Annotated in this window: 90 protein-coding genes and 1 pseudogene; 22 read left to right on the forward strand and 69 right to left on the reverse strand. The window is 58.1% G+C overall.

The window, feature by feature from the left end; translation table 11 throughout:
* Positions 1-211: 211 nt before the first annotated feature.
* The 32 genes from ACOYNV_RS02400 to ACOYNV_RS02555 form a co-directional block, all read right to left on the reverse strand.
* Entirely contained in the window at positions 212-1,084 is an 873-nt protein-coding gene (locus ACOYNV_RS02400) for an AEC family transporter (RefSeq protein WP_422898138.1), read from the reverse strand.
* 144 nt (positions 1,085-1,228) lie between these two features.
* Complete coding sequence (locus ACOYNV_RS02405) at positions 1,229-1,948, reverse strand: NAD(P)H-dependent oxidoreductase (protein WP_422898139.1); 720 nt, start codon at positions 1,946-1,948, stop codon at positions 1,229-1,231.
* A gap of 31 nt (positions 1,949-1,979) precedes the next feature.
* Complete coding sequence (locus ACOYNV_RS02410; RefSeq protein ID WP_422898140.1) at positions 1,980-2,402, reverse strand: tautomerase family protein; 423 nt, start codon at positions 2,400-2,402, stop codon at positions 1,980-1,982.
* A gap of 10 nt (positions 2,403-2,412) precedes the next feature.
* Positions 2,413-3,168, reverse strand: coding sequence for an SDR family oxidoreductase (locus ACOYNV_RS02415; protein ID WP_422898141.1), 756 nt, complete (start codon positions 3,166-3,168; stop codon positions 2,413-2,415).
* A gap of 82 nt (positions 3,169-3,250) precedes the next feature.
* Complete coding sequence (dmpG, locus tag ACOYNV_RS02420; RefSeq protein WP_422898142.1) at positions 3,251-4,306, reverse strand: 4-hydroxy-2-oxovalerate aldolase; 1,056 nt, start codon at positions 4,304-4,306, stop codon at positions 3,251-3,253.
* A complete protein-coding gene (locus tag ACOYNV_RS02425) occupies positions 4,306-5,220 on the reverse strand; it encodes an acetaldehyde dehydrogenase (acetylating) (RefSeq protein WP_422898143.1) in 915 nt (304 codons plus the stop codon). Before ACOYNV_RS02425 ends, dmpG (ACOYNV_RS02420) begins: the two co-directional genes overlap by 1 nt.
* Before the next feature lie 41 nt (positions 5,221-5,261).
* Positions 5,262-5,462 carry a tautomerase family protein gene (locus ACOYNV_RS02430; protein WP_422898144.1) on the reverse strand — a complete coding sequence of 67 codons (201 nt, stop codon included), beginning with the start codon at positions 5,460-5,462 and terminating at the stop codon, positions 5,262-5,264.
* Between the two features lie 42 nt (positions 5,463-5,504).
* Positions 5,505-6,308, reverse strand: coding sequence for a 2-oxo-3-hexenedioate decarboxylase (gene dmpH / locus ACOYNV_RS02435; RefSeq protein ID WP_422898145.1), 804 nt, complete (start codon positions 6,306-6,308; stop codon positions 5,505-5,507).
* Complete coding sequence (dmpE, locus tag ACOYNV_RS02440) at positions 6,305-7,102, reverse strand: 2-oxopent-4-enoate hydratase (protein ID WP_422898146.1); 798 nt, start codon at positions 7,100-7,102, stop codon at positions 6,305-6,307. The genes dmpH (ACOYNV_RS02435) and dmpE (ACOYNV_RS02440) overlap by 4 nt, the downstream gene beginning before the upstream one ends.
* A gap of 184 nt (positions 7,103-7,286) precedes the next feature.
* Positions 7,287-8,747, reverse strand: coding sequence for a 2-hydroxymuconic semialdehyde dehydrogenase (locus ACOYNV_RS02445; protein WP_422898147.1), 1,461 nt, complete (start codon positions 8,745-8,747; stop codon positions 7,287-7,289).
* A 71-nt stretch (positions 8,748-8,818) separates the two neighbouring features.
* Positions 8,819-9,172, reverse strand: a complete 354-nt coding sequence (locus ACOYNV_RS02450) for a phenol hydroxylase subunit P4 (protein WP_422898148.1) — start codon at positions 9,170-9,172, stop codon at positions 8,819-8,821.
* 201 nt (positions 9,173-9,373) lie between these two features.
* The gene (locus ACOYNV_RS02455; protein WP_422898149.1) at positions 9,374-10,894 is read right to left on the reverse strand and encodes a YHS domain-containing protein; all 1,521 of its coding nucleotides are present in this window, start codon (positions 10,892-10,894) and stop codon (positions 9,374-9,376) included.
* Between the two features lie 13 nt (positions 10,895-10,907).
* Entirely contained in the window at positions 10,908-11,177 is a 270-nt protein-coding gene (locus ACOYNV_RS02460; protein ID WP_422898150.1) for an MmoB/DmpM family protein, read from the reverse strand.
* Between the two features lie 9 nt (positions 11,178-11,186).
* A complete protein-coding gene (locus tag ACOYNV_RS02465; RefSeq protein ID WP_422898151.1) occupies positions 11,187-12,179 on the reverse strand; it encodes an aromatic/alkene monooxygenase hydroxylase subunit beta in 993 nt (330 codons plus the stop codon).
* A 64-nt stretch (positions 12,180-12,243) separates the two neighbouring features.
* Complete coding sequence (locus ACOYNV_RS02470; RefSeq protein WP_422898152.1) at positions 12,244-12,531, reverse strand: phenol hydroxylase subunit; 288 nt, start codon at positions 12,529-12,531, stop codon at positions 12,244-12,246.
* A gap of 17 nt (positions 12,532-12,548) precedes the next feature.
* The gene (locus ACOYNV_RS02475) at positions 12,549-13,481 is read right to left on the reverse strand and encodes a catechol 2,3-dioxygenase (protein WP_422898153.1); all 933 of its coding nucleotides are present in this window, start codon (positions 13,479-13,481) and stop codon (positions 12,549-12,551) included.
* Between the two features lie 276 nt (positions 13,482-13,757).
* Positions 13,758-15,497, reverse strand: coding sequence for a sigma 54-interacting transcriptional regulator (locus ACOYNV_RS02480; protein WP_422898154.1), 1,740 nt, complete (start codon positions 15,495-15,497; stop codon positions 13,758-13,760).
* Between the two features lie 48 nt (positions 15,498-15,545).
* Positions 15,546-16,859: a DUF1329 domain-containing protein gene (locus tag ACOYNV_RS02485; RefSeq protein ID WP_422898155.1), complete on the reverse strand. Its 1,314-nt coding sequence runs from the start codon at positions 16,857-16,859 to the stop codon at positions 15,546-15,548.
* Between the two features lie 521 nt (positions 16,860-17,380).
* Positions 17,381-18,694 carry a DUF1329 domain-containing protein gene (locus tag ACOYNV_RS02490; protein ID WP_422898156.1) on the reverse strand — a complete coding sequence of 438 codons (1,314 nt, stop codon included), beginning with the start codon at positions 18,692-18,694 and terminating at the stop codon, positions 17,381-17,383.
* An 18-nt stretch (positions 18,695-18,712) separates the two neighbouring features.
* Entirely contained in the window at positions 18,713-20,782 is a 2,070-nt protein-coding gene (locus ACOYNV_RS02495; protein WP_422898157.1) for a DUF1302 family protein, read from the reverse strand.
* Positions 20,783-20,867: 85 nt separating this feature from the next.
* Positions 20,868-23,258: an efflux RND transporter permease subunit gene (locus tag ACOYNV_RS02500; protein WP_422898158.1), complete on the reverse strand. Its 2,391-nt coding sequence runs from the start codon at positions 23,256-23,258 to the stop codon at positions 20,868-20,870.
* A 21-nt stretch (positions 23,259-23,279) separates the two neighbouring features.
* The gene (locus ACOYNV_RS02505; protein WP_422898159.1) at positions 23,280-24,269 is read right to left on the reverse strand and encodes a YCF48-related protein; all 990 of its coding nucleotides are present in this window, start codon (positions 24,267-24,269) and stop codon (positions 23,280-23,282) included.
* A 110-nt stretch (positions 24,270-24,379) separates the two neighbouring features.
* Positions 24,380-24,571, reverse strand: coding sequence for a 2-hydroxymuconate tautomerase (locus tag ACOYNV_RS02510; protein WP_422898160.1), 192 nt, complete (start codon positions 24,569-24,571; stop codon positions 24,380-24,382).
* 29 nt (positions 24,572-24,600) lie between these two features.
* Positions 24,601-25,389 (reverse strand): 2-oxo-3-hexenedioate decarboxylase, encoded by a 789-nt coding sequence (dmpH, locus tag ACOYNV_RS02515; protein WP_422898161.1) that lies wholly within the window; start codon positions 25,387-25,389, stop codon positions 24,601-24,603.
* Positions 25,386-26,417: a 4-hydroxy-2-oxovalerate aldolase gene (dmpG, locus tag ACOYNV_RS02520; protein ID WP_422898162.1), complete on the reverse strand. Its 1,032-nt coding sequence runs from the start codon at positions 26,415-26,417 to the stop codon at positions 25,386-25,388. The genes dmpH (ACOYNV_RS02515) and dmpG (ACOYNV_RS02520) overlap by 4 nt, the downstream gene beginning before the upstream one ends.
* Positions 26,418-26,429: 12 nt before the next feature.
* Complete coding sequence (locus ACOYNV_RS02525) at positions 26,430-27,353, reverse strand: acetaldehyde dehydrogenase (acetylating) (RefSeq protein ID WP_422898163.1); 924 nt, start codon at positions 27,351-27,353, stop codon at positions 26,430-26,432.
* Positions 27,354-27,379: 26 nt separating this feature from the next.
* On the reverse strand, positions 27,380-28,174 hold the full coding sequence (locus tag ACOYNV_RS02530) for an SDR family NAD(P)-dependent oxidoreductase (RefSeq protein WP_422898164.1): 795 nt from the start codon (positions 28,172-28,174) through the stop codon (positions 27,380-27,382).
* Between the two features lie 12 nt (positions 28,175-28,186).
* Positions 28,187-28,969, reverse strand: a complete 783-nt coding sequence (gene dmpE, locus ACOYNV_RS02535; protein ID WP_422898226.1) for a 2-oxopent-4-enoate hydratase — start codon at positions 28,967-28,969, stop codon at positions 28,187-28,189.
* A gap of 13 nt (positions 28,970-28,982) precedes the next feature.
* Positions 28,983-29,735: an alpha/beta fold hydrolase gene (locus ACOYNV_RS02540; protein ID WP_422898165.1), complete on the reverse strand. Its 753-nt coding sequence runs from the start codon at positions 29,733-29,735 to the stop codon at positions 28,983-28,985.
* A gap of 89 nt (positions 29,736-29,824) precedes the next feature.
* The gene (locus ACOYNV_RS02545; protein WP_422898166.1) at positions 29,825-31,279 is read right to left on the reverse strand and encodes a 2-hydroxymuconic semialdehyde dehydrogenase; all 1,455 of its coding nucleotides are present in this window, start codon (positions 31,277-31,279) and stop codon (positions 29,825-29,827) included.
* Between the two features lie 30 nt (positions 31,280-31,309).
* Complete coding sequence (locus tag ACOYNV_RS02550; protein ID WP_422898167.1) at positions 31,310-31,732, reverse strand: GlcG/HbpS family heme-binding protein; 423 nt, start codon at positions 31,730-31,732, stop codon at positions 31,310-31,312.
* Positions 31,732-32,658, reverse strand: coding sequence for a catechol 2,3-dioxygenase (locus tag ACOYNV_RS02555; RefSeq protein WP_422898168.1), 927 nt, complete (start codon positions 32,656-32,658; stop codon positions 31,732-31,734). The genes ACOYNV_RS02550 and ACOYNV_RS02555 overlap by 1 nt, the downstream gene beginning before the upstream one ends.
* Positions 32,659-32,853: 195 nt before the next feature.
* On the opposite strand from ACOYNV_RS02555, the gene ACOYNV_RS02560 reads away from it, so the two are divergent.
* A complete protein-coding gene (locus ACOYNV_RS02560) occupies positions 32,854-33,564 on the forward strand; it encodes a GntR family transcriptional regulator (RefSeq protein ID WP_422898169.1) in 711 nt (236 codons plus the stop codon).
* Between the two features lie 4 nt (positions 33,565-33,568).
* On the opposite strand, the gene ACOYNV_RS02565 is transcribed toward ACOYNV_RS02560, so the two are convergent.
* From ACOYNV_RS02565 to ACOYNV_RS02595, 7 genes are all read right to left on the reverse strand, one after another.
* The gene (locus tag ACOYNV_RS02565) at positions 33,569-33,913 is read right to left on the reverse strand and encodes a 2Fe-2S iron-sulfur cluster binding domain-containing protein (protein ID WP_422898170.1); all 345 of its coding nucleotides are present in this window, start codon (positions 33,911-33,913) and stop codon (positions 33,569-33,571) included.
* Positions 33,914-33,932: 19 nt separating this feature from the next.
* Positions 33,933-34,994: an NADH:ubiquinone reductase (Na(+)-transporting) subunit F gene (locus tag ACOYNV_RS02570; protein ID WP_422898171.1), complete on the reverse strand. Its 1,062-nt coding sequence runs from the start codon at positions 34,992-34,994 to the stop codon at positions 33,933-33,935.
* Positions 34,995-35,006: 12 nt separating this feature from the next.
* A complete protein-coding gene (locus ACOYNV_RS02575) occupies positions 35,007-35,366 on the reverse strand; it encodes a phenol hydroxylase subunit P4 (RefSeq protein WP_422898172.1) in 360 nt (119 codons plus the stop codon).
* A gap of 64 nt (positions 35,367-35,430) precedes the next feature.
* Positions 35,431-36,984, reverse strand: a complete 1,554-nt coding sequence (locus ACOYNV_RS02580; RefSeq protein WP_422898173.1) for an aromatic/alkene/methane monooxygenase hydroxylase/oxygenase subunit alpha — start codon at positions 36,982-36,984, stop codon at positions 35,431-35,433.
* Between the two features lie 14 nt (positions 36,985-36,998).
* Positions 36,999-37,268 carry an MmoB/DmpM family protein gene (locus ACOYNV_RS02585; RefSeq protein WP_422898174.1) on the reverse strand — a complete coding sequence of 90 codons (270 nt, stop codon included), beginning with the start codon at positions 37,266-37,268 and terminating at the stop codon, positions 36,999-37,001.
* A gap of 8 nt (positions 37,269-37,276) precedes the next feature.
* Positions 37,277-38,266 carry an aromatic/alkene monooxygenase hydroxylase subunit beta gene (locus ACOYNV_RS02590; protein ID WP_422898175.1) on the reverse strand — a complete coding sequence of 330 codons (990 nt, stop codon included), beginning with the start codon at positions 38,264-38,266 and terminating at the stop codon, positions 37,277-37,279.
* A 37-nt stretch (positions 38,267-38,303) separates the two neighbouring features.
* Entirely contained in the window at positions 38,304-38,579 is a 276-nt protein-coding gene (locus ACOYNV_RS02595) for a phenol hydroxylase subunit (protein WP_422898176.1), read from the reverse strand.
* A gap of 335 nt (positions 38,580-38,914) precedes the next feature.
* Here ACOYNV_RS02595 and ACOYNV_RS02600 point away from each other — a divergent pair, with 335 nt between their 5' ends.
* The 4 genes from ACOYNV_RS02600 to ACOYNV_RS02615 all read left to right on the forward strand — a co-directional run bounded on the left by ACOYNV_RS02600 (position 38,915) and on the right by ACOYNV_RS02615 (position 42,955).
* Positions 38,915-40,591, forward strand: coding sequence for a sigma 54-interacting transcriptional regulator (locus ACOYNV_RS02600; RefSeq protein ID WP_422898177.1), 1,677 nt, complete (start codon positions 38,915-38,917; stop codon positions 40,589-40,591).
* A gap of 118 nt (positions 40,592-40,709) precedes the next feature.
* The gene (locus ACOYNV_RS02605; RefSeq protein ID WP_422898178.1) at positions 40,710-41,510 is read left to right on the forward strand and encodes an aldolase/citrate lyase family protein; all 801 of its coding nucleotides are present in this window, start codon (positions 40,710-40,712) and stop codon (positions 41,508-41,510) included.
* Between the two features lie 141 nt (positions 41,511-41,651).
* Complete coding sequence (locus ACOYNV_RS02610; RefSeq protein ID WP_422898179.1) at positions 41,652-42,356, forward strand: SDR family oxidoreductase; 705 nt, start codon at positions 41,652-41,654, stop codon at positions 42,354-42,356.
* A gap of 368 nt (positions 42,357-42,724) precedes the next feature.
* Entirely contained in the window at positions 42,725-42,955 is a 231-nt protein-coding gene (locus tag ACOYNV_RS02615) for a hypothetical protein (RefSeq protein ID WP_422898180.1), read from the forward strand.
* Here the strand turns inward: ACOYNV_RS02615 and cbiB are convergent.
* Complete coding sequence (gene cbiB, locus ACOYNV_RS02620; RefSeq protein ID WP_422898181.1) at positions 42,911-43,867, reverse strand: adenosylcobinamide-phosphate synthase CbiB; 957 nt, start codon at positions 43,865-43,867, stop codon at positions 42,911-42,913. The two genes, ACOYNV_RS02615 and cbiB, sit on opposite strands and share 45 nt — an antisense overlap.
* A gap of 331 nt (positions 43,868-44,198) precedes the next feature.
* Positions 44,199-44,744, reverse strand: coding sequence for a bifunctional adenosylcobinamide kinase/adenosylcobinamide-phosphate guanylyltransferase (gene cobU / locus ACOYNV_RS02625; protein WP_422898182.1), 546 nt, complete (start codon positions 44,742-44,744; stop codon positions 44,199-44,201).
* Positions 44,745-44,830: 86 nt separating this feature from the next.
* On the opposite strand from cobU, the gene cobT reads away from it, so the two are divergent.
* The 4 genes from cobT to ACOYNV_RS02645 all read left to right on the forward strand — a co-directional run bounded on the left by cobT (position 44,831) and on the right by ACOYNV_RS02645 (position 48,710).
* Positions 44,831-45,871 (forward strand): nicotinate-nucleotide--dimethylbenzimidazole phosphoribosyltransferase, encoded by a 1,041-nt coding sequence (gene cobT, locus ACOYNV_RS02630; RefSeq protein WP_422898183.1) that lies wholly within the window; start codon positions 44,831-44,833, stop codon positions 45,869-45,871.
* Between the two features lie 290 nt (positions 45,872-46,161).
* Positions 46,162-46,917: an adenosylcobinamide-GDP ribazoletransferase gene (locus ACOYNV_RS02635; protein ID WP_422898184.1), complete on the forward strand. Its 756-nt coding sequence runs from the start codon at positions 46,162-46,164 to the stop codon at positions 46,915-46,917.
* Positions 46,902-47,447, forward strand: coding sequence for an alpha-ribazole phosphatase family protein (gene cobC / locus ACOYNV_RS02640; RefSeq protein WP_422898185.1), 546 nt, complete (start codon positions 46,902-46,904; stop codon positions 47,445-47,447). Before ACOYNV_RS02635 ends, cobC begins: the two co-directional genes overlap by 16 nt.
* A 93-nt stretch (positions 47,448-47,540) precedes the next feature.
* A complete protein-coding gene (locus ACOYNV_RS02645) occupies positions 47,541-48,710 on the forward strand; it encodes a class I SAM-dependent methyltransferase (protein WP_422898186.1) in 1,170 nt (389 codons plus the stop codon).
* Between the two features lie 20 nt (positions 48,711-48,730).
* On the opposite strand, the gene ACOYNV_RS02650 is transcribed toward ACOYNV_RS02645, so the two are convergent.
* Positions 48,731-48,928, reverse strand: coding sequence for a hypothetical protein (locus ACOYNV_RS02650; protein WP_422898187.1), 198 nt, complete (start codon positions 48,926-48,928; stop codon positions 48,731-48,733).
* Positions 48,929-49,113: 185 nt separating this feature from the next.
* On the opposite strand from ACOYNV_RS02650, the gene ACOYNV_RS02655 reads away from it, so the two are divergent.
* Entirely contained in the window at positions 49,114-49,311 is a 198-nt protein-coding gene (locus tag ACOYNV_RS02655) for a YjfB family protein (RefSeq protein ID WP_422898188.1), read from the forward strand.
* Between the two features lie 396 nt (positions 49,312-49,707).
* Here the strand turns inward: ACOYNV_RS02655 and ACOYNV_RS02660 are convergent, their stop codons facing one another.
* The 4 genes from ACOYNV_RS02660 to ACOYNV_RS02675 are packed head-to-tail and all read right to left on the reverse strand — an operon-like array spanning position 49,708 to position 54,554.
* Complete coding sequence (locus ACOYNV_RS02660) at positions 49,708-50,928, reverse strand: multifunctional CCA addition/repair protein (protein WP_422898189.1); 1,221 nt, start codon at positions 50,926-50,928, stop codon at positions 49,708-49,710.
* A 35-nt stretch (positions 50,929-50,963) separates the two neighbouring features.
* Positions 50,964-51,590: a glutathione S-transferase family protein gene (locus ACOYNV_RS02665; protein ID WP_422898190.1), complete on the reverse strand. Its 627-nt coding sequence runs from the start codon at positions 51,588-51,590 to the stop codon at positions 50,964-50,966.
* A gap of 22 nt (positions 51,591-51,612) precedes the next feature.
* Positions 51,613-52,572, reverse strand: a complete 960-nt coding sequence (locus tag ACOYNV_RS02670; RefSeq protein ID WP_422898191.1) for a complex I NDUFA9 subunit family protein — start codon at positions 52,570-52,572, stop codon at positions 51,613-51,615.
* 38 nt (positions 52,573-52,610) lie between these two features.
* Complete coding sequence (locus ACOYNV_RS02675; RefSeq protein WP_422898192.1) at positions 52,611-54,554, reverse strand: transglycosylase SLT domain-containing protein; 1,944 nt, start codon at positions 54,552-54,554, stop codon at positions 52,611-52,613.
* A 44-nt stretch (positions 54,555-54,598) separates the two neighbouring features.
* Here ACOYNV_RS02675 and ACOYNV_RS02680 point away from each other — a divergent pair, with 44 nt between their 5' ends.
* Positions 54,599-55,225, forward strand: a complete 627-nt coding sequence (locus ACOYNV_RS02680) for a 5-formyltetrahydrofolate cyclo-ligase (protein ID WP_422898193.1) — start codon at positions 54,599-54,601, stop codon at positions 55,223-55,225.
* Between the two features lie 503 nt (positions 55,226-55,728).
* A complete protein-coding gene (locus ACOYNV_RS02685; protein WP_422898194.1) occupies positions 55,729-56,760 on the forward strand; it encodes an STAS-like domain-containing protein in 1,032 nt (343 codons plus the stop codon).
* Positions 56,761-57,267: 507 nt separating this feature from the next.
* Here the strand turns inward: ACOYNV_RS02685 and ACOYNV_RS02690 are convergent.
* From ACOYNV_RS02690 to ilvA, 8 genes and pseudogenes are all read right to left on the reverse strand, one after another.
* Complete coding sequence (locus ACOYNV_RS02690; RefSeq protein ID WP_422898195.1) at positions 57,268-57,999, reverse strand: putative bifunctional diguanylate cyclase/phosphodiesterase; 732 nt, start codon at positions 57,997-57,999, stop codon at positions 57,268-57,270.
* A 148-nt stretch (positions 58,000-58,147) separates the two neighbouring features.
* Positions 58,148-58,237 (reverse strand): annotated as a pseudogene (locus tag ACOYNV_RS02695) (hypothetical protein); the annotation flags it as partial.
* A complete protein-coding gene (locus ACOYNV_RS02700) occupies positions 58,201-58,464 on the reverse strand; it encodes a PAS domain S-box protein (RefSeq protein WP_422898196.1) in 264 nt (87 codons plus the stop codon). The pseudogene ACOYNV_RS02695 and the gene ACOYNV_RS02700, both read right to left, overlap by 37 nt.
* Positions 58,465-58,584: 120 nt before the next feature.
* Positions 58,585-58,974 carry a hypothetical protein gene (locus tag ACOYNV_RS02705; RefSeq protein WP_422898197.1) on the reverse strand — a complete coding sequence of 130 codons (390 nt, stop codon included), beginning with the start codon at positions 58,972-58,974 and terminating at the stop codon, positions 58,585-58,587.
* Positions 58,880-59,200, reverse strand: a complete 321-nt coding sequence (locus ACOYNV_RS02710; RefSeq protein WP_422898198.1) for a hypothetical protein — start codon at positions 59,198-59,200, stop codon at positions 58,880-58,882. The genes ACOYNV_RS02705 and ACOYNV_RS02710 overlap by 95 nt, the downstream gene beginning before the upstream one ends.
* 191 nt (positions 59,201-59,391) lie before the next feature.
* A complete protein-coding gene (locus tag ACOYNV_RS02715) occupies positions 59,392-60,519 on the reverse strand; it encodes a MalY/PatB family protein (RefSeq protein ID WP_422898199.1) in 1,128 nt (375 codons plus the stop codon).
* Between the two features lie 4 nt (positions 60,520-60,523).
* Positions 60,524-61,456, reverse strand: a complete 933-nt coding sequence (cysK, locus tag ACOYNV_RS02720) for a cysteine synthase A (RefSeq protein WP_422898200.1) — start codon at positions 61,454-61,456, stop codon at positions 60,524-60,526.
* A gap of 349 nt (positions 61,457-61,805) precedes the next feature.
* The gene (ilvA, locus tag ACOYNV_RS02725) at positions 61,806-63,317 is read right to left on the reverse strand and encodes a threonine ammonia-lyase, biosynthetic (protein WP_422898201.1); all 1,512 of its coding nucleotides are present in this window, start codon (positions 63,315-63,317) and stop codon (positions 61,806-61,808) included.
* Positions 63,318-63,368: 51 nt separating this feature from the next.
* On the opposite strand from ilvA, the gene ACOYNV_RS02730 reads away from it, so the two are divergent.
* The 4 genes from ACOYNV_RS02730 to ACOYNV_RS02745 all read left to right on the forward strand — a co-directional run bounded on the left by ACOYNV_RS02730 (position 63,369) and on the right by ACOYNV_RS02745 (position 69,704).
* The gene (locus ACOYNV_RS02730) at positions 63,369-63,575 is read left to right on the forward strand and encodes a hypothetical protein (protein ID WP_422898202.1); all 207 of its coding nucleotides are present in this window, start codon (positions 63,369-63,371) and stop codon (positions 63,573-63,575) included.
* 16 nt (positions 63,576-63,591) lie between these two features.
* Positions 63,592-67,476, forward strand: coding sequence for a DUF3683 domain-containing protein (locus ACOYNV_RS02735; protein WP_422898203.1), 3,885 nt, complete (start codon positions 63,592-63,594; stop codon positions 67,474-67,476).
* 225 nt (positions 67,477-67,701) lie between these two features.
* Positions 67,702-68,106, forward strand: a complete 405-nt coding sequence (locus ACOYNV_RS02740; protein ID WP_422898227.1) for an HIT family protein — start codon at positions 67,702-67,704, stop codon at positions 68,104-68,106.
* Positions 68,103-69,704 carry a hypothetical protein gene (locus tag ACOYNV_RS02745; protein ID WP_422898204.1) on the forward strand — a complete coding sequence of 534 codons (1,602 nt, stop codon included), beginning with the start codon at positions 68,103-68,105 and terminating at the stop codon, positions 69,702-69,704. Before ACOYNV_RS02740 ends, ACOYNV_RS02745 begins: the two co-directional genes overlap by 4 nt.
* Before the next feature lie 11 nt (positions 69,705-69,715).
* Here ACOYNV_RS02745 and phoR read toward each other — a convergent pair whose 3' ends face one another.
* Entirely contained in the window at positions 69,716-71,011 is a 1,296-nt protein-coding gene (phoR, locus tag ACOYNV_RS02750) for a phosphate regulon sensor histidine kinase PhoR (protein ID WP_422898205.1), read from the reverse strand.
* A gap of 34 nt (positions 71,012-71,045) precedes the next feature.
* On the reverse strand, positions 71,046-71,738 hold the full coding sequence (phoB, locus tag ACOYNV_RS02755) for a phosphate regulon transcriptional regulator PhoB (protein ID WP_422898206.1): 693 nt from the start codon (positions 71,736-71,738) through the stop codon (positions 71,046-71,048).
* Between the two features lie 245 nt (positions 71,739-71,983).
* Here phoB and ACOYNV_RS02760 point away from each other — a divergent pair, with 245 nt between their 5' ends.
* From ACOYNV_RS02760 to ACOYNV_RS02775, 4 genes are read left to right on the forward strand one after another with little or no spacing between them, the layout of a single operon-like run.
* Positions 71,984-72,412, forward strand: coding sequence for a gamma-butyrobetaine hydroxylase-like domain-containing protein (locus tag ACOYNV_RS02760; protein WP_422898207.1), 429 nt, complete (start codon positions 71,984-71,986; stop codon positions 72,410-72,412).
* A gap of 32 nt (positions 72,413-72,444) precedes the next feature.
* Complete coding sequence (ubiE, locus tag ACOYNV_RS02765) at positions 72,445-73,191, forward strand: bifunctional demethylmenaquinone methyltransferase/2-methoxy-6-polyprenyl-1,4-benzoquinol methylase UbiE (RefSeq protein ID WP_422898208.1); 747 nt, start codon at positions 72,445-72,447, stop codon at positions 73,189-73,191.
* A gap of 11 nt (positions 73,192-73,202) precedes the next feature.
* The gene (locus tag ACOYNV_RS02770; protein WP_422898209.1) at positions 73,203-74,063 is read left to right on the forward strand and encodes a Tim44 domain-containing protein; all 861 of its coding nucleotides are present in this window, start codon (positions 73,203-73,205) and stop codon (positions 74,061-74,063) included.
* 6 nt (positions 74,064-74,069) lie between these two features.
* Positions 74,070-74,639 (forward strand): ubiquinone biosynthesis accessory factor UbiJ, encoded by a 570-nt coding sequence (locus ACOYNV_RS02775; RefSeq protein ID WP_422898210.1) that lies wholly within the window; start codon positions 74,070-74,072, stop codon positions 74,637-74,639.
* A 237-nt stretch (positions 74,640-74,876) separates the two neighbouring features.
* Here ACOYNV_RS02775 and ACOYNV_RS02780 read toward each other — a convergent pair whose 3' ends face one another.
* The 13 genes from ACOYNV_RS02780 to mnmG all read right to left on the reverse strand — a co-directional run bounded on the left by ACOYNV_RS02780 (position 74,877) and on the right by mnmG (position 86,192).
* Positions 74,877-75,299: a F0F1 ATP synthase subunit epsilon gene (locus tag ACOYNV_RS02780; protein WP_422898211.1), complete on the reverse strand. Its 423-nt coding sequence runs from the start codon at positions 75,297-75,299 to the stop codon at positions 74,877-74,879.
* A gap of 75 nt (positions 75,300-75,374) precedes the next feature.
* Complete coding sequence (gene atpD, locus ACOYNV_RS02785; protein ID WP_422898212.1) at positions 75,375-76,775, reverse strand: F0F1 ATP synthase subunit beta; 1,401 nt, start codon at positions 76,773-76,775, stop codon at positions 75,375-75,377.
* A gap of 36 nt (positions 76,776-76,811) precedes the next feature.
* On the reverse strand, positions 76,812-77,678 hold the full coding sequence (atpG, locus tag ACOYNV_RS02790) for a F0F1 ATP synthase subunit gamma (protein WP_422898213.1): 867 nt from the start codon (positions 77,676-77,678) through the stop codon (positions 76,812-76,814).
* Between the two features lie 22 nt (positions 77,679-77,700).
* Positions 77,701-79,239 carry a F0F1 ATP synthase subunit alpha gene (gene atpA / locus ACOYNV_RS02795; protein ID WP_422898214.1) on the reverse strand — a complete coding sequence of 513 codons (1,539 nt, stop codon included), beginning with the start codon at positions 79,237-79,239 and terminating at the stop codon, positions 77,701-77,703.
* Between the two features lie 9 nt (positions 79,240-79,248).
* Complete coding sequence (locus tag ACOYNV_RS02800; RefSeq protein WP_422898215.1) at positions 79,249-79,785, reverse strand: F0F1 ATP synthase subunit delta; 537 nt, start codon at positions 79,783-79,785, stop codon at positions 79,249-79,251.
* Between the two features lie 5 nt (positions 79,786-79,790).
* The gene (locus ACOYNV_RS02805; protein ID WP_422898216.1) at positions 79,791-80,261 is read right to left on the reverse strand and encodes a F0F1 ATP synthase subunit B; all 471 of its coding nucleotides are present in this window, start codon (positions 80,259-80,261) and stop codon (positions 79,791-79,793) included.
* A gap of 39 nt (positions 80,262-80,300) precedes the next feature.
* On the reverse strand, positions 80,301-80,549 hold the full coding sequence (atpE, locus tag ACOYNV_RS02810; protein ID WP_422898217.1) for a F0F1 ATP synthase subunit C: 249 nt from the start codon (positions 80,547-80,549) through the stop codon (positions 80,301-80,303).
* A gap of 58 nt (positions 80,550-80,607) precedes the next feature.
* The gene (atpB, locus tag ACOYNV_RS02815; RefSeq protein WP_422898218.1) at positions 80,608-81,477 is read right to left on the reverse strand and encodes a F0F1 ATP synthase subunit A; all 870 of its coding nucleotides are present in this window, start codon (positions 81,475-81,477) and stop codon (positions 80,608-80,610) included.
* A 2-nt stretch (positions 81,478-81,479) separates the two neighbouring features.
* Positions 81,480-81,821, reverse strand: coding sequence for an ATP synthase subunit I (locus ACOYNV_RS02820; RefSeq protein ID WP_422898219.1), 342 nt, complete (start codon positions 81,819-81,821; stop codon positions 81,480-81,482).
* 155 nt (positions 81,822-81,976) lie between these two features.
* Positions 81,977-82,825: a ParB/RepB/Spo0J family partition protein gene (locus ACOYNV_RS02825; RefSeq protein ID WP_422898220.1), complete on the reverse strand. Its 849-nt coding sequence runs from the start codon at positions 82,823-82,825 to the stop codon at positions 81,977-81,979.
* Positions 82,822-83,622, reverse strand: a complete 801-nt coding sequence (locus ACOYNV_RS02830) for a ParA family protein (protein ID WP_422898221.1) — start codon at positions 83,620-83,622, stop codon at positions 82,822-82,824. Before ACOYNV_RS02830 ends, ACOYNV_RS02825 begins: the two co-directional genes overlap by 4 nt.
* 1 nt (position 83,623) lies before the next feature.
* The gene (gene rsmG, locus ACOYNV_RS02835; protein WP_422898222.1) at positions 83,624-84,271 is read right to left on the reverse strand and encodes a 16S rRNA (guanine(527)-N(7))-methyltransferase RsmG; all 648 of its coding nucleotides are present in this window, start codon (positions 84,269-84,271) and stop codon (positions 83,624-83,626) included.
* Between the two features lie 13 nt (positions 84,272-84,284).
* Positions 84,285-86,192 carry a tRNA uridine-5-carboxymethylaminomethyl(34) synthesis enzyme MnmG gene (gene mnmG / locus ACOYNV_RS02840; protein WP_422898223.1) on the reverse strand — a complete coding sequence of 636 codons (1,908 nt, stop codon included), beginning with the start codon at positions 86,190-86,192 and terminating at the stop codon, positions 84,285-84,287.
* Between mnmG and ACOYNV_RS02845 the strand changes: the two genes are divergently transcribed.
* Positions 86,191-86,346: a hypothetical protein gene (locus ACOYNV_RS02845; RefSeq protein WP_422898224.1), complete on the forward strand. Its 156-nt coding sequence runs from the start codon at positions 86,191-86,193 to the stop codon at positions 86,344-86,346. The two genes, mnmG and ACOYNV_RS02845, sit on opposite strands and share 2 nt — an antisense overlap.
* 102 nt (positions 86,347-86,448) lie before the next feature.
* Positions 86,449-87,396 (forward strand): response regulator (locus ACOYNV_RS02850; RefSeq protein WP_422898225.1); only part of this gene is annotated, 948 nt, incomplete at its 3' end.

The following is an 87,396-nucleotide window of genomic DNA, read 5'->3' on the forward strand; positions in this document are numbered from 1 at the left end:
CAGACCGAACGTAATAGCGCAAACTTGATATGTTTATTTATTTACGCCGCCTAAAACATCTTCAAACTCTGAGTCAGCCTGACAATCGCACGAAAATGGCTTGTCAATGCAATTCGCACATCATAATCAATTGGATCACTCAGCAACAGTTTACGAATTACATCCCAATCCACCTTACTTATTACCGTCATTTGAAACGATTCAGCTGTTATCAGAGCCGCAGGGCAAGCGCAAGAGGGACGAACACGATGGCCATTACGTTACCAATCATCACGATTGAGGCGACTTTGTCCGGTTCCTGGTTGTAGCGTTCGGCGAAGATGAAGTTCGATACCGCCGGAGGCAGAGCGCCAAAGACAAAGAGGATGTCTTGGTCGGCGCGAGGAATATTAACGAGCTCACAGAAAATCCAGGCCGTTATCATGCCGGTTACCGGTGTCAGGATAGCGCCAGTAACTCCGATACTCCAGGCGTTCAATTTAGCGGTGGAGAGGCGAACTCCGAGTGAGAAAATCATCAGACCGAGCGAAATATCACCAAGTATCTTGCAGGCCGTCATGATTGGTGGCCAGACGGTGATGCCGGTCAGACTGACCGTGACGCCGAGGGCGGCGGCGAGAATGAAAGGCTCTCTCCAGACCGTGGCCAGGGGAGAGTTGCCATTGATCATCCAGGGGTAGAGCACAAATTGCAGCAGGGTGGCGATCAGCATAAGAACGACGGCGGCGCCAAGGGCCTGGTCACCGAAAGTCAGCAACATGAGCGGCAATCCCATGTTGCCGACGTTGTTGAACATCGTGGGCGGGACCAGCGTTTTCGGGTTGAAGCCCATCGCTCGCGCCACCGGCCAGGACAGGAGCCCGGAACCGATAACGATGACGAGACTGCCGACGATGCTGGGCATGTTGTCGGTGAGCGCGAATGACTTTCCGGCCAGTGCGGTGAAGATCAGGGCCGGGAGGAAAACCTCCATGTTGAGCCGGTTGGCCGCCACCATTTCAGGCCGATGCTTGCGACCATAGAATACCCCGATGATCACAACGAGGAAAATGGGGAAGACGATACTGATAATGCGTAATAGCATGGGGAAGGGACTTTATTATTGAATCCCGGACATCATGAAGAATCCTGTATGGGTGGAAGTGGGTCGACTATTGCAATCAGCGCTTTCGATGCTGACAATAACTTGACAGCGCTCGCCGTCAGATTTCAGCCGAGGATGGGAACACTAGCGCACAATTTCCTGTGAAACCTTGGGGTAGAGCTTCTCGTCGAAGTCCTCCATACGTGGAAAGATCAGCGGCGTAGCCTGATCTATGGTCAGCAAGCGTTTCCGGTAATACTGCAGCATCATCTGGCGTGCCTCAGGCGAGACGTAGGGCACGTGATAAGCCACATGCGGGGGCAGTACGGCAAAGCCGCAATAGGCCAGTGCTCCACGCAAAATCGGGCGCAGCAGCACATCCATCTCGCCATGAATAGCGTTCGGCCCGAACATATGGTTCTGGCCGCCGAGGGTCAGGGTGGTCATGGCTTTTTTCCCGCTCATGCCGCCTTTATCGTAGATACGCTTGCCGCCATAGAAGCGCCCGGAAACGAATACCCGGTCGATCCAGCCTTTCAGGATGGCCGGTACGGAAAACCAGAAGATGGGGAAATTCAGAATCAGCAGGTCGCACCATTCAACCTTATCGAGCTCGCCCTGGATGTCTGCGGCCAGTGCCCCGGACTCAAACGCCTTGCGCTGCTCGAGTGCATAAACACAGTAATCGGGATTGCTCGGCGCAGCGAAATCGGCGGCCGAGGCCACCGGATTCCAGTTCATGGCGTACAGGTCGGAAACCCGGACTTCGTGCCCTGCCCCGGTAAGCGTTTCGACAGCGAGATCCTTGAGGGCGGTGTTGAAGGATTGCGGCTCGTAATGCGCGTGGACGATCAGTACTTTCATCGAACTCTCCTGTTATGGTTTTGCTTGTGTTTCACTTGCCGGCAGCCAGCCGGCGGGCTTCGATTTCCGCCTGGCGCAACAGACTGGCAGGTGTTCCGCCGATGCTCCAGTCCTCCGGCTCGACCGGCGTCACCCCGCCGCGCACCCGATCCCTGGGACAACCCAGGATTTCAACAAGCAAGTCGGTGAACCCGGCGAGGAGGCGGTGCTTATCCTCAAGCGAACGGCCCCTGAGCACGATAAAGTTGAAATAGGGTGCGGCCTGGTCGCCTTGGCGGACCATCTGGCCACCGACGCACATATGTTGCGGTGCATGCTCGGTGGCGAAAACGCGAACGCGGTCGATGGGACAAGCGAGCACTTCGGCGAAGAGCTGGCTGGAGCGCAGCAGCAAGGACTCGATACGCGCTTGTTCGTGCTGGCCCTGGACCAGATGAAAATTCAGAATCGGCATGACTTTCCTTTCATGGCAGGCCGCGACGGCGGCCGGCATCAAGCATCAGTGACGAACCGGTCATGGCGGAGGCTTCGGGAGCCAGCAGGATTTCCAGCGCCCAGGCCACCTGTCCGGGTTCGGTGAAGACACAGAGCGAGGACTCGGCCTTCATGGCATCCAGCACGGCCTCAACCGACGTGCCCTGCAAGCGCGCGCGATCGGCGGCAACGCGTCGCAGCCGTTCTGTGTCCGCCGGTCCCGGCGCGACCAGATGGGCGGTGATGCCGCGCTCGCCGTAGGCCAGGCTCAGTTGGCGGACGACATTGACCAGAGCGGCATTGGCGACTCCGGCCGCCGCCGCATAGGCCGTCGGCTCGAAACCGTAATGACCGCCGATGGCGACCAGCCGGGAGTTGAAAACGAGATGGGCATCGACCGCCCGGACCAGCCGCAACAGTCCGCCGACCTTGATATTGACAGCCTCGACCATGGACCTGGTATCGACCGCCAGCACCCCGCCGGCCACGCTGACGCCGGGACCATGCACCGCCATGCGCACCGGCCCAGGCAAAGCGGCCCGGATGATCTCAATGGAAGCATCATCTGAAATATCGGCGATGCACGGCACCAGCCCCGGATGATTTGCCGCCAGATCCGCCAGGCCCGCAGCGCTGCGGGCCACGGCGACGACGCCCAACCTCTTGCCGAGCAGCCGTTCGACCATGACTTTCCCGAAGGCGCCGGTGGCGCCAACGATGACCACACATTCCTTGTTCGATGACATTTTTTTCAGATTCCTTACGAAACAATCCGGGGACGGCTAATCCTGCGCCATCCCCGGACCGCAAAACGCTCGAGCAGCCCGATCAGGCCACCAGTTCTTTCATCAGGCCGCGTTCCTTGGCCATGGTCATCGCGGTATCGATGATCATGTCCTCCTGGCCGCCGATCATCTTCTTGCGCCCCAGTTCGACCAGAATGTCGCGGGTCGGCACGCCGAAGCGCTCGGAAGCACGCTTGGCATGCAGCAGGAAAGTCGAATAGACGCCAGCAAAACCGAGGGTCAGCGAAGCGCGATCGACACGAACCATATGATCCATGATCGGCACGATGATGTCTTCGGCCATATCCATCAGCTTGAACAGGTCGCAGCCGGTGACGATGCCCATGCGCTCGCATACCGCCGCGAAGACTTCCAGCGGCGTGTTGCCGGCACCGGCGCCAAGGCCGGCGGCGGAAGCGTCGATGCGGCTGGCACCGGCTTCGATGGCGGCTATCGAGTTGGCGATGCCCATGCCCATGTTGTGGTGGCCGTGGAAGCCGATCTCGGTTTCAGGCTTGAGGATGGCGCGCAAGGCCGAGACCCGTGCCTTGACGTCGGCAGGCAGCATGTAGCCGGCGGAATCGGTGATGTAGACCGTCTGGGCGCCATAGGACTCCATCAACTTGCCCTGCTGGGCCAAGCCCTCGGCGGTGTTCAGGTGAGCCATCATCAGGAAACCGGAGGTATCCATGCCCAGCTTGCGCGCGAAGGCGATGTGCTGGGGCGAGGTATCGGCTTCGGTGCAGTGGGTCGCGACGTGCACACTGCGCGCCCCGCAGTCGTAGGCCGACTGCAGTTCCTTCATCGTCCCGAGGCCGGGAATCAGCAGGATCGACACCTTGGCCTGCTTGAGCTTGGGCACCACCGCCTGCAGGTACTCTTCGTTGCTGTGCGGGGCGAAACCATGCTGCAGCGAGTTGCCGCCGAGGCCGGCGCCATGGGTGACCTGGATCAGCGGGACGCCGGCCTCGTCGAGCGCGGTGGCGATGGTAACCATCTGTTCGATGCTCATCTGCTCGCGCTTGGCGTGCATGCCGTCGCGCAGACTCATGTCGTGAATGATGATCTTGCGGCCCTTCAAACTTTGCGCTTCGCTCATTACGCGACCTCCAGTGGCTTGAGCTGGATTTTTCCAGCGAGAATTTCTGCGGCGAACATCTCGGCCGTCCGCGTCGCGGACGCTGTCATGATGTCGAGGTTGCCGGCATAACATGGCAGATAGTCGCCGAGACCGGCCACTTCCATGAACACCGAAACCCGCTTGCCGTCAAAGATCGGGCCGTTGACCAGGCGGTAGCCGGGAACGTATTTCTGAACCTCGGTGATCATCTGCAGGATCGATTCGATGATCCGCGCCTCATCCGGAACTTCGTCGGTCAGGCAGGAGATGGTGTTGCGCATCATCATCGGCGGTTCGGCCGGATTGATGATGGCCAGCGCCTTGCCCTTGCGCGCTCCGCCGACAACCTCGATGGCATTCGACGTGGTGTAGGTGAACTCGTCAAGATTGGCGCGCGTACCCGGCCCGATCGACTTGGAAGCCAGACTGGCAACGATTTCGCCGTAGGCGACGCTTTGCACGCGCGACACGGCATAGACGATCGGGATCGTCGCCTGCCCGGCGCAGGAAATCATGTTGACGTTCATCTCGACCTTGTCGGCATGCTCGCGCAAATTCACCGGCGGCACGCACAGCGGGCCGATGGCCGCCGGCGTCAGGTCGATCATCATGACGCCGAGCGCGTTCAGCTTGCGCGAGTTCTCGGCATGCACGTAGGCAGAAGTGGCATCAAAAGCGATCTGGATATCATCGGCCAGGACATGCGGCAACAAGCCGTCGACGCCGTCAGCCGTGGTTTTCAGCCCCCTATCGCGCGCCCGCGCCAAGCCCTCGGATTCGGGGTCGATGCCGACCATCCACACTGGCTCAAGAACCTCGCTACGCTGGATCTTGTAGATCAGATCGGTGCCGATATTGCCCGACCCGATCAATGCACATCTGATTTTTTTCATGCTGATTCTTTCCGATAGTTCTTGAAGGATTCGTTGGCGCACTAGGTGGCTGAAGCGTTGCGCTCGCCGACGGTCACGCCGCCCACGGCGAAATTCTCATCGCTGTGCTCGGTGATCAGTATCCGCACCTGATCCGGACGGACTTCCAGCGTCTCGACCAGGGCCTTGGTGATGGCGGCTACCGCCTTGCGCTTCTTTTCCACACTGCGCCCGGCCAGCAGGTGCATTTCCAGAATTGGCATCGTCTTTTCTCCTTGTTAGGTTCGGTATTTGAACGATTCGATTTATTCGATGAAACGCATCGATACGCTGCCGAGTTCCTGGAAGCGTGCCACGATGCTGTCGCCGGGCTTGACCGGGATGGCTTCGGTAATGCCGCCGCTCATGACAAAACTGCCGGCCGGCAATTCCTCGCCCAGTTCGGCGAGGATGTTGACCAGCATCGCGATGGCTTTGGCCGGATGACCGAGCACGGCCGCCGAAGCGCCGAGGGTAACGATCTCGCCGTTCTTTTCCATGACCACGCCGAGCGTTCGCAGATCGATATCGGCCGGATAACGCGCCCGTCCGCCGCCTACGAAACGCGCGGAAGAACCGTTGTCGGCAACGACGCTAGGCAGGTCGAACTTGAAACCGGAAAAGCGCGAGTCGATGATTTCGACGGCCGGCAACACGTAGTCAGTCGCATCCAGCACATCCTGCCGCGTGCAGTTCGGGCCCTTCAGCGCCTTCTTCATGACGAAGGCGACTTCGCATTCGACTCGCGGATGCACCAGGTCGGAAGTCTTGATCGCCGAACTTTCCGGGCGCGCCATGCGGTCAGTCAGGAAGCCGATGGAAGGCACGTTGACGCCCATCTGGATCATTTTGGCCTTCGAGGTCAGGCCGGCCTTCCAGCCAACCTGCTTGTGCCCGGCGGCGATGAAGCGGCGGCGCAGCTCCAGTTGAACCGCGTAGCCGTCGCCGATGGTCATGTTCGGGTATTCGTCGGTCAACTTGGGGATGGCGTAGGCGCGGGTCTGGGCGCCTTCGACGCGTTCGCACAGGCGAACGATGTCTTCGCGGGAAAGGGTGATGTTCATGCTCATGCCGCGCTCCTTCCGGCAAATTTGACACAACAGCTACCGAGGCCGCCGACGGTACACACCAATTCGTCGCCATCGACCACCGGCACCAGCGCCGATTGCGAACCGGAGAGAATGACCTCGCCGGCCTTGAACGGGATGCCCAGCGCGCCCAGCGTATTGGCCAGCCAGGCGACGGCATTGGCCGGCGAGCCCTGGACGGCGGCGCCGACCCCTGTCGAGAATAACGCCCCGTTCTTCTCCAGCACCATGCCGGCCAGCGTGATATCGAGCTTGCGCGGATCGCCCCGGGTCTTGCCGAGTACATAAACACCGCAAGAAGCGTTGTCGGCCACCGTGTCCTGAATCTTGATCTTCCAGTCGACAATGCGCGAATCGACAATCTCGAAACAGGGCAGCACGTAGTCAGTGGCGCGAATCACATCCATCGCCGTGATGCCCGGCCCCTTCAGGTCTTCCTTGAGCACAAAAGCCAGTTCGGCTTCGGCCTTGGGCTGGATCAGGGTGGAAAGATCGATGATGTCGCCTTCCTGGAAAACCATGCCGGAAGTGAGCATGCCGAAATCCGGCTGATAGACGCCGAGAAAATCCTGCACCGGCTTGCTGGTAGCGCCGATCTTCTTGCCGACGATGGTCTCGCCGGCCTGCAGGCGGCGGGCGACAAAGCGCTCCTGGATCTGGTAGGCGTCTTCGATGGTGATGTCCGGTTCCCGTTCGAGCAGGGGCCGCACCGGGCGGCGGGCGAGCCAGGCTGCATAGAGCTCGTCGCCGTATTGCCTGATCGTGTCTTCGTTCATGACTACCTCAGAGACTGAGAAAATATAAAAAATCCACCGCAGAGACGGCGCGAAGCCTCCCTGAAGAGGGACAAAGGGGCAAAGAAAACGCAAAGGAACCCCATGGTTTTTAATGGTTTTCTCTGCGAAACCTCTGCGCCTTTGCGGCTCTGCGGTGGGTGTTCAGGCATTTTTTCACAACCTCTCAAAGTTTCACGCAGATGTTGCGGGTTTCGGTATAGAACTCCAGGGAATGCACGCCGCCTTCGCGCCCGATCCCGGATTGCTTGGAACCGCCGAAGGCCGTGCGCAGATCGCGCAGGAACCAGCTGTTGATCCAGGTAATGCCGACTTCGACGCGTGCCGCCACCCGATGGGCACGGCCGAGGTTGGTCGTCCAGACGGTGGTCGATAGCCCGTAATCATTGGCGTTGGCCTTGTTGATCACTTCATCCTCGCTGTCGAACGGGCTGATGTGGCAGCACGGGCCGAAGACTTCCTCGCGCACCACCGAGGCTGTTTCCGGCAGGCCGGTCCAGATGGTCGGTTGCACCCAGTGGCCGGTAGCCAGGTCGTCCGGCATCTCCGGGATGCCGCCGCCGGTGATCACGGTCGCGCCTTCTGCCACAGCCTTGATGTAATAGGAGAGCACCTTCTTGCGGTGCTCTTCGCTGATCAACGGGCCGTAGTTGGCATTGTGGTCGTCCGGGCGACCGAACTTGACGGCCTCGGCCTTGACCTTGAGAGCCTGCACGAAGCGCTCGAAAATCGGCCGCTCGACATAGACCCGTTCCGTGCCCAGGCAGACCTGGCCGGAGTTGAGGAAGGACGAGCGGAAGATGCCGTCGACCGCCGCATCGAAATCGGCATCGGCGAAAACGATACCGGCGTTCTTGCCGCCCAGTTCAAAGGAGACATCGCGCATGCCTTCTGCCGCAGCCTTCATGATTGCCGTACCGGTGCGAGTTTCGCCGGTGAAGGTAATGGCATCGACCAGCGGATGCTGGGTAAGGAATTCGCCGGCGGAGCCGGGACCGAAGCCATGAATCACGTTGAACACGCCCTTCGGGATGCCGACGCTGTTCATCACTTCGCCCAGCAGCGTGGTGGTCAGCGGCGTTTCTTCCGAGGGTTTGACCACGACGGTGTTGCCACAGGCCAGCGCCGGACCAACCTTCCAGGTCATCAGCAGGAAAGGCGCATTCCACGGCGAGATGACGCCGACTACGCCCTTCGGCACGCGGATGGCGTAATTGAGCGCACCCTGCCCGTCCGGCGTGGACATCTGGAAGGATTCGCTCGGCACGTTCTTGACCACGTCGGCGAAGACCTTGAAGTTGGCCGCGCCGCGCGGGATGAAGGCACTGGTCATGACATGGCGCGGCTGGCCGGTGTCGGCCATTTCCGCATCGACGAAATCCTCGAAACGCCGCGTGATCTCGTCGGCCACGCCGTACAGCAAGCCGACGCGCTGGTCGGTCGTCAAACCGCCCCACTCGCCCTTGCGCGCCGCATGGGCGGCACGCACGGCGGCATCGACATCGGCTTTGCCGGCTTCGGAAACCTGGGCGATCACCTGGTTGTCGAGCGGAGAGCGCTTCTTGAAAGTTTTCCCTTCCGAGCCATCGACAAATTCGCCGTTGATGAAATTCTTGATCAGTTGCATTGCTACTCCTAAATTGACTCACGGCGCGCGGACAGGCCAGATCGTTCTCGGCTCCCGGTCGGCGCTCGGAGTCAGGCAGCGCTCAGTGACTGCAGACCCGGCGTGCGGAAGCGGATCTGATCCTTGTGGCCGATGCCGTTATCGGCAAGGCTGCGTTCAAAGTCAGGCGTCCACGGCTGGTTCGACTTGAGCCACTCGACCTTCTTCCAGTCGACGCTGGCGGCGTCTGGATCGGGCTTTGTCAGCGCGGCCAGGGGGCCGTTCACCAGTTCCCCGAAGGTCGTCTGCGGCGGAAGGCAGAGCAGGAACGGCGAGGCGAACAGCAAATGGTGATCCCAGCTTACGTAGACGAGCTGCTTGCCGTTGAAGTTGGCGACGGTGTCACGCGGTACACCGATGTATTCCTTGATTGCGGCTACAGGCATGTTGATTCTCCTTGCGATGAGTTAAGCAATATCAGTTAAATTTTTCATTGGGTGCCAGGTCTCGCCTGGCGCTAGCTATGTGGCTGCAAACCGCGTAAACAGGGGTTCTACGAGTACTCATGCCTGAGCGCCAATGAATACGGCACTGTTCAGGCACATAGTCTGTAGAACGCCTATCCACGCGGCCTGCATTCATTCGGCTTACTGGTTGGTGGTTGCCAGTCCGCGCCATTTCTCGAAGTTCACCTGATCCTGCGAACCGGCGTAATCGCCGTTGTCCACGCCGTCCTGCAAACTCACCCAGTCCATCCACGCGCCGACATCGCCATTGTTCGGTTCCTGGAAAAGCTGCGGCATCGGCAGCCAGGCCTGAACGTATTTCTCGGGTTCGTTGGCGAAGATTTCCTGGCAGTGATCGGAACAGAAGTGGTACTTCTCGTCCTTGTACACGGCCTCGCGGTGACAGCTCAGGGTCGGATCGCCCGGCTCGGTGAACACCACCGGCAACTGGCAGGTCTGGCACAGCTTGGCCAGGCCGAAGTTCTTGAACGGCGTGCCAGCGGCAGCGAGCTTCTTGATGTGATCCCAGCGCGGGCGGTAGTACTTGTCGAAGGTCGTCGGGTACTTCTTCGACAGCCAGTCCATGTCGTCGTCCGACGGAATCCAGCTGTGGAACGAAGTGCCGAAACTCCACTGGTAGAGGCCGAGCATGAACTGGTGCGACATGTGGTCGATGGCTTCGGCAGCGTCGTTCCAGCCCTTCGGTGCACGAATGCCGTAGCGGGCGAGATCGTTGAACAGCGCGCCGCCGTTCTCCACGCCATAGATTTCAAAGGCTTCGCGCCACGACATGACACGCTTGGGCAGCATGTAATCCATCATGGTGCTGACCAGGCCGAGCACGCGGAAGCCGCGCCAGAACCATTTGTCGATCCAGCCCTGCACGATGGGCAGGTTGGCCGGGTCCTGTTCGAGCATGAACTTGATGCACTCGAGACCGAGCGTCATGTGCCGCGCTTCGTCGGATTGCGCCGAGAAACCGAAGGTCACCGTCGCCATGTCGCCGTTGTAAGCGGCACCGGACATGAAGGGCACGAACAACAGGTTGGTCAGCACATATTCGAAGGAAAAGCCGATGGCGATCATGAACTCGAACGGCCCGGCGGACATGGCATCGTCGAAGAACGAGCGCGCTACCGAGGTGTACCAGATGCGATCGCGCTGGTCGGAAAAGGCATGGAAGCCGTTGTAGTACTTGTTGTAGTTCGACATCGCATGGATCTGCGTCTGCGCATGGCGAATCTCGTCGATCGCCTGCATCTGGCAGGCCACTTGCGTACCAACGCCGGGAAACTCGCGTCCGACGCGGGCAAAGCCCTTGTGCGCCGAATACTCACCTGGGCTGATGGCCTGCAGGAAGATCTTCAGCGCGCTCAGGTAGCGGGCATCGGTAATGTTCAGATGGCCGTTGTTCTGCGCATGGGCGTCGATGATGGCGTAGAACTTGCGCTCTTTCTCGGCCTGGTATTTCCAGTAGGAATCCATGGTCAGGCGGAAGGGATCTTCCCACTTGTCCCAGTCATGGACCTTGATGCCTTCGTAGTTCACATAAGGGAAAACTTCGTCCTTGCTGTGATAGCTGGTGTCCCAGCCGAGGTCGCGGGTGAGCAGCTTGTACTTCTCTTTCAGTGCCAGTTTCTTCTTCGTGACTTTTACATCCATGTCAGTCTCCTTTTCAGTTGTTCCAGCAGAGCGTCAGGGCGTCGTCCGTCTCGTCCACATGGCCACTGAGGGTTATCAGGTTGATTTGCAATTCCTGGAGGTCGTAAGCCCGACCGAGTTGTTCTTCAATCGTTTCCCGGTTGATGACCAGGCGTCCGGGCGCGTCGATCTTGACCATCGCCGGCTCTCGGTTAAGCACCGCCAGCGGGTTATCGATGAGGATGGCGTCGATGATCGGGCGCGTTTCTTCGTTGGCTTGCAGGGCAATAAATACGGTAGACATGGCGGCTCCTCAGATCTCGATGCCGTTTTTCTTCATGCGCACCGCGAACGCCGCCACCTCTTCGCCGAGCGCCTCATCGGCGTCGGCACCGAGTGCCAGCGCCGCCACGGGAAGCAGCACCGCCGCCGCACGGCAACTCCACTTTTGCGTCCATTCCTGCAACAAAGCGCGGTTTTCATCGGATTCGGCAGCGGCAGTGCGCAGCACGGCATCGACCCATTTGCGGGTCTCGCCGAACCAGTCGCTCATGAACTGGGTCAGCATGGCAACGGCCGAAGCGCCGCGAGTGGACAGAAAATCATCGACGATGCGCTCGTAAACCAGCGGGTAGAGCAGGCCGTCCAGGGCCGCATTCTGCGCAACGAACAACTCGAACGGGTCGCGCAATACCAGGCAGTCCTCGACGAAGCGGCGCAACGGTTGCCAGGCTTCGCCGTCCATCCAGGCGGCCTTGCCTTCGTTCAGTGCCTCGGTGTCGCCGAGCAGCAGGCCCAGGCGCGAGAGGTACTGGGCAATGCCCAGATGATCCATGGCGTGGTACATGCAGGGCTGGGTGAACACGGTGCCGAAACCATAGCCGCAGATGAAGGTGTTGTTCATGTTGGCGCCCCAGGCCGCATGGCGCAGCGGAATCAGGACATCGAGGGCAATTTTCTTCAGTTCAGCGGGCAGCATCTCCGCCAGGCCGCGGGTTTCGACAAAGTTGAAGTTGGCTTCGGTCGTATCCTGCTGACGCGCGCGGGTCAGGGTATAGGTGCTGTAATAGAACTGGCGCGGGTCTTTCAGGGCATACCAGTCCTTCATCACAATTTTAGTGATGGCGGTGTCGTAAAGCTCCTGATCCGGGTCCCAGGTGGGACGGTAGTGCAGGTTTTCAGCGGCCTGGATGTCGTAGCTGCCTTCCTGGTAACGGGAAGCCGGCTTGTCGCCGAAGCGGCGGACCAGGTGGTCGAAGGTATTACGCAGCGGCTGGATGCTGACCGTACGCAGATCAATTTGCATTAAATATCTCCTCGGATTCCCGTTCCGTCAGTGCGGAACGGGAAGTGTGCTTGCTTGAATCGGGCTACTTGAATCGGGTTTTCGTCGCGTCGGCCAGGCGCCAGTCCCAGTCGCTGCGCTCACCGTCCTCCGGCGAATGTTCCGGCAGCGGTGGGAGCATTTCCACCTTGTTGTCGGCACAGAAATCGGCGAAGGCTTCGGGGCCGAGAATCAACTCGACGAAGAGTTCGGGCTCGCCAATGGCGAAATCGAACTCGATGAACCCATTCCCGCGTTCGCCACGCACGCGGACGAAACGCCGCGAGGTATCCATCGGCGGCGGCGGATTGGAAGAAATCGGAACTGTTTCCATGGCCTTGTCGTTTTCGCTCAAGTAACGATGGTCAAGAAGGATTCGTGCAGCTTGCGCTGCGGGTAGTCGAGACCCTGACCGAAGTTGTCGAAGGTCCAGGTCAATGGCGCCTCGTAATCCGGGTAGGGCTGGTAGCCGCCCATGAAGGTTTCGAAGCGATTGCCCGATGGATCCCAGGCGTAGATGGTGCAGCCGCGAGTGACGCCGTGGCGCGTCGGGCCGATATCGACCGGGACTTTATTGACCGACATGATGTCGCCGGCGCGCAGCACCTCCTCCCAGGTTTCCAACAGAAAGGAACAGTGATGCAGCTTGCCCGGCTCCGGATATTCGGCAAAGGCGATGTCGTGCACCTTGTGCGAACAGGACAGCCAGATGGCCAGGTTGGCGGTACTGTCCGGATTGAGCACCTGCTCGACAACGAAGAAGCCGAGCACTTCGGTAAACAGCTTCTGAACGGCCGCGACATTCGGGCCGTAGAGCAAGGCGTGATCGAGACGCACCGGGGCGATACCGCGCTCGGAGTCCGCATGCCAGGCTACCGGATTGACGATGCCGCAACCGTTGCCGACCGTCGTTTTTTCAGCGTAGAGCTCGATCAGGTGGCCGCTGGGAATCTCGAAGCGCACGCGCTCGCCGGTTTCCAGCATCTCACCGGCCGGGATGCGCTCGGTCTTGACGCCGTAGGCTTGCAGATCAGCGTCGAGCTTTTCCAGCGTCGCCTTGTCGAGCACCTTGAAACCGAAGAAATCCAGCCCGGCGCGGTCCGCCTGACGCAGGATGAAGCTGTTGTGATCACGCTCATCCCAGCACTTGAAATAAACACGCCCCTGCGCATCGCGACCGGTTTCCACCAGGCCAAGAATGTCGCGGTAGTGGTGAACAGCCTCTTCGAGATCCAGCACGCGAACCTGAGCATGCCCGGGACGCAAAACACCTGTCATTGCCATTGTTCATTACTCCTTTGAATTGCTTTTGGTTAGGCTATTTATTGGATGGCAAAGGTTGTTTTTCATTTTTCCAGCCATCCGAACAGCGCTTCTGCCTTTGGGCATTACGTTAGAGATAGCAGGACTCATGCCACCGAATGAAACATTAGTAAATTCATTCACTTAGCTAAAATCCCGGTAAACATGTCTTTTTATCGATTTACAAATTTGTAAATTGAATGCGGGCGAGTTACGCTGCTGTCGAGTTGCGCTGCAACATTTTTTGCGCGGCGAAGGCTAACCCGCACTGCCGCTCTCATCGGACTGTTCCAGGCGATAGGCGAGTTGCCGCCGGGTAATCCCGAGCCGGCGGGCGGCTTCAGCCAGATTGCCGCCGGCCTTGGCCGCAGCCATCGCGAAGACCTGTTTTTCGTGGCGATTCCAGTCCAGGGGTGTCGCCAGAAGTTCCTCGCAGAGGCGACGTTCCGAGCCCTCCTGCACACTGCAGACGTGCCCATGGCCATCAAGCTCCCGGCCGACGGTTTCTGCCGCATTGTCCATGTCGTCGAACAGGTTTCCGATTTCGATCGGCCCTCCGGGCGGCGCCAGAAGCACGCCGCGCTCGATGACATTTTCCAGTTCCCGAATGTTTCCCGGCCAGGGATAACGCTTCAGCATCTGCATGGCGCGATCGGTGAAGCCCCTGAGTTCTTTTTTGTAAAGGCCGGAGTATTTGCTGACCAGGGCATCGATCAGCAACGGAATGTCGGCGGTGCGCTCACGCAGCGGTGGAATCCGTACCGGGTAGGGAGCTATCCGGTAATAAAGATCGGCGCGGAAACGCCCCCCGCTGATCGCCTGTTTGAGGTTTACATTGGTCGCGGTGATCAAGCGCACATCGACCCGCCTGACCTGACTGTCTCCCAGACGTTCCAGCTCGCCCGTCTGCAGCACCCGCAGCAATTTGACCTGCGCGGCGAGCGACAGGTCGCCGATCTCATCGAGAAAAAGGGTTCCGCCGTCGGCACGTTCGAAACGGCCGCTGCGCGATTGCAGGGCCCCCGTGTAGGCGCCTTTTTCGACGCCGAACAGCTCGGCTTCAATCAGATCGTTGGGAATCGCCGCACAGTTGATGGCGATAAAAGGTTTTTCGGAACGTTCGCTATGTTCATGCAGCCAGCGTGCGAAGCGCTCCTTGCCGACCCCCGTTTCACCCAGCAACATGACCGTGATGGGACAGGTTGCGGCACGCTGCAACAGATCGAAGGCAGCGCGAAAACCTTCCGAGACTCCGATCAAATCACTCTGCGGCCGCTCCGTAACGAGGGTGGCACGCAGGCTGGCGACCTCTTCCTGCAACTGCTCCAGCTCTCCGAAAATGTTCTCGGGACGGAAGTAGCGAAGGTAGTCTTCGGCATCCTCCCACTCTTCGGCGGGTTTGCCGACAATACGGCAAGCGGCGTGGCCGCACCCGGCGCACTCGACTTCACGGAACACCACCAGACGGCCGAGAAACTCCGTGACATACCCGGAAGCGTAGCCAATCTGGCTCCAGCACACCGGGTGATCGGCGACACCAAAAAAACTTCTGTGCGATTCGGCTTCCCAGGAGTTCTCCCATACAAGTTCGCCATCGAACTTTCCGGCAGACACGTCCAGTTCGTGGCGTACCAACCTGGACCTGACGATCCCCTCCAGCATGTGCAGTTCCGGCCCCAGAAAAAAAGGCGCATTGGGGTCGCCGTCGCCAATCATTTTCTTGGCCAGCTTGGCATCCTGCTGACCGGATACGAAGCCCATACGGATCAATAGCCCGCGCGCCCTTTCTTCGCCAAGCGAGTCGAACAACTCCTTGCGCAACGCCCCAAGCGCGCGGGTATGGAGCAACAGCATGCGGTTTTCATCGAGCCAGATATTGGCATTTTCAGGATCGAAGCGCAGCAGCGAACGCAGGTTGAAGCGCTCACTCAAAACCCGCTCATTCATCGCCGCCTCCGGCGGATGCTTTTTCATTCCTGCTTTATCTACTGACTTCATCCTCTGGCACCGTCCCGACAATTCATGGCGATTTTCTGCGCTGGCAGATCAATCGCCGCCGCGCATGTTCTGCACCTGGAACAGGTTGGCAGGACTCTTTTTGGGGTCGACCTGGCCCTTGAAATACGCCGTCGTGCAGTGCCTGGACTGGACGTCAACCATGAATCCAGCATCGTCGATGCCGATGCCAGCCCCCTTGTTGATCGGCAGGTGATGGTCGGCGTGCGTCTTGCCGACGCTGAACACTTTCCACAACTCGCCCTTGCGGTCATAGCTCTCGGCGGCGCCGTTCAGGTTCTGCAACTGGGCGTCCATATAGAAGGTTCGCTTGCTGATCGGGTGGCTCGGATTGACCGGCACCGCTTCCAGCACGTAAGCCTTGCGTAGTTGCCAGGTGCCATCGAAGAAGCAGTTGCCCTGTCCACTGTAATTCACGAACTTGTAGCCGTCGGCCTCCGCCGGCATGTCGGTGGCCAGTTTCAGCTCATTGTGGTTCCACATCGGCAGCAGGACGTTCCTGGTGCCCTTGTAGGTCCATTTCATGTCGGAGACGCGGCCGTTGTATCCTTCGAAGTCCTCGATCATGAGATCGGAACCGAGGAAGGAATCGGTCACCTGACCCTGGGCCAGACGGCGCACGCGACGCTGGAAGCCGAGATAGAGGTAGGCATCGTCCATCTTGCTGTCGTCGTCGAAGCGCTGGATCAACAGCTGGGTGTTCTTCAGATCCTGCGGCTCGTTGGCCTTGACGTAGATGGCGCGGTAGATGCCGGACGGATTAGGCGTAATTTCCGGGATCGGCGCATCTTTCACGCGATGCATGAAGTTGAGGAAATGAAAATCGTACTTGATGGTCTTTTCCACCTGACCGGTCTGCAGGTTGCGGTATTTCCAGTAAAACGGCGAGATGCTGGCGCCATCGCCCCAGTTAACCCCGTACTTGTAGTTCCAGGCCAGCTTGTCGCCGGCGTTCGGATCCTTGGCATCGGGTTCTTCCGGGAACGGGCGACCGGCTACGTAGCCGGTGAGTTCGCCGGTCTTGGCTCCAAGCTTGGCCTTGTTGAGATTGGCCTTGGTGGCATCGATATAGGGCTTGTTGATGGTGAATTGAGTAGTAGCCCCGACCTTCATTTCAAACAGGCCGTCCTTGAGCAGTTTGTAGATGCCCATGCTGAGAACATCCTTGAACTGATCGGCATTGGCCTTGTTGATCACCGTGCCGGCAGTCAAGCCTGGGAAACTCGGCATCCCCGCCTTGTAGGGGTTGAACGAGGCTTCAACGTCGGCCTCGGTGGCAGCCATGGCGCTGCCCATGAAACCGGCAACCAGCATGGGCAGCAAGGCTTTTAACTGTTTTTTCATGTAACCCCTCCGTTATCGGAACGGGTAGTGATTTTCACCACTATCAATCCCTGCTTTATTTAATTTTGTAATCTCAAAACTTCAAATTGTTCTTCGCCAGATTTACGTAATAAATTCCATAAACCAAAAAAACCTCAGTTGGCCGTGGCTAATTGACCGCGAAGCCAGGTTTGACGCGTGCTTAGCCCTCACCCCAACCCTCTCCCGCGGGGAGAGGGGGTTTACACCCTTCTCCCTGTGACCGAAGGAAATGCAGAGCCGGGAGAAGGGCTGGTGATGAGGGCCTGCGACATTGGCATCACATCCAACTGCGGCTCTCAGGATAAAACGATAATTTCATTTTTATCGATGTCAATGCTTATTCTCGAGAATTGCTGGAACCTCACAATATCCATAAAAATCTGGCGGCGCGAAACTTTTACCATTTGTGCTTCATGTCGAAAAAACGGGGGCCAAGGGCCCCCGAAATGCAGAGAGACAACAACATCAGTCTCGTCGTAACGAATTACTCCGCTAGCGGATCAATCGCCACCGCGCATGTTCTGCACCTGGAACAGGTTGGCAGGATTCCGTTTGGGATCGACCTGGCCCTTGAACTGCGCCGTGGTGCAGTGCTTGGACTGCACGTCAACCATGATTACCGCATCATCAACACCAATGCCGGCACCCTTGTTGATCGGCAGGTGATGGTCGGCGTTCGATTTACCAACGCTGAACACTTTCCACATTTCGCCCTTGCGGTCATAGATGTCGACCGCGCCATTCAGGTTCTGCAACTGGGCATCCATGTAGAAGGTGCGTTTGCTGATCGGGTGGTTCGGGTTGACCGGCACTGCTTCCAGCACATACACCTTGCGCAACTGCCAGGTAGCATCGAAGAAGCAGCCGCCCTGACCGCTATAGTTCACGAACTTGTAACCGTCCGCTTCCACCGGCATGTCGGTCGCCAGCTTCAGTTCATCGTGGTTCCACAAGGGCAGCAGCACGTTCTTTGTACCTTTGAAGGTCCACTTCATGTCGGAAACGCGGCCGTTATAGCCCTCGAAGTCCTCGATCATGAGATCGGAGCCGAGGAAGGAGTCGGTCACCTGACCCTGGGCCAGACGGCGCACGCGACGCTGGAAGCCGAGGTAGAGGTAGGCGTCGTCCATCTTGCTGTCGTCGTCGAAGCGCTGGATCAGGAGCTGGGTGTTCTTCAGATCCTGCGGCTCGTTGGCTTTGACGTAAATGGCGCGATAGATTCCCGAGGGATTCGGGGTGATATCCGGAACCGGCGCATCTTTAACGCGATGCATGAAGTTGAGGAAGTGAAAGTCGTACTTGATGGTCTTTTCCACCTGACCGGTCTGCAAGTTGCGGTACTTCCAGTAGAACGGCGAGATGATGGCGCCATCGCCCCAGTTCACCCCGTACTTGTAGTTCCAGGCCAGCTTGTCGCCGGCGTTCGGATCCTTGGCATCGGGTTCTTCCGGGAACGGGCGACCGGCTACGTAGCCCGTCAATTCGCCGGTCTTGGCTCCGAGCTTGGCCTTGTTGAGGTTGGCCTTGGTGGCATCGACATAGGGCTTATTGATGGTGAACTGGGTAGTGGCCCCGACCTTCATTTCGAACATGCCGTCCTTGATCAGCTTGTAGACGCCGACGCTGAGGGCATCCTTGAACTGGTCGACGTTGGCCTTGTTGATCACCGTGCCAACGGTCAAGCCGGGAAAACTCGGCATCCCCGCCTTGTAGGGGTTGAACGAGGTTTCGACGTCGGCCTCGGTGGCGGCCATGGCGCTTCCCATGAAACCGGCAACCAGCATGGGTAGTAAGGCTTTGAGTTGTTTTTTCATGTAATGTCTCCTTGGTTATCAGAACTTGTAGTTGAGCTTGACGTAAACGTCGTTTTCCTTGAACGCGGCACCGATCGGACCGGCGCGGAAACGACCCAGTGGTTCAAGACCGGAAAGGCCGCGCGAGTAGGGGGTCATTGGATTGGGATCGCCAACGGGTGCGGTGAATGGTGCAAAGGGGTTACACGAGCGGCAATCGTCGACTTTGTACTGACTGTTGCCATCGGCCCATTTGTAGTTGGCGCCGAAGGTCAGCTTGAGGTCATTGCTGAAGTTCCACTCAACCTGTGGCGCAACGGCAAATGCCCTGGCATTGAAGTCCCGGGCAAAGATGACCTGCGGACTGATCGTTCCACTCTTCAGGAATCCCTTGATCAGGAAGGTGCCGATGAAGTTATCCTGCCAGTCTGGAATGCCAACTGTGCCAAGCGAACGCTCTTCGCGCTGGAACTGGTAGATATGCTGCCAGAACAGTTGAGCCGAGAGGAGCGTGGCTGATGTCTCGCTGATGAACGGAATGAAGGTCGGACGATCCACCCCGACCACCATGCGCGAGACATTATTCTTCGAGTACAACTCTTCCCGTGCAGTGTTGGCAAATTCCTCGCCTTGGGTGAAAGCCAGCTCCGTCCGGACGGCAGCGCCGACCGATGGCAACTGGAAGTCCATCGAGCCACCGATCAGGTTAACCCGGGGAAACTCCATGTCGAAGGAGATCAGGAAGGGCCAGGCGCCTTGGGTTTGACCGGTGAACGAATTGACGGCGCCCTTTCCTCCATGAAGAGACGGCAACTGTGAGCGATAAGTCAAGGCATTCAGGGAGAATGACAATCCATCCTTGGTAACGCCTTCGTATTTCGCACCCAGTTGCGTGTTCTGCAGGCTCCACTCAGGCAGATTCACCTTGTTGATACCAATCTGGTGCGGGCCGAAGTTGGTAGCTAGATAGGTACCTTGCGCGACATTGGCGAAATTCGCCACCGTACCGCCGTTGTCCCACAGATTGGCCATGCCGCGGAAGAAACACCCCGCGTCGAGGATGACGTTGGGCGTGCCGCACTGACCCAGATTGTTCGGGCGGAACTTGTCGAAGTTCCACAACAACTGGATGTTGCGATCCTGCATCGAATCACTGGCGCCCATGCGGTATTCGGCCTGGGCGATCCACATCGGAATACGGATATCCGAGAGTTCGTCGTAAATGTTGTTGCGCGAGTAATCGACCGGGTTGATCACATCGAGCACCCGGAACAGATCGGTACGACCCCAGACCACCTGCTGCTTGCCGATTTTCAGGAAGACCGACTTGCCGTCTTCCAGGCCAATGGTTTTCTTGGCATACGCTTCGCGCAGAAAGTCCCAGCGATCATTGAACTCGGGCGCCTCAAGCCCGCTCAGTGTCTTGTCGCCGTAACCGCCAAAGTCGCGACAGCCACGCGAATCGGTATCACAAGGCCGAACCGGAACGGCAAAGGCTACGCCACCGTCAATGTTGTGCCAACGATCACCCAATGTCCTCAAACCGACATCCGGACTATTCGCTGCCAAGTTGGCAGAATTCAAGAAGGCGTTCTGTGCAGCAATGGCTGCTGCAGTTGCGGGGGGTAAGCCAGGCCCAGCCGGCGGGGCCGCACTCAAGCCAGCAGTGAGCATTCCAGCGGCACCTGTGTAATCCACAATCGGACCTACACCAGCGTAGGCCACCGGCACCAATGCACCGCCAACCGTGCTCTGCAGCATTGTCGGATTGCCTGCGGAACTACCCGCATTCCTCCCATACTCCCCACTATTCATGCGGTACACGCCATCCCAGCTGCCACGCAGAATGGTATGCACTGCCCAGCCGTTGCTCAGGCCCTTGTCGGCTTCCACCTGCAAGGTGTTGCGGAACTTCGCCAGGCCGGCGCTTTCGCGACGAGCGGTATGGTTTTCATAAGTCACGTCCGCCTTCCAGGCAGAGGCGTCTTCTCCCATGGCCGGCAGATTATCGTCGGCCACTACTTGCCCGGAAAAAGCCAGGACGGCGGCGGCGGCCATTGTCAGGTGTGCGCGTCGGCGCGCGCTTCTGTGTTGTTGTCTCAATTTCATGTAAAACCCCCTCCAATTAATTCTGTTGAAGAACTTCTGCTTTGCTACTCTCTCTATTTAATGGCCTCTGACGGGCCTCTTTGTATTAATCGTTTTCCAGAATATGGTCTTCGTCGTAATGCACGGCCGTCACGAACTTGGGCATGAAGACGACGCACCAGGACGGGACGATCAGCACAGCCGCAATCGCATTGACGATGAGCATGAAGCAAAGAAGGATCGCCGCGTCGGACTGGAAGCGCAGGTCGGACATGAAGATCCACAGCACGACGCCGGCGACCAGGGTGACCGCAGTAAAGCTGACGGCGTAACCGGTGGTGGCGACGGCGTTGACCACGGCCTTTTTCATGTCGCGCAGCAGGGCATACTCTTCGCGGATGCGATCCATGAAGTACACCGCATAGTCGATGCCGACCCCGACGCCCACCGCAATCACCGGCACCGTATTCACGCTGATGCCGATGTTGAGCGCTCCCATGTAGGCGTAGGTCATCAAGGTCGAGAAGAGCATCGGCAGAACCATCAGCCAGCCGGCATGAAGCGAGCTGTAGTAGATCATCACGATAACGAAGGCAATCAGCATGACGGCCGGGATGATGATCATGTGGTCGGTGTGCAAGGCCTGGTTGCCGGCCGCCGTGACGCCGATGATGCCGCCGCCAAGTTCGATGTGCAGGCCCGGAACTTCGGCCTGAATCTTCTTGATGCCCTCTTCCGCCAGCACCACGATGCGGCTGATCGTCTCGGCCTGGTGATCCTTGTAATAGAAGACCATGTTGGCTTCGTTTTCGTCGGCATTGACGAATTCCTTCAGGGCCCCGGGAATCGGGCTGGAGGCCATGTAGGCAAACATCAGGCCACCGATTTCATCGCTGGTGTCCGGCAACTGCATCCAGCGCGGGTCGTCGTTGTGCGTCAGCTTGTTCACCACGCGCAAGACGCCTGGCATGGCCTTGGTGCCACCCAGCGTCGGGTCGGAAAGCATGTGCGCCTGGAAGCGTTCGATGGCCGCCATAACCTCCGGCCGCTTGATGCCGCCTTTCTCCTCGGTGCGGGCGATCACATGCAACTCCTCGGAACCGGGGAAGCGGGTGTTGATCGCCTTGGTCGATACGTTGTAGTCGTGGTTCAAATGCAGCAGTGGCGAACCGGGCTCCGACTCACCGAGCTGTACCTTGGTCACGAAATACGCGCCGCCGATGGCGCCGATCAGGCTCAGAATCAGGATCGAACGTGCACCGCCTTCGGTACCGCCGGTCAGCGCCATGGTTCTGGCCAGGAAATCACGGATACCCTGGTTGCCGTTCTCGTGATTTTTCGGTGCCGGCAGGATGGTCAAAGCCAGCGGAACCATGAAGTGCACGGTGAAGATGACCGAGAAGCCCCAGAAACCTGCCGCCAGACCGAGCTTGAAGTTGAAGGGCGCCGCACCGAGCATCAGTACCGCGATCCCGACCGCATCGACGATGATGGCCAGCGAACCGGGGCGGAACAGGGCATCGAGCGCATTGCGCGCGGCCTTCTTGCCGTCGTGGACGATCGCCAGTTCCTCGTAGTAGCGCACCACCAGCTGCACGCCATGCGACGTTGCGCGGGCGGCGATCAGGAAGGGGATCGGCAGCGACAAGGGTTCAAGGTTGATGCCCATGGCGGCCATGAAACCGAGGCCCCAGATCGAGGACAGGGCAATGCCGAGCAAAGGCAGCGCGATGCCGTACAGGCGGCGGAAGTAAGCAATCAGCAAGGCGGACAGCAGTACCAGGGTCCACATCATGATCAGCAGGATCTGGTTGAGGTAGGTATAAACCCAGCCCGTAAGCACCGGGTTGCCGGTCACGTAAATTTTATGACCCGGTTTGTCCAGAATCTCTCGTCCTTTCTGCAACGCAGCAAAAGTCGCCGGGTAATCGATATCACCCTCGTTCAGTTGCGCCTTGATCAGGGCCGCCTTCATGTCTGGCGAAACGAGCAGGCCGTAGATGGTCGGATTGGCAATGACATCGTTGCGCAACTGCTCGAGTTCAGCGACGGTTCGCGTCGGTTTCTGCGCGTCGTAATAGGACTCGGAGGCGAAACCACCCTGGTCATCAAGAAAGACTTTACGCGCCGTGCGGTGGGTCAGACTGTTGACCAGGTTGTGGTTAACCCCCGGCAGGTTGTCGACGGTTTGCGTTGCGTCGTGAATGAGTTTGAGCGTTTCATCATTGAAGATGGTGCCCCTCTCGACTTCAACCGCCATCACGATCATGTTGGCACCACCAAAATTTTCTTTCAGGTGGTTATAAACCTTGATATACGGGTGATTCTGCGGCAGCAGATCGGAAAAATCGGTGTAAACGCGCAGACTGGGCAGGGCACAGCCAAAAAGGATCGTCACCAGCAAAACCAGCGACAGAACAATCTTCGGACTGCGGAAAATCCACTCCTCGCCCTTGTGCAGGGCGTGGGTAAGGGCATGACGTGACTTGGTAACCATGGTGTTATTTGTCTCCCTGGCTTATTGTTTGGCGAGTGTGCTGACAGCACGCAGCAGCCCGCCGGGGCCGCCGATGACGATGGCGGATTGACCCGGCAGCGATGCGCCGCCGCCCAGAAAGACCGGTACGGGATCCGAATAGGGCACGGCTCGCCAGCTATTTCCTTCAAGACGGGCGATCACACCGCCGGCTCCGACACCAAAGGGAACGCCGTCGTGCATGAACAAGCGGTTGAGCGTGGCATGCGCGGTGTTGTTCTGCTTGCTCCAGGTTTTACCGCCATCCGTGGTGTGCAGCATCTGGCCGGCCAGACCGCTCACCCAGCCTTCGTTGCGGCTGGCAAAGAGTGCCGCGTAGGGGTAGAAATCACCAGGAATCTTCGGGCCTTTCTTCCAGGTCGCGCCACCATCGTCGCTGGTCGCCGTCAAACCGAATTCGCCGAGAGCGATTGCATTTTTCTCGTCAAGAAACTGGATGTTGGTGATATGTGCATCGGCGCCAAGGTCGCTCGTCTTCCACGTTTTGCCACCGTCTGAGCTGCCGGAGATGACCGCGTTGATACCCGCCACCCACCAGCCACCATGACGATCGCAGGTCACTGCCAACGGCGTACGCGGCATTTCGAGCGGCACCGACTGCCAGTTCTTGCCGTCCGGATCGGCCGACCAGACCTTGCGGTAATGGTCGACCGCCAGGAACCCCTTGTCACCGCAGACGGTCATGTCGACCAGGGACGTATGTCCGAGCATGTTGCGCTCCCAGGTCTTTCCCTGGTCATTCGAGACCAGAACGGCGCCGCTTTGCGTGCCGACGACAACCACTTTGCCGTTGCTGGCAATGGACTGGCTGATGTCGTAACGCTGCACGGGGCGCTGGCGTTCGCTGGCGATGCCCGACAGATCGGGCCCTTGCGAACAGGCGCTGAGTCCCGCAATGGCAGCCAGCGTACTCAAGGCGCAAAGGCTCTGGCGCAACGCGGCCTGGTTTTGTTTTTTGCTGTTCTTCTTCACGGATCCTCCCTTTTGGGTGCAAAAAGCCCCGAACCGCCCGTAATGGCACGGTTTTCCCCCGTTATGTGTTGGGTCGGGAACCAATTCCCGACCCTTTTGATAAAGGCTTTTTAGCGCCCGAGTTCTTTGGCGGTTTTGCCGCCAATCCCCCATTGCGCCTTCGGCACGTCATGGATCCAGACGCGGACGTTTTCCATGGGAGCGCCAACGGCTTCGCTGAGTGCGGCACTCACTTTTTCGATGACCGCTTTCTTTTGTTCATCGGTACGGCCTTCGATGAGATAGATTTGAGCGAACGGCATGGTGATTCCTTCATTAAGGTTGAGTCAGTTCAGACAAAACGGACGTTGACGCTGCCCAGCGACTGGATGCGCAAGTTGACGTGATCGCCGGCCTTGACCGCAACGGCCTCGGTCACACCGCCCGACAGGATCATGGTGCCGGCCGGAATTTCCTCGCCATGCGCGCCAAGGTGATTGGCCAGCATGGCAATCGCCGCCGCTGGATGGCCGAGCACCGCAGCGCCGGCACCGATGGCCACCGCCTCGCCGTTCTTTTCCATGACCACGCCCAGGGTGCGCAGGTCCAGTTCAGAGACCGGAACCGCCTGACCGCCAAGCACGAAGCGTGACGAGGAGCAGTTGTCGGCAATCACACTCTTCAGGTCGAACTTGAAGTCGCGGTAGCGTGAATCGATGATCTCAAGACCGGGCATCACGAAATCGGTGGCTGCCAGAACCGCGCCAATATGGCAGCCCGGGCCGGTGAGGGCACGCTTGAGCACAAAAGCGATTTCCGGCTCAATCTTGGGATGAATCAGTTCACTCATTTTGATTTCGCCGCCTTCGCAGACACTGAAGTAATCGACGAGGAAACCAAAACACGGCGTTTCGACGCCCATCTGCTTCATCTTGGCGTGCGACGTCAGGCCGGCCTTCAGACCGACCACGCGATTGCCGCGCGCCAGCTTGCGGCGCAGGATTTCGTTCTGGATGGCGTAGGCATCATCCCAATCCATTTCCGGATGGGCTTCGGTGATCTTCAGGACATCGTGTGCTTGCAGTTCGGCGTTTTCAAGGTGCTCAGCCAGTTGAGCGATAGTTGTTTGATCCAGTTTCATGCCAGTAATCCTCGTGCGCGTGCCATGCTCATGGCGGTGTCTTCAATCATGTCTTCCTGTCCGCCGACCATGCCGCGACGGCCTAGCTCAACCAGAATGTCTCGCGCCGGCACGCCGTATTTGACGGATGCACGCTTGGCAAAGAGCAGGAAGGAACCATAGACGCCGGCATAACCGAGCGTCAGCGCATCACGGTCGATGCGGATCGGGAAGTCCATCATCGGTACGACGAGGTCTTCAGCAACGTCGGTGATCTTGGCGACATCGACACCCGTCTCGATGCCCATCAGGCTGCACACGGCGATGAAGACTTCCATCGGTGTGTTGCCGGCACCGGCGCCGAGGCCAGCCGCTGCCGCATCGATGCGGTTGGCCCCGACTTCGATGGCGGCGATGGAGTTGGCGACGCCCATGGCCAGGTTATGGTGGCCGTGGAAGCCGAGCTCGGTTTCCGGCTTCAGGGCGGCACGCACGGCACCGAGGCGTTCCTTGACGCCATTTGGCAGCAGGTGGCCAGCGGAGTCGGTGACGTAGATGCAGTTGGCGCCGTAGCTTTCCATCAGTTTGGCTTGCTTTACCAGGCCTTCGGCGCTGTTCATGTGGGCCATCATCAGAAAGCCGACGGTATCCATCTCCAGCTTGCGAGCCATGGTGATGTGCTGCTCGGAGACGTCCGCTTCGGTGCAGTGGGTGGCGACACGGATGGTGTGTACGCCCAAGTCACGCGCCATCTTGAGGTGGTCGACGGTACCGATGCCGGGGAGCAACAGAGCCGAGACTTTGGCCTTCTTCATCTTCGGGATGACGGCGCCAAGGTATTCCTCGTCGGTGTGCGCCGGGAAGCCGTAGTTAACCGAGGAGCCGCCCAGGCCATCGCCGTGGGTGACTTCGATCAGCGGCACGCCGGCTTCATCAAGGCCGGTGGCGATGCTGATCATCTGCTCGAGGGTCATCAGGTGACGCTTGGGATGCATACCATCCCGCAGGGTCATGTCGTGGACGGTGATTTTTTTGCCGCGTAGATTCATGTTCGTTTCTCCTTACGCGGTTGCGTTAAGAACGGGCTCGAGTTTGAGCGTGCCGTTGATGATTTCTTCGGCGAACATTTCCGCCGTGCGGGCCGCAGCGGCGGTCATGATGTCGAGGTTGCCGGCGTACTTGGGCAGGTAGTCGCCAAGACCCTGAACTTCGAGGTACACCGAGACGCGGTTGCCGTCGAACACCGGGCCATTGACCAGGCGGTAACCAGGAACGTACTTCTGCACTTCCTTGATCATCGCGTGGATGGAGTCGGTAATCGCCTGTTGGTCGGGCGTATCTTCGGTCAGGCAATGCACGGTGTCGCGCATGACCATCGGCGGCTCGGCCGGGTTGATGATGATGATGGCCTTGCCCTTGACGGCGCCGCCGACCTTCACGACGGCACCGGCCGTGGTGCGGGTGAATTCGTCGATGTTCTTGCGCGTGCCCGGGCCGGCGGATTTGCTGGAAACAGTGGCGACGATTTCGCCATAGGCGACTTTCTGCACGCGGGAGACGGCGGCGACCATCGGGATGGTGGCTTGTCCGCCGCAAGTAACCATGTTGACGTTCATTTCCTTGCGCCCGACCAGTGCCTTGAGGTTGACCGGGGGAACGCAGAAGGGTCCGATGGCGGCCGGGGTCAGGTCGATCATCATGACGCCGAGCGCATTGAGCTTGCGGCTGTTCTCGGCATGGACGTAGGCGCTGGTGGCGTCGAAGGCGATTTGCACGCCGTCTTCGAGCACCTGCGGCAGGAAGCCGTCGACCCCGGTGGCACAGGTCTTGAGACCCAGGTCACGGGCACGGGCCAGACCTTCGGATTCAGGATCAATACCGACCATCCAGGTCGGATCGAGATACGGGCTGCGCTTGAGCTTGTAGAGCAGATCGGTGCCGATGTTGCCCGGCCCGATCAGCGCGCATTTGATTTTTTTTGTCATTGCTTATGTTCCTGAAAAGAAATCGTTCAACACATCGAGGAAATGATGCCGCCTTCGACCCGCAGGGCTGCGCCGTTGGTGGCGGCCGAGCGCGGACTGCACACGTAGGTCACCAGGGCAGCCACTTCGGACGGATCGATGAAGCGTTTGAGGATGGAAGTCGGTCGGGCTTCGGCGAAGAAAAGACGTTCCATTTCGTCGAGGCTGACGCCTTGCGCGGTGGCCAGCTTGCCGAAAAATTCAGCCACGCCTTCGGACTTGGTCGGGCCGGGCAGCACCGCATTGACCGTCACCCCGGTTCCGGCGCAACTTTGAGCCAGACCACGCGAAACGGAAAGTTGCGCCGCCTTGGTCATGCCGTAATGGACCATCTCTGGTGGTGGATTGACGCCGGATTCGCTGGAGATGAAAACAATGCGGCCCCAGTTGGCCGCTTTCATCAGCGGCAGGTAATGGCGCGAAAGGCGCACGCCGCTCATCACGTTGGTGTCGAAAAAGCGCTGCCATTCACTGTCCGGGATGTCTTCAAACGGGACTGGATCGAAGATACCGAGATTGTTCACCAGGATATCGGCTTGTGGGCAGGCGGCGATCAGCACGGCAACACCTGCCGTGGTTGCCACATCGGCTGCAACACCGCTGACCACCGCCCCCGCTACCAGGCCGCGCAGACGTTGAACAGCATCTGCCACCCTTTCCGGGCTACGACCATTAACGGTGACAGCAACACCTTCGCGGGCCAGTTCGGTGGCAATGGCGAAGCCGATGCCTGCAGTGGAGCCGGTCACCAGGGCGCGCTTGCCGGAGAGTTGGAGATCCATCCGTGAATCGCCTTAGACGAACCGAACCGAGCAGCCACCGATGCCACCGATGGTGACACGCAGGCTGTCGCCGGCCTGCACCGGCACCATGGCGCCAAGTGCGCCGGAGAGGACGACGTCGCCAGCCTTGAGCGGGATGCCGAGATTCCCCAGTGTGTTGGCCAGCCAGACCATGGCATTGACCGGCGAAGCCAGGGTTGCGGCCCCGGCGCCGGTGACGACGATTTCGCCGTTCTTCTCGAGCACCATGCCACACAGGGACAAGTCGACCTTCTTCGGATCGACCAGTTTGTCGCCAAGAACAAAGACTCCGCAGGAAGCGTTATCGGCAACGGTGTCCTGAATCTTGATCTTCCAGTCGGTTATGCGCGAGTCGACGATTTCGAAACAGGCCATGACACCCTCGGTGGCGGCCAGTACGTCGGCGGCGGTGACGCCCGGACCCATCAGATCCTTGTTGAGAAGAAAGGCAATTTCGCCTTCGGCCTTGGGCTGGATCAGGGTGCTCATCGGGATCGACTCGCCCTCGTTGAACACCATGCCGTCAAGCAGATAGCCGAAGTCGGGCTGGTGCACGCCTAGCATGTTCATCACCGCCTTGCTGGTGACGCCAATTTTCTTGCCGATAACTTTCTCGCCCTTCTCCATGCGCCGCGACAGCATGCGCTGCTGGATGTGATAGGCATCCTCGATGCTGATCTCGAAGCCGCGCGAGCTCAGCGGGCTGACCGTCTTGCCGGTCGTCAGGGCTTCGTAAAGTTCGTCGCCCAGTTGCGTTATCTGCTGCTGTTCCATAGTCATTCTTTCGTTATTTTTCGGTAATAAAATCGCCGACCAGTCGGTTGAAACGGGCCGCGTGCTCGATCTGAACCCAGTGGCCACAACAGCCGAAGGCATGCAGTTGCGAGCGTTCGATGAGTTGAAGCAGGCGCAGCGAATTGTCTAACGGGATGATCTGGTCATCCCGCCCGTGGATGATCAGCGTTTCGTGGGTGATGGCTTTGATGGATTCCAGATCGCTGGCCATGGCTTCGACCCAGCGTTGACGCGGTGCCGGGAACATGGCCGAGAATGACTCCTGGAAGCCGGAGCGGATGCTGGCCTGATAGCGCAATTCGGCCAGTTCGTCGGTCACCAGGCTGCGGTCGAAGGCAAAGAAATCCATCAGGCGGCGCATGGCAGCCTGGGAGGGTTCATAACCCCAGGCCGCGTCCAGCCCCGGCGTGAGGCCGAAGGAAATACCGACGCTACCCATCAGCGCCAGCCGACGTACCCGTTGCGGGTGACGAATAGCCAGAGCCAGAGCAATGGCGCCACCGAATGAATTTCCGACCACATCGGTCTGCGCCACATCCAGGGCATCGAGAACGCCAATGGCGTGCTCGACCCAGGCATCCAGGCCATAGTTGATTCCTGCCGGGCGATCGGTAAAACCGAAGCCGACCATGTCCGGCGCCAGAACACGCGAACGCTTGGCCAGTTCCGGGATGGCCAGGCGCCAGTTGGCCCAGGCTGTCACCCCCCGGCCCGGAGCCGTGGATGAGTAATACAGGAAAACCATCGCCCTCATCGTGGCAATTGGTACTGATACCGGCAGCGATGATGCTGCGGCCGATTTCCGGGCTACTTGTGGTCATGGTCGTTCGCCGCTTAAAGCTTGATGCAGATGTTCTTGAGTTCGGTATAGAACTCAAGTGAATGCACGCCACCCTCGCGGCCGATACCGGACTGCTTGGAACCGCCAAAGGGCGTGCGCAGATCACGCAGGAACCAGCTATTGACCCACACCAGACCCACTTCCATCTTGCCCGCGACACGGTGGGCACGGGTAACATCCTTGGTGTAAATCGAGGCGGCCAGACCGTAAATCGTGTTGTTGGCGCGCTTTACCACGTCCTCTTCGCTGTCGAACGGCATGACCACCGTACACGGACCAAAAACCTCTTCGCGCACAATTGCTGCGTCGTCGCTGACACCGGTCCAGATGGTCGGCTGTACCCAGGCGCCGTTGGCCAGTTCGCCCGGCATCTCGGGAACGCCCCCGCCGGTGACAACCGTTGCACCTTCCTCGACGGCCTTTTTGTAATAGGACAGCACCTTGCTGCGATGCTCCTGGCTGACCAGTGGGCCTAGATTGGTCTTGGGGTCGCTCGGCACGCCCAGTTTGAGCGCTTCGGCGCCTTTCTTAAGTGCAGCAACGAATTGATCGAACAGCGGGCGCTCGACATAGACGCGCTCAGTGCCCAGGCAAACCTGTCCACAGTTGGAGAAGCAGGAGCGCAGGGTGGCTTCGATCGCCACGTCCAGGTCGGCGTCAGCAAAAACGATGGCCGGATTCTTGCCGCCCATTTCCAGTGATACCGGGCGGCCGCCTTCGGCCGCTGCCCGCATGATGGCGGCGCCGGTGCGTGTTTCGCCGGTAAAGGTAATAGCATTGACATCCTGATTGGTGGTCAGGAACTCACCGGCCGAGTTCGGGCCGAAGCCATGAACCACGTTGTAGACGCCCTTGGGAATCCCGCAAGCATTCATCACCTCGCCAAGCAGGGTAGCGGTTGACGGCGTTTCTTCGGACGGTTTGACCACCACGGTATTGCCGCAGGCCAGGGCCGGGCCGACCTTCCACGTCATCAGCAACAGCGGCAGGTTCCACGGACAGACCACGCCGATCACACCGACCGGGCGGCGCACGGCATAGTTGAGGGCGCCACGGCCATCCGGGGTCGCCATTTCAAAAAACTCGGTCGGCGCGTTCTTGATAACGTCGGCGAAGATCTTGAAGTTGGCGGCACCACGCGGAATGTCGATATGGCTGGCCAGGCTCTTCGGCTTGCCCGTATCGGCGCATTCGGCCTCCAGAAATTCATCGAAACGGCGCGTAATCTCATCGGCCACCTTGTTCAGGAGATCCGTACGCTCGTTCACTGTCATTTTGCCCCACGGGCCTTCCAGGGCGGCGTGCGCTGCGGCCACGGCGGCATCGACCTCGGCCTTGCCGGCTTCGTGCACCCTGCCGATCAGCGAATTATCAACCGGGGTGCGCTTTTCAAACTGCTTGGCGGTGGCGACAAATTCACCGTTGATGAAATTCAGGATTTGCTTCATTTTGCTGTGTTCCTTTGTTGTTTGCTGTTCTTAAACCAAACCGATGGCGGCCAGACCGGCTCGAGCACATTCTTCGTCCTGCGCTTCTGAAGCACCGGAGACACCGATGCCGCCCATCCACTCGCCCTCCCCAATCGGCACCCCACCACCAAAGACAATCAGCCGCGGCTGGCTGGAAAAGCCGAACTTCATCCCCTCGTCCTGACCGATCACCGACATCCAGGCTTTGGTCGGAAAACCGAAACTGGCCGAGGTATAAGCCTTGTCGATTGCTATATCTATCGAATGCAGAAAAGCGCCCGGCATGCGCAGAAAAGCCATCAGATTGCCACCGCGATCAACCACTGCAACATTGATCTTCCAGCCATTGGTTTCGGCATGAGCAACTGCCGCCGAACAGGCGGCAGCCGCCGCCTCGGCCGAAATGCCCGGCGTGTTGGCGGCAACTTGCATCAGGTCACCACGCTCAGGAAGGCATCATTGAGCTTGCGGTCGTGATAGAAAACGGCGGGACCCACTTCTTCCCAAGTCCAGGTCACCGGATGCATATCCGGATAGAAGTCGTAACCTCCACAGAATGTCTCGAGACGATTGCCGGAAGGGTCAAAGAAATAAATCGTCGTGCCGCGGGTGACACCATGACGGGTCGGACCAATGTCGATCGAAACACGGTTCATCGACATGATGTCGGCGGCGCGCAGAACTTGCTCCCAACTGTCGAGGCGGAAGGATACATGGTGCATCTTGTCGTCTTCACCGTGACGCACCATGGCGATGTCGTGCGCCTTGGTCGAACAGGTAAACCACGTGGCCAGATCGGTTTCGCCATCCTCGAGTTTGATGCGCTCGACCAGATTGAAACCAAGCACATCTTCAAAAAGCTTGCGATTACCATCGATGTCGCCGCCGTAGATCAGGCAGTGATCCAGACGTGACGGCGCGATCCCTTTCAGGTCAGGCACCCACGGTTCCGGGTTGGTGTAGGACATGCCGTTGCCAACGTCGGTCTTCTCGGCGTAGAGCTCGATGCTGTGACCGGTGGGCAGCTTGAAGCGCACGCGCTCGCCGGTTTCCAGCATCTCGCCAGCCGGAATGCGCTCGGTCTTGACACCATAGGCGTTCAGGTCGGCATCCAGCTTTTCCAGAGTCGCCTTATTCATCACCTTGAAGGCAAAGAAATCCATCCCTGCCCGCTCAGCCTGGCGCAGAACTATGCTGTTGTGGTCACGCTCGTCCCACGCCTTGAAGTACACCCGACCCTGGCTGTCACGGCCGGTTTCCAGCAGACCCATAACGTTGGTGTAGAAATTGACGCTCTCTTCCATGTCGAGCACGCGAATCTGCGCGTGTCCCGGACGTAAAACACCTGTCATTGCCATAATTGTCCCCTCTCCTGTTTAAATTTGGCGATCACAAAATTTCAACTTATTTTTACAGAAATTTACGTAATCAGTTTTTTGAAACGATATTACTACTCAATCTCGATGTCAATCTATATTCTCGAGAATTATAATAAAAAATTAAAGTACAGTTATTAAGGTAATATCCAATTTAATTAAACAACTCTTTTTCTCATGCTCAATCACACACCAACCTCTTTGTCAGGTGATCCCGAGCCAAAAACTCTTGTCGAGTCGGCCTATCGCGCTTTGCGCCGCGACATCGTCGAAGGGCGCCTGGCTCCTGGAGAAAAACTCCGCGTCGAGCACCTGAAGGACGACTACGGGGTCGGTGCCGGAACTTTGCGCGAAGCACTTTCCCTGCTTGTTTCTGACGCGCTTGTCGTTAGCCAGGGACAGCGCGGATTTCGCGTCTCTCCGGTCTCCCTTAAGGATTTTGAGGACATCACCAATACGCGCCTGATGCTGGAAAGTGAGGCGCTGCGCCTGTCCATTAAAATGGGAGACGAAGCCTGGGAAGGCGAACTGCTGGCCGCCTTCCACCGCTTGTCCAGAGCAGAGGAAAGACTCATCGACATGAGCTGCCGCATCGAGTGGGAAGAGCGTAACCGCATCTTTCATGAGGTATTGATTTCCGCCTGCCCGTCGCTGTGGCTCAAACACTTTCTTGCCATCCTCTACCGTCAGGCCGAGCGTTACCGCAGCCTGTCGCTCTACCTGCAACCGGTTCCCAGAGACGTTCATGCCGAGCACCAGAATTTGTTCAATGCCACCATGGCGCGCGACGCCGACAAGGCCGTTGCCATCCTGAAGGAACATATCCTGCTCACCTTCCAGGCATTCCAGACACATCCGGAACTGTTGAACGAAAAACTCCAGTCCTGAATCATCACCCCAACTCCTGAGCTGGTGCGGCTTTGACCTGCCCCAGTCGGCACACGTTTTTGCACATTTTCCCGAGCACCTTGAGGCGAATGTCGCTCGTCGGTTTAACCCGGCAAGCCAGCACCCGGCCTGCCGCTTCATCTTCCTCGCTGACATAATCACGGCTCATCACCCGCTTCTGGTACGTACCCTCGGTGATTTCCACCTTGCACACACCGCAGCCGCCGCCGCGACAGCCCACCGGAATTCCTTTCTTGCCGAGACGTTCCATCCCGACCAGCAGGGATTCCAGCGGCGAGCAGCGGAAGCTTTCGCCGGTTTCCTCGATCACCACGCTGTAATAGACCATGCCCGCCTCCCTGCGCCGTTCAGATATTCTTGAACAAGGGGCTCTTCAACTGCTGCGAGGCATCCGCCGCGGAGAAGAACTTCTCCATGTAGATGTCGCGCTCGAAGAGGCGGCCTTGCATCAAAGTCGAGATACAGGCTTCGATCATTGCCGGCGGACCGCACAGGTAGGCCTTGTGACCGCGAAAGTCATTGTTGAAATGTGCTTTCGCCGCCTCGTGTACGAAACCGCGCGCTACGCTCCAACTTGATCCCTCCGGCTCGTGCGACAGGGAAGGGACATAGCTGAAGTTGGCGTGTCTGGCAGCCAGTTCGGTAAACTCGGCGTGGTAATAAAGCTCCTGCAAGTTGCGTTGGCCATAGATAAGCGTCATCGGCAGTTCGCAACCATTGTTCAACAGATCGGCAATCATTGACTTCGGACTGGAGAGGCCGGAACCCCCGGCCATGAAGATCAGCGGTACATTGGCCGATTTCTTCACGAAAAAACGGCCATAGGGACCGCTCAGATTCAATTTCTCACCGACCTCCAGTTTCTCGTGCAACCAGGTGGTGACCTGCCCACCGGGAACGATGCGCACGTTCAACTCGACCCTATCCGCCTGCGCAGGGGAATTGGCCAGTGAAAAGGCCCGCGATAGACCGCCGAGCGCAGGCACCTCGAGATTGATGTACTGCCCGGCCTGGAAACGTAGTGGCCGGTCCAGCTTCAACCAGATGCCACGGATGGTCGGCGTCAAGGCTTCGATACGCACCACTTCGCCTGCGTAATCCTCGACCGGCAGGTTTTCGGCGTCGAGATCTTCATCGATCTCGGCTTCGATCACCGTGTCGCATTCCAGTCGTGCGCAGCAGGCCAGGGTTTTACCTTCCTCACGCTCGAAATCCATCAGGGCGAAGGTGGAAGCCTCGCCATGATCGACTTCGCCGTCCACCACCTGCACCTTGCAGGTTGCACAAAGGCCGTGACAACAGGCGTGCGGCAGGTAAATTCCGGCGCGCAGCGCAGCGTCGAGAATGGTTTGCCCGTCTTCGACCTCAATGGTCTGACCAAGCGGCTCAATGGTTAATTCGTAGCTCATGACGCCCCCGGTTTACGAACAGCTGCCGTCGATGCCCTTCAGGCCCGGCGTCTGCAAACGCAGCATGTCCTTGTGCTTGAGCCCCTGCTCAGCCAGTGTCTTGGTCATATCCGGCTGCCAGGGTTTCCCCGACTTGAGCCAGGTAGCGGTCTTGAAATCGACCTTGGCCCAATCCGGGTGGTAACCGAAAGAATGCGGCAGGTGCTTTTCACACAATTCGCTGAACGGCGTACTCGGCGGCAGGCAATAGGCGAAAGGGGCGCAGAACATCAGGTGGTCATCCCAGCCAACGTAGAGCAATTGACCGCCGTGGAATTTGTCCTGCGTATCGGCGGGTGGGAAGTTATAGTCTTTGAGTGCTGTTACAGCCATTTTTGTCTCCTAATTCTGGTTCGGGAGGGCGTAAATGCATACGCCCTCCACTCACATCAAACGATCAGGTGTTCTTGGTCGCCATGCCGCGCCACGCAGCAAAATTTGCCTGATCGCGCGAGCCTTCGAAATCGAGGTTGTCCTTGCCGTTTTCGAAGTGGTACCACTCAAGCACCTTGGCCAGCGGATCGAAACCTTCGACGGTCGGATCAGTGCCTTCCGGAAAACAGTTGCCCTGGTAGATTTGATGTACTGGCAACCACGCCTGGATGTACTTTTGCGGCTCATCGTCAAAGATGCGTTTACAGCCGTCCGAACAGGTGTGGTACTTCTCGCCCTCGTAATCCGATTCGCGATAGCAGATCTTGGTCGGATCGTCCGGCTCGGTGAAGACCATCGGGATCTGGCAAACCTGGCAGAGCATGGGCAGCGTGTTGGTGTAGAAACGGTTGCCTTTCTCGGCTTCGTCGCGCCAGTGGGTGAAACGCGCCCGATAGTACTTGTCGAAGGTGTTCGGATACTTGGCCGACAGCCAGTCCATTTCCTCGTCGCTCGGCATCCAGGTATGGAAAGCGGCGGCACCGCCGTACTGATAGAAGGTTGCCCAGGCTTGATGCGAGAGGTGCTCCTTATCGATCGAGCACTGCGCAATGCAGTCCGGCACCTTGATGCCATAGCGCGCGAGGTCGCCGAACAGCGCGCCACCATTCTGCTCGAAATAGATTTCCCAGGACTCTTTCCAGCTCATCACGCGCTTCGGCAGCATGTAATCCATCATCATGGCCACCAGGGTCAACACGCGGACGCCACGCCAGGCCCATTTGTCGATCCACTTCTGAACGATCGGCAGGTTGTCCGGGTCCTGTTCGAGCATGAACTTGATGCACTCAAGGCCGAGTGTCATGTGCCGGGCTTCGTCGGACTGCGCCGAGAAGCCGAAGGTCACCGTCGCCATGTCGCCGTTGTAGGCGGCACCGGACATGAAGGGCACGAACAGGAGGTTGGTCAGCACATATTCGAAGGAGAAGCCGATGGCAATCATCCACTCGAAAGGCCCGGCACTGAAAGCGTCGTCGAAGAAGGACTTGGGCACCGAGAGATACCAGACGCGCTCAAGCATGTGCTTGAAATCGTGGAAACCGTCGTAGTGCTTGTTGTAGTTGGACAGCGCATGAATCTGCGTCTGTGCATGACGGACTTCGTCGACCGACTGCATCAGGCAAGCAACGCGCGGGCCAACACCCGGGAAGTTGCGGCCGGCGGCGGCAAAACCACGGTGGGCAACGTATTCGAGCGGCGAAATACCGGTCAGGAACAGCTTGATGGCATTCAGGTAACGCGCATCGGTGATGCCAAGGTGGCCATTGTTCTGGGCAAAGGCATCGAGCACGGCGTACAGCTTGCGCTCCTTCTCAGCCTGATACTTCCAGTAGGAATCCATGGTCAGGCGGAAGGGATCTTCCCACTTGTCCCAGTCGTGAATCTTGATGCCTTCAAACGTCGCTTGCGGAAATACCTTGTCCATCGGCTGATAGCTGGTTTCCCAGCCCAGGCCGCGTGTCATGTGGGCATATTTTTCCTTGATGCCCAGCTTTTTCTTGGGGGCGTGCATATCCATGCTTGTCTCCTTTATCAGTTAGGCCAGGACAGTTTGAACTGGTCGTCGTCTTCGTCCAGGTGTCCGGAAATGGTGATCAGATTGACCTGCAGCTCTTGCAGGTCGAATGAACGGCCAATCAATTCCTCGATGGATTCGCGCTTGATCACCAGGCTGCCTTCGGCATCGATCTTCACCATGGCCGGTGATTCGTGGGCTACGGCGTGCGGGTTATCGGCCAGCACCGCCTCGATGATCGGGCGGGTATCTTCATTGATCTGAAATGCGATAAATACGGTTGACATGAGATTTCCTAAACAGAGAGGCCGAGCTTGGCGCAGCGGGCGCTGAATTGAGCCGTCACTTCGGCCAGAACGCTCTCGGACTTGTCACCGAAGGCTCGATTGGCGATGGGAACCAGCGCTTCGAGAACCGGGGCGCGATACTGTTTGACCCAGTCGCTGATCAGTGCTTTGTTTTCTGGTAACTCTGCAGCGGCAACCTTGATCTGGGCATCGACCCACTTGGCGGTTTCGGTGGCCCACTCAGACATGAAGCGGGTCATCATGGAGATGGCCGTGCCCCCCTTGGCGGAAAACTCGCCATCAAGGTAGTCATATAGCAGCGGATAGGAGAGGCCCTCGAGGACTAAATTCTGGGCTACAAAAATCTCGAACCAGTCCTGTACCACCAGGATATTCTCGACGTGACAACGCATCGGTTGCCATAGCGCCTCGCTCATCCAGGCTTCCTTGGCTGTATCCAGCGCTTCCGGACCATCAAGCACCAGGCCAATGCGCGTCAGATACTGAGCCACGGCCAGGTGATCCATGGCGTGATAGAGGCAGGGTTGGGTTATGGCCGTACCGTAACCATAGGCGGAAATGAATGAATTCCCCATGTTGCCGCCCCACTCGACATGGCGCATGGGAACCAGGATATCCAGCGCGATCTGCTTTTGATCCGCCGGAATCATCTCGGCCAAGCCGCGATCCTCAATCATTGCAAAGCAGGAGTCGGCGGCGTCCTGCTGCCGAGAGCGGGCTATTGTCCATGCTCCGTAATAGAATTGACGTGGATCTTTCAGGGCATACCAATCCTTCATCTGCACCTTGGTACGACGCTTGTCGAACAGTTGCAACTCTGGTTCCCACATCGGACGGTAGTGAAAAATATCCGTCTGCTGGATATCGTACGTACCTTCCTGATAACGGCTGGCCGGCTTGTCGCCGAAACGCCGCGCGATGTTGTCGAAGGTATGTCGCAACGGCTTGATGGCTACCGTGCGCAGATCAATTTCCATTTTGTGTCTCCTCTTGTTATTCCCGCAAGCGGGATGGTTAAACCGAATCTTCAATTTCCTTCAGCGAAGCCGCGTTCAAGCGCGCCACCCAATCACCCTGCCCAGGCGTTGCCGGCTCAAGAACGATGACTTCATTGGTCAGGCAGAACTCGTGAAATGCAGCTTCAGGAAGCATCAGTTGGACGCAAAGTGCTGGGTCACCGATGGCAAACTCAAACTCGATGAAACCATCGGGCCTCTGCTCGCAAACACGCACGTATCGACGCGTCGCATCAAAGGTGCTTTCCGGCCGATTATTTTCTTGTTGATCCATGCGTTATTCCTTCTGTGGCGGCGCCCTGATTTTTAGCGTCTGGACACTTCCTTATTCAAGGAACGTGCCACATGATTAAGATTATGTTTTTATTGCATAATGCTAAAATCAGAAGGGCATTGAAGCAGCATCAAATTACGATTTGATCAATTCATTTCGCCGGATCTAATCATATGATCAATCGCCTTTACTCCGGCATTTTTGCCAGTCTCGATATTTTTCATATTTTTCACACTTCAATAAAATATTGTTTTTAAGGTAAAACCGTTAAAATTGCGCTCTTGAAAATCCCGTGTAAGCGCCTCTCGTCGGGTTGCAAGATTGAAGGACAAGCAATGACGACAATTCAGTATCCGGAATCGAATGACCTGCGCGAGCTGGTACGTTTTTCCGAAAAAGACGGAACCATCTGGCTCGCCGGAAACCGGATGGTGCTGATGCACACTGCCGCCTTGGGGTCGTTGCGCAAGGAACTTATCGGCTCGGTGGGTAAGGAACACACCCGCCGTATCCTCACCCGCATGGGCTACACCTCTGGGGTACGCGATGCCGAACTGGCCAAACGTATTCGCGGACACCAGTCGGCAACCGACGCCTTCTTCTCCGGCCCACAACTACACATGCTGGAAGGTGTCGTCCAGGTCACCCCGGTCCATATGCACATGGATATCGAGAGCGGCAAATTCACCGGTGAATTTCTCTGGGAAAACTCCTGGGAACAGGAAATCCACATGCGCGACTTTGGCCAGTCGGAAGAGCCTGTCTGCTGGTCGCAAATTGGCTACGCTTCGGGCTACACCTCGGCCTTCATGGGTCGTTTCATTTTATTCAAGGAAGTTGAATGTGTGGCCTGCGGCCACAACCATTGCCGTATTGTTGGCAAGCCGCTGGAAGAATGGGACGACGCCGAAGCGCACGCCAGCTATTTCCAGCCGGATTCCATGCTCACCCACCTGCTGGAATTGCGCACTCAGATCGATTATCTGCGCACCACGATCTCTCAGCAGACGCAGACACCTCAACTGATTGGTAATTCCAAGGGTTTCAAACATGCGTACGACCTGGTTTCGCGCGCTGCCGTCACCCAGGTTTCCGTGCTGCTACTCGGCGAAACGGGTGTCGGCAAGGAGCGTTTTGCACGCACCCTGCATCAACTCAGCAAGCGGCGGCACGGGCCCTTCGTGGCGATAAACTGTGCGGCACTGCCCAATGAGCTGGTCGAATCCGAGCTTTTTGGCGTCGAAAAAGGCGCCTACACTGGCGCGCAGACCTCTCGCACCGGTAAATTCGAGCGCGCGGACGGGGGCACGGTCTTCCTTGACGAAATCGGCGAACTGCCCCTGGCTGCCCAAGCCAAGCTGTTACGAGTACTCCAGGAAGGGGAAATCGAAAGGCTGGGCGATGATCGCGTGCGCAAGATCAATGTACGCATCGTCGCCGCTACCAATGTCGATTTGCTAACGGCGGTCAAGGAAGGGCGCTTCCGTACCGACCTTTTCTATCGCCTGAACGTTTACCCGATCCAGATTCCACCACTACGCGAACGAGTCGCCGATATCCCGCCACTGGTCGAAGTCTTGCTGAACCGTTTCAGCACACTCTACGAAAAAAAGCTGCTTGGCGTCAGCGACAAAACCATGCAGGCTATCAAGCGTCACCAATGGCCGGGCAATGTGCGCGAACTGGAAAATATTATCGAACGCGGCGTGATTCTCGCCCCGCAAGGCGGCTGGATCGAACTGGAGCATTTGTTCACCCACGTCGGAGAGTCCAAAAACTGGGAACACCTGATTTCCGCCGCCGGCAATCTGGAGAACAAACCCGCACCCTGCCGTACTGCAGCCCTGCTCGAAGCTATTCTCGGCAGTGGCATCTCCTTTGAAAGCCTGGAAATCAGCTTGCTTGAAGAAGCTGTAAGACGCTCGGATGGCAACCTGTCCTGCGCCGCCCGTCTCCTTGGCATTACCCGCCCGCAGTTGCAGTATCGGCTAAAGAAAAAAGACCTCGATTAAGCACCAGGAAATAACCATTGACGTTCCGGGAATTGAAATCCTCGGTGAAGATAATGAGCGATATCTCTTTACTCAATTCCATTGACACGATTACTAAAATTCGAAAGCAATCATTGCGATGAACATACCTGTCAATCACTTCAAAGAAGGCCTGCAAGCTGGCCAAACGCTCTTTGGTCTTTGGCTCGGCCTCGGTGAAACCTTCAGCGCTGAAATTTGTGCCGGTGCCGGGTTTGATTGGCTGTTGATCGATGCCGAACATGGTCCGAATGACTTGAGGAGCATCCTGTCGCAACTGCAGGCAATAGCCCCCTATACATCCCAGCCTGTCGTTCGACCGCCACAGGGCGACCACGTACTCATAAAACAACTTCTGGAAACAGGTGTGCAAACGCTACTCATCCCGATGGTAGACACTGCAGAGCAGGCAGCCGGACTGGTCGAGGCGATGCGTTATCCTCCTGCAGGCATTCGCGGTGTCGGCAGCGCCTTGGCCCGTGCCTCCCGCTGGGGCAGGGTTGATGACTATGCAGCCTTGGCGAATGACCAGATGTGTTTGCTGGTTCAGGTAGAAACAAAAATCGGCTACGAGAATCTGGACGCTATCCTCGCCGTTGAAGGCGTTAACGGTGTCTTCTTTGGTTCGGCCGACCTCGCTGCTTCGTATGGATTTCTTGGTCAATCAACCCACCCGGAAATCGTGGCTGCGATCGAAATCGGACTGAAAAAAGTATTTGCAGCAGGAAAATCCGGTGGCGTCTTGTGTAGTGACAAATCCCTGAACCAGCGATATCTCGCAGCAGGAGCGCGATTCGTCGCTGTGGGAGTCGACGCTTTATTGCTGGCAGGTGCTACAACAGAACTTTTGAGAACTTACAAGACTGATTCAATGATTCTTCCGGTGGCGACCTCATACTGATCTTTCTGGACGATTTTTTGCTCTAAGGCAAAGACGATGAAATTTCCATTATCCCCAATTTATGTAACAAGAGGCTGCAGGCAAGTAGTAAAGCACTGTCGGCCAGTGCCGTAATCGATCCAGTGAAGGAATTATATCCAAATGGACAATCAAAAGGATTTCACAGGGCAAGTGGTGCTCATTACCGGTGGTTCGCGGGGCATAGGCTATGCAACCGCCGAGGCTTTCCTCAGGCAAGGAGCACAGGTTGCGACCTGTGCGATGGACGAGAACCGCCTGGTGACTGCCTTGGCACAACTTGCAAAACTTGGAGAGGTGGCTGGCTGGCGTGTGGATATATCCGATTTCGACGCCGTTGATGAACTCGTCCGACTTACACTGGAGCGTTTCGGCCGCATCGACGTGCTGGTCAACAATGCGGCACGCATCGCGGTGGGCAAATTTGCTGAGCAGAAGTGGGTGGTAATCGACGAAATCATCGATGTGAATATCAAAGGCACCCTTTACGTCACCCATACCGTACTTCCACATATGCTGAAAAGAGGTGCTGGCTGTGTGATCAACATCTCCTCGTCACTTGGAACTTTCGGCATGTCGGGTGTAGCCGCTTACTGCGCAAGCAAGTTCGCTCTCGTCGGATTCACCGAGGCGTTGGCCCAGGAAGTGAAATGGGCCGGGGTGCGAGTCTACGGCATGACGTTAAGCATGTCGGCCACCGACATGCAAGTGCAATTCTCCGGCTACCGTGATGGCATGCCACCGGAGATCGTAGCTGAACAGGTACTGTTGCTTGCAGGACCCAATCCACCGATCGAGACGGGGACTTGCTTGAAGACATATCTCTGAACAATATTTAAACCTGTGCGAAAATCTTTTCTAGGTAAGCAAACATGCTCTGGATCAGACTTTTCCTCCCCTTCAGCAGCACCTTTTCCTGTTCTACCCTTTTCGTACCGCCAATGCAGTGATCGGCCCGGTATTGATCGCGAAACTGTAGCTCGGTTCCGCCGATCCTGGCCCTTTTCACCACCTGCAGATTCTTTCCGTAGCGCTGACACTCATGTGGAAATTATGAAACTGGCCGTCCGCTATGCGGCTGCGAGCAGACGGTCGATTAGCGTAGTAACGAATGTCTCTTATGGGTCGCTACCGGCCGGCCGGCATTACGAAAACATCTAGTCAGCACTAGCGGAACAGCGGAAACCTTGGCCGGGATGGCGTCATTTTGGGTGGCGGTTTTCGGTCGTTCTGGTTGGCTGGTTTGGGATGGAATGATCGCGCAGGCCGCTGTCGACGGCCATCTCGGCGGCATCGAGGCCAGCATGGCCTATCACTCGGTTTGCGTCGGCGTGCCGTGTAGCGGTTCTGACCTGTGTGCGCGGCATGGCCGCCGCTGGCCTTCAAACGCCGGCCAGCCCTGCGAAGAAGTAGAGCGCCAGCCATAAGGCGGTGCAGCGGCGCAGGAGGGTGAGGGCGCGGGCGATGTCCTGGCCGTTGGCCGGACGACCTTCGCCGAGGGCGGGCCGCTGCTCGACCTGCCCGTGGTAGATGGCCGTGCCGCCGAGTTCCAGGCCCAGGCTTCCGGCGCCTGCCGCCATCACCGGGCCGGCGTTCGGGCTTTCCCAGTGCGGCGCCTGTTTGCGCCAGCAGCGCAGGGCGCGGCGCGTCTGGCCGAGCAGGGCGTAAGAGAGCGCAGTCAGGCGGGCCGGCAGGTAGTTGAGCAGGTCGTCGAGGCGTGCGGCCGCCCAGCCGAAGCGCAGGAAGCGCTCCGTCTTGTAGCCCCACATCGCGTCCAGCGTGTTGGCCAGACGGAAGAGCAGGGCGCCCGCCCCGCCAAACAGGACAAACCAGAACAGTGCGCCGAACACGGCGTCGTTGCCGTTTTCCAGCGTTGTTTCGACGCAGGCCTTGGCCACGCCGCTCTCGTCGAGGGCGCTGGTGTCGCGCGAAACGATCCAGCCGACGTGCTGTCGGGCGGCTGGCAGGTCGCCGGCGGCCAAGTCGGCGGCGACGCGCTCGGCGTGTTCGGCCAGACTGCGCCCGCCCAGCGCGAGATAGAGCAGGGCGACATCGATCAGCCAGCCGACGAAGTCGCCGCGCTTGCCCCAGAAAGCCAGCGCCACCCAGGGCACGACGATCAGCGCCCAGGCCAGCAGGCCGCCGGTGCGGCGCCATGTTCCACGATTCAGGGCACGTTCTGCGGCATTGGCCAGCGTGCCGAAGCCAACCAGCGGATGCCAGCGTCTGGTCTCGCCAAGCAGGCGGTCAAGCGCAACGCCAGCCATCGCGGCGAGGGGCAGCCAGAGGGTCGCCGGGACGTAAAGCGTAAAGAGATCGGGCGACATAGAGGAATGCATGAAGGCCGTGATGGAGAAATAAGCCGGGATTTTACGATGAATAGGCCGGAAGAGCAGCGGCAGACTCCTGCGCTGGTTGTTCAGGGCGGCACCCGCCAGTAACCATTGGACAGTGCTGCTTGGCCTGCGCTGCCGTGTTTTCTACGTTGCCGGCCTTTCAATCGGCGCAGGAAGTCGCTGAAAACAGAGCAGGGAAATTTTCGGCATGAGGCTGAAAGCCGCATGGATAGGCGATCTTCGATAGACATACCCGGCAAGCCGCATGAACGCTGGCTCGCCGGGCATGATGCCGCAAGATCGCCATTCTGCGCGGCTTGCAGCGGTGCTGAATTTACTTGAGCGTCAGCGGCAAACCTGCCGCCACCAGCGTCACCTTTTCGCTAACTGCTGCCACCCGCTGATTCAGGCGGCCCTGTTCATCGGCGAACAGGCGCGACACGGCGACCATCGGGACCACGCCCCAGCCCACTTCGTTGGAAACAATGACGATCTTTCCCGGCAGTTGCGGCAGGGTATCGACCAGCGCCTGCACTTCGCCTTTGAACAGCGGGCAGTCGACCGTTTGACCGGCCTCGGCCTGAGCGGCTGACGCACCGGCAAAGAGCAGGTTCGACAGCCACAGCGTCAGGCAGTCCACGAGCAGGCAGACGTCTGGCGCCGCGTGCTTCTGCAAGGTCGCGGCCAAGTCGAGGGGAGCCTCGACCAGCCCCCAATCGGCCGGACGCCGCGCCCGGTGCAGGGCGATCCGGTGCGTCATTTCGCCGTCCAGCGCCTGCGCCGTCGCCACGTAGATGACGCGCAGACCGCTTTCCGCAGCGCGTTTTTCCGCCAGCGTGCTTTTGCCCGAGCGGGCCCCGCCAATGATCAGTTCTCTCATGCGGCAAGTTTACAGCGAAATTCGCACGCGCGCCCCGAGCGTATAATCGTCCCTTTTTTCAGGCAGCTCTTTCAGGCCACTTTCCCATGCAATTCGCCATTCCCTCGCTCGACAGCATCCTCGATCCGGCCCTGCAAAACAAGATCAACGCCAAGACCAAACCGCTCGGCGCACTCGGCCAGCTCGAACAATTGGCACTGCAGGTCGGCCGGATTCAGCAGACGCTGACGCCGAAATTCTCGCAGCCCCACCTGCTCGTCTTTGCCGGCGACCACGGCGCGGCCAAGGCTGGGGTCTCGGCTTACCCGCAGGACGTGACTTGGCAGATGGTCGAGAACTTTCTGGCCGGTGGCGCAGCAATCAACGTTTTCGCCCGGATTAACGGTCTGGAGTTGAAGATCATCGACGCCGGGGTGGCGCATGATTTCGGGCAGCGCGACGGACTGATCGACGCCAGTATCGCGCGCGGCACCCGCAACTATCTCGAAGAACCGGCGATGAGCGCCGGCGAATGTGCCGCCGCGTTGGCCAAAGGCGCTGAACTCGCTCGCACGCTGGCCGATGCCGGCTGCAATGTGCTGGGCTTCGGCGAAATGGGCATCGGTAATACGGCCTCAGCCTCGCTGGTCACCCATGCGCTGACTGGCACGCCACTCGTCGATTGCATCGGGCGCGGCACCGGCCTCGATGACGCCGGTCTGGCGCGCAAGCGCGAGCTGTTGGGGCAGGCCGTCAAGCGTGCCGCCCTGCCGGCCAATGCCGAAGCGCTGAACGTACTCACCGAGTTCGGCGGCTTCGAGATCGTGATGATGGCCGGCGCCATGCTCGGTGCAGCCGAACGCGGCATGACGCTGCTCATCGACGGCTTCATCGTCACTGCGGCGCTGCTCGCCGCCTCCCGCATTGAGCCGGCAATCCGCGACTACTGCATTTTTTGCCACCGCTCGGCCGAACCGGGCCATCTCGCACTGCTGCACGTCCTCAATGCCAATCCGCTGGTCGATCTCGGTCTGCGCCTGGGCGAAGGCACCGGCGCGGCGCTGGCCTGGCCGCTGCTACGCGCCGCCGTCGCCTTCCTCAACGAAATGGCCAGTTTCGAGGCGGCCGGCGTCAGTGAGAAGATTTGACTTTAAACCTTAAAACCTCAGTCTATCCACGAAAATCACGAAAGACACGAACAAAATCAAGAGCTTGATCTTTTCCTTATTCACCTTTTGGGTGGCCATCTTAAGCTTATTATCTCCTTGATTCTTTTCGTGCTTTTGGTGTTTTTCGTGGACGAGCTGCTTTTTCTAGGTTAAATTTTTCACCGCCAAGTCACCAAGGTGCACCAAGTTAACTTCTTGTTCTTCTTGGTGAAACTTGGTGTTCTTGGTGACTTGGTGGTTCGCTGTTTTTTTTGACTGTCTACTAGACCATGCCCATCCGTACCGAACTCGAATACCTCTTCGGCGCTATCCGCTTCTTCACGCGCTTGCCCGTCCCGGCCTGGGTCGGGCACAGCAGTGAAAAGCTTGAGCGATCCTCGCGCTACTTTCCGGCGGTCGGCCTGATCGTCGGCGGTATCGCGGCGCTGGTCTTTGCGCTGACCTCCTTCATGTGGCCGAAAACGCTGGCCGTACTGGCTTCGATGGCAACAACGCTCTACCTTACCGGCGCTTTTCACGAAGACGGCTGGAGCGATATGGTCGATGGCTTCGGCGGTGGCTGGGAAAAGACGCAGATCCTGGCCATCATGAAGGACTCGCGCATCGGCAGTTTCGGTGCTGTAGCGCTGGTCATCCTGCTGCTCGCCAAGTTCTGCGCACTGGTCGAAATCGATTTGCTGTTGATTCCGGTAACGCTGATTGCCGGGCATGCCTTCTCGCGCCTGTGCGCGATTTCCCTGCTGCGAACACTCGACTATGTGCGCGACGAGGGCAAGTCGAAGCCGCTGGCCACCCGCATCGGAGGCGGTGAACTGGCTTTTGCCGCGCTCACTGCTCTGCTTCCTCTGCTCCTCCTGCCGCCGCAGCAAACCGTCGTCGCAATCATTTTCGCAGTACTTGCTACGCTGTGGCTCGCACGCCTGTTCAAACGGCGCATCGGCGGCTACACCGGCGATTGCCTCGGCGCCACGCAGCAGCTTTCCGAAGTCGCCTTCTATTGCGGGTTGCTGTGCAGGTTTTCCTGATTCGTCACCCGCGGCCCTTGATCGACGCCGGCATCTGCTACGGCCAACTCGACATCGAGTCGGAAGACGCGCTACCCGTCTCGGCACGCCTCAGGCCGTTGCTGCCGGAAGGCACGCCGGTCATCTCCAGCCCCTTGCGCCGTGCTCGCCAACTGGCCGAAGCACTTGACCCGGCAGCGCGCATCGATGCCCGCTTGTGCGAGATGGACTTCGGCGAATGGGAAGGCCAGTCGTGGGAGGACATCGGCCGCCATGCGCTTGATACGTGGGCCGCTGATGTTCTTCAATTCACCCCGCCCGGCGGCGAATCGGCCGCCTGCCTGCAACAGCGCGCCATCGCCTTTGCCAAATCGCTCAACGGCCCGCGCGTGGCGCTGGTCACCCACGCCGGGATCATGCGCGCCCTGCTTGGCCACTGGCGACAGCTTCCGCTCGGCGAGTGGTCGCAACTGAAATTCGAGTTCGGCAGCATCACGGAAATCGAGATTGAACCTGGAATCCACCGCAAAGTCGCCAAGGAGCAAAGGTAACGCAAAGAAAACCAATGATCCCCGGCTTCTAGCCCCTTCTTTGCGTTACCTTTCTTTTTTCTTTGCGCCTTTGCGGTGGACGTTTGCAAAACCATGAACCTACCCAAACCTGATCCTGACGCACTGGCCTACAGCGAAGCGCTTAAACGCCGCATTGGCGATGAAATCGAATCTGCTGGTGGCTGGATCGGCTTTGACCGCTTCATGGAACTTGCCCTCTACGCGCCAGGAATGGGCTACTACTCGGGCGGCGCACACAAATTCGGCGCCGCCGGCGACTTCGTCACGGCCCCTGAAATATCATCGGCCTTCAGTCAGACGCTTGCTGCACAGGCCATGCAGATCATGGCGTTCAGCGCTCCACAGATCATCGAGGTCGGCGCCGGCTCGGGGCGACTGGCAGCAGATATGCTGCTCGAACTTGAAGTGCGCGCAGCACTCCCCGAGCGCTACAGCATCCTCGATCTCTCCGGCGAGTTGCGCCAGCGCCAGCAGGCCACGATTGCCCAGCGGGCGCCGCATTTGCTCGACCGTGTCACCTGGCTCGACCGGCTACCCGAACGCTTCGACGGCCTTGTGCTGGCCAACGAACTGCTCGACGCCATGCCGGTACATCTGGTGGTCTGGGGTAGCGAGGAGGATGAGCTTGCGATTCTGGAACGTGGCGTCGGCTGGGAAAACAACGAGTTCGTCTGCTGTGACCGCCCTGCCCAGGACCACGTTCTTGAACGGGCACAGGCACTGGCTTTTGAGAACCCGCTACCGCCTGGCTATCTGAGCGAGATCTGCCTGGCCTCGTCCGACTGGACGGCCGCCTGGGCCAGCATCCTCGGCCTGGGTGCCCTGCTGCTCATCGATTACGGATTCCCACGCCACGAGTACTACCATGCGCAGCGCAATACCGGCACGTTGATGTGCCACTACCGCCACCATTCGCACGGCGAGCCGTTCTTCCTGCCGGGCTTGCAGGACATCACGGCACACGTCGATTTCACGGCGATTGTCGAGTCGGGATTTGAGGCCGGGCTGGAGTTCCTCGGCTATACGACGCAAGCCGCGTTCCTGCTCAACTGCGGACTAACCGATGTGCTTGCACGCATCCCGGCAGAAGACTCCATTCGCTACCTGCCGCAAGCGCAGGCCGCACAGAAACTGATTTCGCCCGCTGAAATGGGCGAATTGTTCAAGGTCATTGCGCTTGGCAAAGGCATCAACGAGACGTTGATAGGCTTTGCCCAAGGCGATCGCAGCGCTTCGCTTTAGGCACACTTCTCCCGGAGCGCTTACCCTTTGCTGATGTAGAGATGAGCCATGAAACCGTTGAAATCTACGGCCGGAACGACGACTTCGGGCAGCCGGGCTTCGACTCGGGGAAACCCTGCCCGCGAGGTGTACAAAACCTCGTCGCTGTAGGCATCGTTGTAATGGTTGCACGCCTCATCCAGGACTTTTCCTGCGCTCATTTCGGTGACGATCAACATTTTGTTTGCCTCTGGTTTATTGAATGAATGGCAAGTAAAGTAACGGACAAGAGCCCAAAAGGTTGAGCGCCTCGCAGCACTATCTGAAAATAAGGTGCGACAGAATTTGATCGACGTGTATTTTCAGTTTTTTCTTCAGTTTTCCGGTTCTCGGCCGATACTTTTCAGGTACGCACAAGGAGTCGATGATGGATATCAGCAGCGCTGGCAACGTTACAGCCGCACTCAGTCAGGCCAATACCGGTGACGCTGTGGCCATCGCGGTATTGAAAAAGGCACTCGACATTCAGGCCCAGGGGGCGTTGCAACTGCTTCAGGCACTCCCGCAGCCAGCCGCCAGCAACCCTCCCAATCTGGGTAACAGCGTCGATACGTTCAGTTGATTCTAGAAAAGGCGGTTGACCACAGCGAACACGGCGAACACAACGGAAAAACAATGGGTTGCAATGTTTTCATGATTCACCCTTCGGGTGAGCCATGAAATCCTGAAAAACTGAGCACCCCAAGAGGATTTGCTTCGCAGCAGCTTTTCGCTGTGCCCGTCGTGTCGCCGTGGTTGAAGTGAGGTTTGTTGGTTGATTCTGCTTTAGCAAAATATAGTCCGTTGGGGCTACCCAATGGGCGAAGAGCAATCATCGCGTTACCGTGAAAGTCGCGCGAGCGACTCTCGAACCTCCCCTCGCCTTCTGGGAGAGGGGTCGGGGGTGAGGGAAACGGGCAAGGCTGTCATTATTTGGGGTGCCTGACAAAGTCATGCCCGTTAGTTTCTTGCCCCGGAATCAGTCGGCAAGTGCCAAAACCTGTTTGACGGCGGCCACCCGCGCGGTGTGCAGGCGCTCGGGAATCTGTGCGGCATCGGCGCAACCGCGCGCAATCGCTGCGGCATCGACAGCGCGTACGGCGTCCAGTGCGCGCAGGAACAGTTGTGGCTCCGGTAGCGGCTTGTCTTCCCAGCCGAGACGACCATGGTAGTCGCAGGCGCAGGCCTCAAGGAGTTGTTCGAAGCGTTGCGGGCGACGCAGTGCATCGGCACTTTCCAGCAGTTTCGTAATGGTTGCAGCGCGCAATTCGGGGCCGCGGCGAATATCACCGTGATAGCGCGCCACCAGAAGCGCCAGATCACGACAATCCGCAGGGCACTTGAGGTGTGCACACACTTCGTCTACAAGCTTTACACTGCGCGCCTCATGCCCCGGATGCCGCGGCAGATCAGCAGTTGGCGTCAGGCCTTTGCCAAGATCATGCAAGAGCACGGCGAAGCGTACCGGCAAGGCATGGCCCTGCTTTGCCGAATGATCAAGCGCCATCATGACATGCACTCCGGTGTCGATTTCCGGGTGAAAATCGGCTCGCTGCGGCACCCCGAACAAGCGGTCCAGTTCGGGCAGCAGGCGCGCCAGTGCGCCGCAATCGCGCAGAACATCGATCATGCGCGACGGCTTTTCTTCCATCAGTCCCTTGGCCAGTTCCTGCCAGACACGTTCGGCGACCAGATGATCCACCTCGCCGCCGATGACCATCTGGCGCATCAGTTCGACGGTTTCGGACGCCACGGCAAATTCGGTGAAGCGCGCGGCAAAGCGGGCGACGCGCAGAATACGTACCGGATCTTCAACGAAAGCCGGTCCGACATGACGCAATATCCGAGCCGCTATATCGGCCACGCCGTTGAACGGGTCGGTCAGGGAGCCGTCATCGGCACGCGCGATGGCATTGATGGTGAGGTCGCGACGCGCCAGATCTTCTGCCAGACCAACCTCGGGCACCGCGTGAAAGGCGAAACCCTTGTAACCGTGGCCGGATTTGCGCTCCGTTCTGGCGAGCGCGTATTCCTCATGCGTTTTCGGGTGCAAAAAAACCGGGAAGTCCTTGCCGACCGGTCTGAAGCCACGCGCCAGCATTTCGTCGGGCGAAGCGCCAACGACCACATAGTCACGGTCCTGCACCGGCAAGCCAAGCAACTCATCGCGGACAGCACCGCCGACCGTGAAGATTTGCATGGCAAGGAAAGGGGAAAGGGTGAGCGGTTGAGCGCCTACCTGGCCTTTACTTCAGCCAGCGCGCCAGCACGCCATTCCTGCATGGCCGGCAGTGCGCACATGGTCTCGACCCAGGCGCGCGAGGCGGGAGGAAGGTCTACCGCATAGGTCAGAAAACGCCAGACAACGGGGGCATACATTACGTCGGCAATCGAGAAACTGCCAAACAGGAAGGGGCCTCCCTGTGCGAAATGAGCGCGGCAGTTTTCCCAGATGGCAACGATGCGGGCAATATCGGCATCCACTTCGGCCGAGCGCCCGTCAAACGGCTTCGAGGCGCTGATTTCCATCGGCATGTTCAGACGCAAGGCACCGAAACCGGAGTGCATCTCGGCACAGATTGAACGTGCTTCGGCACGCGATTTTCTATCGGAAGGCCAAAGCGAAGGTGATTTCTCGGCCAGGTACTCGCAGATGGCCAGCGAATCCCAGACAATGGTTTCACCATCGATCAGGCAAGGCACTTTCCCCGAAGGCGAGTACTTGAATATTTCTACCTTTGTCCCGGCACCGCGCATGCGGATGTTAACTTCCTCAAAGGGCAATCCGGTCTGCTTTACGGCCAGCCAGGCGCGCATGCTCCAGGAAGAATAGTTGCGGTCGCCAATAACGAGTTTGAGCATGAAACGAATCTCCGATTAATGATTAACGACCGGCACGGCAGCGGTAGCTGTCCAGGCGCAGTTTAGGCGTAGACGATGACAGGTAGCCAGGCGCTACCGCTTCCAGTGACCGTGGTTGCCAGCCCGGGTAGTTGCGTCGACCATCGGTAACGCTTTCAACCTGCATCGAGCGCAGGTTGTCCGGTGACATCGGCGGATTGGGCAGCAGACCCAGAAAAGCGGCCTGCAGATAGGCCAGGGTATCGGGCAAATTGATCACCAGTCGCTGCTGGCCGATCAGCTCGCCGGTGTAATCCACCAGCTCGCGCAGGCTGTAGACCCTGGGGCCGCAAAGTTCGTAGGTCTGGCCAAAAGTAGCGTGGTCGGTCAGGCACGCAGCAAAGGCGTCGGCCACATCGCCGACATAAACCGGCTGAAAGCGTGCGCCAGCCCCACCGAGCGGCATCACCGGAAAGAGCCTGAGCAAGGTCGCGAAGGTATTCAGGAAAGAGTCGCCGGGGCCGAAGATGACCGAGGGGCGAAACACCGTGATGTCGAGTTCGTTCATCGCCGCACACACCGCCGCTTCGCCTTCGCCTTTCGATCGCAGATAGGCCGACGGGGCATCGACCGCGGCCCTGAGCGCACTCATGTGCACCAGGCGGCGCACACCGGTCTGTTTCATGGCGGCGAGAATCTTCCTGGGCAAGTCGACGTGAGCGGCAGCGAAACGCTTGCCGTAAGGCTTGGCCGAATCGCCATCGTGCAGAATGCCGACCAGATTGATCACCGCGTCTACGCCTGTCATCAGCGAAGCCAGCACTTTCGGGTCGTGCACATCGGCTTCGACCACATAGACGGTCGGCAACAGGATCAACTGCTTGGTGTTGTCACGATGGCGCGTCGGAATGGTGACGCGAATGCCACGTTCGGAAAGTCGGTTGGCAATCCAGCCACCGACGAAACCGGTTCCCCCGATCAACAGTACCTTCTTGAGTTCCATAGCACCCTGACAATGTAATAATTTGCAAAGAGCGGATTTTACGGCAATTCTTCGCCCTTTGGATCAACAGTCGCGCGCGGCCCGATAACGCCAAGCCGGCTCTTGATCGATTGCGGCTTGCCGTCAAACAGCGCCGAATAATAGACCGAGTTGCTCATCACCTTCTTCACGTAATCACGTGTTTCGTTGAACGGAATGGTCTCGGCGTAGACCGCGCCCTCCAGCGGGCGATCGCCGCGCCATTTGCGCGCCCGACCGGGCCCCGCGTTATAGGCCGCAGAAGCCAGCACCGGGTGATTGTCGAGGCTCTCCATGACCAAACGCATGTAGGTCGTACCAAGCAGCACATTGATGTCGGTGTCGTTCACCTGGCCCTGGTGAAAGCCCTTGAGACCAATCTTGTTGGCCACCCACTTGGCCGTCGCCGGCATCAACTGCATCAGGCCGGAAGCCCCCACCGTCGATTTGGCGTTGGTCACGAAGCGGCTCTCCTGGCGCATCAGGCCGTAGACCCAGGCGTCATCGAGTGACTGGCTCCTGGCCGCCGGTCGCACCTGATCGCTGTAGGGCGACAGGTAGCGCAACGAATAGTCGTGCTCGTTCTTGGTACGGTCTGCCGCCGCAATGGCACGATCATAGATGCCGGCGCGATGGGCAATATCCGAAGCCGCCAGTAGCTCACGGTCGCTCATGCTGCGCAGCGTCCAGTTCCACTCCTTGACACCCTCGGTGCGCAAATTGAGGCGATAGAGCGCCAGGCTACGCTGCACGCCGGGATTGGCGGCCGTCTGCGCCATTTCATCGCGTGTTGGCGATGCCGCCTTGGGCGGCGTCATGGTCGTCCGGCCCAGTTCTTCATCGGCCAGATTGCCGTAGAAGTTGGGCTGTCCGGCAATTTTGGCAAACAGCGTATTGGCGTCCTCGATACGCCCACCCGCGCGGTAGGCGCGCCCCAGCCAGTAAGTCCAGGCTGGCAGTTCGGCGAGGGCCGGCGGCATCTTTTCGATCGTCGAACGCACTGTTCCCCAATCCTGGGCGCGCAGGGATGCGCGCACCTTCCACTGCGCTACTTCGTCGGAAAGCGGCACATCGCCGGCTTTCCGATACCACTCAAGGGCTTCGGCCATGTGCCGTTGGGCGGCCTGCCAGCCAATCTGGCTCCACGCCCAGCCTTTCTCGCCGGGCTGCAACTGTCCCTCGATCCGGCTCAGATGTGCGGCGGCCATCTGCGGGTCATTGCGCGCAATGCGGCTGATGGCCAGCGTGGCCAACTCCCGATTCATCCGGCTACCGGCCAGGTTGGCCGGCAGCTTCGCCAGCCACGGCATCGGCGTCTCGCTGACGGCGAGCGCGGCCCGGGCATCGGGTGTCTGGCTCGGCGGCAGATAGTTCATGCTGTAGCGCGCGGCGGCTAATTTGTTGGCTTCAAACTGGCGACGGATGCGCGTCCAGACACCATCGGCCAGTACGCGTTTTTCCAGAATCAGCGCTTCGAGTACCGGATAACACGATGTGGGGGGTTCAATGAGGGTCAGCCACAGCGGCATCACGTCATCGAGCACGCTCGCATCGCCGCGTGCCTGCCGACTTTGTAAGGCATAGCAGGAAAGCTCCTGATCCGGCTGCACCATTGCCGGATACTCGGCATCGAACTCCGCCCACTGACGTTTCATGCCCAATTGCTTGAGCCAGTCACTACGCAGTTTTTCAGCGACATAGCTCTTCTCATAACGGGACAGGAACGCCTTGATCGTCGCCGGATCGGCGCTGCCCAGATTGAGCAGAAGCCGCCAGTAATCGACGTAGGCTTCAAGTTCGTAACCCTGCAACTCGGGAGCAATACGTTCAAGTTTGTTGCGGTCACCGGCGCGGACAGCGTCCAGCGCCGCAAGAAATCGATCGTCGGCAGTGGCTGCTCCGGCCGCAACGTGCGCTGTCAACAAGGGAAGCGCGAGGAGAAAAACAGCAAGGCGAAACTTCATGATAAGCTGGAAAATCCGAAGAAAACAAGTTTTCAGCATAGCACATGAGCCGTGACTTGACGCCAGAAACGATGCCTGAAAAAAGCTTTGAAAGGCTTGCCAACTATCGTTTAAACCTGCGCCGGCAGGGCATCGAACGGCGCCTGGCGCTGCCTGGAGACGAGTGCAATCTTCTTTCTGCGACGATCTGCGATCTTCTGCACAGTAACTTTCCGCAACTCGCAGAAATGCGCGTCGGCTTCTGCTGGCCGGTAAAAAACGAACCCGATCTGCGGCCACTGATGATCGACTGGATCAATTCCGGAAAAACCGGGTTCTCGGCGCTGCTGCCGGTGGTCGTCGCCGCCAACGCCGCGCTCGCCTTCCGTGCGTGGACACCGGGAAGCCGGCTGATTGCCGACCGATATGGCATCCCGACGCCGGCCGAAGGCGAGTTTCTGCGGCCGCAAGCGCTGTTGCTGCCAGTCAACGCCTTTGATGCCGCCGGCTACCGCATCGGCTATGGCGGCGGCTTTTTTGACCGCACGCTGGCCGCGCTCAAGCCCGCCCCGTTGAGCATCGGCGTCGGCTTTGAACTGGCTCGCGTCGACTCAATCCACCCCGAAGCGCACGATGTGCGACTCGACGCGATGGTCAGCGAAGCAGGTGTTTTTTGGCATTCACCAGTGTGAGCAAGCTCCAGTGGAGCGTGTGAAGGAATACCTGGACACCCACCGCGGAGACATAGAGGCTTCGCAGCGCTGCTGCGGCACATTTTCTCTGCGCCTCCGCGCTGGCTAGTTGATTTTGGCTGCCCGGACTCCATGATTGATATGCGCACGGTGCGTGCAACGCAACACGTTTAAGGTCGACTGGTATGTTGCAAGGAGAAGTGGAATGGCAGCCAACGACCCAAAGCAGAAGTGGCAAGTTAGAAAAGCGGACGCCCAATGAACAACCCTGCGGCAACCGATCAAATAGGTTGCCGTAAAGGGGGCGGTAAATGCGCACACCTTGCCTCCGAAACAAATTGCGGAGCGCTACGTTGTACCAATATGCACCAAAGAGCGGTGCCTACCAGTGCGCCGATCATTTGTCCGTCCCGGATCTATTTTTGTTTGCAATGACTGCACCTTAAGTTTACAATGATAAGCAAATAAGTTTGCAACAGTTTTCTTTTAGGCTCAATAAAATCATGGCCAAGCCCTCAAAGTTTGAAGGACTCCTTCGTTCGATTACCAAAGATGTCGTTGATCATCCGCGCGACCTCACGCGGCATCTGTCAGAGCGTCTTCAAATTTCAAGGGTAGCAACAAACCGATACATCACGAGACTCGAAACTGAGGGCTGGATTGCACGAAGTGGCCCATTAACGCATCCCGTATTTAGCCTCGGCTATATGCGGCGCGTGTCGCATCTTTACGACTTAGACGGCTTGGAAGAAGATATCGTGTGGGCTCGAGATTTTATGCCCTATTTCAACCTCTCGCCAAACGTGCAGCACATAGTAAACAACGGTTTCACAGAGATGTTGAATAATGCAATAGACCATTCTGCTGGAAAATCGGTATTCATTTGGGCAACCCAGAATGAGGATGACTTTCAACTTATTATTTCGGATGATGGCGTAGGAATCTTTGCAAAGATCGCAGCAGCCCTCAATCTTCCTGATATGCGCCAAGCCCTATTTGAGCTATCGAAGGGGAAATTTACAACAGACCCCAGCAAGCATTCTGGCGAGGGTGTCTTTTTTACTTCACGCATGTTCGATTCTTTTCAGATTAATGCTAACGGATTACAATTTAGTCATAGCAATCATTTGCCTAATGACTGGCTTCGCGAAACGAAGGGGGTTTTTACTGAAGGAACCGCTGTAATGATGCAAATTGCGGCCGAGAGCGAACGGAAGGCTGCCGACGTATATGCGCAATTCACAAACGCCCCCGAGGATTTTGACTTTTCGAAAACTGTTGTTCCTATGAAACTTGCGAAATTTGGGGACGAATTGTTGGTTTCCCGTTCCCAGGCTAAGCGATTAATTGCAAGATTTGACCGTTTCAGGACCGTAATCTTGGACTTCGATGGTGTTCAAGAAATAGGGCAAGCTTTCGCTGATGAACTATTTCGAGTCTATGCGAATAGTCAGCCGAACGTTGAGTTGTTGCCTAAAAACATGACCACCCAAGTGGAGAGAATGTGGCTTCGTGCCCGTCTGCCAGTGATGTAGCGAGTCAGTCAGTCTCGACATGCGTCTAGTTGGCTGGTCGCATAAACTGTGGATTATTGAATGGCTTTATGGCAATTCCGCCATAGTCAAAAAATGGCTAGGTGGAGCCTGCCAACTCCATCATATTTTAGCTGTTTGAATGGCGGCTTGACTTAACAGCGGCCGCTCAAACCCGCGTTCTTCAAGCGCCTTCAACGACCGCTATCGCTGCGAAGCTGCCCGTGAGCCAAGAAAATTGAGTGCGCCAGTTTCAATGGCCGCTTTCGGGTAGCTCGACCTAGTCAATGGCCGGTTTGGAGAAAACTCGTCACCGGCTGCTTATGGCCGAATCGAGATGACCGTTTTTCCGAAAGCGCCAAGCCTACGGCATCGTGCGCTGCAATGCAGATCATCAATTACAAAATCCGGATAACCTTTTCGGCTGCTATCAGCGCTTAGGGATCGCGAAAATCCGGGCATACCAATTCATTTGCATGGTCGATGCGCTTCGCTTATCCGCCCTACGGTTCACAGCGCCAGATGGGTGCGCACAAAGACTTCCAGCTGATCGCCCGGCATCGGGCGGGCGAACCAGTAGCCCTGAATTTCGTCGCAATGAAAAATGCGCAGGAGGTTGGCCAGTTCCTCGGTTTCAACGCCCTCGGCAATCGTCTTCAGCTTCAGGCTGTGGGCCATCTGGATGATGGCGCGAACAATCGCCGCATCGTCCGGGTCGGTAACCAGATCGCGAATGAAGGACTGGTCGATCTTCAGCTTGTCGACGGCAAAACGTTTGAGATAGGCGAGGCTTGAATAGCCGGTACCAAAATCGTCGACCGACATCTTGACGCCCAGGGCTTTGAGACGGCGCACCATTTCCAGCGTCGCTTCGGCATCCTGGATCATGATCGATTCGGTCAGTTCAAGTTCGAGCCATTCTGAATCGAGTTCGGAAAGCACCAGCGCGTTGTTCACGGTATTCACCAGGTCAACCCGCTTGAACTGGACCGCCGAGAGGTTGACGGCCACGACGAAAGGCGGCAAACCGGCATCCTGCCAGGCACGTGCCTGACGACAGGCTTCCCCCGGCACCCAGGCACCGATCGGTACGATCAAGCCGGAATCCTCGGCCACCGGGATGAAGCGTGCCGGCGATACCAGCCAGCTTTGAGGACTGTTCCTGCGGATCAGCGCCTCGACACCGATGATGGTTCCATAATGCAGATCCATCTGCGGCTGGTAGTGCAAACAAGAATTCATTGTTCTTCAGCGCCTGCCGCAACCGGGTTTGCAGCTTCATGTGCTCGACCACCTGCAGGTTCATCTGCTCGGTAAAGAAGCGATGCCCATTGCGGCTGGCCTCTTTGGCGTGATACATCGCCGTGTCGGCCTTTTGCAGCAGGCTGTCGAAGTCTTCGCCATCTTCGGGATAGAGCGTGATGCCGATCGAGAACGAAGGCATCAGCGTTTGATTAGCCAGCAGAACGGGCTCACCCATGCGCTGGTGAATCTTGTCGGCCACCAGTTCTGCCCGGCCGAAATGGTCTCCCACAACTCGCGATAAACCGCTTCATCCGCAGCCCCTGGCTTCTGCAGACCCGCATCCTGGCCTATTGTCTCTTCGCGCGTATAGCCGGTGGTTTCGATGAACTTTTCATTGACGTTCTCAATGCGACCATCAAGGTCGGTAATGAAAATCGTCGCCGGGTTTTGAGCGACAGCCATCGAGAGCTTGTTGTTCCAGCGTCTCGGCCAGTGCGCTGCGCCCCAGTAGCTGGCGCAGATAAACCTGAAAACCTCAGTTAACCGCGACAAACTGACCGCAAAGCCAGATCTGACGCGTGTTTAGCCCTCACCCCAACCCTCTCCCGCGGGGAGAGGGGGTTTACACCCTTCTCCCTGCGGGAGAAGGGCCGGGGATGAGGGCTTGCGGCATTGGCATAACATCCAGCTGAGTTTTCTAGGACAAATGAGCAGCAGCAACGTCAGCAGCACGCCGACCAGAGGAATGGCAGCGATACTGTTCGCGGCATTGGCCTTCATCCAGGCCGGGCCGGCTTCGACTTGCACCGTCCATAGACTGCGGGCCAGTTCGAACTCCTGGTCATGAATCAGTGGATTGGCGGGCAACCGGGAAACCTCATCGCCAGCCTTCGGCAGCCAGCGATGAATGAGTTGCCTGGCTTCCGGCAACGGCTGGTCGAGGAGGCTGACGCGCAAGCCGGTCAGCGGCATCAACGGCCGGCATCCAGCCAAAACCGCGCACCCCTGGCTGGCCAAGCATTGGCTCTACGAATTTGTTGAAGACCTGCCAGTCGACTTCACCGACGCTGTGAAACAGGCATTGCAGGACGGTCAATTGCTTGAGTGGCTCGGCCAGTGCACTGATGATCAAGTCGGCGCGCTCGCGTGCGGCAATCTGGAAACGCTGCTCCAGCCGATCCTGCGCATTGACGGACATCTCTCGTCACCCAGGCCGTGGACACCAAGCCAAGCAGGCCGACGGCGACCAGAATGGCCCGCCGGTAAAACGGACCAGGATGAGATTGTCGAGAACGTGTCATTCGAACTCTGGCACCAAGATAAGTGACCGATATTTCATCAAGGGTGCACCATATCTCATGATGACAGAGCCGACATTAATACTTGCTGCTAACAGGCTGAAATCATTCGCTCCAGAGCAGAATCCAGCGTTGTCCGCGGACAACCGAAATTGAGTCGCACCCAGCCCGGCAAACCGAAATCGCTGCCACTGGACAAGCCGACGCCAGCCGCTTCATAAAACCCCGCTGGATCGGCCATGCCGAGGCCGCGTGCGTCGATCCAGGCCAGATAGGTGGCTTCAACGTGCGTCATTGACAGGCCGGGAATGGCGGCGACAACCGACTCTACACGGTCGCGGTTAGCACGCAGCGCGCCGATCAGTGCCGCATGCCAGTCGTCGCAGTCACGATAGGCAACTTCACAGGCGGCCAGTCCGAGGATGTTCACGTGCGGCACGATGCCGCGCATGGCCCGGTTAAAACGACCCCGCAGCGCGGCATCGGAAATCACCGCAAAGGCACAACCGAGGCCGGGGATGTTGTAGGTCTTGGACGGCGCCATCAGCGTGATGCAGCGCCGGGCAATGTCGGCATCGATCATGGCCAGCGGGATATGCTGGCGGCCGGCATCGAGCAGCAGGCCACAATGAATTTCGTCGGAACAGACCGTCAGCTCGTGGCTCTGGCAAAAGTCGGCCAGCTCGGCCAGCTCAGACTGTTGCCAGGCGCGACCGACCGGGTTGTGCGGGTGGCAGAGCAGCAGCAGGCGCGTAGCGGGGGTCAGCACCGCTTCCAGCGCGGCGAAATCCCAGCTCCATTGATTGTCGTGCAAACGCAATGGTGCCGTTACCAGCGAACGCCCGGACAGGTGCGGCGCCGAGAGGAAGGGTGGATAGACCGGCGTCGCCGTCAGCACATCGCCTTCCACCGCACGACAGGCGACGTTGATCCCGGTGACCAGTCCTGGCAGCCAGACCAGCCATTCCGGCTCGACCTGCCAGTGGTACTGGCGCTGCAAATGCCCGAGCACGGCGTCGATCAGCGACGGCCAGGGTTCGGAGTAGCCGAAATGCTGCTGCGCAACGCGTTTTTCGAGCGCCGCGACAACGGCCGGCGGCGCGGCGAAATCCATATCCGCCACCCACAGCGGCAGCACGTCGCGGCCGGCGTATTTGTTCCACTTGAGCGAATCGCCGCCACGGCGGTCAATCGGGAGGTCGAAGTCGAAATCACTCACCAGGTCAGACTTCAAGGTGGGCGTAGAGCAGGGTCGACAGGTAGCGCTCGCCGAACGACGGGATGATCACCACCGTCAGCTTGCCGGCATTCTCCGGCCGGCTGGCCACCTTGAAGGCCGCCCAGACGGCGGCGCCGGAGGAGATGCCGACCAGCAACCCTTCCTCGGTTGCCATGCGCCGCGCGGTGGCGAAGGCGTCGTCTGCCGTGACGCGCACCACTTCGTCGTACACCGCCGTATTCAACACCTTCGGGACGAAACCTGCACCGATGCCCTGAATCGGATGCGGCCCCTTTGGCCCGCCGGAAAGCACCGGCGAGGCATCGGGCTCGACGGCGATGATCTGTACACCGGGTTTGCGCGCCTTGAGCACTTCGCCGACGCCGGTGATGGTGCCGCCGGTGCCGATGCCGGAAACGAAAATATCCACCTGCCCGTCGGTATCCCGCCAGATTTCCTCGGCCGTCGTGATGCGGTGAATCGCCGGATTGGCGGGGTTTTCGAACTGCTGCGGAATGTAGTAGCGAGTGTCGGCCGCAGCCATTTCATCGGCGCGTCGGATGGCGCCGCCCATGCCGTCCGGCCCGGGGGTTAGCACCAGTTCAGCGCCGTAGGCCTTGAGCAGCAGGCGACGCTCGCGGCTCATCGTTTCCGGCATGACAAAGCAGCACTTGATGCCGCGTGCAGCGCAGACCATGGCCAGGCCGATGCCGGTGTTGCCCGAGGTCGGCTCCAGAACGATCGTCTCCGGGCTGATCTTGCCAGTCGCTTGCGCCGCATCGATCATCGATGCGGCAATGCGATCCTTGACACTGTGCGCCGGATTGAAGAATTCAAGTTTGACCGCCACGGTGCCATTGATGCCGAGCGCAATCCGGTTAAGTTTGACCAGCGGCGTGTTGCCGATCAGTTCGGTAACGTTGTTGGCGATTTTCATGATGTTTGGCTCCTGTTGGACAATTCAATACAAGATAGGCTGCAAGGCGCATGGGCAGGCGTTCTACAGCATGCATGCCTGCAGAGCGGCGTATTCATTAGGTCTTCAGGCATGTGCTCTGTAGAGCATTAGCCGGAGCGGTTTCTGTTCGGCACCAGATTCTCCTGCACGTTCCAAGCTTTTTAAACGAAGGTGTTGCCGGATTTCCTGAGATGTTGTGATACTTCCACCGCAGAGTCACAGAGCCGCAGAGGTTTCGCAGAGAAAACCTTAATAACAATGGGGTTCCTCTGTCTTTCCTCTGCGGCTCTGTGCCTCTGCGGTGGATTTTTGATATTTTCACAGACTCTCAGCCAAGAAACAGTTTGTACGCCGGATTCTCCGTTTCGTTCCAGTGGGCGTAACCGAGGTTCTTCAGGAAATCCTTGAACTGCCGCATTTCCGAAGGCGGCACCTGCATGCCGACCAGCACGCGACCGTAATCAGCCCCGTGGTTGCGGTAATGGAAGAGGCTGATGTTCCAGCCGGCGCTCATGCGCTTGAGGAAGTGCATCAACGCACCGGGACGCTCGGGGAACTCGAAGCGGTAGATGATCTCGTTATCGATGCTCGGCGAATGGCCGCCGACCAGATGGCGGATATGCAGCTTGGCCATTTCGTCGTCGGTCAGGTCGAGCGTCGCGTAACCGTGCTTGCGCAGTTGCTCGACGAGCTTGAGCGACTCGGCACGCGAGGTGACCTGGACACCGACAAAAACGTGCGCTTCCTTCAGATCATTGAAGCGGTAGTTGAACTCGGTAATGTTACGCTCACCGATCAGCGACACGAATTTCCTGTAGCTGCCGGGTTTCTCGGGCAGCGTGACGGCCAACACCGCCTCGCGCTGCTCGCCGACCTCGGCCCGTTCGGCGACAAAACGAAGGCGGTCGAAGTTCATGTTGGCGCCCGAGGCAATGGCCACCAGCGTCCTGTCCTTCATCTTGTGGCGCGCGGCATAGGCCTTGGCGCCGGCCACCGCCAGGGCGCCGGCCGGTTCAAGCACGGCGCGCGTATCTTCGAATACATCCTTGATTGCCGCGCAGATGGCATCGGTATCGACCAGAACCATTTCATCGACGTATTGCTGGCACAGCCGGAAGGTCTCCTCGCCGACATATTTCACCGCCGCGCCGTCGGCAAACAGGCCGACGTGATCGAGACGGACGCGCTTGCCGGCTTTCAGCGAACGGTCCATGGCGTCGGCATCGGCGGCCTCGACACCGATGATCTTCGTCTCCGGACGCAGACGCTTGATGTACGCCGCCACGCCGGAAATCAGCCCGCCGCCGCCAACGCAGCAAAACACGGCATGGATCGGTTTCGAGTGCTGGCGCAGGATCTCCATGCCAATCGTTCCTTGCCCGGCGATCACGTCGGGATCGTCGAAGGGGTGAACGAAAGTCAGCTTCTCGACCTTCTGCAGCGCCAGCGCATGACTGAAGGCTTCGTCGTAGGAATCGCCGGCCAGCACCACCTCGCCGCCATGATTGCGCACCGCCTGCACCTTGATCTGCGGCGTGGTGGTCGGCATCACGATCACCGCCCGGCAACCGACTTTCGCTGCCGACAGCGCAACGCCCTGCGCATGGTTGCCGGCCGAAGCGCAGATCACACCGCGCTTGAGCTTCTCGGGCGACAGCTTGACGATCTTGTTGTAAGCGCCGCGCAGCTTGAAGGAGAACACCGGTTGCATGTCTTCACGCTTGAGCAGCAGGCGGTTACCGATTCGCGCCGAGAGGTTGGGCGCGTCGTCCAGCGGCGTCTCGATGGCGACGTCGTAAATCTGGGCGTTGAGAATCTTTTCGAGGTAATCCGGGTGCATGGCGGCTCAAACTCGGCTTGGAAAACGTTGATTCTAGCAGCAGCAATAGCAATGCTGACCAGCGAAGAAAAATCAGCCTGCCGGATCAAAACCCCGGTCATCAGGCTTAAGGATCAGTTGCTTGAGCAGGTCGCTCATCGGCTTGGTCATTTATTACCTGCGCAATTTAAACAGCAACGTTTATTTAATCGATCAGAGCGGGATGTCGACACGCCAAGTGCAATGCTGCATAGCAGTAAGATAGAATTCTATCTTTAGAAGCATCTGAATTGCCATGAACGCACGCCTGCGCGAAATCCCGTACAACTACACTTCCTTCTCCGACCGCGAAATCGTCATTCGCCTGCTGGGTGCGGAGAACTGGGCCATCCTCGACCAGTTGCGCAGTGAGCGCGTCACCGGGCGCTCGGCCCGTATGCTTTATGAGGTTCTGGGCGACATCTGGGTCGTTCAGCGCAACCCTTATCTGGAAGACGATCTGCTCGCCAACCGGCAGCGACGCGAGGCACTGGTGCAAGCACTACGCCACCGTTTGAACGAGATCGACAAGCGGCGGCAAGGCAACGACAAGGTTCTCGGCCTTTATGAAGCGGCGCAAACGGCGGTCAATGCCTTTGAGCGTCATTTCGACAATACTGCCGCCTTGCGCAAGCGGGTGCTGAAAACACTGATCCGCCATACCCGCCGGGACAACATCGCCTTCGACGGCCTGGCCCGCGTCTCGCACGTTACCGACGCCACCGACTGGCGCGTTGAATACCCCTTTGTCGTTCTCTACCCCGACACTGAAGAGGAAATGGCCCCCCTGGTGCGCGGCTGCATCGAGCTTGGCATGACCATCATCCCGCGTGGCGGCGGCACCGGCTATACCGGCAGTGCCGTCCCGCTGACCCCGCTCTCGGTGGTCATCAATACCGAGAAGCTGATCGATATCGGCCCGGTCGAGGAAATGTTGTTGCCCGGCTGCACACAAGCTTGCGCCACCATCCGCACCGGTGCCGGCGTAGTCACGGCGCGTGTTTCCGAAGCCGCCGCAGCCGCCGACCGGGTGTTTGCCGTTGACCCGACCTCGGCCGAAGCCTCATGTATCGGCGGCAACATCGCCATGAACGCCGGCGGCAAGAAGGCCGTGCTATGGGGTACAGCGCTCGATAATCTGGCCTGGTGGAAAATGGTTGATCCGGGCGGCCACTTCATGGAAGTGACGCGGATAAATCACAACCTGGGCAAGATTCACGAACAGGATGTCGCGCGCTTTGAAATCCGGCGTTTCCGCCAGGACGGCACATCGCCATTCGGGGAACCTGAAATTCTTGAGATTCCCGGCCGGAGTTTCCGCAAGGAGGGACTTGGCAAGGATGTCACCGACAAGTTTCTTTCCGGCCTGCCGGCTATCCAGAAGGAAGGTACCGACGGCCTGATCGTTGCCGCACGCTGGGTGCTGCACAAGATGCCGCCGCACACGCGCACTGTCTGCCTCGAATTCTTCGGACAGGTACGCGAAGCCGTGCCGGCCATCGTTGAAATCACCGATTATTTCAAACCCGGTGGCGCGGGCTATCTGGCCGGTGTTCTGCTGGCCGGACTGGAACATCTGGACGAACGTTACGTCCGCGCCGTTGGCTATGCGACCAAGGCCAAACGAAAAGGGGAAACTTCGGGCCGTCCGAAAATGGTCTTGATCGGCGACATCGTCGGCCACGATGAAAAGGCCGTCATGACCGCCGCCTCGGAAGTCGTGCGCCTGTGCAATCTGCGCTCGGCCGAAGGGTTTATCGCTGTCGATGCCGACACGCGCCGGAAATTCTGGCTCGACCGTTCGCGCACGGCGGCCATTTCACGCCATACCAACGCCTTCAAGCTTAATGAAGACGTGGTGATCCCGCTGCCACGCATGGGCGACTACTGCGACGGGATCGAGCGCATCAATATCGAGTTGTCGATACAGAACAAACTGGCGCTGTGCGACAACCTTGCTGAATTCCTGGCCGGCACCCTGCCGCTGCATCGTGGTGACGCCAACCTCGACAACGCCCTGTTGATTGGCGACCATCGCCATGCGGCGCAGGAAGCCGTTGCTGCCGTACGCACACGCTGGCAGTGGCTGCTTGACCATCTCGATCTGCCGCTCGGGCAGGCTGAAGCGCAATTCGCCCCGCTCGGCGTCGAAGCCGGTTTGCTCTCCAACAAAGCCGACAATCCGGCCCTCTTCCACCGCCTGCAGGACTACTCGCTGCGCGTTTCGTGGAAATCCGAGTTGAAGCCACAACTCGAAGCTATTTTCGACGGCAACGTTTTCCGCCCGATACTCGAACGTATCGAAGCCATTCACCAGGAAACCCTGCGCGGCCGCGTTTTTGTTGCCCTGCACATGCACGCCGGCGACGGCAACGTGCACACCAACATCCCGGTCAATTCGGACAATTACGCAATGCTGCAAACCGCCATCGCGGCGGTTACGCGCATCATGGGGCTGGCACGTTCTCTCGACGGCGTCATTTCCGGCGAGCACGGTATCGGCATCACCAAGCTGGAGTTCCTCAGTGAAGCGGAGATCCAGCCTTTCCGGGATTACAAGGCCAGGGTCGACCCGGAAGGCCGCTTCAACAAGGGCAAACTGCTGCCTGGCGGTGATCTGGCCAAGGCCTACACGCCTTCATTCTCGCTGCTTGGCGCCGAATCGCTGATCATGGAGCAATCGGTGATCGGCGACATTTCGACGATGGTCAAGGACTGCCTGCGTTGCGGCAAGTGCAAGCCGGTCTGTTCAACCCACGTGCCACGCGCCAACCTGCTTTATTCACCGCGCAACAAGATCCTTGCCACCTCGCTGCTGATCGAGGCTTTTCTCTACGAAGAGCAGACCCGGCGTGGCATTTCACTGATGCACTTTGATGAATTCAACGACGTTGCCGACCATTGCACGATCTGCCACAAGTGCGTTAGTCCTTGCCCGGTCGATATTGATTTTGGCGACGTGACCATCCGCATGCGCAACTTCCTGCGTGAGCAGGGCAAGAAGAAATTTGTTCCGGCCAAGGCGGCGGCAATGGCCTTCCTGACCATGAAGGACCCGGCAACGATTCGCCTGGTGCGCAAGCTGATGATCGACTGGGGCTACGCCGGGCAGCGTCTGGCGCACAAGACGGCCAGATTTTTCGGCCTGATACAACAGCAGACCAGGCAGCCGCCAGCCACACTCGGCCAACCTGGCATCCGCTCGCAGATCATCCATTTCATCAACAAACCGATGCCTGGCGGTCTGCCCAAGCGTACATCGCGTGCTCTGCTCGACATCGAGGATGAAAAAGTCGTCCCGGTCATCCGCGACCCGCAGAAGGTAAACTCGGCCGATTACGCGGGCGATGCCGTGTTTTATTTCCCTGGCTGTGGCTCGGAGCGCCTCTTTTCGCAGGTCGGCCTGGCAACACAGGCGATGCTTTACGAAATCGGTACGCAAACCGTGCTGCCGCCTGGTTACCTATGCTGCGGCTACCCGCAAATCGCCGCCGGCGAGGCGGACCAGGGGCAAAAAATCACCACCGACAACCGGGTGCTCTTTCACCGCGTCGCCAATACGTTGAACTATCTCGACATCAATACGGTGATCGTATCCTGCGGCACCTGCATGGATCAGCTTCAGAAGTACCAGTTCGGGAAGATATTCCCCGGTTGCCGCCTGCTCGACATCCACGAATACCTGCTGGAAAAGGGCATCAAACTCGAAGGCGAAGACGAACTGCGCGGAACCCGCTACATGTACCACGAACCCTGCCATGCGCCGATGAAGACCATGTCGGGCATCAAGGTTGCCAACGCACTGATGGGACAACCGGTCAATCTCTCCGACCGCTGCTGCGGCGAATCAGGAACCTTGGCCGTGACGCGCCCCGACGTATCAACCCAGGTTCGCTTCCGCAAGCAGGAAGAAATCGAAAAAGGCGCCGACAAGTTGCGCGCCGATGGATTCAATCGCGAGGTAAAGATACTCACGTCGTGCCCCTCCTGCCTGCAAGGCTTGTCGCGTTACAACGACGATGGCGGAACGCAGGCCGACTACATCGTCGTCGAAATGGCCAGACACTTGCTCGGCGAGAACTGGATGGAAAAATACGTAGAAAAAGCCCACAACGGCGGTATTGAGCGCGTTCTGCTTTAGCAATGCCCTGAATCAGGTAGCAGCCCGACCCGTCCGACTATCTTTTTCAATTACCAAAACCCTGATTACGTGAAGTATTTCCTTGAATCCGACACCGAAGAAAAATACACTGAACAGGGTATTGTTAATTCATTGCTGCCTTTGGTCATTTCTGCCTGGAGCTAAAAAATCATCGCCGAGTCCTTAAGCACCTGCGAACTGTGCAATTCAATTGGTGGTGATCCGATCTGGGAAAGCGCGCTGTGTCGCGTAGTAATTATTGACGATCCGTACTATCCCGGTTTCTGTCGGGTCATCCTGAATCGGCACGCGACTGAAATGACCGATCTGGATGAAGACGAACAGCGCGAGTTGATGCGCGTGGTCTTTGCGGTCGAGGCCACCGTGCGCCGCGTGATCAACCCGGACAAAATCAATCTCGCCAGCCTTGGCAACATGACCCCGCACGTTCACTGGCACATCATCCCGCGCTGGCACGATGATCGCTGTTTCCCGAATCCGATATGGGGTTTGGCGCAAAGGACCGAGACCTCGATGCCCGCTTTGATCGATGCCATCCGGCTAAAGCACGAGTTGGCCGCCCGGCTCGGGAAACCGACAACAACAACACCAACCAAGTGCTCCCCATGAATGCGTCGTCACCCTTCACCTTTTCGATTCGCGACCTGCAGACCGGCTGCGAGATAGTTTCCCGCATTTCTCTGGCCAATCCGCGGCAAGCTGAAATCGACATCAACCGCTTTCTCGATAGCCTGCTGGCGGCGCCGCCCGATGGGGAGATCTATTTCCGCTTGCTTGAACACGCCCGTCTTCCTATCGCCTTTATTGCAGAAGAACTTGCCAAGCGTTACCTGAACAAAGCCCTTCCACTGGCTGATCTGGAAGAGAAAATATTCCAGCAAGTCGTATCACTCTGGCTGAAAACAGCAAGGGCCTATGCGCATTGCGCCGAGAAGGACTCACCGGAAAACGATGACTTCGCCCACGTCCAGCGGGTGGCAATGATCCTGCATCGCTGTATCCATCACACCGGCATGGCCATCGTCGAGCACCAGCGTGCGCGCCGCGAATATCAATGGGGCTTGTGGCTTGACCTGCATGGTTACTTCGGTAGCGCCGAAGAGTGGGGCGTCGCCACCCTGGCCATTCCCGATGCCCTTGAATCGCTGGGTCGCAGCACACATTGCACTGCCGCCTACATCGGCTTCCTGCTTTGCGATATGGCTGGCTGTTACAGTCTCTCGGTTCGTGAACAGGTACTGGTCAGACGCTGGGCCATCTACTGGTCACCGCTTGCCAGCCTGCACAAGGCAGAACCGGGGGAGGCGCTACCCCAGTTCGTCGTCGATCTGATGCAGGACATTGCCCTGCGCCCTGTCGCCGATTGCCTGCAAACCGAATATCTGCGGCGGCTTGACACCTCCCGGCTGGCCATGCAGATCAGCCAGACCAGGCAACAGTTAAGGCAAAAAATTCCGCCATCACAACTTGCGTTGGGCGATGGCTGTACGGCCGGCCAATGCAACCGGCTACTCGAGCATCTTTCCCGTCCCTGGTCTCAGGCGCGGGCACCGAGAAAATTCCGGCGCCATGCAACATCCGGAATCACCAAGCTATGCACGGGTTTTGAGGAAATGCACTATTACATCTCCGGCAAAGAGTTCGAGCAGCCGGAGAACGTCCGCACCTACTCGCGGAGGGAGTTTGACAGCCTGTTCGCCTTCCGACACCAGGAAAACCCAATGCAGGTGCTGCAGGTACATCAGGAGCAACTCGCCTACTGCTTTGACACTTGGGAAGTCGTCAACCAGTCGGCCAATGGCTTCCGTCTCATGCGCAGCACCTCCGGCAAGAAGATGTTGCATGGCCAATTGCTCGCTCTGTGCCCGCATGATGGTGAGCGTTTTCTGCTGGCGCAAACCACCTGGCTCATGCAGGAGAAGGGTGGTGGTCTGATTGCTGGAATCAAAGCCCTGCCTGGCATGCCGGAAGCAACCGCTGCACGATCACTCGATCAAGTTGGCGAACAAGCCGGTAAATACCATCGGGCATTCCTGATGCCGGCGGTACCTTCGGTTGAAGCCGAGCAGTCACTGGTTCTGCCTCAAGGCTGGTTCCAGCCCGGGCGCATAATCGAGCTATTTACCGACGGCACCTGGCAAGTCAAACTTCTGCATGTGCTTGACAACGGACCGGACTACGAACGGGTCAGCTTTGCTGTCTGCTGAGTCCAACAGGCTCAATCACGAAAACAGCGCCCTGGAAAGCGTGCGGTAAAGCGGCTGCCTTTGCCTGGCTCGCTTTCAATCTCCAGCGTCGCATGATGGCGCGTCAGAACGTGCTTGACGATGGCTAATCCGAGACCGGTACCGCCGGTTTCGCGCGAGCGACTCCGATCGACCCGGTAGAACCGCTCGGTCAGGCGTGGCAGATGCTGTGCGGCGATGCCGATTCCGCTATCGGCCACGACAAACTCGCCGAATCCCTGATACTCGCGCCAGATCAGATCGATCCTGCCGCCCGGCGGGGTATAGCGCACGGCGTTTCCCGCCAGGTTGCTGAAAGCACTGCGCAACTCGTTGGCACAGCCGCCTAGCACCGATGGCGTCTCTACCGTCAAGGTGATCTGGTGCCGACCCGCTGAAAGTGCCCGGACTTCGGCGAGAATGCTGTTCAACGTCGGCGCCATTTCAACACGCTCCTCGTTTTGCGCCAGGCCACCGGATTCCAGCGCTGACAGGGTCAGCAGATCCTCGATCAGGCGCTTCATGCGTGCGTTCTGCTCGCAAATAAGTGCCAGATAATGCTTGATCTCGGCTTCACCGTAGGCCTCGTAGTCGTCGGAGAGCATCTCCGAGAACCCGGCGACTACCGTCAGCGGCGTCTTCAGTTCATGAGAAACATTGGCGATAAAATCGCGACGCATGGTTTCCGTACGCTCGATCTGGCTGATGTCACGCGAAACCAGAAGGTTCTGGTCGTTGCCGTAGGGAATGATCTGCAACATCAGGGTCATGCCATCGACGCGCCCACCACGATAAATCAGTGGCTCAACGTAGCTCCCGCTATCGAGATAGCTGACGAAGTCCGGATGGCGAATCAGGTTGGTCAACGCCTGCCCGCGATCAGTGGCCGCCGACAGGGCGAAGTGTGTTTCCGCGCGCTCGTTGATCCAGTCGATGTGGCGATGGCGATCATAGGCGATCACACCGTCCGGCAGCGCCTCGAAAGCACGCATGAAGCGCTTGAGGGTTTCTGAAAGCGACTGCTGCTGATCCAGACGCACACGAACCCTGCGATGCAGTCCGGCAAAGGCAATTTCCCAGACACCGCGCCCCCTGGGCAAAGGATTGTCGAGCGGACCTTCCAGCCAGCCCATCAATTGTCGAAGATGAAGCAGGTGCCAGCACAACATGAGTAGCAGACAAACGATCACTGCTGCCAGTCCCCAACTGAGCCCATAGAAAAAAACGACCGGCCCGAAGACGAGGCATGCAAAGGCCAACAGCAGCCACAGCGTGCGGGCCAGGATCATGCCGGCACCCGATCCTTAACTGCTCCGCAATACCTCATTCGGGCAGCGCCGAGAAACGGTAACCGCTACCGCGCACCGTCTGGATCAGCCGATCATGCCTGGTCAGTTCAAGCGATGCGCGTAAGCGGCGAATATGAACATCGACCGTCCGCTCCTCGACAAAGATGTGATCACCCCATACCTGGTCGAGCAACTGGGCGCGACTATGAACGCGCTCGGCATGCGTCATGAAGAAATGCAGCAGGCGAAATTCGGTCGGCCCAAGGTCAAGCGCCTGGCTATTGCCGGAGACGCGGTGAGTTACCGGATCAACCCGCAATCCTTCGACTTCCACGCAATCCTCGGTCATTTGCGGCGCTCTCCGGCGCAACACCGCCTTGATCCGGGCCAACAATTCGCGCGGGGAAAAGGGTTTGGTCAGGTAATCGTCGGCCCCGGCATCAAGGCCGGCAACCTTGTCATGCTCTTCGCTGCGTGCCGTCAACATGATGATCGGCAGGTCGCGAGTGCGCTCGGCACTGCGTAAACGGCGGGCGTATTGAATGCCGCTCATGCCGGGCAACATCCAGTCGAGTAAAACCACATCGGGCAGGGTTTCGTCAACCAGGAGCGCCGCATCTTCCGCAGTGTCTGCACGCAACACCCGGTGCCCGGCATGCTGCAGACTGGCGGCAATCAGTTCCTGAATCGACGGTTCGTCTTCAACGACAAGGATTGTGGCAGGCATGGAAACGATACTCCCGGTAATCTAATTCGCTTATTTTATTAAGGCATGATTACAAATTGATGACAGACAACCCTTTGGGCACTGCGACGCTCAAGGCATTCATTGCGACGCTACACTTCCTCATTACGTCACTGCCCAGGGTTCCGGGAGTGCTGAATTCAATCACCTTTGCCGCCCAGCTTCCCTGACTTCTCAGCACCGACTTTGCGCTATCATAGCGCGTTCGCTTACATACGAAGGTTGTCATGGCAGGCCTTAACCCCGATTCGCCGATTCCGACCGAGATCAAACTGCACCAGAAATCCCGTATTCTCGAACTGGCTTTCGAGAACGGTGAGCGCTTTGAACTGACTTACGAGTTCCTGCGCGTCTTTACGCCTTCTGCCGAAGCGCGCGGCCACGGGCCGGGTCAAGAGAAACTGCAGATCGGCAAACGTGATGTGGATATTGTCAGCATCGAACCGGTCGGCAATTATGCGATCAAGCCGGTGTTTTCCGATGGGCATGATAGCGGACTCTATTCGTGGGATGTCCTGCACAACCTTTGCGTCCATCGCGATGAGTTGTGGCAAGCCTATCTCGACAAACTTGCAGCCGAAGGTGGCAGTCGTGACTTGGCTGACTGCCCGGCTCCCGCCGTCAAGCCGCCGCCATCGTGTGGCAGCAAGCATTGATTTTAGCCAACTCTCCCCATTTGCCATGCGACATGACCATCAATACCAATAACAAAACCCATTTCGGCTTCGAGCAAGTCGCCGAGGCAGAAAAAGCCCGGCGCGTTGCCGAAGTTTTCGACTCCGTCGCCCAGCGCTACGACCTGATGAATGACCTCATGTCCGGCGGCATGCATCGGCTTTGGAAATCCTTTACCATCGCCCGCAGCGGTGTTCGCGAAGGCTCGCGCGTGCTCGACGTCGCCGGCGGCACCGGTGACCTGGCACTGGCTTTTGCGCGCAAGGTCGGGAAGAACGGCGAAGTCTGGTTGACCGACATCAACAACGCCATGCTGACCAATGGCCGTGATCGCCTCTGCGATAAAGGATTCCTCATTCCGGTAGCGCAATGCGATGCCGAGAAACTGCCATTCCCGGATGACTACTTTGATTGCGTCAGCGTGGCTTTTGGCCTGCGCAACATGACGCACAAGGACGCTGCTCTGGCCGAAATGCACCGCGTGCTGCGTCCTGGCGGGCGATTGCTGGTGCTGGAATTCTCGCAGGTCTGGAAACCGCTGGCGCCGATCTACGACTTCTACTCGTTCAAGGTCATTCCCCGCATTGGCGAAATCATCACCAAGGACGAGTCAAGTTATCGATACCTTGCTGAGTCGATTCGCGTTCACCCGGATCAGGAAACACTGAAAGGGATGATGGAACAAGCAGGTCTTGAGAAAGTCGAATACTTCAATCTGACGCTGGGTGTTGTCGCCCTGCATCGGGGCTTCAAATTCTGATGGAGAAACTCATGAAAACATTGATCGCTGTTTTTACGATCTTTCTGGCGCTTGGCCTGAGCGTTGGCGACGCCGAAGCCGCTCGACTGGGCGGTGGCAAATCGTTCGGCATGCAACGCCAGTCGGTGGCACCCAAACCGGCAGCGCCAGCCCAGCAGGCCGCACCCGGCGCACCGGCCACGCCGGTTGGCGCACCTGCTGCAGCGCCCAAGCGTAACTGGATGGGGCCGCTTGCGGGACTTGCTGCCGGCCTCGGCATTGCCGCCCTGATGTCGCACTTCGGCATGGGTGAAGGCATGGGCAACATTTTGATGATCGCCTTGCTGGCCATGGCGGCATTTTTTGTTTTCAAACTGTTGTTCCGCCGCAATGCTCCTGCGGCACAACCCGCCGATCCAATGCAGTATGCCGGTGCTGGCGATTCGCCCCTGGCACCCCAAGCTGCCGCTGCCCAGTACGGATCGACCTTGCCTGCCAACGCACCCGTGACTGCTCGCGTTCCCGATGGCTTTGACAGCGAGGGTTTCCTGCGTATTGCCAAACTCAATTTCGTTCGCCTGCAGGCCGCCAACGACGCCCGAAACCTCGACGACATTCGCGAATTCGTCGCTCCCGAGATGTTTGCCGAGATCAGGATGCAGATCGACGAACGCGGCAACGCCCAGCAACAAACCGATATCGTGACCTTGAATGCGCAACTCCTCGAAGTAAGCACTGAGGCCAACCGCCATGTTGCCAGCGTGCACTTCAGCGGCATGATTCGCGAAGTAGCCGGTGCGGCAGCCGCGCCATTCGATGAAGTCTGGAATCTGAGCAAGCCAATTGAGGGCAACCAGGGCTGGGTCATTTCCGGAATCCAGCAACTCAGCTAAGTTTTGATGCTGATCAACGCAGCGCTCGGCTTACTCAATCATCTTCTGGAAGGTGAAGAGTGGGCGCTCAAACGCCTCAAGGTTTCTGCTGGGCAAACAGCGCGACTTGAATTGAGCGCGCTGAGCCTGGCGCTTGAAATCACCTCCGATGGGCTCTTCATTCTGTGCGACAAGAACGTACCCGCTACCGTCACCATAACGCTTCCAGCGGATACGCCGATGCGCGCGCTGACTGATCGCCTCTCCATATTCACCGCAGCGCGCATCAGTGGCTCAGCCGAACTGGCTGAGAACCTCGGCTTCGTTTTCCGCAATTTGCGCTGGGATGTGGAGAATGATCTTTCACAACTGATGGGCGACATCGCCGCGCGCCGCCTGGTTGCAGGCGGCAAGCAAATCGCCATCTGGCATCAGCAACTGGCAAGAAATCTGGCCCTGAATCTGGCCGAATATTTCACCGAGGAAAGCCAGGCCATTGCCCGCCATCAAGAGGTTTCAAACTTCTGCAAAGACATCGGAAGCCTGCAGGAAGAGATGGCCCGGCTCGAAAAACGAGTGTGGTCACTCGAAAGCTGATCGCCTGAAAACATGAAAGCCGCCCTCGGCGGCCCTGGAGATCATCGCCTTGTTCCGGACACCGCTTCTGCAACACCCGTCAATAGGCGGTTCACCAGCAACATGCCATGGAACCCGCATGGTTATTGGCTCTCACGGCATGCTGGCTGAAGACGCCCATTCTATAAGCCTCCTGGGCCGATCATGAAAAAAGACAGGCGTTGCCGCCTGCCTTCTGAATTCCAGCAAACCAAAGGATCAATGATGTTTGCGCATTTTCTTGATCGCCTGCAATTGGGCTACAGCCTGCGCCAGTTCGGCCTCGGCTGAAGCATAGCTGACGTCCGAATCGTGGTTCTTAAGTGTTTCTTCTGCACGACGCTTGGCTTCAATCGACTTTGCCTCGTCAAGGTCGTGCGCCCGAATCGCCGTGTCGGCGAGCAGGGTTATCAGGGTCGGTTGCACTTCAAGAATGCCACCCGACACATAGACGAGTTCATACTCGTCGTGATCAGGAATCTTCAGACGAACAGTCCCTGGCTTGATTCGGGTCAACAGCGGTGTATGGCGCGGGTAGATGCCCAACTCGCCGGCTTCTCCCGGAAATACCGCGAACTCTGTCTCGCCTGAGAAAATCAACTCCTCGGCACTGACAACATCAACATGAACTCTGAGTGGCATGGTTTATTTCCCTTGCGTGGGTCGTGTCACATTTGCGGAACGGACACGACTCCCACGATGCGCGATGGATTGAACTTAAAGGGTTTTGGCCTTCTCGAATGCTTCCTCAATACTGCCGACCATGTAGAAGGCCTGTTCCGGCAGGCTGTCGCACTCGCCTTCACAGATCATCTTGAAGCCCTTGATGGTGTCCTTGAGGGTGACATACTTGCCTGGCGAACCGGTGAACACTTCTGCTACGTGGAAGGGCTGCGACAGGAAGCGCTGGATTTTGCGCGCGCGATACACCGACAGCTTGTCTTCCGGCGACAGTTCATCCATACCCAGAATGGCGATAATGTCGCGCAATTCCTTGTACTTTTGCAGCGTCATCTGAACCGCACGGGCGACGTTGTAGTGTTCTTCACCAACCACCTGCGGGTCAAGCTGGCGCGAGGTCGAATCGAGCGGATCGACGGCCGGGTAGATACCCAGCGAGGCGATGTCACGCGACAGCACGACAGTCGAGTCAAGGTGCAGGAAGGTGGTTGCCGGTGACGGATCGGTCAAGTCATCGGCAGGCACATAGACGGCCTGAATCGAGGTGATCGAGCCAACCTTGGTCGAGGTGATGCGCTCTTGCAGACGGCCCATTTCTTCAGCCAGCGTCGGCTGATAGCCCACGGCCGAAGGCATCCGGCCGAGCAGTGCGGAAACTTCCGTACCGGCCAGCGTGTAACGGTAGATGTTATCGACGAAGAACAGGATGTCGCGGCCATCGTCACGGAAACGCTCGGCCATGGTCAGGCCGGTCAGCGCGACGCGCAGACGGTTACCGGGCGGCTCGTTCATCTGGCCGAACACCATCGCCACCTTGTCGAGAACGTTGGAGTCCTTCATTTCGTGGTAAAAGTCGTTGCCCTCACGGGTACGCTCGCCCACTCCAGCAAAAACCGAGAGTCCGGCGTGCTGTTTGGCGATGTTGTTGATCAGTTCCATCATGTTGACCGTCTTGCCCACCCCGGCGCCGCCGAACAGGCCGACCTTGCCGCCCTTGGCAAACGGGCAAACGAGGTCGATCACCTTGATGCCGGTTTCAAGCAAATCAACCGACGGCGACAGTTCGTCGAATTTAGGTGCCAGCTGGTGAATTGCGCGGCGCTCTTCAGTGGCAATCGGACCGGCTTCGTCAATCGGCCGACCGAGCACGTTCATGATGCGGCCAATCGTCGCATTACCTACCGGAACCGAAATACCGGCTCCGGTGTTGTTGACCTTCATGCCGCGACGCAAGCCATCGGAAGAACCCATGGCAATCGTGCGCACCACGCCGTCGCCCAGTTGCTGCTGAACCTCAAACGTCAGATCCGCTTCGCAGTTACCGTGCTCTTCGGCTTTGTCGAGCAGCAGTGCATCGTAAATTCTGGGCATCGCATCGCGCGGGAACTGGATGTCCACCACGGCGCCGATACACTGAACAATGTTTCCTTGACTCATCGTCGTATCCCCAATCAATAAACTAAGTTCGCGTGGTCAGACAGCTGCTGCGCCGCTGACAATTTCCGAAAGCTCTTTGGTGATCGCTGCCTGGCGAGCCTTGTTGTAAACCAGCTTGAGCTCGCCAATCACGTCTTTTGCGTTATCCGAAGCGGACTTCATGGCCACCATCCGTGCGCTCTGCTCGGAAGCCATGTTCTCGGCAACCGCCTGATACAACATCGCCTCAACGTAGCGCAACAGCAGATCATCGATAACCGCCTTGGTATCAGGCTCGTAGAGGTAATCCCAGCGGTTGCTGCTATTGCTCCCCACCAGTTCGCCGGATAGCGGCAGCAACTGCTCAATGACCGGTTCCTGCTTCATCGTGTTGATGAAACGGTTATAGGCAAGATAGACAACGTCAATTTCGCCGTTCATATAGGCGTCGAGCTGAACCTTGGCCGGCCCGATCAGCTTTTCCAGATGCGGCGTATCGCCGAGCGCAATGACTTGCGACACAACATTTGCCCCGGCACGCATCATGAAGCCCAAGCCCTTGTTGCCGATGGCGGTCACCTGGAGCTTTTTGCCTTCGGCGTCCCACTCCTTCATTCTGGTCAGTGCCAGCCGCAAAATATTGGTATTCAGACCACCGCACAATCCTTTGTCGGAGGTCACGGTGATCAAACCAACTGCTTTTACTTCCTTGCGCGTGATGAGGAAGGGATGACTGTATTCCGTCAGTGCATGGGACAGGTTTCCAGCTACACGCCTGATCTTTTCGCCATAAGGACGGGCGGCACGCATGCGATCCTGCGCCTTGCGCATTTTCGATGCGGCCACCATCTCCATGGCCTTGGTGATCTTGCGCGTACTTTCTACGCTCTTGATCTTGTTACGGATTTCCTTGCCGCTCGCCATGGCAATCTCCTTGATTGATCGATCAGGCCAGAGTGGCCTTGAACTCCTCGATCGCCTTGGTGAGCAATTGCTCACCTTCAGCATCAAGTTCTTTGCTCGTTTCAATCTTGCTGACGAGGGCGGCGTACTTCTCCTTGACGAAGCTCTGCATCTGCTTCTCAACATCAAGCGCCTTCTTCACTTCAACATCGTCGAATAAGCCCTTGTTGACCGCATGCAGCGTGATCGCCATTTCGGAAACAGCCAGTGGTGAGTATTGCGGCTGCTTCATCAATTCGGTGACCAGACGGCCACGATCAAGCTGCTTGCGCGTTGCTTCGTCCAGATCCGAAGCAAACTGGGCAAAAGCGGCCAGTTCGCGATACTGGGCCAGCGCCAGACGCACACCGCCGCCGAGTTTCTTGATAACCTTGGTTTGCGCCGCACCACCCACACGCGACACCGAAATACCGGCATCGATGGCTGGACGGACACCGGAATTGAAAAGGTCGGTATCGAGGAAGATCTGACCGTCGGTAATCGAAATAACATTGGTCGGGACAAAAGCAGAAACGTCGCCAGCCTGCGTTTCAATCACCGGCAATGCGGTCAGCGAACCCGTCTTGCCCTTGACTTCACCGTTGGTGAATTTCTCGACCCATTCTTCCGAGACACGAGCCGCACGCTCGAGCAGACGGGAGTGCAGGTAGAAAACGTCGCCGGGGTAGGCTTCGCGACCTGGCGGACGGCGCAGGAGCAGCGATACTTGACGGTAGGCCCAGGCCTGCTTGGTCAGATCGTCATAAATGATCAGCGCGTCCATCCCGCGGTCGCGGAAGTATTCGCCCATAGTGCACCCGGAGTAAGGCGCAATATATTGCAATGCAGCCGATTCAGCGGCAGTGGCAGCAACGATGATGGTGTATTCCATCGCGCCGTGTTCTTCCAGCCTGCGTAGCACGTTGGCGACGGTCGAGGCTTTCTGACCGATCGCAACGTAAATACAGAATAGATTCTTGCCCTTCTGATTGATGATGGTATCGATCGCCACCGCGGTCTTGCCGGTCTGACGGTCACCAATGATCAGCTCACGCTGTCCGCGACCGATCGGAACCATCGCGTCGATCGACTTCAGACCGGTCTGCACCGGTTGCGAAACCGACTTGCGCCAGATGACGCCTGGTGCCACTTTTTCGATCTTGTCGGTCAGTTTGGCATTGATCGGACCCTTGCCGTCAATCGGATGACCGAGCGAGTTAACCACACGACCCAACAGTTCCGGACCAACCGGAACTTCAAGGATGCGTCCGGTCGTCTTGACCGTATCGCCTTCGGTAATATGCTCGTATTCACCAAGGACCACGGCACCGACCGAGTCGCGCTCAAGGTTGAGCGCCATGCCGAAGGAACCGCCCGGAAATTCGAGCATTTCGCCCTGCATCACGTCGGCCAGGCCGTGCACTCGGCAAATGCCGTCAGTCACCGAGACGACCGTACCGGTTGTCCGGGTTTCGGCGCCTACGTCCAGATTCTGAATCTTGCTCTTGATCAGTTCACTGATCTCGGAAGGATTCAATTGCATGAATTTCTCCTAGTTCTTAAGCGCCGTGGCCATTGCTTCAAGCTTGCCGCGAACGGAAGCATCGAGGACCTGGTCACCTACCGCCACTTTGATCCCACCAATCAGCGCCGCATCCACCTCGACATGAGGCTGGAGTTTGCTGCCAAAATGGGTTTCAAGCTGGCTCATCAGATTTTTCAGTTGTGCAGCGTCGAGAGGAAAGGCGCTGGTAACGACAGCGTCCTTGACTCCCTCGTCTGCGCTCTTGAGCTGCTCGTAGATTTCCTGGATTTGCGTCAGGACGTCGAGCCGTTCGTTCTCGGCCAGGATGCCAATGAAAGAACTCAGCTCCTGGTTGCCGGCTTCGCCGGAAAGAGAAACAAACAGATCCGCGACCTGCCCGGCGGAAAACTTCGGATTGCCAACGACCTTGGTCATTTCTGCATCTTGCGCAATTGCCGCAAGTCGCTGCAGTCGATCTGACCAGGCCGCCAGCGCCTTACTTTCCCGCGCCAGACGAAACACAGCCTGCGCATAGGGACGAGCGATGGTGACAGATTCAGCCATGAGCGTTACAGATCCTGTTTGATCGCAGCGAGCATGCTGGCGTGCACTTTGGCATCGACTTCGCGGCGCAGAATCTTCTCGGCACCAGCGACGGCCAGTTCGGCAACACGTTCACGCAGGGATTCCTTGACGCGCGCAGCTTCCTGCTCAATTTCCGCCTTGGCACCAGCAACGACCTTGTCGGCTTCGGACTTGGCCTGCACCTTGGCAGCTTCGATGATCTGCTGACCACGTTTTTCAGCTTGCGCAATAATCTCGGCCACTTTTTCCTTGCCTTCGCGCACGGTTTCGGCCGAGTGCTTGGATGCCAGATCAAGGCTATTCCGGCCACGTTCTGCGGCAGAGAGGCCTTCAGCGATCTTTGTCGCACGTTCGTCGAGCGCCTTCATGATGGGCGGCCACACGAACTTCATCGTGAACCACGCCAGAATGAAGAACACAGCGAGCTGGGCGAACAGAGTTGCGTTCAGATTCACGGTTATCTTCCCTCTGAAAGGTTGATGGGAGAAGTCCGCTTATTTAATGACGAACGGATTGGCGAAGGCAAACATCATGGCAATACCAACGCCAATCAGGAACGCCGCGTCAATCAGACCAGCCAGCAGGAACATCTTGGTCTGCAGTTCGTTCATCAACTCAGGCTGGCGCGAGGCGGCTTCAATGTACTTGCCACCCATCAAGCCGATACCGATACAAGCCCCGATAGCGCCCAGACCGATAATCAGACCACAGGCCAGCGCTACATTACCAAGAACAAGTTCCATGACCACTCCTTCAAATTTAATTACTCGTTAACAATCAGAACTACAACAAACTTTGAACCTAATGACCTTCGTGTGCCTGGCCGATATACACCAGCGCCAGCATCATGAAGATGAAGGCCTGCAGCAGGACAATCAGTATGTGAAATACAGCCCATAATGAACCGGCAAATACCTGACCAATCCACAGCACTGGTCCGGTCATGCCGGTGGAACCGCCATAGGCCGCACCCATCAGGGCGATCAGCATGAAGAGCAACTCGCCGGCATACATGTTGCCGAACAGACGCATGCCATGCGAAACGGTTTTGGAGATGAATTCGATCATCTGCATAAGGAAGTTGGGCACATAGAGCAAGGGGTGGTTGCCGAACGGCGCGGTGAATAACTCATGAATCCAGCCGCCCAGTCCCTTGACCTTGATGTTGTACCAGATGCAGAGAACAAGCACGCCAACGGACATGCCAAGTGTTCCATTCAGATCGGCGGTGGGTACGACACGAAGAAAGGCGTGGGGGTTTCCGGTGATGACTTGCCAGATCTTGGGCAGCAAATCGACGGGCAGAAAGTCCATCGAATTCATCAGGAAAACCCAGACAAAGACGGTCAAGGCAAGCGGCGAAACGAACTTTCGCGACTCCTTGTTATGAATGATCGCTTTGGACTGGTTATTCACCATTTCCAGCAGAATTTCGAGGGCTGCCTGGGCTCGCCCGGGAACGCCGGAAGTCACACTGCGTGCGACGCGCCACATGAGAAACAGTCCGAGGACGCCCATCAGGATCGAGAAGAAAACCGTATCGAGATTAATGACGCTGAAATCGATGATCGACGCTTGCGCATGGCCCGTTGTATTCAACTGGGTCAGGTGGTGGACGACATATTCGCCAGCGGTGGGTGCGTTTGCTGCAGCTTCGTGACCAGTAGCCATTATCAGGACTTTTTCCAAAAAGCTAATAAACCCGCTTGCAAAGCAAGCACCAGTCCGATCAGCATGGATAGTGCGTGCAGATCGGTATATTCCTTCACAACAAAAACCAGTAGTCCGACTGTTGCTGCAATCTTGACGAATTCGCCAAGAAAGAAATTTGCTGGGTATGAAGCCCCGGGGCGTTTAGCCACGAACTTCAGGCGCGTAGCAAACAAAAAATTAGGCAGGGTACACGCTAACCCGCCCAGTGTTGCCGATACCGCCCCCCGTGTCCCCGCGAACAACCCAGCTGCTAATGCAGCAATAATCGTTGCTCCAACCTGCAAGAAGATAGCTCTGTACATTTATAAACTACAAAAATATGGCGATCTGGTGCAAGTCATTTACTTGGCCGTCAATCCTTTAAAAAGCAGCAATAAAGGGTTTTAACGACGGGAAGAATTATATCGCTTGACCATTAGCATTACAACAAAAAATAACTCGAAAGGAGTCCAGACGACTATCGCATCCGCTGCAAAATGCCTTCAAGCTGATCGAGATCACCAAATTCAATCTGGATTTTTCCGGCCCCCTTCTGGTTGGTGCGAATTTCTACCTGCGCACCGAGAAAATCCGAAAGCTCCTCCTGCAAGCGAAGTACGTCACGATCCGGCTTTTTTTCCTGCGCCTCTTTTGGAGGTTTGAGGGCATGCTGTGCCAGGCGCTCGGCATCACGCACCGACAAGCCTTTCTGCACCACGCGCTGGGCGAGCTGAATCTGCAGTGCGCCTGACAAGGGCAGCAGGGCGCGGGCATGGCCCATGTCTATCTCCCCACGCATCAGCAACTCCTGCACCGGCGCCACCAGTTGCAGCAGGCGCAGGAGATTGGATGCCGCCGGCCGCGAGCGACCCACCGCATCGGCAGCCTGTTGATGCGTCATTGAAAATTCATCAATCAGCCGTTGCAAGCCTTGGGCTTCTTCGAGCGGATTGAGATTTTCGCGCTGGATATTCTCGATCAGCGCCATGGCCAGCGCCGATTCATCCGGGATTTCGCGTATCAATGCTGGCACTTCGTGCAGACCAGCCATTTGCGCGGCACGCCAGCGGCGCTCGCCAGCGATGATCTCGAAACGGTCTTCGCCCGATTTTTCACCAATTGGACGCACCAGGATAGGCTGCATCAAGCCTTGCACCCGAATCGAGGCGGCCAGTTCTTCCAGCGCGGCGCTGTCCATCCGGGTGCGCGGCTGGTATTTTCCCGGCTGCAGATTGCCGACCGGCAGTGAGCGTTGCTGCTCCTTGCCCTGCGCTTCGTTGCCGGCCAACAGGGCATCGAGTCCGCGACCGAGTCCTTTCAGTTTCATGCCTCTGCTCCTTGTGCGACGTCGGAAGACTCAGCCGTAGCGCGCCGTTCCAGCATTTCCTGCGCCAGCGCCATATAAGCCTGTGCGCCCTTCGACACCCGATCGAAAGCAATCACCGGCTTGCCGTAGGACGGCGCCTCGGCCAGGCGCACGTTGCGCGGGATGATGGTGCGATAGACTTTGTTGCCAAAATGCTCGACCAGTTCGCTGGAGACCTGCTGCGTCAGCGTCGAACGCGGATCGAACAGGGTGCGCAACAAACCCTCGATTTCGAGTTTCGAATTAAGATTGGCGCGCACCTTCTTGAGCGTTGCCACGAGATCAGTCAGCCCCTCCAGCGCGTAGTACTCGCACTGCATCGGGATCATCACCGCCTCGGCAGCCACCAGACCGTTGACGGTCAGCAAATTGAGTGCTGGCGGGCAGTCCAGCAGGATGAAATCGTATTCATCGACGACCGGAGCCAGCGCATCGCGCAGCCGGTACTCACGACCGCCCATCTCGATCAGTTCGACCTCGGCACCGGCGAGTTCGCGATTGGCGGGCAGAATGTCAAACCCGAATTCAGTGCGGATGCGCGCTTCGCTCAGGGTCGAGCGACCGATCAGGATCTGGTAGACAGTCGGTAACGCCACGCGTTTGACGACTCCGCAACCGGTGGTTGCATTGCCTTGCGGGTCGAGGTCGATCATCAGCACGCGCTGCCCGAGGACGGCCAGACAGGCCGACAGGTTGACCGCTGTCGTCGTTTTGCCGACGCCGCCCTTCTGGTTGGTCACTGCCAGTATTTTTGCCAACTCAACTCTCCCCTGAACTTTTTACCGCGGCATTTCTCAAAACAGCCAGATGACGCTCGCCCTCCACTCCCGGCACCTGCAAGCGATGTACGGCATCGAGTTGTACGTCGGCCGGCAGGAGTTCAATCTCAACATGCGGCCAGACCCCCTTCATTGCCAGCCAGCGCCCATCAGCCGCCAGCAAGTGTCGTGACACGCTGACGAAATCAGCCAGCCCGGAAAATGCACGCGACGTAATCACGGCAAAGCCAAGCGACGGATGATACTGTTCGACTCGTCCACAGTGAACGGAAATATTGGGCAAGATCAATTCAATTGCGGCCTGCTGCAGAAATGCAGCCTTCTTGGAATTGCTGTCGAGCAAGGTCACGTCCAAATCCGGGCGGGCAATCGCCAGGGGAATTCCGGGCATTCCGCCGCCGCTGCCAACATCCAGCAAATTCCCGGACGATATGAAAGGCAGCAGCGCCAGCGAATCGAGCAAGTGGTGGCTGACGGCTTTGTCCTGTTCGCGCAGCGCCGTCAGGCTGTAGGTTTTGTTCCACTTGTAAAGCAGAGCCAGGTAGGCGAGAAGTTTTTCCTGGACGACCAACGGCAGTTCAATTGCCAAGCTGGCGAGCCCCTGCTCAATCTGCTCTGCGGGGCTCATGGATTCACCCACCTCAAGCGATCTTGCATGGCGCAGCCTGTGCGCCTCGCTTCAGATGAACCAGCAATATCGAGATCGCCGCCGGCGTCATGCCCTGGATACGCGAAGCCTGACCGATGGTTTCAGGCTTGTGCCGGATCAGCTTTTGCTGAATCTCTGTCGACAAGCCGCCTATCTTGCCGTAATCGAAAGCCTCCGGTAGCCGCGTCTCTTCATTGGAAAGATACCTGGCCACCTCGTCGACCTGACGGTCGATGTAGCCCTGGTATTTGGCCTGAATATCTATTTGCTCGATGACCTGAGTGTCGGAAAGGCCGGCATCGACGGATTCGTCGCCGACCTGCAAAGACATCAGGCTGACATAGCTCACGTCCGGGCGCCGCAACAAATCGTGCAAGGTGTATTCGCGCTCGATCGGCTTGCCCAGCACGCGCGTTTGCTCGTCAATCGACACCTTGAACGGCTGCACCCAGGTCGACCTGAGCCGTTCCTGCTCACGGGCAATCGCCTCGCGCTTGGTGCAGAACGCCGTCCAGCGGGCTTCTCCGACCAGACCCAGGCGGCGACCATGCTCGGTCAGGCGTATATCGGCGTTATCTTCGCGCAGTGAAAGTCGAAACTCGGCGCGGCTGGTGAACATCCGGTAGGGCTCGGACACTCCCCGCGTGATCAGGTCGTCGACCAGCACGCCGAGATAGGCTTCGTCGCGACGCGGCGTCCACGCTTCCTTTCCCTGTACCTGCAGCGCTGCATTGGCGCCAGCCAGCAATCCCTGGGCGGCAGCTTCCTCATAGCCAGTCGTGCCGTTGATCTGGCCGGCGAAAAAGAGGCCGTGGATGGACTTGGTTTCGAGCGAGGCTTTCAGGCCGCACGGGTCGAAATAATCGTATTCGATGGCGTAGCCGGGACGCAGGATATGGCAATTCTCCAGGCCCCGGATCGTCCGCACGAGTGCCAGTTGAACGTCGAAGGGCAGGCTCGTCGAGATCCCGTTCGGGTAGATTTCGTGCGTCGCCAACCCTTCCGGCTCAAGAAAGACGTGGTGGCTGTTCTTGCCGGCAAAACGGTGAATCTTGTCCTCGATCGACGGGCAATAACGCGGCCCGACGCCCTCGATCACGCCGGTGTACATCGGCGAGCGGTCAAGGTTGGCGCGGATGAGTTCGTGCGTCCGCTCATTGGTACTGGTGACCCAGCACGGCAACTGCCTTGGGTGTTGGTTGGCGTTGCCCAGGAATGAAAACACCGGCAGCGGATCGTCCGAGTGCTGCTCCTCCATCACCGAGAAGTCGATGCTCTTGCCGTCGAGACGTGGTGGCGTGCCCGTTTTCAGGCGTCCGGCGGGCAGTTGCAACTCACGCAGGCGCATTGCCAGCGAGACTGAGGGCATATCGCCCATGCGTCCGCCGGTGGTATTCGATAGTCCGACATGGATCAGGCCATTGAGAAAGGTTCCGGCGGTCAATACCACGCAGCGCGCCGCAAAGCGCACACCAAGCTGGGTGACGGCGCCAACCACGCGATCGCCCTCGACCAGCAGATCATCGCAGGCCTCGGCAAACAGGGTCAGGTTCGGCTGATTCTCCAGCCGGCTGCGAATCGCCTGCCGGTAGAGAACGCGATCGGCCTGCGCACGCGTTGCCCGTACGGCCGGACCCTTGCTTGAGTTGAGGATGCGAAACTGGATACCTGCTTCGTCGGTGGCAGCGGCCATGACACCACCAAGCGCGTCGACTTCCTTGACCAGATGCCCCTTGCCGATCCCGCCGATCGAGGGGTTGCAACTCATGGCACCCAGCGTATCGAGGTTGTGCGTGAGCAACAGCGTCTTCGCGCCCATGCGCGCGCTGGCCAGCGCGGCCTCGGTGCCGGCGTGGCCGCCACCGACCACGATCACGTCGAAACGGTCAGGAAACTGCATGGGAATCTTATCTGCTCCGGGAACGCTTGAGGGATGCGGATTTTACGCCAATTCGCTGAAAAATAACAGGTTTCGCCTTCCTGACTTGCTCACTACGGACGCCATTTCCTGGCTAACCATCATTGAAATCATTTCCGGCAAACGCTGCCGCTGATCACTTCCGCTTGATCACTGACGAACAGTCGCGTAAGTTTCTTGCATGAGCCTACCTGATCCAAGCAATACCGCCGATTTGCTCCATAAGATGAGCAAAGACATGGCACGCATGCGGGTGCTCCTGGTTGACCGGCACCCCAGCGCGCGCAAATCGATGCGCATCATTCTTTCGAATCTCGGCATAAGCGCTGTCCATAACGCCGGTACTTCCGCCGAGGTTCTGCTGCAGGTGAAGGCTTATTCGTTCGACATCATCCTCTCCGACTATCAGCTCGACGACGGTCGCGATGGCCAGCAACTGCTGGAAGAACTGCGGCAGAAGCACCTGATTTCCTTGTCCACCGTGTATATGGTAATCACCGCTGAACGTGCTTATCAGAACGTGGTTTCCGTAGCCGAACTGGCACCCGACGATTATCTGATCAAGCCCTTCACTGCCGATCAGCTTCACGCCCGTCTGGCCAGAGCAATCTACAAGAAACAGTTTTTTGAGCGGGTTTTTGCGCATCTGGATAACGGCGCCCATGTTGATGCACTGGCGGCTTGCAATGCTCTGATCGGCCTGGAAGAACAATTTCTTTACGACACCCTGCGCTTCAAAGGTGAAATTCTGAACGCGCTTGGCCGCCATCAGGAGGCTCAGGCGGTTTATCAGCAAGTCCTGGAGCACGCCATGGCGCCCTGGGCGCGCATGGGTCTGGCCATCGCACTGCGCGGCATGGATGAACTGGCCGCCGCCGAAATGCTGGGTGCGTCGGTGATCGACGACTTTCCCGAGTATCTCTCGGCTTACGATTTCGTTGCCAGTGTGCGTGAGGAAATGGGAAAACTTGTGGAAGCACAGGAAGTTCTGCTAAAGGCCACTCAAATCTCGCCTAATAATTCGATACGGCAACGCATGGTCGGCGATGTCGCGGTGCGCAACGACGATCTTGATGCGGCGGAACGTGCTTATGGCAAGGTGCTCGAAAGGCATCGCGGATCGTCGCTCAAGGTCATCGACGACTACACCAACCTGACACGGGTCATGCTCGACAAAGGCCATACG

The organism is Propionivibrio sp. (genome assembly GCF_049316945.1).
Classification (GTDB): domain Bacteria; phylum Pseudomonadota; class Gammaproteobacteria; order Burkholderiales; family Rhodocyclaceae; genus Propionivibrio.

What these genes read in the sequence shown, in the direction of transcription:
- cobU (WP_422898182.1), bottom strand. Translation starts at nt 44,744, where the DNA reads ATGAGAGAACTGATCATTGGCGGGGCCCGCTCGGGCAAAAGCACGCTG.
- atpD (WP_422898212.1), bottom strand. Translation starts at nt 76,775, where the DNA reads ATGAGTCAAGGAAACATTGTTCAGTGTATCGGCGCCGTGGTGGACATC.
- dmpG (WP_422898142.1), bottom strand. Translation starts at nt 4,306, where the DNA reads ATGAGCGAAGCGCAAAGTTTGAAGGGCCGCAAGATCATCATTCACGAC.
- ACOYNV_RS02745 (WP_422898204.1), top strand. Translation starts at nt 68,103, where the DNA reads ATGAATGCGTCGTCACCCTTCACCTTTTCGATTCGCGACCTGCAGACC.
- dmpG (WP_422898162.1), bottom strand. Translation starts at nt 26,417, where the DNA reads ATGAATCTACGCGGCAAAAAAATCACCGTCCACGACATGACCCTGCGG.
- ACOYNV_RS02800 (WP_422898215.1), bottom strand. Translation starts at nt 79,785, where the DNA reads ATGGCTGAATCTGTCACCATCGCTCGTCCCTATGCGCAGGCTGTGTTT.
- ACOYNV_RS02565 (WP_422898170.1), bottom strand. Translation starts at nt 33,913, where the DNA reads ATGGTCTATTACAGCGTGGTGATCGAGGAAACCGGCGAAAGCTTCCGC.
- atpE (WP_422898217.1), bottom strand. Translation starts at nt 80,549, where the DNA reads ATGGAACTTGTTCTTGGTAATGTAGCGCTGGCCTGTGGTCTGATTATC.
- ACOYNV_RS02680 (WP_422898193.1), top strand. Translation starts at nt 54,599, where the DNA reads ATGAGCCGTGACTTGACGCCAGAAACGATGCCTGAAAAAAGCTTTGAA.
- ACOYNV_RS02560 (WP_422898169.1), top strand. Translation starts at nt 32,854, where the DNA reads ATGCTCAATCACACACCAACCTCTTTGTCAGGTGATCCCGAGCCAAAA.
- ACOYNV_RS02525 (WP_422898163.1), bottom strand. Translation starts at nt 27,353, where the DNA reads ATGACAAAAAAAATCAAATGCGCGCTGATCGGGCCGGGCAACATCGGC.
- ACOYNV_RS02500 (WP_422898158.1), bottom strand. Translation starts at nt 23,258, where the DNA reads ATGGTTACCAAGTCACGTCATGCCCTTACCCACGCCCTGCACAAGGGC.
- ACOYNV_RS02650 (WP_422898187.1), bottom strand. Translation starts at nt 48,928, where the DNA reads ATGTTGATCGTCACCGAAATGAGCGCAGGAAAAGTCCTGGATGAGGCG.
- ilvA (WP_422898201.1), bottom strand. Translation starts at nt 63,317, where the DNA reads ATGCACCCGGATTACCTCGAAAAGATTCTCAACGCCCAGATTTACGAC.
- phoR (WP_422898205.1), bottom strand. Translation starts at nt 71,011, where the DNA reads ATGATCCTGGCCCGCACGCTGTGGCTGCTGTTGGCCTTTGCATGCCTC.
- ACOYNV_RS02635 (WP_422898184.1), top strand. Translation starts at nt 46,162, where the DNA reads ATGCCCATCCGTACCGAACTCGAATACCTCTTCGGCGCTATCCGCTTC.
- ACOYNV_RS02615 (WP_422898180.1), top strand. Translation starts at nt 42,725, where the DNA reads ATGGCGTCATTTTGGGTGGCGGTTTTCGGTCGTTCTGGTTGGCTGGTT.
- ACOYNV_RS02825 (WP_422898220.1), bottom strand. Translation starts at nt 82,825, where the DNA reads ATGAAACTGAAAGGACTCGGTCGCGGACTCGATGCCCTGTTGGCCGGC.
- ACOYNV_RS02675 (WP_422898192.1), bottom strand. Translation starts at nt 54,554, where the DNA reads ATGAAGTTTCGCCTTGCTGTTTTTCTCCTCGCGCTTCCCTTGTTGACA.
- ACOYNV_RS02605 (WP_422898178.1), top strand. Translation starts at nt 40,710, where the DNA reads ATGAACATACCTGTCAATCACTTCAAAGAAGGCCTGCAAGCTGGCCAA.
- ACOYNV_RS02760 (WP_422898207.1), top strand. Translation starts at nt 71,984, where the DNA reads ATGGCAGGCCTTAACCCCGATTCGCCGATTCCGACCGAGATCAAACTG.
- ACOYNV_RS02665 (WP_422898190.1), bottom strand. Translation starts at nt 51,590, where the DNA reads ATGCTCAAACTCGTTATTGGCGACCGCAACTATTCTTCCTGGAGCATG.
- dmpH (WP_422898161.1), bottom strand. Translation starts at nt 25,389, where the DNA reads ATGAAACTGGATCAAACAACTATCGCTCAACTGGCTGAGCACCTTGAA.
- ACOYNV_RS02475 (WP_422898153.1), bottom strand. Translation starts at nt 13,481, where the DNA reads ATGGCAATGACAGGTGTTTTGCGTCCCGGGCATGCTCAGGTTCGCGTG.
- ACOYNV_RS02540 (WP_422898165.1), bottom strand. Translation starts at nt 29,735, where the DNA reads ATGGTTTTCCTGTATTACTCATCCACGGCTCCGGGCCGGGGGGTGACA.
- ACOYNV_RS02465 (WP_422898151.1), bottom strand. Translation starts at nt 12,179, where the DNA reads ATGCAAATTGATCTGCGTACGGTCAGCATCCAGCCGCTGCGTAATACC.
- ACOYNV_RS02670 (WP_422898191.1), bottom strand. Translation starts at nt 52,572, where the DNA reads ATGGAACTCAAGAAGGTACTGTTGATCGGGGGAACCGGTTTCGTCGGT.
- mnmG (WP_422898223.1), bottom strand. Translation starts at nt 86,192, where the DNA reads ATGCAGTTTCCTGACCGTTTCGACGTGATCGTGGTCGGTGGCGGCCAC.
- ACOYNV_RS02845 (WP_422898224.1), top strand. Translation starts at nt 86,191, where the DNA reads ATGGGAATCTTATCTGCTCCGGGAACGCTTGAGGGATGCGGATTTTAC.
- ACOYNV_RS02545 (WP_422898166.1), bottom strand. Translation starts at nt 31,279, where the DNA reads ATGAAGCAAATCCTGAATTTCATCAACGGTGAATTTGTCGCCACCGCC.
- atpB (WP_422898218.1), bottom strand. Translation starts at nt 81,477, where the DNA reads ATGGCTACTGGTCACGAAGCTGCAGCAAACGCACCCACCGCTGGCGAA.
- cbiB (WP_422898181.1), bottom strand. Translation starts at nt 43,867, where the DNA reads ATGCATTCCTCTATGTCGCCCGATCTCTTTACGCTTTACGTCCCGGCG.
- ACOYNV_RS02450 (WP_422898148.1), bottom strand. Translation starts at nt 9,172, where the DNA reads ATGCCTGTAGCCGCAATCAAGGAATACATCGGTGTACCGCGTGACACC.
- ACOYNV_RS02455 (WP_422898149.1), bottom strand. Translation starts at nt 10,894, where the DNA reads ATGGATGTAAAAGTCACGAAGAAGAAACTGGCACTGAAAGAGAAGTAC.
- ACOYNV_RS02655 (WP_422898188.1), top strand. Translation starts at nt 49,114, where the DNA reads ATGATGGATATCAGCAGCGCTGGCAACGTTACAGCCGCACTCAGTCAG.
- ACOYNV_RS02530 (WP_422898164.1), bottom strand. Translation starts at nt 28,174, where the DNA reads ATGGATCTCCAACTCTCCGGCAAGCGCGCCCTGGTGACCGGCTCCACT.
- ACOYNV_RS02705 (WP_422898197.1), bottom strand. Translation starts at nt 58,974, where the DNA reads ATGCCGCTGACCGGCTTGCGCGTCAGCCTCCTCGACCAGCCGTTGCCG.
- ACOYNV_RS02820 (WP_422898219.1), bottom strand. Translation starts at nt 81,821, where the DNA reads ATGTACAGAGCTATCTTCTTGCAGGTTGGAGCAACGATTATTGCTGCA.
- dmpE (WP_422898146.1), bottom strand. Translation starts at nt 7,102, where the DNA reads ATGAACGAAGACACGATCAGGCAATACGGCGACGAGCTCTATGCAGCC.
- ACOYNV_RS02595 (WP_422898176.1), bottom strand. Translation starts at nt 38,579, where the DNA reads ATGGATCAACAAGAAAATAATCGGCCGGAAAGCACCTTTGATGCGACG.
- cysK (WP_422898200.1), bottom strand. Translation starts at nt 61,456, where the DNA reads ATGAAAATCGCCAACAACGTTACCGAACTGATCGGCAACACGCCGCTG.
- ubiE (WP_422898208.1), top strand. Translation starts at nt 72,445, where the DNA reads ATGACCATCAATACCAATAACAAAACCCATTTCGGCTTCGAGCAAGTC.
- ACOYNV_RS02585 (WP_422898174.1), bottom strand. Translation starts at nt 37,268, where the DNA reads ATGTCAACCGTATTTATCGCATTTCAGATCAATGAAGATACCCGCCCG.
- ACOYNV_RS02460 (WP_422898150.1), bottom strand. Translation starts at nt 11,177, where the DNA reads ATGTCTACCGTATTTATTGCCCTGCAAGCCAACGAAGAAACGCGCCCG.
- ACOYNV_RS02575 (WP_422898172.1), bottom strand. Translation starts at nt 35,366, where the DNA reads ATGGCTGTAACAGCACTCAAAGACTATAACTTCCCACCCGCCGATACG.
- ACOYNV_RS02405 (WP_422898139.1), bottom strand. Translation starts at nt 1,948, where the DNA reads ATGAAAGTACTGATCGTCCACGCGCATTACGAGCCGCAATCCTTCAAC.
- rsmG (WP_422898222.1), bottom strand. Translation starts at nt 84,271, where the DNA reads ATGAGCCCCGCAGAGCAGATTGAGCAGGGGCTCGCCAGCTTGGCAATT.
- ACOYNV_RS02685 (WP_422898194.1), top strand. Translation starts at nt 55,729, where the DNA reads ATGGCCAAGCCCTCAAAGTTTGAAGGACTCCTTCGTTCGATTACCAAA.
- ACOYNV_RS02600 (WP_422898177.1), top strand. Translation starts at nt 38,915, where the DNA reads ATGACGACAATTCAGTATCCGGAATCGAATGACCTGCGCGAGCTGGTA.
- ACOYNV_RS02430 (WP_422898144.1), bottom strand. Translation starts at nt 5,462, where the DNA reads ATGCCAATTCTGGAAATGCACCTGCTGGCCGGGCGCAGTGTGGAAAAG.
- ACOYNV_RS02780 (WP_422898211.1), bottom strand. Translation starts at nt 75,299, where the DNA reads ATGCCACTCAGAGTTCATGTTGATGTTGTCAGTGCCGAGGAGTTGATT.
- ACOYNV_RS02485 (WP_422898155.1), bottom strand. Translation starts at nt 16,859, where the DNA reads ATGAAAAAACAGTTAAAAGCCTTGCTGCCCATGCTGGTTGCCGGTTTC.
- ACOYNV_RS02580 (WP_422898173.1), bottom strand. Translation starts at nt 36,984, where the DNA reads ATGGATATGCACGCCCCCAAGAAAAAGCTGGGCATCAAGGAAAAATAT.
- ACOYNV_RS02700 (WP_422898196.1), bottom strand. Translation starts at nt 58,464, where the DNA reads ATGGCTGTCGCTCAAAACCCGGCGACGATTTTCATTACCGACCTTGAT.
- phoB (WP_422898206.1), bottom strand. Translation starts at nt 71,738, where the DNA reads ATGCCTGCCACAATCCTTGTCGTTGAAGACGAACCGTCGATTCAGGAA.
- ACOYNV_RS02690 (WP_422898195.1), bottom strand. Translation starts at nt 57,999, where the DNA reads ATGAATTCTTGTTTGCACTACCAGCCGCAGATGGATCTGCATTATGGA.
- ACOYNV_RS02710 (WP_422898198.1), bottom strand. Translation starts at nt 59,200, where the DNA reads ATGTCCGTCAATGCGCAGGATCGGCTGGAGCAGCGTTTCCAGATTGCC.
- cobT (WP_422898183.1), top strand. Translation starts at nt 44,831, where the DNA reads ATGCAATTCGCCATTCCCTCGCTCGACAGCATCCTCGATCCGGCCCTG.
- ACOYNV_RS02480 (WP_422898154.1), bottom strand. Translation starts at nt 15,497, where the DNA reads ATGAAGTCAGTAGATAAAGCAGGAATGAAAAAGCATCCGCCGGAGGCG.
- ACOYNV_RS02555 (WP_422898168.1), bottom strand. Translation starts at nt 32,658, where the DNA reads ATGGCAATGACAGGTGTTTTACGTCCGGGACACGCGCAGATTCGCGTG.
- ACOYNV_RS02660 (WP_422898189.1), bottom strand. Translation starts at nt 50,928, where the DNA reads ATGCAAATCTTCACGGTCGGCGGTGCTGTCCGCGATGAGTTGCTTGGC.
- ACOYNV_RS02550 (WP_422898167.1), bottom strand. Translation starts at nt 31,732, where the DNA reads ATGCAAGTTGCCGCCAACACGCCGGGCATTTCGGCCGAGGCGGCGGCT.
- ACOYNV_RS02590 (WP_422898175.1), bottom strand. Translation starts at nt 38,266, where the DNA reads ATGGAAATTGATCTGCGCACGGTAGCCATCAAGCCGTTGCGACATACC.
- ACOYNV_RS02510 (WP_422898160.1), bottom strand. Translation starts at nt 24,571, where the DNA reads ATGCCGTTCGCTCAAATCTATCTCATCGAAGGCCGTACCGATGAACAA.
- ACOYNV_RS02770 (WP_422898209.1), top strand. Translation starts at nt 73,203, where the DNA reads ATGAAAACATTGATCGCTGTTTTTACGATCTTTCTGGCGCTTGGCCTG.
- dmpE (WP_422898226.1), bottom strand. Translation starts at nt 28,969, where the DNA reads ATGGAACAGCAGCAGATAACGCAACTGGGCGACGAACTTTACGAAGCC.
- ACOYNV_RS02400 (WP_422898138.1), bottom strand. Translation starts at nt 1,084, where the DNA reads ATGCTATTACGCATTATCAGTATCGTCTTCCCCATTTTCCTCGTTGTG.
- ACOYNV_RS02410 (WP_422898140.1), bottom strand. Translation starts at nt 2,402, where the DNA reads ATGCCGATTCTGAATTTTCATCTGGTCCAGGGCCAGCACGAACAAGCG.
- atpA (WP_422898214.1), bottom strand. Translation starts at nt 79,239, where the DNA reads ATGCAATTGAATCCTTCCGAGATCAGTGAACTGATCAAGAGCAAGATT.
- ACOYNV_RS02570 (WP_422898171.1), bottom strand. Translation starts at nt 34,994, where the DNA reads ATGAGCTACGAATTAACCATTGAGCCGCTTGGTCAGACCATTGAGGTC.
- ACOYNV_RS02610 (WP_422898179.1), top strand. Translation starts at nt 41,652, where the DNA reads ATGGACAATCAAAAGGATTTCACAGGGCAAGTGGTGCTCATTACCGGT.
- ACOYNV_RS02775 (WP_422898210.1), top strand. Translation starts at nt 74,070, where the DNA reads ATGCTGATCAACGCAGCGCTCGGCTTACTCAATCATCTTCTGGAAGGT.
- ACOYNV_RS02495 (WP_422898157.1), bottom strand. Translation starts at nt 20,782, where the DNA reads ATGAAATTGAGACAACAACACAGAAGCGCGCGCCGACGCGCACACCTG.
- ACOYNV_RS02735 (WP_422898203.1), top strand. Translation starts at nt 63,592, where the DNA reads ATGAACGCACGCCTGCGCGAAATCCCGTACAACTACACTTCCTTCTCC.
- dmpH (WP_422898145.1), bottom strand. Translation starts at nt 6,308, where the DNA reads ATGAGCATGAACATCACCCTTTCCCGCGAAGACATCGTTCGCCTGTGC.
- atpG (WP_422898213.1), bottom strand. Translation starts at nt 77,678, where the DNA reads ATGGCGAGCGGCAAGGAAATCCGTAACAAGATCAAGAGCGTAGAAAGT.
- ACOYNV_RS02470 (WP_422898152.1), bottom strand. Translation starts at nt 12,531, where the DNA reads ATGGAAACAGTTCCGATTTCTTCCAATCCGCCGCCGCCGATGGATACC.
- ACOYNV_RS02425 (WP_422898143.1), bottom strand. Translation starts at nt 5,220, where the DNA reads ATGAAAAAAATCAGATGTGCATTGATCGGGTCGGGCAATATCGGCACC.
- ACOYNV_RS02445 (WP_422898147.1), bottom strand. Translation starts at nt 8,747, where the DNA reads ATGCAACTGATCAAGAATTTCATCAACGGCGAATTTGTCGATGGCTCG.
- ACOYNV_RS02490 (WP_422898156.1), bottom strand. Translation starts at nt 18,694, where the DNA reads ATGAAAAAACAACTCAAAGCCTTACTACCCATGCTGGTTGCCGGTTTC.
- ACOYNV_RS02645 (WP_422898186.1), top strand. Translation starts at nt 47,541, where the DNA reads ATGAACCTACCCAAACCTGATCCTGACGCACTGGCCTACAGCGAAGCG.
- ACOYNV_RS02730 (WP_422898202.1), top strand. Translation starts at nt 63,369, where the DNA reads ATGCTGACCAGCGAAGAAAAATCAGCCTGCCGGATCAAAACCCCGGTC.
- ACOYNV_RS02415 (WP_422898141.1), bottom strand. Translation starts at nt 3,168, where the DNA reads ATGTCATCGAACAAGGAATGTGTGGTCATCGTTGGCGCCACCGGCGCC.